At 53.3% G+C, this 115,343-nt stretch carries 100 protein-coding genes and 1 riboswitch (2 of these 101 cut by a window edge); of the genes, 21 read left to right on the plus strand and 79 right to left on the minus strand.

Annotation, left to right across the window (positions count from 1 at the left end; genetic code table 11):
• Window positions 1-1,011, plus strand: the 3' portion of a protein-coding gene (asnB, locus tag NYE26_RS24175; RefSeq protein WP_339250693.1) for an asparagine synthase (glutamine-hydrolyzing). It extends 834 nt beyond the left edge of the window; the window shows 1,011 of its 1,845 coding nt (coding positions 835-1,845); its start codon lies beyond the left edge, outside the window; the stop codon is at window positions 1,009-1,011.
• 80 nt (window positions 1,012-1,091) lie between these two features.
• Here the strand turns inward: asnB and NYE26_RS24180 are convergent, their stop codons facing one another.
• The 14 genes from NYE26_RS24180 to NYE26_RS24245 all read right to left on the minus strand — a co-directional run bounded on the left by NYE26_RS24180 (window position 1,092) and on the right by NYE26_RS24245 (window position 16,061).
• Complete coding sequence (locus NYE26_RS24180) at window positions 1,092-1,841, minus strand: class I SAM-dependent methyltransferase (RefSeq protein WP_339250695.1); 750 nt, start codon at window positions 1,839-1,841, stop codon at window positions 1,092-1,094.
• Window positions 1,842-1,878: 37 nt separating this feature from the next.
• Window positions 1,879-3,441 (minus strand): nickel ABC transporter substrate-binding protein, encoded by a 1,563-nt coding sequence (locus tag NYE26_RS24185; RefSeq protein ID WP_339250697.1) that lies wholly within the window; start codon window positions 3,439-3,441, stop codon window positions 1,879-1,881.
• Window positions 3,442-3,506: 65 nt separating this feature from the next.
• Window positions 3,507-4,334 carry an ATP-binding cassette domain-containing protein gene (locus NYE26_RS24190; RefSeq protein ID WP_339250699.1) on the minus strand — a complete coding sequence of 276 codons (828 nt, stop codon included), beginning with the start codon at window positions 4,332-4,334 and terminating at the stop codon, window positions 3,507-3,509.
• Window positions 4,335-4,375: 41 nt separating this feature from the next.
• Complete coding sequence (locus NYE26_RS24195; RefSeq protein ID WP_339250700.1) at window positions 4,376-5,161, minus strand: ABC transporter ATP-binding protein; 786 nt, start codon at window positions 5,159-5,161, stop codon at window positions 4,376-4,378.
• Window positions 5,162-6,001: a nickel transporter permease gene (nikC, locus tag NYE26_RS24200; RefSeq protein ID WP_339250702.1), complete on the minus strand. Its 840-nt coding sequence runs from the start codon at window positions 5,999-6,001 to the stop codon at window positions 5,162-5,164.
• Between the two features lie 23 nt (window positions 6,002-6,024).
• A complete protein-coding gene (nikB, locus tag NYE26_RS24205; protein WP_339250704.1) occupies window positions 6,025-6,942 on the minus strand; it encodes a nickel ABC transporter permease in 918 nt (305 codons plus the stop codon).
• A 177-nt stretch (window positions 6,943-7,119) separates the two neighbouring features.
• Window positions 7,120-7,956 carry an aldo/keto reductase gene (locus tag NYE26_RS24210; RefSeq protein ID WP_209876846.1) on the minus strand — a complete coding sequence of 279 codons (837 nt, stop codon included), beginning with the start codon at window positions 7,954-7,956 and terminating at the stop codon, window positions 7,120-7,122.
• A gap of 190 nt (window positions 7,957-8,146) precedes the next feature.
• A complete protein-coding gene (locus tag NYE26_RS24215) occupies window positions 8,147-8,605 on the minus strand; it encodes a cupin domain-containing protein (protein WP_076083140.1) in 459 nt (152 codons plus the stop codon).
• A gap of 145 nt (window positions 8,606-8,750) precedes the next feature.
• Window positions 8,751-9,686, minus strand: a complete 936-nt coding sequence (locus NYE26_RS24220; RefSeq protein WP_081751185.1) for an SPFH domain-containing protein — start codon at window positions 9,684-9,686, stop codon at window positions 8,751-8,753.
• Window positions 9,686-10,120, minus strand: a complete 435-nt coding sequence (locus tag NYE26_RS24225; protein WP_209876844.1) for an NfeD family protein — start codon at window positions 10,118-10,120, stop codon at window positions 9,686-9,688. Before NYE26_RS24225 ends, NYE26_RS24220 begins: the two co-directional genes overlap by 1 nt.
• Before the next feature lie 758 nt (window positions 10,121-10,878).
• The gene (locus NYE26_RS24230; protein ID WP_339250714.1) at window positions 10,879-12,861 is read right to left on the minus strand and encodes a glycosyl hydrolase family 18 protein; all 1,983 of its coding nucleotides are present in this window, start codon (window positions 12,859-12,861) and stop codon (window positions 10,879-10,881) included.
• Window positions 12,862-13,346: 485 nt separating this feature from the next.
• Window positions 13,347-13,988, minus strand: a complete 642-nt coding sequence (locus tag NYE26_RS24235) for an XTP/dITP diphosphatase (RefSeq protein ID WP_036726063.1) — start codon at window positions 13,986-13,988, stop codon at window positions 13,347-13,349.
• A 1-nt stretch (window position 13,989) separates the two neighbouring features.
• Window positions 13,990-14,748 carry a ribonuclease PH gene (rph, locus tag NYE26_RS24240; protein ID WP_076083128.1) on the minus strand — a complete coding sequence of 253 codons (759 nt, stop codon included), beginning with the start codon at window positions 14,746-14,748 and terminating at the stop codon, window positions 13,990-13,992.
• 191 nt (window positions 14,749-14,939) lie between these two features.
• A complete protein-coding gene (locus NYE26_RS24245; RefSeq protein WP_339250717.1) occupies window positions 14,940-16,061 on the minus strand; it encodes a GerMN domain-containing protein in 1,122 nt (373 codons plus the stop codon).
• A gap of 264 nt (window positions 16,062-16,325) precedes the next feature.
• Here NYE26_RS24245 and NYE26_RS24250 point away from each other — a divergent pair, with 264 nt between their 5' ends.
• Both NYE26_RS24250 and NYE26_RS24255 read left to right on the plus strand, forming a co-directional pair.
• Complete coding sequence (locus NYE26_RS24250) at window positions 16,326-16,925, plus strand: phosphatidylglycerophosphatase A (protein ID WP_339250719.1); 600 nt, start codon at window positions 16,326-16,328, stop codon at window positions 16,923-16,925.
• A 42-nt stretch (window positions 16,926-16,967) separates the two neighbouring features.
• Window positions 16,968-17,801, plus strand: a complete 834-nt coding sequence (locus NYE26_RS24255) for a hypothetical protein (protein WP_339250721.1) — start codon at window positions 16,968-16,970, stop codon at window positions 17,799-17,801.
• 47 nt (window positions 17,802-17,848) lie between these two features.
• Here NYE26_RS24255 and NYE26_RS24260 read toward each other — a convergent pair whose 3' ends face one another.
• From NYE26_RS24260 to nifB, 17 genes are all read right to left on the minus strand, one after another.
• Window positions 17,849-18,283 carry a TetR-like C-terminal domain-containing protein gene (locus tag NYE26_RS24260; RefSeq protein ID WP_339250723.1) on the minus strand — a complete coding sequence of 145 codons (435 nt, stop codon included), beginning with the start codon at window positions 18,281-18,283 and terminating at the stop codon, window positions 17,849-17,851.
• Window positions 18,284-18,687: 404 nt separating this feature from the next.
• Window positions 18,688-20,010 (minus strand): IS4 family transposase, encoded by a 1,323-nt coding sequence (locus NYE26_RS24265; protein WP_339249709.1) that lies wholly within the window; start codon window positions 20,008-20,010, stop codon window positions 18,688-18,690.
• A 924-nt stretch (window positions 20,011-20,934) separates the two neighbouring features.
• Window positions 20,935-21,930 carry an MBL fold metallo-hydrolase gene (locus NYE26_RS24270; protein WP_339250725.1) on the minus strand — a complete coding sequence of 332 codons (996 nt, stop codon included), beginning with the start codon at window positions 21,928-21,930 and terminating at the stop codon, window positions 20,935-20,937.
• 41 nt (window positions 21,931-21,971) lie between these two features.
• Window positions 21,972-22,709, minus strand: coding sequence for a class I SAM-dependent methyltransferase (locus tag NYE26_RS24275; protein ID WP_339250727.1), 738 nt, complete (start codon window positions 22,707-22,709; stop codon window positions 21,972-21,974).
• A 642-nt stretch (window positions 22,710-23,351) separates the two neighbouring features.
• Window positions 23,352-25,058 (minus strand): alpha-glucosidase, encoded by a 1,707-nt coding sequence (locus NYE26_RS24280; protein WP_339250729.1) that lies wholly within the window; start codon window positions 25,056-25,058, stop codon window positions 23,352-23,354.
• A gap of 253 nt (window positions 25,059-25,311) precedes the next feature.
• Window positions 25,312-26,613, minus strand: coding sequence for a collagen-like protein (locus NYE26_RS24285; protein ID WP_339250731.1), 1,302 nt, complete (start codon window positions 26,611-26,613; stop codon window positions 25,312-25,314).
• Between the two features lie 377 nt (window positions 26,614-26,990).
• Window positions 26,991-27,761, minus strand: a complete 771-nt coding sequence (locus tag NYE26_RS24290) for a Cof-type HAD-IIB family hydrolase (protein ID WP_339250733.1) — start codon at window positions 27,759-27,761, stop codon at window positions 26,991-26,993.
• Between the two features lie 398 nt (window positions 27,762-28,159).
• The gene (locus tag NYE26_RS24295; protein WP_339250735.1) at window positions 28,160-29,302 is read right to left on the minus strand and encodes a homocysteine methyltransferase; all 1,143 of its coding nucleotides are present in this window, start codon (window positions 29,300-29,302) and stop codon (window positions 28,160-28,162) included.
• Complete coding sequence (locus NYE26_RS24300) at window positions 29,299-30,051, minus strand: HesA/MoeB/ThiF family protein (RefSeq protein WP_339250737.1); 753 nt, start codon at window positions 30,049-30,051, stop codon at window positions 29,299-29,301. Before NYE26_RS24300 ends, NYE26_RS24295 begins: the two co-directional genes overlap by 4 nt.
• 47 nt (window positions 30,052-30,098) lie before the next feature.
• A complete protein-coding gene (locus tag NYE26_RS24305) occupies window positions 30,099-30,665 on the minus strand; it encodes a DUF269 domain-containing protein (protein WP_036723476.1) in 567 nt (188 codons plus the stop codon).
• Window positions 30,649-31,059: a nitrogen fixation protein NifX gene (gene nifX, locus NYE26_RS24310; protein WP_036723478.1), complete on the minus strand. Its 411-nt coding sequence runs from the start codon at window positions 31,057-31,059 to the stop codon at window positions 30,649-30,651. Before nifX ends, NYE26_RS24305 begins: the two co-directional genes overlap by 17 nt.
• Window positions 31,034-32,362 (minus strand): nitrogenase iron-molybdenum cofactor biosynthesis protein NifN, encoded by a 1,329-nt coding sequence (gene nifN, locus NYE26_RS24315; RefSeq protein ID WP_339250740.1) that lies wholly within the window; start codon window positions 32,360-32,362, stop codon window positions 31,034-31,036. Before nifN ends, nifX begins: the two co-directional genes overlap by 26 nt.
• Window positions 32,352-33,716: a nitrogenase iron-molybdenum cofactor biosynthesis protein NifE gene (nifE, locus tag NYE26_RS24320; RefSeq protein ID WP_339250742.1), complete on the minus strand. Its 1,365-nt coding sequence runs from the start codon at window positions 33,714-33,716 to the stop codon at window positions 32,352-32,354. Before nifE ends, nifN begins: the two co-directional genes overlap by 11 nt.
• 88 nt (window positions 33,717-33,804) lie before the next feature.
• A complete protein-coding gene (gene nifK, locus NYE26_RS24325; protein ID WP_339250744.1) occupies window positions 33,805-35,364 on the minus strand; it encodes a nitrogenase molybdenum-iron protein subunit beta in 1,560 nt (519 codons plus the stop codon).
• Window positions 35,361-36,818, minus strand: a complete 1,458-nt coding sequence (gene nifD / locus NYE26_RS24330) for a nitrogenase molybdenum-iron protein alpha chain (RefSeq protein WP_339250746.1) — start codon at window positions 36,816-36,818, stop codon at window positions 35,361-35,363. The genes nifK and nifD overlap by 4 nt, the downstream gene beginning before the upstream one ends.
• A 261-nt stretch (window positions 36,819-37,079) precedes the next feature.
• Window positions 37,080-37,946 (minus strand): nitrogenase iron protein, encoded by an 867-nt coding sequence (gene nifH, locus NYE26_RS24335; RefSeq protein WP_339250748.1) that lies wholly within the window; start codon window positions 37,944-37,946, stop codon window positions 37,080-37,082.
• A 6-nt stretch (window positions 37,947-37,952) separates the two neighbouring features.
• The gene (nifB, locus tag NYE26_RS24340) at window positions 37,953-39,320 is read right to left on the minus strand and encodes a nitrogenase cofactor biosynthesis protein NifB (protein WP_339250750.1); all 1,368 of its coding nucleotides are present in this window, start codon (window positions 39,318-39,320) and stop codon (window positions 37,953-37,955) included.
• Window positions 39,321-40,021: 701 nt separating this feature from the next.
• On the opposite strand from nifB, the gene NYE26_RS24345 reads away from it, so the two are divergent.
• Window positions 40,022-40,849: a TerC family protein gene (locus tag NYE26_RS24345; protein WP_076083072.1), complete on the plus strand. Its 828-nt coding sequence runs from the start codon at window positions 40,022-40,024 to the stop codon at window positions 40,847-40,849.
• 549 nt (window positions 40,850-41,398) lie between these two features.
• Here the strand turns inward: NYE26_RS24345 and NYE26_RS24350 are convergent.
• The 3 genes from NYE26_RS24350 to NYE26_RS24360 are packed head-to-tail and all read right to left on the minus strand — an operon-like array spanning window position 41,399 to window position 43,906.
• Entirely contained in the window at window positions 41,399-42,151 is a 753-nt protein-coding gene (locus NYE26_RS24350; RefSeq protein WP_339250752.1) for an ABC transporter permease, read from the minus strand.
• Window positions 42,145-42,927, minus strand: coding sequence for an ABC transporter ATP-binding protein (locus NYE26_RS24355; protein WP_339250754.1), 783 nt, complete (start codon window positions 42,925-42,927; stop codon window positions 42,145-42,147). Before NYE26_RS24355 ends, NYE26_RS24350 begins: the two co-directional genes overlap by 7 nt.
• Window positions 42,908-43,906: an ABC transporter substrate-binding protein gene (locus tag NYE26_RS24360; RefSeq protein ID WP_036723493.1), complete on the minus strand. Its 999-nt coding sequence runs from the start codon at window positions 43,904-43,906 to the stop codon at window positions 42,908-42,910. The genes NYE26_RS24355 and NYE26_RS24360 overlap by 20 nt, the downstream gene beginning before the upstream one ends.
• 254 nt (window positions 43,907-44,160) lie before the next feature.
• On the opposite strand from NYE26_RS24360, the gene NYE26_RS24365 reads away from it, so the two are divergent.
• Both NYE26_RS24365 and NYE26_RS24370 read left to right on the plus strand, forming a co-directional pair.
• A complete protein-coding gene (locus NYE26_RS24365) occupies window positions 44,161-44,643 on the plus strand; it encodes a hypothetical protein (protein WP_339250755.1) in 483 nt (160 codons plus the stop codon).
• Window positions 44,644-44,894: 251 nt separating this feature from the next.
• Entirely contained in the window at window positions 44,895-45,080 is a 186-nt protein-coding gene (locus NYE26_RS24370; protein ID WP_036723496.1) for a hypothetical protein, read from the plus strand.
• Window positions 45,081-45,401: 321 nt separating this feature from the next.
• On the opposite strand, the gene NYE26_RS24375 is transcribed toward NYE26_RS24370, so the two are convergent.
• The 3 genes from NYE26_RS24375 to NYE26_RS24385 are packed head-to-tail and all read right to left on the minus strand — an operon-like array spanning window position 45,402 to window position 47,128.
• Complete coding sequence (locus tag NYE26_RS24375; RefSeq protein ID WP_339250757.1) at window positions 45,402-46,238, minus strand: alpha/beta hydrolase family protein; 837 nt, start codon at window positions 46,236-46,238, stop codon at window positions 45,402-45,404.
• Window positions 46,239-46,289: 51 nt separating this feature from the next.
• On the minus strand, window positions 46,290-46,712 hold the full coding sequence (locus NYE26_RS24380; protein ID WP_339250759.1) for a MarR family transcriptional regulator: 423 nt from the start codon (window positions 46,710-46,712) through the stop codon (window positions 46,290-46,292).
• A 59-nt stretch (window positions 46,713-46,771) separates the two neighbouring features.
• Window positions 46,772-47,128, minus strand: a complete 357-nt coding sequence (locus tag NYE26_RS24385) for a helix-turn-helix domain-containing protein (RefSeq protein WP_209876059.1) — start codon at window positions 47,126-47,128, stop codon at window positions 46,772-46,774.
• A gap of 186 nt (window positions 47,129-47,314) precedes the next feature.
• Here NYE26_RS24385 and NYE26_RS24390 point away from each other — a divergent pair, with 186 nt between their 5' ends.
• Window positions 47,315-47,845 carry an NAD(P)H-dependent oxidoreductase gene (locus NYE26_RS24390; RefSeq protein ID WP_339250765.1) on the plus strand — a complete coding sequence of 177 codons (531 nt, stop codon included), beginning with the start codon at window positions 47,315-47,317 and terminating at the stop codon, window positions 47,843-47,845.
• Between the two features lie 227 nt (window positions 47,846-48,072).
• Here the strand turns inward: NYE26_RS24390 and NYE26_RS24395 are convergent, their stop codons facing one another.
• The 10 genes from NYE26_RS24395 to NYE26_RS24440 form a co-directional block, all read right to left on the minus strand.
• The gene (locus tag NYE26_RS24395; RefSeq protein ID WP_339250767.1) at window positions 48,073-48,480 is read right to left on the minus strand and encodes a hypothetical protein; all 408 of its coding nucleotides are present in this window, start codon (window positions 48,478-48,480) and stop codon (window positions 48,073-48,075) included.
• Between the two features lie 58 nt (window positions 48,481-48,538).
• Window positions 48,539-49,300 carry a SagB/ThcOx family dehydrogenase gene (locus tag NYE26_RS24400; protein WP_339250769.1) on the minus strand — a complete coding sequence of 254 codons (762 nt, stop codon included), beginning with the start codon at window positions 49,298-49,300 and terminating at the stop codon, window positions 48,539-48,541.
• A gap of 226 nt (window positions 49,301-49,526) precedes the next feature.
• A complete protein-coding gene (locus tag NYE26_RS24405; protein ID WP_339250771.1) occupies window positions 49,527-51,242 on the minus strand; it encodes a beta-N-acetylglucosaminidase domain-containing protein in 1,716 nt (571 codons plus the stop codon).
• Window positions 51,243-51,254: 12 nt separating this feature from the next.
• On the minus strand, window positions 51,255-52,994 hold the full coding sequence (locus tag NYE26_RS24410; protein WP_339250773.1) for a family 10 glycosylhydrolase: 1,740 nt from the start codon (window positions 52,992-52,994) through the stop codon (window positions 51,255-51,257).
• A 50-nt stretch (window positions 52,995-53,044) separates the two neighbouring features.
• The gene (locus tag NYE26_RS24415) at window positions 53,045-54,691 is read right to left on the minus strand and encodes an extracellular solute-binding protein (RefSeq protein ID WP_339250775.1); all 1,647 of its coding nucleotides are present in this window, start codon (window positions 54,689-54,691) and stop codon (window positions 53,045-53,047) included.
• 34 nt (window positions 54,692-54,725) lie between these two features.
• On the minus strand, window positions 54,726-55,616 hold the full coding sequence (locus NYE26_RS24420; RefSeq protein ID WP_339250777.1) for a carbohydrate ABC transporter permease: 891 nt from the start codon (window positions 55,614-55,616) through the stop codon (window positions 54,726-54,728).
• Between the two features lie 43 nt (window positions 55,617-55,659).
• A complete protein-coding gene (locus NYE26_RS24425) occupies window positions 55,660-56,586 on the minus strand; it encodes an ABC transporter permease subunit (RefSeq protein WP_209876049.1) in 927 nt (308 codons plus the stop codon).
• 24 nt (window positions 56,587-56,610) lie between these two features.
• Complete coding sequence (locus NYE26_RS24430) at window positions 56,611-57,909, minus strand: 6-phospho-beta-glucosidase (protein ID WP_339250780.1); 1,299 nt, start codon at window positions 57,907-57,909, stop codon at window positions 56,611-56,613.
• A complete protein-coding gene (locus NYE26_RS24435; protein WP_339250782.1) occupies window positions 57,894-58,883 on the minus strand; it encodes a BadF/BadG/BcrA/BcrD ATPase family protein in 990 nt (329 codons plus the stop codon). Before NYE26_RS24435 ends, NYE26_RS24430 begins: the two co-directional genes overlap by 16 nt.
• Before the next feature lie 20 nt (window positions 58,884-58,903).
• A complete protein-coding gene (locus NYE26_RS24440; protein WP_339250784.1) occupies window positions 58,904-59,893 on the minus strand; it encodes a LacI family DNA-binding transcriptional regulator in 990 nt (329 codons plus the stop codon).
• A 385-nt stretch (window positions 59,894-60,278) separates the two neighbouring features.
• Between NYE26_RS24440 and NYE26_RS24445 the strand changes: the two genes are divergently transcribed.
• Window positions 60,279-60,539: a hypothetical protein gene (locus tag NYE26_RS24445; RefSeq protein WP_339250786.1), complete on the plus strand. Its 261-nt coding sequence runs from the start codon at window positions 60,279-60,281 to the stop codon at window positions 60,537-60,539.
• Entirely contained in the window at window positions 60,536-60,925 is a 390-nt protein-coding gene (locus tag NYE26_RS24450) for a hypothetical protein (RefSeq protein ID WP_339250788.1), read from the plus strand. Before NYE26_RS24445 ends, NYE26_RS24450 begins: the two co-directional genes overlap by 4 nt.
• Before the next feature lie 122 nt (window positions 60,926-61,047).
• Here NYE26_RS24450 and NYE26_RS24455 read toward each other — a convergent pair whose 3' ends face one another.
• On the minus strand, window positions 61,048-61,272 hold the full coding sequence (locus NYE26_RS24455) for a LuxR C-terminal-related transcriptional regulator (RefSeq protein ID WP_019908812.1): 225 nt from the start codon (window positions 61,270-61,272) through the stop codon (window positions 61,048-61,050).
• A gap of 476 nt (window positions 61,273-61,748) precedes the next feature.
• Between NYE26_RS24455 and NYE26_RS24460 the strand changes: the two genes are divergently transcribed.
• The 7 genes from NYE26_RS24460 (at window position 61,749) to nagA (ending at window position 70,913) form a co-directional block, all read left to right on the plus strand.
• Window positions 61,749-62,726, plus strand: a complete 978-nt coding sequence (locus tag NYE26_RS24460) for a LacI family DNA-binding transcriptional regulator (protein ID WP_339250790.1) — start codon at window positions 61,749-61,751, stop codon at window positions 62,724-62,726.
• Between the two features lie 201 nt (window positions 62,727-62,927).
• Window positions 62,928-63,842 carry an iron uptake system protein EfeO gene (efeO, locus tag NYE26_RS24465; protein WP_339250792.1) on the plus strand — a complete coding sequence of 305 codons (915 nt, stop codon included), beginning with the start codon at window positions 62,928-62,930 and terminating at the stop codon, window positions 63,840-63,842.
• Window positions 63,843-63,846: 4 nt separating this feature from the next.
• Window positions 63,847-65,196 carry an iron uptake transporter deferrochelatase/peroxidase subunit gene (gene efeB, locus NYE26_RS24470; protein WP_339250794.1) on the plus strand — a complete coding sequence of 450 codons (1,350 nt, stop codon included), beginning with the start codon at window positions 63,847-63,849 and terminating at the stop codon, window positions 65,194-65,196.
• Window positions 65,197-65,523: 327 nt separating this feature from the next.
• On the plus strand, window positions 65,524-67,350 hold the full coding sequence (locus tag NYE26_RS24475) for an FTR1 family protein (protein ID WP_339257607.1): 1,827 nt from the start codon (window positions 65,524-65,526) through the stop codon (window positions 67,348-67,350).
• Window positions 67,351-68,125: 775 nt separating this feature from the next.
• Entirely contained in the window at window positions 68,126-69,004 is an 879-nt protein-coding gene (locus NYE26_RS24480; RefSeq protein ID WP_036727152.1) for a MurR/RpiR family transcriptional regulator, read from the plus strand.
• Complete coding sequence (nagB, locus tag NYE26_RS24485; protein WP_036727151.1) at window positions 69,004-69,732, plus strand: glucosamine-6-phosphate deaminase; 729 nt, start codon at window positions 69,004-69,006, stop codon at window positions 69,730-69,732. The genes NYE26_RS24480 and nagB overlap by 1 nt, the downstream gene beginning before the upstream one ends.
• Window positions 69,720-70,913 carry an N-acetylglucosamine-6-phosphate deacetylase gene (nagA, locus tag NYE26_RS24490; protein WP_339250796.1) on the plus strand — a complete coding sequence of 398 codons (1,194 nt, stop codon included), beginning with the start codon at window positions 69,720-69,722 and terminating at the stop codon, window positions 70,911-70,913. Before nagB ends, nagA begins: the two co-directional genes overlap by 13 nt.
• 210 nt (window positions 70,914-71,123) lie before the next feature.
• Here the strand turns inward: nagA and NYE26_RS24495 are convergent, their stop codons facing one another.
• Window positions 71,124-71,840, minus strand: coding sequence for a YhcN/YlaJ family sporulation lipoprotein (locus tag NYE26_RS24495; RefSeq protein WP_339250798.1), 717 nt, complete (start codon window positions 71,838-71,840; stop codon window positions 71,124-71,126).
• A 216-nt stretch (window positions 71,841-72,056) separates the two neighbouring features.
• Between NYE26_RS24495 and NYE26_RS24500 the strand changes: the two genes are divergently transcribed.
• A complete protein-coding gene (locus NYE26_RS24500; protein WP_209876019.1) occupies window positions 72,057-73,127 on the plus strand; it encodes a glycosyltransferase family 4 protein in 1,071 nt (356 codons plus the stop codon).
• 112 nt (window positions 73,128-73,239) lie between these two features.
• Here NYE26_RS24500 and NYE26_RS24505 read toward each other — a convergent pair whose 3' ends face one another.
• From NYE26_RS24505 to NYE26_RS24555, 11 genes are all read right to left on the minus strand, one after another.
• On the minus strand, window positions 73,240-74,283 hold the full coding sequence (locus tag NYE26_RS24505) for a glycosyltransferase family 4 protein (RefSeq protein ID WP_339250799.1): 1,044 nt from the start codon (window positions 74,281-74,283) through the stop codon (window positions 73,240-73,242).
• Window positions 74,280-75,002 carry a glycosyltransferase gene (locus NYE26_RS24510; RefSeq protein ID WP_339250800.1) on the minus strand — a complete coding sequence of 241 codons (723 nt, stop codon included), beginning with the start codon at window positions 75,000-75,002 and terminating at the stop codon, window positions 74,280-74,282. Before NYE26_RS24510 ends, NYE26_RS24505 begins: the two co-directional genes overlap by 4 nt.
• 25 nt (window positions 75,003-75,027) lie before the next feature.
• Complete coding sequence (locus NYE26_RS24515; RefSeq protein ID WP_076082334.1) at window positions 75,028-75,603, minus strand: class I SAM-dependent methyltransferase; 576 nt, start codon at window positions 75,601-75,603, stop codon at window positions 75,028-75,030.
• 73 nt (window positions 75,604-75,676) lie between these two features.
• The gene (locus NYE26_RS24520) at window positions 75,677-76,393 is read right to left on the minus strand and encodes a glycosyltransferase (protein ID WP_036727141.1); all 717 of its coding nucleotides are present in this window, start codon (window positions 76,391-76,393) and stop codon (window positions 75,677-75,679) included.
• Window positions 76,390-77,385, minus strand: a complete 996-nt coding sequence (locus NYE26_RS24525; protein WP_209876014.1) for an NAD-dependent epimerase/dehydratase family protein — start codon at window positions 77,383-77,385, stop codon at window positions 76,390-76,392. The genes NYE26_RS24520 and NYE26_RS24525 overlap by 4 nt, the downstream gene beginning before the upstream one ends.
• On the minus strand, window positions 77,382-78,221 hold the full coding sequence (locus tag NYE26_RS24530) for an SDR family oxidoreductase (protein WP_036727137.1): 840 nt from the start codon (window positions 78,219-78,221) through the stop codon (window positions 77,382-77,384). Before NYE26_RS24530 ends, NYE26_RS24525 begins: the two co-directional genes overlap by 4 nt.
• A complete protein-coding gene (locus tag NYE26_RS24535) occupies window positions 78,218-79,204 on the minus strand; it encodes a polysaccharide biosynthesis protein (RefSeq protein ID WP_036727136.1) in 987 nt (328 codons plus the stop codon). The genes NYE26_RS24530 and NYE26_RS24535 overlap by 4 nt, the downstream gene beginning before the upstream one ends.
• Complete coding sequence (gene wecB / locus NYE26_RS24540; protein WP_036727134.1) at window positions 79,194-80,288, minus strand: UDP-N-acetylglucosamine 2-epimerase (non-hydrolyzing); 1,095 nt, start codon at window positions 80,286-80,288, stop codon at window positions 79,194-79,196. Before wecB ends, NYE26_RS24535 begins: the two co-directional genes overlap by 11 nt.
• A 51-nt stretch (window positions 80,289-80,339) precedes the next feature.
• A complete protein-coding gene (locus NYE26_RS24545; RefSeq protein ID WP_339250804.1) occupies window positions 80,340-81,875 on the minus strand; it encodes a glycosyltransferase family 4 protein in 1,536 nt (511 codons plus the stop codon).
• A gap of 197 nt (window positions 81,876-82,072) precedes the next feature.
• The gene (locus NYE26_RS24550) at window positions 82,073-83,206 is read right to left on the minus strand and encodes a glycosyltransferase (protein WP_209876010.1); all 1,134 of its coding nucleotides are present in this window, start codon (window positions 83,204-83,206) and stop codon (window positions 82,073-82,075) included.
• Between the two features lie 32 nt (window positions 83,207-83,238).
• Window positions 83,239-84,327, minus strand: coding sequence for a DUF3880 domain-containing protein (locus tag NYE26_RS24555; RefSeq protein WP_339250807.1), 1,089 nt, complete (start codon window positions 84,325-84,327; stop codon window positions 83,239-83,241).
• 281 nt (window positions 84,328-84,608) lie between these two features.
• Here NYE26_RS24555 and NYE26_RS24560 point away from each other — a divergent pair, with 281 nt between their 5' ends.
• On the plus strand, window positions 84,609-85,385 hold the full coding sequence (locus NYE26_RS24560; protein WP_339250809.1) for an AAA family ATPase: 777 nt from the start codon (window positions 84,609-84,611) through the stop codon (window positions 85,383-85,385).
• A 154-nt stretch (window positions 85,386-85,539) separates the two neighbouring features.
• Here the strand turns inward: NYE26_RS24560 and NYE26_RS24565 are convergent, their stop codons facing one another.
• The 9 genes from NYE26_RS24565 to NYE26_RS24605 all read right to left on the minus strand — a co-directional run bounded on the left by NYE26_RS24565 (window position 85,540) and on the right by NYE26_RS24605 (window position 93,273).
• Window positions 85,540-85,713 carry an aspartyl-phosphate phosphatase Spo0E family protein gene (locus NYE26_RS24565; protein ID WP_076082320.1) on the minus strand — a complete coding sequence of 58 codons (174 nt, stop codon included), beginning with the start codon at window positions 85,711-85,713 and terminating at the stop codon, window positions 85,540-85,542.
• A 116-nt stretch (window positions 85,714-85,829) separates the two neighbouring features.
• Entirely contained in the window at window positions 85,830-87,242 is a 1,413-nt protein-coding gene (locus tag NYE26_RS24570) for a hypothetical protein (RefSeq protein WP_339250811.1), read from the minus strand.
• 9 nt (window positions 87,243-87,251) lie between these two features.
• On the minus strand, window positions 87,252-89,150 hold the full coding sequence (locus NYE26_RS24575; RefSeq protein WP_339250813.1) for an LTA synthase family protein: 1,899 nt from the start codon (window positions 89,148-89,150) through the stop codon (window positions 87,252-87,254).
• 309 nt (window positions 89,151-89,459) lie between these two features.
• The gene (locus NYE26_RS24580; RefSeq protein WP_209876000.1) at window positions 89,460-90,797 is read right to left on the minus strand and encodes a 5'-deoxyadenosine deaminase; all 1,338 of its coding nucleotides are present in this window, start codon (window positions 90,795-90,797) and stop codon (window positions 89,460-89,462) included.
• Window positions 90,798-90,858: 61 nt separating this feature from the next.
• Window positions 90,859-90,957, minus strand: a riboswitch (purine riboswitch).
• A gap of 156 nt (window positions 90,958-91,113) precedes the next feature.
• The gene (locus NYE26_RS24585; protein WP_339250816.1) at window positions 91,114-91,641 is read right to left on the minus strand and encodes a GNAT family N-acetyltransferase; all 528 of its coding nucleotides are present in this window, start codon (window positions 91,639-91,641) and stop codon (window positions 91,114-91,116) included.
• Between the two features lie 189 nt (window positions 91,642-91,830).
• Window positions 91,831-92,223 (minus strand): hypothetical protein, encoded by a 393-nt coding sequence (locus NYE26_RS24590; RefSeq protein WP_155991539.1) that lies wholly within the window; start codon window positions 92,221-92,223, stop codon window positions 91,831-91,833.
• Between the two features lie 16 nt (window positions 92,224-92,239).
• Window positions 92,240-92,527, minus strand: coding sequence for a hypothetical protein (locus NYE26_RS24595; RefSeq protein WP_036701531.1), 288 nt, complete (start codon window positions 92,525-92,527; stop codon window positions 92,240-92,242).
• Complete coding sequence (locus NYE26_RS24600) at window positions 92,524-92,859, minus strand: hypothetical protein (RefSeq protein ID WP_036727122.1); 336 nt, start codon at window positions 92,857-92,859, stop codon at window positions 92,524-92,526. The genes NYE26_RS24595 and NYE26_RS24600 overlap by 4 nt, the downstream gene beginning before the upstream one ends.
• Window positions 92,860-92,892: 33 nt before the next feature.
• On the minus strand, window positions 92,893-93,273 hold the full coding sequence (locus NYE26_RS24605) for a nucleoside-diphosphate sugar epimerase (RefSeq protein ID WP_327196465.1): 381 nt from the start codon (window positions 93,271-93,273) through the stop codon (window positions 92,893-92,895).
• Between the two features lie 185 nt (window positions 93,274-93,458).
• Here NYE26_RS24605 and NYE26_RS24610 point away from each other — a divergent pair, with 185 nt between their 5' ends.
• On the plus strand, window positions 93,459-93,983 hold the full coding sequence (locus NYE26_RS24610) for a GNAT family N-acetyltransferase (RefSeq protein WP_339250822.1): 525 nt from the start codon (window positions 93,459-93,461) through the stop codon (window positions 93,981-93,983).
• An 827-nt stretch (window positions 93,984-94,810) separates the two neighbouring features.
• Here NYE26_RS24610 and NYE26_RS24615 read toward each other — a convergent pair.
• From NYE26_RS24615 to NYE26_RS24635, 5 genes are all read right to left on the minus strand, one after another.
• Window positions 94,811-95,542 (minus strand): sugar phosphate nucleotidyltransferase, encoded by a 732-nt coding sequence (locus tag NYE26_RS24615; protein WP_339250824.1) that lies wholly within the window; start codon window positions 95,540-95,542, stop codon window positions 94,811-94,813.
• Window positions 95,543-95,589: 47 nt separating this feature from the next.
• The gene (locus NYE26_RS24620; protein WP_339250826.1) at window positions 95,590-96,327 is read right to left on the minus strand and encodes a glycosyltransferase family 2 protein; all 738 of its coding nucleotides are present in this window, start codon (window positions 96,325-96,327) and stop codon (window positions 95,590-95,592) included.
• Window positions 96,324-97,316, minus strand: a complete 993-nt coding sequence (locus NYE26_RS24625; RefSeq protein WP_245368361.1) for a glycosyltransferase family A protein — start codon at window positions 97,314-97,316, stop codon at window positions 96,324-96,326. Before NYE26_RS24625 ends, NYE26_RS24620 begins: the two co-directional genes overlap by 4 nt.
• Entirely contained in the window at window positions 97,313-98,158 is an 846-nt protein-coding gene (locus tag NYE26_RS24630) for a glycosyltransferase (protein WP_339250831.1), read from the minus strand. The genes NYE26_RS24625 and NYE26_RS24630 overlap by 4 nt, the downstream gene beginning before the upstream one ends.
• Before the next feature lie 353 nt (window positions 98,159-98,511).
• Entirely contained in the window at window positions 98,512-103,626 is a 5,115-nt protein-coding gene (locus tag NYE26_RS24635) for a WIAG-tail domain (RefSeq protein WP_339250833.1), read from the minus strand.
• A gap of 220 nt (window positions 103,627-103,846) precedes the next feature.
• Here NYE26_RS24635 and NYE26_RS24640 point away from each other — a divergent pair, with 220 nt between their 5' ends.
• A complete protein-coding gene (locus NYE26_RS24640; protein ID WP_209875988.1) occupies window positions 103,847-104,944 on the plus strand; it encodes a YheC/YheD family protein in 1,098 nt (365 codons plus the stop codon).
• Between the two features lie 90 nt (window positions 104,945-105,034).
• Window positions 105,035-105,826, plus strand: coding sequence for an archaetidylserine decarboxylase (gene asd / locus NYE26_RS24645; RefSeq protein ID WP_339250837.1), 792 nt, complete (start codon window positions 105,035-105,037; stop codon window positions 105,824-105,826).
• Window positions 105,827-105,999: 173 nt separating this feature from the next.
• Here the strand turns inward: asd and NYE26_RS24650 are convergent, their stop codons facing one another.
• The 5 genes in view from NYE26_RS24650 to NYE26_RS24670 are tightly spaced (at most 58 nt apart) and all read right to left on the minus strand, a layout consistent with a single transcriptional unit that may run on beyond the window.
• Window positions 106,000-106,506: a DUF2569 domain-containing protein gene (locus NYE26_RS24650; protein ID WP_339250839.1), complete on the minus strand. Its 507-nt coding sequence runs from the start codon at window positions 106,504-106,506 to the stop codon at window positions 106,000-106,002.
• Window positions 106,507-106,508: 2 nt separating this feature from the next.
• A complete protein-coding gene (locus tag NYE26_RS24655) occupies window positions 106,509-107,252 on the minus strand; it encodes a DsbA family protein (RefSeq protein ID WP_339250841.1) in 744 nt (247 codons plus the stop codon).
• Between the two features lie 58 nt (window positions 107,253-107,310).
• Complete coding sequence (locus tag NYE26_RS24660; protein ID WP_339250843.1) at window positions 107,311-111,519, minus strand: fibronectin type III domain-containing protein; 4,209 nt, start codon at window positions 111,517-111,519, stop codon at window positions 107,311-107,313.
• Between the two features lie 19 nt (window positions 111,520-111,538).
• Window positions 111,539-112,360 (minus strand): DUF1629 domain-containing protein, encoded by an 822-nt coding sequence (locus tag NYE26_RS24665; protein ID WP_339250845.1) that lies wholly within the window; start codon window positions 112,358-112,360, stop codon window positions 111,539-111,541.
• Window positions 112,361-112,369: 9 nt separating this feature from the next.
• A protein-coding gene (locus NYE26_RS24670; protein ID WP_339250847.1) for a S8 family serine peptidase crosses the window boundary here: on the minus strand, window positions 112,370-115,343 show its 3' portion. 2,555 nt of this gene lie beyond the right edge of the window; only the last 2,974 of its 5,529 coding nucleotides appear in the window; its start codon lies beyond the right edge, outside the window; the stop codon is at window positions 112,370-112,372.

Below are 115,343 nucleotides of genomic sequence, written 5' to 3' on the forward strand. Positions count from 1 at the left end.
GATTATTATAAGCGGACCGGCCAGGGCCGGGTCGATACCTTCTCCGTCGATTATGTAGACAACGATAAGCATTTCAAAAGCCATAGCTTCCAGCCTGGAGCCGACGGTCCCTGGATTCAGCGGATGGTCGACAAGCTGGACACGAATCATCACTTTATCGCTTTTGACACACCGGAGCTGGTAGCCGCTCTCGATAATGCCCTGTACTCCCGCGATTTGCCAGGGATGACCGACGTGGATTCCTCACTCTATTTGTTCTGCCAGGAGATCAAAAAGAAGGCCACCGTAGCCATCTCAGGCGAAGCAGCAGACGAAATCTTCGGCGGCTATCCCTGGTTCCACCGCGAGGAGATGTTATCTTCCGGTACCTTCCCCTGGTCAGTGGCCCCCAATATGCGTGCCGGATTATTATCGCCGGAAATCCGGGAGTGGATACGTCCGCTGGAATATTTAGGAGACCGGTACAGCGATGCGGTGGCTGAGGTACCGAAGCTTGACGGCGAGACCAGCAAAGAGGCACAGATGCGCGTGATGTCCTATCTCAACATAACCCGCTTCATGCCGACCCTGCTGGACCGTAAGGACCGGATGAGCATGGGCGTGGGACTGGAGGTACGCGTTCCGTATTGTGACCACCGGCTGGTGCAATATGTTTTTAACATTCCATGGGAGATTAAGATGGTAGGCAACCGGGAAAAAGGCATCCTGCGCAAGGCACTGGAGGGCGTACTGCCGGACGATGTGCTCTACCGCAAAAAAAGCCCGTACCCCAAAACGCATAACCCTGCCTATCTGAACAAGGTGCGCTCACAGGTACTAAGCATTCTGGACGATCCTTCCTCCCCCATTCTCCCGCTCATTGATCCAGCCAAAATCAGAGAAATCGCCGCCTCGCCAGAGTCCTCCACCAATCTGCCGTGGTTCGGCCAGCTGATGTCCGGCCCGCAATTATTCGCTTATCTGGCCCAGGTCAACCTGTGGCTGAAGACATACAATGTGTCGATCGGCTGATGCCGCTTCAAACCAAAAACAGCGGCTCTCATCAAAGAGAGTCGCTATTTTTATTTTACATTTTAGCAAGCCGGTCCGCCTTATTTTTCAGCGCAAATCATGAACACCGGCGTTGACCGGTACAAGACCTGCTGTTGCTCATCCAACACCTGGCCGTTCAGATTCTCTTCCGTATAGACAGCGGAGAAGCCCGCCTCTGTGAGTGCCCGCACATCCCACTCCGGCCGCCACTCTCTGGTCAGCGGCAAGGCCAGGCTCAGACGGTCAGTCTCTTCAATGTCCTTGTGATGCGGAAGCTCACCATAGCCTCTATCGATATAGGCCTGCTGATCCTCTGCGTGCTTCCGCGCCATCTCTTCATCCCATAGATGACGGTTCCAGTTGGCATCGAAGACCAGCAGCCGTCCCCCGGGCTTGAGTACTCTTGCCCACTCCTTGTAGGCTGACTGCGGATCGGCAAGACTCCAAGTGACATTGCGGCACACGATGAGATCAAAGCTCTCCGCAGCAAAATCCAGCTTATGCGAGTCCATCTTACGGAACGTTACATCAACTCCTTCCCGGCTGGAGTGCAGACGCGCCTCTTCCAGCATATTGTCTGTACAATCTATGGCCGTAACCAAATGTCCGGCGCTTGAGAGAATGACCGAGAAGAAGCCGGGACCACAGCCAATATCCAGAACATGCAGGCTGTCCTTCTGTGGAGCATGATCAAGGATAAGCTTCAGCCAGGCCTCCCGCTGGAAACCGTTCAGCTCCTTCTGGATTCCTTCACTATACAGCTCTGCTTCGCCTTCCCAATACTGTTCTACCTCTTGTTGTATACTCATTATCATTCACTCCTTCTTGGCAAGTACTGTATCTTGATCATTTACTGTCCACATCCAGCTGGTTCCAAAAGACAGGGGTGAACGTGGTGTACCCCGGCTTGAATCCGGTCACTCTGTGATTAACGGCCAATATGTCATCAGGGAAATAAATCGCTGCAAACATCGCCTCCTGATACATTCTGAGGAATATGGAATCATAAGCACTCTGACGTTCCTGAAGATCCATGGCTCCGACTGCGTTATCAATCTGTGCTTCCAGCTCCGCATCAGACCATACCACAGCAGGTGCTTCAGTGGTCCGGTGGAACAGGGACAACAGGAACGAATGCGGATTATAAGCATCATCATAGGTCCGGTACAGGATGAGATCGTAAGCTTTGCTTGTCCATAAGGCATCATAATAAGCATTCGGCTCAAGCACCTGAAGCTTGACGTCAATGCCAATCTCCTTGAGTTCGGATTGAATCAGCTCACTAATGGTCTTCCATTCCGGATATTCCGCCTGCTGCAGCACGAAATTGAACTCAAGCGGGTTTCCGTCCTTCTCGGCAATTCCATCTCCATCCGAATCCTTATAGCCGGCAGTGGCCAGCAGTTGCTTCGCTTCTTCAGGATCGAAGCCGTACCATGTGTTATTGGACTCTGTGACATAGGGAACGGTCAGCGGGAACAAGCCCTTGGCCTCCTGTCCAATACCATTCATAAGATCGTTCACAATGCTTTTTTTGTTCATCGCCAAATTAATCGCTTTGCGGACATTCAGGTCTTGCAGAGCAGATGTATTATAGTTAAAAATCATGAAATGCGAGCTTGTTCCTGGTGATTTTTGCAGAGTTAGTGAGGAATCCGCTTCGATCACGGGTACACTTTCGACTGGAAGCTTCCCCATTTGTCCCCCGGCAATATCCACATCCCCGCTTTGCAGCGCCAGTACTCTGGACTGTGGATCAGGAATGACCTTCATAATAATTTTGGACAGCTTCGGCAGGTCTCCCCAATAATTAGGATTGCTGACCAGTACGGCTTCCTGATCCGTCTTATAGCTCTCTGCCATCCAAGGACCGGTTCCAATCGCCCGGACGAATGTACCGTTAATATCACCTGCTGGCTCCACTGCGGTAGGGCTGATAATCCGTACCGGTCTTGCAAAGGATAGCTCGGTCAGGAAAGGATAATAGGCTTTGTTGAATGTCATAGTAATCGTATGCTTGTCTGCGACCTCAAGAGATTCCATGGCGGTAGCTACATTCAGCGAATTGGCCGGATCTTTAACCCACCGTTCGAAGGAGAACTTGACTGCATCCGCATTAAATTCCGTACCGTCCGAGAATTTGACACCCTGACGAAGATGGAAGGTATAGACCTTCCCATCCTCAGAGATGTCCCATGACTCCGCAAGCGAAGGCAGGATTTCGCCCTTCTCGCCGTACTCAACTAATCCGTCGTATATCATCGCATGTACATTCATCGAACCCTCATAGGCCCCGGCATCCAGCCGGTCAAGACCGGCATCAGCCGCTATGGCAACAGTGATTGCCTTGTCCGGGGAGTCAGAGGTTTGGGCTGCTCTATCAGAATGACTACAACCTGATATCCCCATTATTATTACAAGAAGCAGGATGAATAGTGATGTTGTTAATACAGTTTTTGACTTTGAGCTGGCTCTCATTCTCTGTACTCCTTTTCTCTATCTTTTCTCCTTAAGCGGGGGTCTTGCACAGGTATCGAGGAGAGCAATTTTCTGGTATACGGATGGTCTGCCTGCTGCATGAGCCCCTCACCTGATTGCTTCTCCACAATTTCCCCTTGAACCATCACAGCCACACTGTCGCAAAAACGGTTCACGACCGACAAGTCATGTGTAATGAACACGTAGGATAATTCCAGCTCACGCTTCAATGCCTGCAACAGATCCATCATCTGCTTACGCAAGGTGACATCGAGACTGGAGAACGGTTCATCACAGATGATCAGCTCCGGACGCAGTGCAATGGCTCTGGCAATTCCGACCCTTTGCTGCTGGCCGCCGCTGAGTTCATGCGGATAGCTATGAATGTGCTTCTGCTCAAGTCCAACAAGCTCAAGCGTGTCAGCTACCAGAATTCTCCGCGCGCCGACTTTCCTCTCCCCGTAGTTCCGCAGAGGCTCTCCGATAATTTGCTCTACTGTGAACAGTGGATTAAAGGAAGCCAGACTGTTCTGGAACACCATCTGCATCCTGCTGCGGATCTGACGCATCTCGCTGAAGCTCCAGTCTGTATAATCCATACTCCGGTACAGCATTCTTCCAGAGGACGGTTTCTCCAGTCCCAGCAAGAGTCTGGCTAAGGTACTCTTCCCGCAGCCGCTTTCACCCACCAGTCCCAGGGTTTCTCCGCTCTCCAGACTGAAGGACACATCGTTCACAGCTTGTACACTCCTGGCTTCAGATGTGAACCACCCCCTTTTCATTCCATACTTCTTATTCAGGCTTACCGCCTCCAGCAGCTTCATGGATCACCACCTCCCCAGTAGAACATGTAATTCCATAGTTGTTATCTGCAATCAATTAAGTATTTAGTGTAGGGATGCACTGGACGTGAAAAGATGTCAAAGACATTTCCTGATTCCACAATCCTTCCGGATTTCATTACATATACATAATCTGCAAGCTCGGCGACAACACCGAGATCATGCGTAATGAGCAGGATGCCCATATGATTCGCCCGTCTAATCCGGTCCAGCTCCGTAAGTATCTGTGCCTGGATGGTTACATCCAGCGCCGTTGTAGGTTCATCTGCAATAAGTAAGCTTGCCCCGGAAGCCAGCGCGATAGCGATCATCACCCGTTGGCACATCCCGCCGCTAATTTGAAAAGGATATTTATTAAATAGCTGCGCCGGATCGTTAAGGCCCGCTTGCTGCATCTGCTTCATAGCCAGTTGCTTTGCTTCTTGCCCAGTGACTTGCCGGTGCAGGGCGATCGTCTCCATGATCTGCCTTCCAACCGGAAGCACCGGATTCAGCGCGTTCATGGGATCTTGAAAAATAACCGCCATTTCTGTTCCCCGGAGCTTCCTTAGCTGGCGGGCAGAGCACTCCCTGAGGTTGTGGCCGCGAAGCCATATCTCTCCGCTATCAATGACGCCTGGAGGATCTAGCAGTCCCAGAATAGACATCGCCGTAACACTTTTCCCGCTGCCGCTCTCGCCGACCAAAGCAACAATCTGCCCGGACCTCACTTCGAGACTGACATCCTCTACAGCCCTGACTTGCTGACTTCCGGTATGGAAGCTGGTCGATAAGTGACTAACCTTCAGCAGGGTGGATTCATTGTTCATTTACCGGACACTCACCTCCCGGGTATCGTAATCACGCGCTGAGCGGCGCAAGCCTTCCCCCACCAGATTGAAGCCCAGAACTGCCAGCAGGATGGCCATTCCTGGGAAGAGCATGAGCCGCGGCTCAGTCTGAATGTAGGCACGGCTGTCGTTCAGCATCATCCCCCATTCCGGTGTAGGCGGCTGGGCTCCCAGACCAAGGAAGGACAAGCCCGCAATCGAGAGCATAATTGTACCCGTCTCCATAGAAGCCAGAACCAGAATGGGCCGCGCCGCAACCGGCAGGATATGCCTGAGCACAATTTGCAAATGGGAAGTGCCCGACGCTGCTGCGGCTGCGATATATCCGCCTTCCTTGATCTGAAGCACCAGGCTGCGGATCACTCTGGCATAGCCTGTCCACCAGACGGCTGCAAAAGCGATTAACAGATTCTTCATACTGGGGCCTAACATGGCTGTAATTGCGAGCGATAGAATTAAGCTGGGAAAAGCAAGTAAGATGTCGATGATCCGCATAATCAATTGATCAATTTTGCCGCCAGCGTAACCAGCCAGTAAACCAACGGGGATGCTAATAGCAAAAACTACAGTCAAAACGGCAAATGAATAGTAAAGCGTAGTTCTTGTCCCATAGATTAAACGGGATAGCACACAGCGCCCCAGATGATCCGTACCCAGCGGATAATCCCAGGAAGGCATACTCAGCTTATGCTCCATGTGAATCTGCAGCGGGTCAGAAGGGGAGAGCCAGGGGGCAAAGAGTCCGGCGCCAATGAACAAAATGATAATTCCTGTCCCCAGCTTCGCTCCATTATTCTTAAATAAGCTACTTCGAAACATAATACCGTACTCCTTTTACAGCGTCACCGCAGCCTGATTCGCGGGTCCAGCATCAGATGCAGTGAATCTACTGCCAGGTTAATCAGAACAACGACGACAGCCATCCATAATACATAACCCTGAATGACAATATAGTCTTTTGCAAAAATCGCCTCAATCACATACTTTCCAATCCCCGGCCAGGAAAATATAGTCTCTACAACAACAGAACCGCCGAGAAGCCCTGCTATGTTAACCCCAAGTAAGGTAAGACTCGGAAGCAGTGCATTACGAAGCGCATGTCTGGTGATGACTCTCCATTCCTGCAGCCCCTTGGCCCTAGCCGCCTTGATGTAGAGCGTAGCCAGAACGTCCAGCAGACTGGAACGAATCAAACGGATATACACTCCTGCCATGCCAAACCCAAGTGTAAAAGCGGGCAGAATGACACTGGAGCCCTCATCCATCCCTGTTACAGGTAATAGCTTCAGCTTCACTGAACCATAATAAATCAGGAGCAGACCCAGCCAGTAGCCTGGCATTGATACGCTAAACAGAGCACATACTCTTCCCAGCCGGTCAAACCATTTTCCCGGATACAGTGCAGAGCCTACCCCCATAGGCAGAGCTATAAGAATAGCTGCCAATAAGGAACAGCCGCTCAACAGCGCAGTAGCCGGGAAACGGTTCATCAGCTCTGTGAATACCGGACGATTGCTGCTGTAGGATATGCCCAGATCGAGGTGGAGCACACGGTACAACCAATGAACATATTGCATATATACAGGTCCATCCAGACCCAGTGCAATTCTTGCCGCCTCAATGGCTTCATATGTAGGCTTAATACCATCAGCACGCAGCATAATCTCTGCAGGATCACCTGAGGTTAGGTGCATCAGCGCAAAGGTTATGACTGAGATGCCTAGCAGCACAGGAATGAGCTGCAATAAGCGTTGCAACAAAGTTCGTATAATGGCATTCAACTCCATGTATTTAATCGTAATAATTACGATTATAACATAAAAATTTTAAATGAATAGTCCTAAAAAAAATGCTACACTGCCGCCAAATACAAAAAGCAGCCCCCCTTGAGGAGGCCGCTCTGTGCATCTACAGCTTATAATGCTCTATCTGTCAGCTTAGAAATTGAAATTATCCGGGTCCGGGCCGAAGCGGTGGTTCTGATTCAGCTCCTCGATGGCTTTAACATCCTCATCGCTGAGTGTGAAGTCGAAGAATCCGGCGTTCTCGATGATCCGCTCCTGATGGACCGACTTAGGAATGGTGATGACACCCTGCTGCAGATCCCAGCGCAGAACAATCTGTGCTACCGTCTTGCCGTAACGCTCTGCCAATTCCTTCAGCAGCGGCAGGTCCAGATTCCCCTGCATGAGCGGACTCCAGGCTTCCAGCTGGATATCATGCTCCCGTGCATACTTCAGCAATTCACGCTGGGTCAGCAGCGGATGGAATTCCACCTGGTCCACCACCGGCACCACGCCGCTGTCCTCGATGATATCCTCCAGATGATGCGGCTGGAAGTTGCTCACCCCGATGGATTTGACCAGTCCTTCCTTTTGCAGATGGATCAGCGCTTTCCAGGTTTCTTTATATTTACCGGCCACCGGCCAATGGATCAGATACAAATCTACCTGCTCCAGGCCCAGCTTCTTGCGGCTGACTTCAAAGGCCTTCAGTGTCGATTCATACCCCTGATCCGGGTTGCGGACCTTGGTGGTAATAAAGAGCTCTTCCCGGGGGACTCCGCATTCACGGATTGCCTGCCCTACACCCTCTTCATTGTTATAGCCGGCAGCCGTATCAATACTGCGGTACCCCGTCTCCACCGCAGACTTCACCGCACGGATAACCTCCTCACCATCCTTGGTCTGCCATACGCCAAGACCCAGCCACGGCATAGTTACTCCATCGTTCAAGGTAGGCCCGCCTGTAAATGGTGCGTTCTTCTCACTCATATCGATACCCTCCAAGCCTAATTTGAATTCAACAAGCTTCCTTAACCGTATTACCGCTCTCATAATCATCCAATTGCGAAATCTGTTCCCGTTATAGCGAATAGGTTGCCAAATCGTGAAGATTGTATGCCTCTTATGTACAAAAATGGAGCACAGCCCCTTCCCGGCCGTACTCCATTACATAACCCGCTTATTTCTTGTCGATCAGCTTGAAATCATCAAAATGGAACTCCGGCGATACGATGCAGGAGACGAGCGCCGGCTCTTCGCCGAGCGGGCGGGCGGCCTGCCATACGCCTGGAGGAATCACTACCTGCGGCTGCTGGCCTGCAGCGATATCCAGACCCAGGATAACCTCCGTTACGTTCTCCGGCTCTGCGCCATTGCCTCCCAGACTAAGCACGATCGGGCTGCCGGAATGATACAGCCAGATTTCGGAGGACAATACAGTATGCCAATCCGAACTCTCGTCAGCATGAAGCAGGAAATAGATCGATGAAGCTGAAGCGCGCGGGCCCGAGTATGCCTCGCCCAGCGTGTCCTGAGGAATCTCAAACGGAGAATTCCACAGTCTCTTGTACCATCCGCCTTCCACGTGGGGCTGTAGCCCCAAGGTTTCTACGAGCGGGGAAATTTCTTTTTGCGTCATGGGTTCTTCTCCTTCAAGTTTTGCACAGCGGCAAAACAGTCTTCATAAGCAAAGGCTTAAGAGGTACAAGCGTACCTGCTAAGCCTCGGCCTGATTGTGCTATTAACTGTAACGGATCCTGCAGCAATTGTAAATTATCTTCCGCTTATTTGCCTTCTTTGCTAGCCTTAAATACTTCGGCAATCGCTCCCAGGCTGCCCAGCGTCTCCACCGCACTGGTCGGCAGGAATATTTTGTTCGCTGGTCCCTTAGACATGTCAGTCAGAGCTTCAAAGGACTGATAGGCCAGTACTTTTTCATCCAGTCCTGCGCTGGCAATCATGGCAATCCGGGCCTTCTCGGCCATCGCCACTGCTTCGATCGCCTTGGCCTGACCGAGAGCTTCCAGCTCCTGCGCCTGGCCGAGACCTTCCGCCTGACGGATGCGGGCTTCCTTATCCCCTTCGGCCTTTAGGATCTTACTCTGCTTATCCCCTTCAGCACGAAGGATCATATCCTGCTTGGCGGCTTCCGCCTCCAGGACAATCGCACGCTTGCTGCGTTCTGCCTTCATCTGTTTGTCCATGGCTTCCTGGATATCGAGCGGCGGCTTGATGTCGATAACTTCGACACGCTCAATGCGCACGCCCCACTTCTCTGTCGCTTCATCCAGCGCGAGACGGATGTCGGAGGAGATTTTTTCACGGCCGGACAAGGTTTCATCCAGCTCCAGCTTACCGATAATCTGACGCATGGTGGCTGTGGAGATATTCCGTACCCCATACACATAATCGGAGATTCCGTACGTTGCTTCTTCCGGACCCACTACCTGATAGAAGATAATCGTATCGATCTGCACCTGTACGTTATCCTTCGTGATTACCGTCTGCGGCGGTACATTCGCCTGTTGAATCCGCAAGTCATGATAGACCCGCACCTGATCAATAACCGGAATCAGAATGTTCAGACCTGGTGTGAGCAGGCGATGGAATTTACCCAGACGCTCTACAACTCCAACTCTTTGCTGCGGGACAATCTTGATCGTCATTGCGATAAATACTACGACGACAACAATAATAATTCCGATAATCACCAATTCCATTAGTACATATCCCCCCATCGTTCTACTTCAATAATGGTAGTGCTTCTTCTTACTACAATTACTTGCTGACCCTTGCCCAGTGCTACTGTAGAGGTCGCACTCCATGTATCGCCGCCAATCTTGACCTGCCCGTAACGGCCAGGCTCAATCGGTTCGGTCACCAGACCCTGTCTGCCGATAATCTCGGTCCCGGTATCCTTGAAGCCCCGCGCATTGCGCAGCCGCTCAGACAATGGCTTGGTGAAGAACGTCAGGGCCAGGGCTACCAGCGAACCCACTACAACCTGCAGCAGCCATGCATCCGGCAGCACAAGCGCAACCAGTCCGGCAGCCAAGGCTCCCAGGCTAAGCCATAACAAATAGAATGTAAACGTAAACATCTCTACAACAAACAAGACGCCAGCGGCAATCAACCATAATACCCACATACTCATTGGTGAACCCACCACCTTCCGCTATATACTACTATAACGAAATAATCGGCATCACGTTTCACAAAATTTTTGGAGGCCGGGACAGCCGCCTGTCTGTTCATTATATTTCAGCCTGTGGAAGCTTATGAACCTTAAGCGGGATACAGGTCGGCTAAATTGTATTTAAACATAAATATATCCCATCGAAGCGCAAAAAACTCATTACCCAAATTTCCGTACCCCGGAATCCTGCTTCCAAAACCTCCAAGGAACGGAATTAGTTATAAATACGGTGCAAACCACCATGCTGGGACGGGAATCTGAGATTCTGCGGGGAGTGGAGCGCGGCGGATGAAGCAAGTGGATATTGTACATCTAATTCGGGGTCATTGTGGCGCATAGAGAAATTAGTTGGAAAAACAACACTTAATCGATCCGTTTTTTCATGAATCGAGAGAGTTCGGCGGATTAACTGTACTTTTTCCAACTGCTTCCTTCAAGGACAGCGTTTCAGCGAAATTAAATGCCTTTTTTCCAACTGTGTCCGCTCACTATTCATAATAGCAAGCAGACTAAACAAACAGGTTCGCTTGTAGCAACGTATCATTCTAAAAAGCACTAAAAAACGGTGCCAGACTAAAGTCGGCACCGTTCCTTCTTCTATACTAAGGCATACTCATGCCCTATCGCTGGATTCCTACGGATGAACGTTATCGCTGTATCACCCTATAGTCAGCTTCTTCCTATTCTCCTCCTGAAGGGCGCTGTCCGCTCCGCCTTTAGTTCAGCTTCCAGAGCGCAGGAGTGACATTCGGCTCCCAGCCGGCCAGAGAGGTATGCGCCTGCAGGCAGGTGTAGGATTGCCCGCTGTAAGTTACGATATTGCCGACACTATAAGCGGTGCCCGCTTTCCAGGCAGCAGCGCCTGGGGTAGCCGAAGGGACTGGCGTCACTACAGGAGTAGAGGTTGGCGCTACTGTCGGCGTAGCCGAAGGGCTTACTGTCGGGAGTGGCGTAGCTGTCGGCTGCGGAGTAGCGTTACCGCAAGTTCCGGTCACCCGCCACACCCCGAAAGCTCCGCTAAGATCCGGCCGGTCCCCTTGCGTCCACCACTGGGCCTGATAGATCAGCCCTCCATAGGAGACCTGCTGCCCCTGTGTGTAAACAGCGGTGGAACTCCACGCAGCGGCCGTGCATTGACCTGGTGTCGCAGTCGGCGTAGCTGTTGCGGTCGGCGTGGCTGATGGCTTCACTGTTGCCGTTGGTGCCACTGTCGCGGTCGGCGTGGCCGATGGCTTCACCGTTGCGGTTGGTGTCACTGTTGCCGTAGGTGTTGCTGACGGCTTCACTGTCGCGGTCGGCGTGGCCGATGGCTTCACCGTTGCGGTCGGCACCGGCGTAGCCGTTGGTGTGACCACTCCGCCGCCCAGCTCTGCGCTGAGCTTGGTCTGCAGCGTCTTATTGCGGTCCCCGCTGGTCTCCCAGAACATGGCTCCGGCCAGACCCTTGGTTTTCAGGTAGCTGGCTTTGAAGCCGATGGATTCAGCATCATCATAGCTGATGAAGGTCTGGTTGGACGGGTTGTAGAGATAGGGAACCTTGGAGGTGTTGTTCCAGTAACGGGTGTAGCCGTTCTTATTGATATAATTGGCTTCCAGATCACTGAAATCGTAGTTTCCCTTCTCCCAGGTTCCGGTCTGGGAGATCCCGGCAGATACCTGATATTGCCCGTTGCCCGCAGCAGGGGCCCCGCCCCAGCCCCGGCCGTAGAACGGCATGCCGAGCACCAGCTTATTAGCCGGTACGCCTGCACTCAGATAGCTGGTCACCGCCTTGTCGATATTATAGTTCGCCGGCTCGGTCAGCCCTGACGATGCGGCTGCCGGGTCATAATACAGTGGCGCATTGTGGCCGGTAGTAGGGTTCCAGCTGCCGTTGAAGTCGTAGGTCATGATGTTGATCCAGTCCACCACAGAGGCGATTCCGCTAAGATTGTTATTCTGGATGTAGGTCGGTCCGGCACCGGAAGCGATGGTCAGCAGATACGTTTTGCCGTCGGCAGCTCCTGCGGCATTCAGCTTCTCCCGAATCTTCTGGAGCAGCAGGATGTAGTTCTGCTTATCCTCGGGGCGGTAGCTGTTGCCCGCAAGTCCCCCGCTGACCGGGTATTCCCAGTCCAGATCGACACCGTCCATCTTGTATTTGCGGATGAAATCGACGGAAGAATTGGCGAACACCTCACGGGTTGCCGCCGTGGCAGCCACATCCGAGAAGCGGTTGGACCAGGTCCAGCCCCCGACGGAGATCATCGTCTTCAGATTCGGATTCTTCTCCTTCAGCTTCCAGAGCTGCTTCAGATTCCCCTTGATCGGGTCATCCCATTTATCATCGCCGAAGCTTTTCTGGGCATCGATCCAGGGATCGCCCAGCACTACGGTGCCATTGGGAACGCTGATCGCCTGTCCCTGCTCGTTCTGGCAGGACCAGGTGACCGGATTCGGCCCGGTCGGGTCGGGATTGCCGTGTATTCCGTTCCAGCAGATGTCGGCAAAGGCATAGTTGATGACATTCATTTTGCCAGGATCGATATCCGTTACATTATAAGCCCGCCCGTAGGCGGCCCATGAAGCATAGTAGCCGACAATCTTGTAGTCTCCGGCTGCCTGAACAGTTCTGCTGTTTGCACCAAAAGCCGAAAAAAGAGTAAGGAAAAGGACTGCCGCCAAGCCAAGCACAAAGGATTTGCTTTTGATAAAGGCCATTTCGTGATTACCTCCCCGGTTCAATGCGTAACCTGTAAGCCTGCTTCATGGACATCCATGCGTCTTTGCCATCAAGGATATTAAGTGACCGTTCTTCCCTTGCCGCGAATGAGAAAGCTCAGCGTTCACCTCCCGGACCCGATTGGCCTTGACCTTCACCCTGTGAAACTATTAAACTCCTGGCAATCTGACTGGTAGAATAGTGAAATACAGCTCAAAAAAAGCGCAGTTCAGCAGCATACGGATCACTCGCTCCGCTACGGCCTACGTTGTTGTTTGGTAGAGGGCAGGGTGGGTGGATTGCGGCGATTTGCGGAAGGATGCAGGACCTGCGAAGGGGTGAAGTCAACTCTTATTCTCATACAAAGCCGGAGGATATGCTAGGGATAAATTTCCATAATCAGGGGGGATTATTATCTAAAAAAAAAACAGAAGCAGCCCCGAGCATATTCTGCTTACGGGCTGCTTCCAAGATTCCAACTCTTCTATTTACCGCCGCTCTGCGCAGCAGCAAGCTTCTCGGTCAGACGCCGCAGCGCCGTCCCGCGGTGGCTGATCGACTGCTTCTCCTCAAGCGTCAGCTCAGCCATCGTCTTCTCGTATTCCGGGAGATAGAACAGCGGGTCATAACCGAAACCGCCGGCACCCGCAGGCTCCGAGGTAATCCAGCCTTCGACCGTACCCTCAGCCGTCCATTCCCGGCCGTCCGCCGGATCATAGAGCGACAGGGCACAGACGAACCGGGCAGGACTCAGCAGCGGCTGTCCGGTATCCTCACCCTGCTTCAGCCGCTCCAGCTCGCTCATCAGCTTCAGGTTATTCGCCTCATCATCCGCCGCCTCGCCGGCATAACGGGCCGAGTATACGCCGGGGCTTCCGTCCAGCGCCTCTACACAGAGACCGGAATCGTCTGCCAGCACCGGCAGTCCAAGAGCGTCCCCTACAGCGCGGGATTTCTTGAAGGCATTCTCGGCAAAAGTGGCCCCGTCCTCGACCACATCCGGCAGATCCGGGTAGTCATACATGCTTTTGACCGTAAGTCCCAAGGGAGCAAAGGCATGCTGGAACTCCCGCACCTTGCCTTTGTTCTTCGTCGCGACAATCAGAATTCCGCTGCCGGACTTCATCCTACACCTCTTGACCGGGCTGGCCGGCAGGGATTTTGAGCGCGATGGCGCCGAGGACTTCTTTTTGCACAGCGATCAGCTCGTAGATCCCCTTCTCTCCGAGACCCAGCAGCTGGTCCAGCTCCTGGCGGGTGAACGGGCGCTCTTCGCCCGTGCCCTGAACCTCAACGAAAGCGCCGCTGCCCGTCATGACCACGTTCATATCCACCTTCGCCTTGGAATCCTCTTCATAATTCAGATCGAGCAGCGTCTTGTCGCCAACGACACCCACACTGATGGCTGCCAGGTAGTCTGTAATCGGGAAGACCGTCAGCTTATTCTGGAGGGCAAGCTTGTTCATGGCGAAGGCCATCGCTACAAAAGCACCCGTGATCGAAGCCGTCCGCGTTCCCCCGTCTGCCTGAATTACATCGCAGTCCAGCGTAATACTGCGTTCGCCGAGCGCCTGCAAATTCACCACCGAACGCAGGGCCCGTCCGATCAGGCGCTGGATTTCCATGGTCCGCCCGGTCAGCTTGCCGCGTGCGGCTTCACGCTGGTTGCGGGTCTGGGTTGCGCGGGGAAGCATCGAATATTCGGCGGTTACCCAGCCCTTGCCTTGTCCCTTCAGAAACGGCGGGACCTTCTCATCCACGGTTGCCGTACAGATGACCTTGGTATCTCCCATCTCAATGATGACGGAGCCTTCTGCATATTTGTTGGTCTGGGTCGTTATCGTCAGTGGCCGGAGCTGGTCTTCGTTGCGTCCGTTTGATCTCATCTTTTCTGCCTCCTACATCGTATAGCGCAAAGTTTGTGTATACATTCATCCGTATCTTATACGCAGAAACGGGTGCCGCCCCCTATGGAAGAGAACGGCACCGCTGCTCCTGACCCGTTATTCGGATGAACAATACTTTATTCTATCAAAGAGTAGGCACAAAAGCATCTTTTTAGGCCGGTGGATTCGCTCTAAAGCGGCAGCTCGTTCACATATTCCGGCGCGGAGACCGGCTGGCCGTAATCGACGTTGTTGGTACCCGTAACCGTATCCTTGCCATTCAGACGGATCTGTACCAGCGAATCATCTGTATTCTGGGCCACCGTCAGCACGACCGATTCCAGCATCTCCTCGGGAATGCTTGTGCTGCCTTCGAACATATCATCGGTCAGCGATACGGTGACTACCCCGTTCTGCCCTGCTTTTACAGAATCAACTACCGTTCCCTGCGTCATGACCATCTCCAGGCCGTTCTCGGACTGCGGTCCGGCAATCAGCTCGCTCAGAGCTGCCTTCACCGTATCCCCGCCAGCGGGTACAAAACGGGTAACCGGAACATAATACTGGTGGCCGCCATCCGGTGAAGCAGCTGCGAAATAGACCGTGACTGCGCTGGAGTTCATCATCAGTGCGTTATGCTTCGGCAGATTAATGCCCATGGTACGGGACAGCGGGCGATCCAGCGGTGTGCCTTGCAGCGGCATTTCAGTCAGCTTTTTGCCATCGACCCAGAGCTGTACTCCCTTAATGTCGTCCTGCCCGGTCAATGTCCAGGTCAGCGCTTCAAGGATTTTGCGTTCATCCGCAGGATCGTAGTCGTTAAACGCCGAGTTGAATTCAACAATTGCGACATGGTCCTGGCCGACAGATACATTGTTCACTTTCGTCCCTGCGGGTAGTACGCCCTGGAAGCCCTTAGGCAGTGCAGACGCGTAATCCCCCTTGCTGACGAGTGCCATGAGGGAATTTTTCAGCATGACCGTGTCCTCGCTTTTTGGAAAAGACAGAGCCACCGGAGCCAGCAGACCGTTCTGATCCTCCAGATACACAGTAGTCCGCTCCCCGGCTACAGCAGGCGCACCGGTATCCTTCACCCCGGCAGACAGATCAGTCTCATCCATGGAGGCCGGTCCGAATACACCGGTATCCAGCGTATCTTCCCCGCTCACTTGCAGCATTTGCGCTTCTACGGCGGCGGGAGGCGGGTCCACAGCGGCGGATTCTGAACCGAACAGACTGCAGCCGGAGAGCACAAGAGGAACGGCCAGCAGGCAAGCCGCAGACGCCCCGCGGAGGTGTTTCACTGGTTTCATCAATCTTCATTACCCCTTTCTAGCGCTAAGATCAGTTTGTACTGCTATGTATACGAGCCCTGTGTCCAAAAAATAACAACAGCTTATCCTAAATTACAGAAGTTCTGCCGGAACCCCTGCTTGGCTGCGGACACTGCTGTGTTCATCCAAGTTCAGCCTGCTTGCGGGATACAATTCCGGAGGTTTCTGGACATCGGTCTGCCGCTTGCGTACAATTTAGTACATACCTGCTAATTCAACCTACTCACGAATGGAGGACTTTTCATGACTGATGCCAAAATTCCTTACAGCCTCAACAGCAAAGCCGTTGCCGAAGCGACCCGGTACTGGCTGCACAAGCGCGGGGTCACTCTGGAGGAGATTGCCGAGCTTGTCATGATGCTGCAAAAGAAATACTATCCGGGCCTGACCATGGAAGAATGTATTCATAACGTTGAGATGGTCCTCAGCAAGCGTGAGGTGCAGAATGCAGTCTTGACCGGCATCCAGCTGGATGTGCTGGCGGAGGAGGGCAAGCTGTTCTCGCCGCTGCAGGATATGATTGAGAACGATGAAGGATTGTACGGGGTAGACGAGATTCTCGCCTTCTCGATTGTTAATGTATATGGCAGTATCGGGTTCACCAACTATGGTTACGTGGACAAGCTCAAGCCCGGCGTACTGGAGAGGCTGAATGACAAAACCACCGGCCAGATCCATACCTATCTGGATGATATCGTCGGTGCTGTAGCCGCAGCGGCCAGCAGCCGGATCGCCCACCGCAAGCAGGCGGAACGCGAGGAGGAGCTGGGCCTGCCCCATGCCCCGGAGGACGCGGAAGAGGCTGCACGGCGCAGCCGGCTGGAGGAGACGTTGCCGGAATAAGAGGAGAGCTACTATTCATAAAAGGAAAGGTGCGAAGTGTGCATGACCTATTCGTTCGTAGTGAAGCCGCTGGCTGTCCAGGATTTCGAGAGTGAGGATGAGCGGATTGAGCGGTGTAAGGAATGGAATCTTCTGCCCGGTTCAGCCACCCGGGTCAAGACTTATCTGTACAAGCGGCAGGGCCTGACCCTGCCTTGTGAAATTATAGGGTTTGTGGATAATCAGACGGTGGTGGTCCAGTTCGAGAATAAGCAGCAGCATTGTATCCACCCGGCCTACCTCAAAGAAATGCAGACCGCCAGCTTCGGCCAGCGTGCGCAAGCAGCGGCGGATGCACGGTACGAGGACCCGGCTGAAGCTGCCGGAGAAGCCGAGTTGCTGGAGAACCAGCCGGTTGAGGAGGTTCGCGGTGAGGATGATGCGGAGGGTGCGGGAAGTGCTGGTGCTGCGGTGGGCGATACTGCGGAGCGTTCAGAGAGTGGGATTGCTGCGGAAGGCGTGAGTGCTACGGAGACAGCGGCTCCGGCAGAGAAGCCGCGTAAGCCAGCGGCCTCCAAAAAGAAGCCCGCCCTGCAGCTGCCCGAAGACAAGCTCAAGGTTACAGCGGTTGTCAAAGAATTCACGACCGTTCCCAACCACTTTTCGGATAACGATGATGAAGTGATTATCTATGAAAATGTAGCGATAGAAGGGCATGAGCTGGCCATTGACGAAGTCTGGTCAAGCCACAGTGCAACGCTCAAGAAGCTGGAGCTGAAGGAGGGCGATCCTGTTTCTTTTGAAGCGAAAATTGTGGCCAAGAAGCTCTCCCAGCACCCGGTCAAATACAAAATCAACAACCCGTCCAAGATGAAGGTGATCCAGCCGGATTCTTAAGAATGGGGATAATTGCAGACCGCAGGCCGCTGGACGGCACCGTCAGATTATTGTCTAGACAGAGCGTCCAGCGGCTGCGGTCCCATTTGGTTGCGTTCGAGGAGGATACTGATATCCTCCATCAGCTTTTTGGCCGGAATAGGCAGTGAGTGTGTAATCCACCATTCCATGACTCCCACGGCAGCCGAAGCCATAAAATGCAGCAGCATCTCCTTGTTCATCCCCCGGTTCACACCCTCCATATCGATCTGCTCCGCCAGTCCCTCCATCAGCATGGCATGCAGACGGCTTCTGAAGGCAGGAATGCCGCTGTTATTAATGAGTGTAATGAAGACGGTAGCATGCTGCTCCACATATTCAGCCGTACGCAGCAGGGGACCGGAGGAGGTGAAATGCAGATTCTCCTGGACGCCCATACAGCGGTCACGCAGCTCCGTCATTTCCTGCTCAACACACTGATCCAGCAGATCATATTTGTCCACAAAATGCAGATAGATAGTCCCTCTGCTGACATTAGCCCGCTCCGCAATCTCATGTACCGTAATCTTCTTCCATCAGACTAAGAAACGCCTTAAAAATAGCATCCCGCGTCTTCCCGATCCGCCTATCCACAGCCATCCCTCTTACCTCTCCTTCCTCAGAGCCCTTAGTTGGGTTCATCATATTTATCAGTTGTCAAAAAATCAACAGGTGTGCAGAATTCAGGGGCATTTGTGCCAATGTCATTAAGATAAGTTCAAAGATAAGTTTGGAATTAATAAAGAGAATCCAAAACGGTATGGGGAAACGTCCTATGCCGTTTGTTTTTGGTGTAAGGAAGGAAAAAAGCGCATAGCAAACAAAGCGGATGGAAGATCCACTTAAAAAAATGTTCATGCGAACCGAATTATGCTACTCTGTAGACGAAGCTAATGGCGGATTTGCTACGTATTCTGCGTGTATTCCTTTGCCCAGGACGGGTGAGACGAATCGGCAAAATATTTTTGCGAATCAAAGCTTCCACATCAGGCGGGGGTCCATCGCCCTTGGAGCGCAGGAAATGTCTACAGACGTGAACGGCTACCGTGAAGTTGACTTGGTAGAGGTGCCGTTTATCCTTTTGGGAAATGACTACGTGCGAGGTAATCATTTCAGCGAAGTTGTAGAGGATCATTCTTGCGAATATCTCTTGGGTAATGGACTCTTGCTTTTTTGCGTGAAAATGGGTCAAACCAATGGTGTATTTCAAAGCCCGGAAAGAGGTCTCAATGCCCCATCGCAGATGATACAGATCCCGGAGTTCATCCGGTGAGAATTCAGCAGTAGACAGATTGGTAATGACGGTTTCATAATCGCCACTGGGCAGGAGGAAACGAACCACCCGAAAGGAAATGGGGTAAAACAAGTTCTCTTGCATGTCCAGAAAATCAAAGCTAGAGGTAGCCGGAAGAACTTTATAGATTTCGGGGCGATTCCTGAACTCTTTTGTTTGTTTTTTAGTCAGCGTCAGGTGAATCTCCTGATCAAACGCTCCGTCCAAGGTCAAGTGCAAACCCGAAAGAATACCATTCGAATGCAAATCCTTGACGCGTATGACGTAATTCCATCCTTTCCGTTCCAGATGTGCGAACGTATTATAGCTTTCAAATCCTCGATCCCCCGTCACAAGGACGTTACCCTGAATGGGGGAGCGATCCACCATTGTGGCCAGTGCCCTTCCTTCGTTGCGGAACTTTCGAGGTTGAACAATGGCATCCACATAAAGCCGGTTACAGAGGTCATAAGCAGCGTTCAAGTGCAGAAGGTTAAAGCCTTTCGAGTGGGGCTGACTTTGAGAATAGGTCAACGGGTCCGCAGGATCTGTTGCAATATGCAGATCGGAACCGTCAATGGCCAATAATCGATAGCCTCGATAATCCTTGAATTCCGTATGGGACGCGGTAAAGGTGTGAAACAAAGATTCGACCGCAGACGGCAAAATTTTATTTCTTTGCTGAACAAAAGCAGAAGAAGTTGCGGTGTTAACGTCATAGCCCTGCGATTCCAACAGTTCCTTATAGAGGCTATTGCCGCCCATAAAGATCAGGGTTTGCATAACCGTTTCAAAGGGTAGTTTTTTCGTTCGGGTAAAATCCTTTCCCGGGTTTCTGACGTAAGGCGCGGGGGCAGCCGCCATCTCTCGGATAAGAGAAGTCAGTCTGTCTTTCAGCGAATTTGCATAAGCATTCATTGGCGTAACCTCCTCGTTTTTTCAAGGGGCTTCGCCACACGTTTTCTACGGATTGTCAAGATTTTTTTTGTGCAAAAAAAGAGCAGGCTATCTTTTCGATAACCTGCCTTTTTCTTGTTTTGGCTCTATATCTTAACTTAATGACATTGGCATTTGTGCTCTTCATTTACGCTCCCCGCCCACTTTCGCCGAATTCAGGGGCATTTGTGCTCCTCAGTTACGCTCCCCCGCCCACTTCCGCCGAATTCAAGGGCATTTGTGCCCTTCATTTACGCTCCCCACCCGCTTTCGGCGAATTCAGGGGCATTTGTGCTCTTCATTCAGACTGCTCAAAGGGATTTATCCCTTTCATTTCTACACATCTGCCATTTCCAGCTGAATCAATGGGATTTATCCCTTTCATTTCTGCTCATCCGCCATTTTCAGCTGAAACAATGGGATTTATCCCTTTCATTTCTACACATCCGCCATTTTCAGCTGAAACAATGGGATTTATCCCTTTGAATCTCATACCTCACCGCTTACAGCCAACTTTGGAGGAGGGATGAGATGAGTAGTGTTGTTTTCAGGCTACAAGTTTTCACCAACGAATTAGTCATTTCTTCCAGGCATTCCAGTTCTCTAGGTTCTCAGAATAATGTGAGGGTAACATCAGGCGAATAAGCGTGTTAGGGTCAACGGGTTGTATGCAGCGGGGTATCAGCAGCGGGTTGTACCATTGAGTTACGGGTTGTGAGTTACGGGTTGTGAGCTTAAGAGTTATGAATTGTGAGTTACGTGTTATGAGCTACTTGTAATTGGCTGAGTGTGATGAGCTACGTGTATGTGTTATGAACTACATGTCATGAGCAGAGGGCTATCGGCAGCAGATTACAGTATGTTGTAATCTGCTGCCAGGAGCCTGCACCGCTTCCTCGCGCCAGTCTACTCCACAGCCGTGAAAACCAGGCCGCCGCCTGGCCCGGCCTCCGTCTCGGCCGCCCGCCCCCGGCGCACCAGCTCGGCCAGATGGGCCAGCGCCTCGCTCATGGCGAACCGCATCTGGTGCGCTGTCGCGACCCGGCTGCGGAACAGCCCCTCGCAGACCGCGAACCCGCTCTGCGGTCCGCCTGCGAGCAGCGCGGCTGTAGCATCCAGCCGCTCCTCATGGTGCCGGAGCAGGCTGTCCGCCCGCGCCGTGAACCCCGGGAACGGTTCCCGGTGGCCCGGGAACGCCAGCGTAACCCGCAGGCTGCGCAGCTCCCGCAGCCCCTCCAGGAACGTCAGCAGCGGCTGCGGATCGCTGCCCGGCTGCAGGCCGACATTGGGCGAGATCTGCGGCAGCACAGCATCGCCGCAGAGGATCTGCCCGCTGCCGCCGTGGTAGAACGACACATGCCCCGGCGCATGCCCGCCTGTGATAATGGGCTGCCATTTCCGGCTGCCCATCACAAACGGCTCCGCGGCATTGATATAGGTGACCTCCGGCTGCGGGGTCACCTCGGGCAGGAAGCTATCCAGATGCTCCCGGATACCCAGAAGCCACTCCTCCGGCATGCCATGCCGCCGGAAAAAGAGCGGTAGCGCCTCATTCAGAATCGCCTCGTCCCCCCAGGCCAGGGCAGCCTCGGCATGCGCCCGCTCGCTCATCCACACCCGCGCTCCGCTGCGGGACTGCATCCAGCCTGCCAGCCCGTAATGGTCGGGATGATGATGGGTCACCACGATATCCCGCACCTGCGTCCAGGTAAGGCTCAGCGCCTCGAGTACCCCCTGCCAGGCAAGCTCGGCAGCCGGTGTATGCGGGCCTGGATCAATGACCGTAACCCTGCCGTCCTTGTCCGGCAGAAGATAGCTGTTAACCTGGCGCAGCGGCAGCCCCATTGGTACAGATACCTGAAGAACTCCTTCGTCCCAAGCTTGAATGATCTCCTTGTTCAACCTTCCTTCGCCTCCTCTAAGCCCTCTCCCTGATGCCATCTCTAAGGTCTGCCTCCCATGAAGATCATGCGGGCTGAGGCTTCAGTGTCATATTCCTCTTCATCGTAGCCGCCGTGAACGGTATCCAGCCGCAGCCCGGCAGCGTCAAGCATTCTGCGGAAATTCTCCAGCGTGTAGAGCTTCACCCGTTCCTGGCACCTGCGGGCCGGAGCGCTCCCGGTCTTCGAGGTCAGCAGGATCTCCTTTTTCACATACCCCTCCTCGATCCGGCGGGTCTCGTCAATCGTGATATCTCCATCCTCGCGGACCGAATGGGGCACCAGATGGCGGATGACGTAAGCCGGGTTCAGGAAATCAATGAGGAACCGGCCGCCCGGCTTCAGCATCCGGCAGATCTCCTTAAGCACCTTAATCTGCTCCTCATCCTCTTCAAAATACCCAAAAGAAGTGAACAAATTGACCACAGCATCGAAGCCGCCCGTAAGCGGAAGCTCACGCATATCCGAGCGCAGCCAGGTTACCTGCTCCGCACCCGCCTGCGCACGCGCCTCACGCAGCAGCACCTCCGACAGATCCACGCCCGTTACTTCATAGCCAGCCTGCGACAGAGCCAGCGAATGGCGGCCCATGCCGCAGCAGAGGTCCAGCACCTTCGCGCCCCGGGGCAGGCCAAGCCACTGGATCAGGCTCTCCACCTCATGACGCGCACCGCTGAAATCCCTGTGTCTGTATACAATCAGATAGTCCTCGCCAAAACATTGCTCATACCACTCACTCATCTGTCTCCTAACTCCCTCCATACCCCGCTTCACCGCACGGGCTTATCCCTGTCTCTAATAACGCCTATTGTACCGCCTTTTAGTGTAGAAGCCCAGCGAAGTCACAGACCTGCAACACATAATCATTTATTTATAATTAAAGGAATAGGATCACATTGCGGGTTAAAAACATATTACCTCGCGGCGTATATGTATTCGGTTTTCCGCATACATTCGGCCCACTCGCCCTCCACGTGCCCGTTGTATTCGGTTTTCCGCATACATTCGGCCTACTCGCCCTCCATGTGCCCATTGTATTCGGTTTTCCGCATACATTCGGCCCACTCGCCCTCCACGTGCCCGTTGTATTCGGTTTTCCGCATACATTTTACCTCCTCAACTAGTCCGTCCTGCATACGCTGAAAATTAGTTGCACTACTGCTCCTGCTGCCCCTCCCCCTGCTCTTCTTCCTGCTCTTCCTCCTGCTCTTTCTCCCGCTCCTTCCTCAGCCCCACCATCCCCACAGAGCAGAAACGATTCACGGAATCGTAATTTCCTGAACAAACACAAACAGCAGCCCCGGTACCGCCGGGGCTGCTGCACATCTATAGGTTCGGTTGTTGATTCGTTCGGTTCTATGCTCAATTATCGCTTGGGTTCGCTTAAGCAGAACCCTTATCTATCCGCTGGAGATACACGCGCGCTTCATAAGGGCGGAGCTTCAACTGCTGGAGATCCTCCTCCTGAGCAGGCTGATAATTGGAGATCAGCAGCTCCAGCTTCGCGGCCGGCTGGAATTCCTCCGGCAGCTCGAATACCGGCTCATGCCCGAAGAAATTCAGGATCACCAGCAGGCGCTCGTCCTCCAGCGTCCGGGTATAGGCATAGATTTCGGGATGCTCCTTCAGCAGCAGTCCATATTCGCCGTAGACGATGACCTGATGTTTTTTACGCAGCTGGATCAGCTTCTTATAATAGTTATAAATAGAGTCGGGGTCCTTGACGCTGCTGGCTGCGTTGATCTCCCGGGAGTTCGAGTTGACCCTGATCCACGGGACACCTGTGGTGAACCCGCCATCCTCGCCATCATCCCATTGCATCGGAGTCCGGGCATTGTCGCGGCTTTTGGTATGAATAGCAGCCATGATGTCGGCTTCGGGAACACCGGCGTTGCGCTTTTCCTCATAATAGTTCAAGGTCTCCACATCCCGGTAGTCATCGATCGACTCGAAGGCCACATTGGTCATGCCGATCTCCTCACCCTGATAAATATACGGCGTGCCTTCAAGCATATGAATGAAGGTGGCGAGCATCTTGGCCGACGGAACCCGGTAGTACAGGTCATCGCCGAACCGCGAGACCGAGCGCGGCTGGTCGTGATTACACAGATAGTTGGCGTTCCAGCCCCGGTTATGCAGGACGGTCTGCCAATCGCTGATGATGGTCTTAAGCTCCGTCAGCTTCCAGGGCACCACATCCCATTTCCCGCTGCCCGGCGAGGCGGCATCCAGATTCATATGCTCGAACTGAAAGGTCATATTCAGCTCGCGGCGTCCGTCTCCAACATAATCCAGCGCCTGCTCCGGCCCGAGGCCGGAGGTCTCCCCTACCGTCATGATGTCGTAATAATAGAGCACCTGATCGTGCAGATTCTGCAGCAGGGTATGCACATGATTCAGGTTCGAGAACATGTCATAGGCGCGGACAGTGGGGGTGCCGCCGGGATTCAGGGCATCCGGGTAGCCTTCCGCCTTCACGATATGGGCAATTGCATCGAAGCGGAAGCCATCCACACCCTTCTTCAGCCACCATTGCACCATCTCGTGCAGCTTGTCGATGACGGCCGGATTCTCCCAGTTGAGATCGGGCTGGAACCTGGAGTACAAGTGCAGATAATATTCATCCGTCCGGGGGTCAAGCTCCCAGACCGAGCCGCTGAAGTAGGATTCCCAGTTGTTCGGGGGGCCGCCGTTTTTGCCTTTGCGCCAGATATAATAGTCCCGTTTGGGATTATCCTTCGAGCTTCTCGATTCAACGAACCACGGGTGCTCATGCGAGGTATGGTTCAGCACCAGATCCATCATCAGCTTCATGCCGCGGGAATGCATCTCGCGCAGCAGCAGGTCGAAGTCATCCATCGTGCCGAATTCCTTCATAATGTCGCAGTAGTCGCTGATATCATAGCCATTGTCATGGTTCGGGGATTTATAAATCGGGCAGACCCAGATCACATCCACCCCGAGGTCCTGCAAGTAATCAAGCTTCGATAAGATCCCGCGCAGATCTCCAATGCCGTCACCATTACTGTCCATGAAGCTAATCGGATAGATCTGGTAGACAACACTCTCTTTCCACCATTTAGGGTTCACTTCAGATACCTCCGCTTCTCTCGATTCCTATGGTGCTAGACATAATAATATATCTTAACCATACTGGCTGAAGTGAATAACAATTTATCTAAAAAGCGTATAACTGCTCCTTAGTGTCAACCCCAGAACAGCAACTTCAACAACTGCGTATCTACAAGCCTTATAGACCCTTGCCGAAAAAAGAAAGGGCGGAAACCCGATCAGGTCCCCCGCCCTCTTTACAACCCTGCTCTTTATCCTTGCAGTTGATCTGCTAGGCCAGCTGCTTAATCACAATCGAAGCATTGACATTGGCTTGTGTGCCCCCAGCCAGCGTCTGCAGTGTGACGGCGGCAGACGAGCTGTGATTCCGGAGCGTCAGCACATCACCTGAGGATAAAGCGATGATCGCCTGCCCGGTATTCTGCTGAGTGCCTGCGCCCGATCCATAGACCGTTCCCGGAACCTGTGCCCCATTCACGAATAGGGCGAACTGGCTGGGCTCCACACCGGATACCGAGAAATTAACCTCATAGATTCCGGCATTGGCAACCGAAATTGTAGTTGTCCCAGGGGCATGTGTAATTCCCGGGGTAAACAGCCCATTTGTATCAAAAGACACATCTGCCTCAATCGGCACTACCTGTGCTCCGAGGTTATATACATAAGCGAACTGGGCGATTCCTCCAGCCGCTCCTGTGGCCCCGGTTGCACCCGCTGGACCGGCAACTCCTGTTGCCCCTGTGGCTCCAGCTGGCCCTGCTATACCTGTAGCGCCTGTGGCCCCGGCGGGCCCTGCTGCACCTGTAGCGCCTGTGACCCCGGCGGGCCCTGCTGCTCCATCTGCTCCGGCAGGACCTGCCGGGCCTACAGGGCCTGCCGCTCCGCCCGCTCCTGCGGGTCCTGCCGGGCCTACTGCTCCCGCAGGTCCTGCGGGTCCTACAGGGCCTGCGGGTCCTGGTGCGCCCGCTGATCCTGCCGGGCCAATCCCTCCCAGCGCTCCGGCTATCCCAGCTGCTCCCGCTGCACCTAACGCACCGGCTGCTCCGGCTGCTCCGAGTGCACCCTGAGCTCCGGCTGCACCCAATGCTCCGGCGGCTCCCGCTGCACCCAGAAGCCCGGCAGCCCCGGCTGCTCCACGGACACCAGCTGCCCCGCCTGCTCCTGCGGCTCCGCCTACGCCTGCGGCTCCGAGCGCACCAGCCGCTCCCGCGGCTCCAAGTGCACCCGCTGCTCCCGCTGCTCCAACCGCCCCAAGCGCACCGGCCGCTCCTGCGGCTCCGAGCGCACCTGCGGCTCCGGCCGCTCCCAGCGCTCCTGCGGCTCCGGCGGCTCCAGCTGTTCCCAGTGCTTCTACAGCTCCAGCCGCATTCAAGGCTCCTGCGGCTCCGGCTGCACCCAAAGCACCTAATGGAATATTAACGCGGACAATTTGCTTTTTGACGATAATATTTTTCTTGCAGCTACAATTGTTGTCCTTCCGTTTTCTCACGGGACGTTTCGCTCTCGGCAAAGGGCATCCGGTAAGCTCCTCTGTGCAGCTCCGCTTTTTCTTCTTATATTCCGTACGACCCATATTTGACACCTCCTATAGACTCTATGTATCCTACTCCGTTCACCCAGAAAGGGCATGGACATTCATCCTGTAGGCAAATAATTATTTTATGGAAAAGTGGTTAATTGTACAGGATGGACAAGCTCAATTCACCCCGTCAGGCCGGAATTTGTTCTCATACCCGCTCACCACCCGTCCACCAAAAACATATACTATTGCCGGACAAAAAGCTTTCATTGCCCCGTTGATCATATTTGATTGCAATGCAAAAAAGAGTATTCCATTGCATAAACTGCAATCGAATACTCTTCCAGTAAAGCACCATGCTAAATCCGGGAGTAAGAATATCCCCCTCAAGAGTTCAATGAAGTGAGACCATAGCAACTGAGTGCTCCTATTTACAGCAGCCCGACCATCTTCAAGCCTTCATAGATCCCGTCCTCGCGGACAGATTTCGTAATGAAGGAGGCGGCCGCCTTCGCTGCCTTCTCGCCGTTGCCCATGGCAATGCCATACCCGACATACCCCAGCATCTCCACATCATTCAGGCCATCGCCAAAAGCATAGACCTCTTCCTTCTCCACCCCGATCACCTTCAACATCTCCGCGATCCCGTTCGCTTTGGAGCCGTTGCCGGGCAGCACATCCATACACAGCGGGTGCCAGCGGATGAAATTCAACTCCGGGTACCGCTCGGCATAGATCTGCTGACTCTCCTGCGGACAGAAGATCATCGCCTGGTAAATGTCATTTTTCAGAAAATATCCCGCATCATGCGTCGGAAATACCAGCTTCAGCGAACCAACGCTCGTATTGATGTACTCATGATCGGCCACATTCACTCTCATGCCCGCCGTATCCGTATACGCAACAGGGTGATCCAGCTTCTCCGCGAACAAGGTCAGCTCCTCCAGCACGCTGGTCGCAATCGGGTTCTTGTACACCGGCTTCCCTTCATAGACTACATACTGTCCGTTCAGCGAGACATATGAGTCAATTCCCAGCTCCTCGCGCAGCCCCTCGAACATATAATCCGCTCTTCCGGTAGCAATTGCTACATGGTGCCCGCGTCTCTTCAGCTCCGCTATCGCTTCTCTGGTGGAAGCCGGAATATTCTTGTCTTCATCATAGATCGTACCGTCAATATCGAAAAAAATCGTTTTCTTCAAAGTGATGCCTTCCCTTCTCCATACGCTCTGCCTATTTACAGCCTGCTCAAATTGTAACAAAATCCTCCGTCAAAGTGGAGTCTATCCTCCCCGCCGCCCTGCCAGACCCGGATATCATCAGCCGTTGTATTCCAAAAAAAAGCTGCGCCGCACTCCACATGGAGGACAGCCCAGCTCAAGCATCTGCATATTTAAAACTCACTTAGATTAGAACTCAAAGCTTGATCGTCACTGCGGTGAACATTTGGACTTCCGGCCGCTGTTGTATTTTGGATTTCCTAATTGCAACCACTCCTCGTGGTAGAAATCCAAACACAAAGGCGGTCGCTATCGCTCCTCCAGTTCCAAATTTCCCCTCCGCTTCTTTTTGCTTTTTGTTAAATTCTTTAGTGCGTTGCCTACACCGCATTCTGCGCGCGCTGCTGCTCTTCCATCAGCCACTGCAGCAGCATGACTTCCGGCACAGTGCCCTTGCGGGCCTCCGCGTAGGCCCGGACCTTCTCCAGCAGACGGCCGGCTGTCTCAGCGCTGACCGCAAGTCCCTGCTGCTCCAGCACATGGGCCACGCCGCCGCTGCCGGAATGCTTGCCCAGCACATAGCGGTGCGCGCGGCCGACCACCGCCGGATCGAAGAACTGATACGTCTCCTGCTCCTTCATCAGCCCGTCCACATGAATCCCGGATTCATGGGTGAAGGCGAGCTGTCCCACGACCGGCTTCGCATCGCCGACACTGCGGCCGGACGCGGCGATTACCTTGTCGGCGAGGCCCTGGAGCCCCTCCAGCCGGACCGCGCATTCCCCGCCGTACAAATAGCGCCAGGCCATGGCTACTTCCTCCATGGCCGCATTGCCGGTCCTCTCGCCGATCCCGGCCACCGTCGTACTGGCCCACACCGCTCCGGCGGCTATGCCGCTGAGCGTGTTCGCGCAGGCCAGCCCGAAGTCATTGTGGCAGTGTACCTCCAGCTCCACATCCCCAGGCACTGCGCCCAGCAGCTGGCTTACTCGCTCTGCCATCTGGCCCGGATGATGGGCTGAGACGGTATCTGCATACCGGAACCTGCGAATGCCTTCCTTGTATAAGGTATTCACCACTTCGATCAGGAAGCCTATATCCGCCCTGGAGGAGTCCTCCATGCCTGCCGATACAGTCATACCCTGCCGCAGCCCGTACTCCACGGTACGCAGCAGCTTGTTCAGACCTTCCCGGGGTGTCAGCCCCAGCTTGCCCTGCAGCTGAATCTCCGACACCGGAATGGAGATATGGCTCCATTTCACGCCGGTAGCCTTGGCCTTGTCAATATCCCCTGGCACCGAGCGGTTCCATGTCATTAGCTTCATGGGTAATCCCAGCTCAGCAACAGCGGCAATATCCTCCTGCTCCCGCTTGCCCATGGCAGGAATGCCTACCTCTGCCTGCTCTACTCCGCTCTCCGACAGCAACTTTGCGATTTCCAGCTTTTCCGCCCTCGTGAATGATACTCCAGCCGCCTGTTCACCATCCCTGAGTGTCGTGTCACATAGCTTGAGACGTTTCACGGTTTACCTCCCTCTCCGCAGCAAGCGCAATTCGGATTACGGGCAATACGGACGCTATAACAGGCGAAGTCGAGTGAGCTGAAGCGATGCATTACGCCCGCGTAAGTTGTCCCTACCCCTGTAATCCATTTTACGGCCTCCAGCGCTGCCAGACAACCGGCAATCCCGGAGGTGGCGCCCAGAACCGGGAACCCGAGCGGCTCCCACTGCGGCGGCACCACCGGATACAGGCACTCGAGGCAAGGCGTAAGTCCGGGAATCACCGTAGTAAGCGATATTTCAAAGCCATACATGGCCGCTTCCACCATAGGTGTATTCGTATCGACACATAGCCGGTTCAGCGCATAACGCTCCGGGAAGTCGTAGCGGGCATCGATGACAAGATCGGCTGCTTCCACCCAAGGCCATGCCGCAGGATATTCAATTCTGGAATTATAGCCTTCAATCTCTACATGCGGATTCAGCTGCTTCAGCCGGGCAATCGCCGTACTCATCCGCTCCTGACCCAGATGCCCGCTGTCCATCAGAATCTGCCGGTTCAGGTCAGGGGCTACAATGACCCCCTCATGGGCCAAAATAAGCCGGCCTACTCCAGCCGCCGCCAAATAGAGGGCAGCCGTTCCGCCAAGCCCGCCGATTCCGGCCACCATAACCGTCGCTTCCTTCAGCGTCTTCTGCCCGTCTTCCCCGACCAGCTTCAGCTGCCGGGTGTACCGTTCCAGCTCCAAACCTCCGGCAAGCTGCTCCATCCCTGACTCCCCCTGTGACCACTTATATTAGATATTCCTTTCTTACTCTAGCCCTCCAGGCTAAGCAGGCCGTGCGCTGAAGTCAGCTCCTTATATTTCTCCAGAAAGGCCATTCCTTCTTCAATGCACTCCACCCCGTACGAAATCGTCTTCTCAGCCGAAGTGAACGGGAAGGGGAAGCCTGCCCGCAGGCTTTTAAGCACCACAATGACTCTGCCGCTGTAGAGCAACCCCCGTCCGAAGCCCTCGCCGTTAATCTCCGCTGTACTCTGGATCATAAGGCCGGTTCTCTCCTCCATGACACCTGCCATGGCCTGGAACAGCAGCGGCACCTGCTGGCGGACCTTGGGCGACACCGCGCAATTGAATTCCGATTGATCCTTATCCCCGGCAGACGCCAGGAACAGCTTCGCGATCTTCTCCAGCGGAGGAAGGCTGCTGTTACGTCCAAAGAAATCTCCGGCATCCAGAAGATGACACAGACGCCGGATCAGGGCATCTGCGGTCTCCGGATTCAGCTCCTTGCGCGCTCTGGGGCTGCGCAGTCTCGCCGCCGCAGCTCCTGGAATCACTGTACCCTGCAGCGCCGCACTCTCATTAGCCATGGGTTCCATCCGCTTCTCCTCCTTCATTCTCTTCCGCTTCCTCCGCCCGCAGCACCTTGGCCAGCCACATCGGCGGCTTGCCCTGAAGCATCTCGACCAGCCGCTTCAGCTGCTCCTCGATAGGGCTGCCGAACGCCACCTTCACCGGCATGATTTTCCGGCGGGTTACCCGTGCAGCGGCCGATGCGCCGATCTGCATGATGAAGATCAAGGTGCAGTCGCCTACGGAATCCAGGCGGCTTTCGATTTTTCCTGCTTCATCCTGGTGCTGTACGGCAGACAATCTGCGCAGCTCCACCAGTTCGGCTCCGGCTTTCGTTACATTATATACAGCGAACATCGGACTCTGTCCGAAATGCGCATTCACACGGCTTCCATCATCTGTGGCGAATGCTACTTTCACGGTGTTCTGCCTCCCTTTGCATTAACAGATTACCTGCCTTATTGCTCCATTCCATCGCTCCCCGGTACCCGGCCGAGACGGACATGTAAGCGCCAAGCTCATTCCAGACCGGGAACCCGGCCGGCATGAACGCGGCACCGATCCGCTGTGCCCCGGCGATCCCGTGGGAATTGCTGATCCAGAGATCCGCCCCCTTGCCCAGCACCTCGGCATCATCCAGATCGCCCACCCACACCTCGCGCTCCATTCCGGCAATAAGCGGGGTCTCGAACGAAGTGATCAGCGCCTTCTGCTCAACGCCCAGCTCCTCCAGCCAACCCGAGACCGAATGCAGATGATCCGGTTCCAATGCGGCAACAACCGACATTCCGGCAAATTGAAAATGGGCGTCCAGCATGCTGTCGAGCAGATTCTCCCGCTGCCAGCAATACCGCAGCGGCACCGGTTCTCCGCTGATCTGATGCAGGAAATGGAGCAGTTCATCGGTCGCTTTAAGCCCCATTGACCCTTCGAATACCTTATACGGGGTCCCTATCGCATTATGCAGCCGTCTGGCCGGACGTTCCATGCTGCCGCCCACGGCAATCGTCAGCCCGGACTGCAGGCTCTGGAGCATAGAATCCAGCGGAACCCCGCCGCGCGTCAGCGGCGAGAACCCGGTCAGCAGATGGCCAGACAAGGAGGTCGAGATATCCGGCAGCGCAATCACCTCGAAGCCGAAGGAGGAGATGATCTCCTTCAGTTCCATCACATCGGCCGGGGTTAAGAACGAGCCCGGCAGCAGGGTAATCTGCCGGGTATTTACGCTTCTTTGCCCCCGGTGTCCTGCCTGCTGGATCATCTCGTCAATCATAGACTCCACCGTAGAGCTGAAGCCCGATTCCAGCGATCCGCGAAAATCAGGCAGCACCACGGAGAAGGCGAGACCACCGCGCATATTTCGCTCTCTTTTATACGTCTTAAGCATGTTCTGATAATCCACACCGGCTACATCGGTCAATTCCGTCCCAATGATGCCGATGATATCCGGGCGGTGCTTGCTCAGCACCAGATTCAGCGCCTCCTCCAGATTGCGGTTGGCATCGAAGATAACATCCATCTCCTGCAGCGCCGAGGTCTGCACGGCTATCGGTTCCCGGAAATGCCGGGTCAGGAGCGCCTTCGGAAAAGCGGAGCAGCCCTGGGAGCCGTGAATCAGCGGCATGGCCCGGTAGCAGCCCTGCAAAGCCAGTACGGCACCCAGCGACTGCCCGATCTTCATCGGGTTAACCGATGCGGGCTTTTTTCTCCGGTTAACGGTCATAGGGCGGTGCCTCCTTATCCCAGGGAGCGGGGCTTGCCGCCAGCTTCCAGATCGGGTTCGCAAGTGAATAGGTCAGCTCTTTGGCCAGCCGCAGCAGCCCTTCATATCCGGCATACGCTTTGTGGCGCTCCTGATTAATATCAATGAAGGGAATCTGTTCTTTCATCGCCACATACATATTGCGGCCGCCGGCAATCATAATATCCGCCTTGCGCTCTCTTACCGTCTTAATAATCCGGCTGGCCCCGCCCTCGGGAATGTATTCTGTATCATCACCCACACGGTCGGCAATCCGCCGCACATCATCCTCCGTGCTTTTGTTCGTCCCTACCCCGACGACCTGAACGCCCAGCTCCTTCAGGGCCGAGATGACAGACCAGCTTTTGACGCCGCCCGTATAGAGTACAGCCCGCTTCCCCCTCAGCAGCTTGCGGTAAGGCCGCAGCTCCTGGCTTAAGCGAGCTTCCTCCCGCTCGGTGAGCCGGTCCACCCGCCGCTCCATCTCCCGGTCATTCATCAGATAGGCCATCTGGCGCAGCGAATAGGTCGTCTCCTTCGCACCATAGAACGAGCCTTCGAAATACGGGATACCGTATCTCGCCTCCATCTCCTTGGCAAGGCCCAGCAGCGCCCGGCTGCAGACCACCATATTCACTCTCGCCCGGTGTGCCCACGTAATCTCCTTATAGCGTGCATCCCCCGTAATCCGCGAGGTTACAGCGATCCCGGCGCTGTTCATCAGCTTCTCAATATCCCACATCTCACCGGCGATATTGTACTCCCCGATCAGATTCACCCCTAGATCCGTCTCCGGCTCCGGTTCTCCCGTCCCGATGACATACTGGAGCAGCGCATCCCCCGCCAGCCGGTTCCCGAGATTCTTGCTGCCGACAAAGCCAGGGCTGTTCACCGGGATAACAGGAATCCCGATCCGGTCCGCCGCCTCCTTGCAGACCGCATCCATATCTTCGCCGATCAGCGCGGTCACGCAGGTTGAATATACAAATATTGCCGGAGGCGCAAAGCGCCCGGCAATATAATCAATGCTGTCCTTCAATTTCTTCTCGCCGCCAAAAATAATATCAGAATCCGTAAGATCCGTAGCGAAGCCGTATTGGGACAGGGAGGGGCCGCTGGATAACGCGCCTCTGCTCTCCCAGCTGTTTCCGGCGCAGGCAATCGGTCCGTGAACCAGATGCGCCGCATCCATAATCGGCAGCAGCGTAATCTGGGCTCCGTCGAAGGAGCAGCCTCCAGCAGCTTCGCCCGGCTTGGGCCTTGGACAGGGCTTCGCCTTAGGCGCTATACTCCCGCAAGCCTGGGAATCAAAATCATCTTGCCGTAAAGGGTCCATTGGCTCTTCATCTCCTTCGCTTAAGAGGCTTATGTTCCACACGAATCTTGCGCACTTCTATCTTATTAATGGCTAAAGACAACCGGCTCTAGCGCACCAGCTCAAAATTAAAGCCGGAGTTATGATCATCAAGCTGCTGCAGAATCGTGTTCACGATCAGGCTGAGCAGGTTGAGTGTTCCCTGATACCCGATAATCGGATAACGGTGCATATGATGGCGGTCGAAGATCGGGAAGCCGACCCGCACCAGCGGCACCTCCGCATCCTTGGCGGCAAATTTCAGATGGGAGCTGCCAATCGCCAGATCCACCTTGTCATTCAGCAGCAGCGAGCGCATATGCCACAGGTCTTTGCCGACATGCACAGTAGCTTCGGTGCCATACGGACTTGCTGCCAGCAGCGCTTCGGCTTCGTCCTTGAACTTCACTTCATTGAAATCCACATCACCGTTCGAGCAGATAATGTGCACCGGCTCCATCCCGGTCTCCAGGCAGAACCCGATCAGGCCGATGAGCAGGTCCGGGTCGCCTACCAGCGCTACCCGCTTGCCATGCAGGTAAGGGTGACTGTCCATCAGCGCATCCACGACACGGCCGCGTTCTTCCGTGAGTATTGCTGGAATCGGGAGACCGGTCAGTTCGCTGATCGTATCCAGCAGCGTATCTGTGCCCTTAATGCCCAGCGGCGTGGATAACGCTGCCAGCTGCTGGTGCCAGGTACCGCTGATATATTCCTGGGTCTTCTTCAGCGTATACTTTTGCAGGGACAGGGTGGCAAGCGCATTGGCAGCCTGCGGAACATCCGCCAGCTTCGTGCCTCCGTAGTAATATTCATACTCTCCGGTTGCCGGTGAATCGTAGTTCCCGCTGTGGTCTCCAAGTATGGTGTACTTGGTATCGAAGGCTCCCAGAATCTTGCGCAGCTCCGCGAAGTTCCCGGTGTACGGCTCAAAGCCCAGCATCACATTCAGCTTCTCTCCGCTCTCCGCGCCGCTTCCCGGCTTGCTCTCGATACCCGAACGGGTGTAGAGGTAGCTCAGGATACCCTTGATCATGGCATCGTAGCCAGTGATATGTGAGCCGACGAAGCTCGGCGTGTTGCAGTAAGCTACCGGATATTCCTCACTGATCACCCCTTTAATGCGGGCATTGCCGATAAAAGAGTTCAGGTCATCCCCGATGACCTCAGCCATACAGGTAGTACAGATCGCAACCATCTCCGGTTTGTACAAGGCGACACTGTTCTCCAGACCGTCAATCAGGTTATTCATCCCGCCAAATACGGCTGCATCCTCTGTCATAGATGTGGACACGGACGGCGTAGGCTCCTTGAAGTGGCGGCTGAGATGGCTGCGGAAGTAGGCGTTGCAGCCCTGCGAACCGTGTACGAACGGCAGCGTCTTCTCGAATCCGAGTGCAGCCATGACCGAACCCAGCGGCTGACACGCTTTATGCGGATTAATCACCACATTCTGGCGGCTGAAATTCTTCTCCATATATTCGGCAGACTTGGAGTAAGCGAGTGCTTCGGCGGTCTCCTGCTCGCTGCAGGGCGCTTCGAACTGCTTCTTGTTCTCCCGCTGCTGCACATAACGTTCTTCTTTGAACAAGCTGGTATTATCTTTAATGTTCAGTTCATCCCTGCTCATACGCCCGCCTCCTTCAGCTCCATTGTTCCTTGTCTGCTCACCAGATTCCATACCGGGCTGTTCACGGTCATATCCATATCCTTCGCGAACACCTTAAAGCCGTCGAAGCCGTGATACGGGCCGCTATAATCCCAGGAATGCATCTGACGGAACGGCACGCCCATCTTGTGATAGACATATTTCTCCTTCACGCCTGAGCCCACCAGATCAATGTTCATCTTCTTCGTGAGCTCTTCCAGCTCGTAAGCCGTAGGATCATCCATGACAATGGTTCCCTCGGCAAGCATCGGGAGCATCTTCTCATAGTCATCCTTGTGGGCGAATTCATAACCGGAAGCTACGATATCCATCCCCAGATCTTCATAAGCACCGATGGTGTGGCGGGAGCGCAGGCCCCCGATCATCAGCATGACGGTCTTATTTTCCAGGCGAGGTCTGTATTTGCGGATCACTGCATCCATGACCGGCTTGTATCTGGCGATCATCTGCTCGCAGTTCTCCTGAATCGTGTCATCGAAAAGCGCTGCAATCGCCCGCAGGCTCTCATACGTCTTCGTAGGCCCGAAGAAATTGTATTCCAGCCAAGGGATGCCGTAGGCTTTCTCCATATGGTCTACCATATAGTTCATAGAGCGGTGGCAGTGGATCAGGTTCAGCTTCGCTTTGTGGGCTACCTCCAGCTCGTTCAGAGAGCCGTCACCGGACCACTGGGCAATAACGCGCAGGCCCATCTCTTCCAGGAGGATACGGGAGGCCCAGGCGTCGCCGCCAATGTTATAGTCCCCGATAATATTGACATCGTAAGGCCCGGTCTCCGCCAGCTCGGCACGGCCCATCACGAAGTCACGGATCGCATCGTTCGCAATATGATGGCCCAGCGACTGGCTGACCCCGCGAAAGCCTTCGCAGCGTACCGGAACAATCGGCATCGCCAGCTCCTTGGACATCTTCTTCGACACCGCTTCGATATCATCGCCGATCAGGCCGACCGGACATTCCGACTGGACAGAGATCCCTTTGGCCAGCGGGAACATCTCAGTAATCTCACGCATAATGACGGCCAGCTTCTTATCCCCGCCGAACACGATATCCGTCTCCTGAAAATCACTGGTAATCTGCATCGCCGTAAAGTTATCGATGCCAAGCGTCCCATTCGCAAAGTTACGGCGTGAGCCCCAGCTATACTGTCCGCAGCCCACCGGCCCGTGACTGATATGGACCATATCCTTGATCGGACCCCAGACCACCCCTTTGGAGCCGGCATAGGCGCAGCCGCGCGGGGTCATGACACCCGGACGAGATTTGATATTGGACTTCACCGCACAGGTGCTGCAATCAATGGCCTTTTCATCCGCCACCTGAAAATGCTTCTCGCGGTCCTTCCGCGCCTTTTTGGGATAGGCTTCCAGAATCTCTTCAACCAGCTTCTGATTCTCTTCAATATTCAGTCCCATCGTTTGACCCTCCTTTTCTTAATGGCTTACCTATGAGTTGAACTTAAAGCGTGGTCGTCACTGCGGTGAACATTTGGACTTCCAGCCGCTGTTGTCTCCAGATGTTTTTTATTATTCCGCTTAGCGGATAACATCCGGAGACTGCATATGCTTCCGAAGCGAGCTTTCCTGCGGAAAGCTTTCAGGCGGACGCTACCGCTCCTACAGTTCCAAATTTCCCCTCCGCTTCTTTACGCTTTTTGTTAAGTTCTTCAGTAAGCCTTATTGCCCGGAAGCCGCCAGCTTCTTGATCGCAGCTTCTTCATCTTCAATGATGCCGAATTCCATCAGCAGCTCTTCCAGCTCTTCCATCGAGATCGGGGTAGGGATCGTCAGCATTTTGTTATTGAGGATTTTCTCGGCCAATATTTCATATTCTTTCGCCTGCTGGTGCTCAGGATTATATTGGGCTACGGTCATTCTGCGCAGCTCGGCATGCTGAACGATGTTGTCGCGGGGAACAAAGTGAATCATCTGTGTGTTCAGGCGGCGGGCCAGCTCCATGATCAGCTCATCCTCACGGTCTGTATTCCGGCTGTTGCAGATCAGGCCGCCGAGTCTTACGCCGCCACTAGTGGCATATTTCAGGATACCTCGGGCGATATTGTTCGCTGCGTACATCGCCATCATCTCGCCGGAGCAGACGATATAGATCTCCTGGGCCTTGCCCTCACGGATCGGCATGGCGAATCCGCCGCATACCACGTCACCCAGTACGTCATAGGAGACGAAATCCAGATCCTGATAGGCGCCCTCCTGCTCCAGAAAGTTGATCGCAGTGATAATCCCGCGTCCTGCGCAGCCTACCCCCGGCTCCGGCCCGCCGCACTCTACGTTGATAATGTCGCCGAAGCCTGTCTGCAGCACATCCTCAAGCTCCAGGTCCTCTACGGAGCCAAGCTCAGCCGCCAGCTCCAGCACGGAGTTCTGGGCTTTGGTATTCAGGATCAGACGGGTGGAATCCGCCTTTGGGTCGCAGCCTACGATCATGACTCTTTGTTGGAATTTGGTTGCCAGCTGAGCCAGGGTGTTTTGTGAAGTTGTCGATTTACCGATACCGCCTTTACCGTAGAACGCGATTTGTCTCATTGTTCATCATCCCTTCGAAATGTTTAGTTTTTCAAAATAAGAGCTGTACTTCACGCTTTCGAGAATGGCTTCCTGAATGCCGCCTTTGCGGACAAGAGGCAGGACACCGATTGCGTTCAGGCTGGCCCTTGGGGCCTCGCCGATGCCGGAGCAAAGAAGAATACGGCAGTCACTTAGAATTGATATAATTTCTTGCAGCGTAGCTGCTTTGTCACCGTTACAATCGGCCTTGCCATGGCAATAGGCTTGGATCTTGCGGACACCCAGGAGCTGTACATCCGTTCCGTCGGTGTCGTAGACCAGGAACTCAGTGGCATGACCGAAATGCTGATTCACTTTGTCGCCGCCTCTGGTGGCAACCGCGACCCGTGTCTTCGGCCCGCGGGCCTGAATGCGTCTGGCCTGTCTGGCCAAGACGCGCTCGCGGATCTTGGTGTCCAGCTCACGCTGGAACATCGCCCGGGCGGCTTCATTAATGACCGGCTCGGCTTCCATCGCTTCCAGCGGAAAATCGGGATTGCGGTCCTGGCCCAGCAGCCCGATCGCATCGGCCCGGCATTGCCGGCAATGGCGCATAACCTTCATTCCCCCGCGGCCCAGCTGCTCCTGCAAATTAAGCAATTCCTTCGGACGGGGTGCCTTACGGCCATCCGCTTCATACTGGCTGCCCGGTGCGATAATGAGCGGTGTTACATTGTGCAGCGTGGCCCCGAGCTCTTTTACCCGCGCTGACACTGCAGTCAGATGATGATCGTTAACCCCCGGAATCATAATGGAATTCACTTTGACCAGAATCCCCAGCTTCGCCAGCATCTCAAGTCCCAGTAATTGACGGCGGATCAGCAGCTCGGCTGCCTCTCTGCCTTCGTACCGTACGCCTTCATCGAACACCCAGGGATAAATCGCCTGGCCGACCTCAGGGTCAATGGCGTTGATGGTGATCGTGACATGGCGGATGCCCAGCTCCATAATCTCATCCACATGCCGGTACAGCGTGAGTCCGTTAGTGCTGAGACAGAGAGAGACATCAGGCACATGCTTCCTGACCCGGGCGAAGGTATCGAAGGTCTGCTCCGGGTTCGCCAGCGGATCTCCGGGGCCGGCTACACCCACGACCGAGAGCTGCATCAGCCCAGCGGCAACTCCCCGCACCTTGCGTTCCGCCTGCTCCGGAGTAAGCACCTCACTGACCACGCCCGGCCTGCTCTCATTCACACAGTCGAACTTGCGGTTACAGTAATTGCACTGGATGTTACAGGCGGGAGCAACCGGGATGTGCATCCGGGCATAGAACCGGTGGGCCTCCTCGCTGTAGCAAGGGTGGCGGCTAATCTCCTCTTCCGCTTCACTTGATAGACATGACGGCTGCATCATTTCCCACCTCCTAAAAGTTTTACGGAGCATTTACTCCTTGAAACCACTTCGCAGTAAAACTCGCTTCGAAAGCATACGCTAAGTTTTGTAAGCTAGGCTTCTCTGCGCATTCTGCGTACAAAACTCGCTTCGGAAGCACTAACTTAAGTTTATGGTTCAAATAGCCTTTGTTTTGGTTAATGTTATTTTATCTAACATTAAATTCACTTGGCCGCTTTAATTAGTTTCATCATATTTTCATTACCGGGGATCGTCAATTAGTCCAACGTTCGTTTTGCCCTTTATTTCCTTTTGTTTGCAGTTTCGCCATATAACATGTCAACTTACATGACCCATACTTATCATGTTTCCGTTTTCAGGCCTGTCATTTCTATTGATAGTTGTTCTCACAAAAACATTGACAACACCTCTTAACTCGGATATGATACTTTTAGCCAGAAACGAATCACCTAAAATTTCATATAATCCCGTAAAGGGGAGTAGCTGTTAGATAAAATCGTCAATACGAGAATATGAGGATATTCTCCGGTTTTATCGGCAATAGATTATTGTTAGCGAGACCTTTACCAACCAGGTTACCTTTATTCCAAAGGCTAATCTGTTTGGTAAAGGTCTTTTTTATATATATTTTTGGTTAAACTAATGGTATCACCGTTAGTTTCTCAAAAAAGCAGCTAAACCCACTTGAGGAGGAAACAGCAATGGATTGGGGATTATTATTAGAGTACGGATGGGTATTGCTCGTTCTCGTAGCACTGGAAGGGCTGCTTGCCGCAGACAACGCACTTGTACTCGCAATTATGGTTAAGCATCTTCCTGATGAGGAACGTAAGAAGGCATTGTTCTACGGATTGGCTGGAGCGTTTGTGTTCCGGTTCGGATCGCTGTTCGTCATCTCCTATCTGGTAGACATCTGGCAGGTACAAGCCATCGGTGCGCTATATCTGTTATTTATCGCGGGGAATCACATCTTCCGAAAAGTGTTATTCGCTAAGCCGGTCACGGAAGACGCCGCTGAAAGCGGAAGCCCTGGAGCTGTAAATAAGAAGAAAGCCAGCTTCTGGTTCACCGTACTTAAGGTCGAGGTAGCAGATATTGCCTTTGCCGTAGACTCCATCCTCGCAGCCGTAGCCCTGGCCGTTGCTCTTCCGGCAAGTGGTATCCGCAACATCGGCGGCCTCGACGGCGGACAGTTCCTTGTAATCTTCGCGGGCGGGTTCATTGGTCTCGTTATTATGCGGTTCGCAGCTTCCTTCTTCGTTAAGCTGCTTCACACCCGTCCGGGTCTTGAGGTTGCTGCCTTCTTCATCGTCGGCTGGGTAGGGGTTAAGCTCGCAGTCATCACGCTGGCCCATCCTGCTCTGGGTGTATTGTCCGAAGACTTCGCACACAGCACCTGGTGGAAACTGACCTTCTATGTAGTTCTGATCATCATTGCAGCTACAGGCTGGTTCATGAGCAGTGTCAAGACCGAAGAGAATGTCGGCGAGAATCCTGTCAAGGAAGTCGATAAGCAGCTCGGTAAATAATCTATATTAGAAAGAAAAGCTCTATAAGATGCCCTTAAGATTAGAACTCAAAGCTTGGTCGTCGCTGCGGTGAACATTTGGACTTCCGGCCGCTATTGTATTTGAATTTCCTGATTGAAACCGCTGCTCGCGGTAGATATCCAAATACAGCTTTTGCTTACGATGCGAGCTTTCCTTCGGAAAGCTTTCAGGCGGTCGCTTCCGCTCCTACAGTTCCAAATTTCCCCTCCGTTTCTTTTTGCTTTTTGTTAATTCTTTAGTGCGTCTTATATAGTCCATAAAAAAGAAATCGCCCCTTTGGGATGGATGGTCGATCTTCCATCTTACCAAAAGGGCGATTTCTTTTTGAGTTTTTGAAACTTAGATGTATTGTATACCGCTTAAACAGCGGAGAGGACGGAACGATTGTGTAGAAGCGGCAGCGGTCGCCTTGGTCTCCGGATTTTCACCACATAGGGGAATAAAAAAAATCTGGAGACCACAGCGACCCAAACAACGGTCCGTTCGCGCAGCGTCCACCCAAGTGCTCACGTTGCTCCCACTCAAGCACTATCTCCGCCACTTCATGAATCTGTAATCCAGCACATCCACCAGCAGGAACAGCACGAATCCCACCAGACTGAACAGCATAATTCCGGCATACATCTCAGGGTAGTCCAGCCGCAGCCAGGCATCCATGATAAAGAAGCCCATGCCATGCTCCGTGCCGTAGATTTCGGTGAAAAAGAGTACGGAAATCGCTGTACCCAGCGAAATGCGAATCGTACTGAGGATCACCGATAAAGCGCCGGGAAGCGTCACATTCCAGAATTTCTGCATCGTGCTGGCACCAATACTCGTCAGCACATCATAAGTACTCTCGGGGATGGCCTTCACACCATCACGTACCGAGATAATGACCTGGAACAGCAGGATCAGCATAATCATCAGCACCTTGGAGGTTTCTCCGAGTCCGAAGAAGAGCATGACCACCGGCAACAGCGCAATTTTGGGAATCGGATAGGTCAGATAGACGACCGGGTCCAGTACCCGGTTCCAGAAGGGAGAGCGGCCCATCAGCAGACCGGCCAGCAGACCGAGCAGCAGAGCCAGCAGCACACCTTCAGTGATGCGCATCAGACTGTAGCCGACATTCAGCGCCACATCATGGGCCCCAAGCTGAAACATTGCCTTATAGACCGCGCCGGGGCTGGGCAGAATCGCGTGATTCATGAGCAGATAAGCGACATACCAGAGCGCATTCATTCCGGCAAAAACAAGCAGCAGGCGCAGCAGGTGAATAAAATGCCGTCGTTTTACCATTTTTCCATCATTACCTTTCGGATTCTCTTCGTCTGCTCGAAGTATTCATCGCTCTCCCGCTTCTGGGAATGTTTCATGGCAAATACAGCAGCGTTATCGAGAATCTCTGGCGGCTCCTGCTGGCCCGGCAGCATGATGATAATCTTCTGTCCCAAGAGAATCGCCTCCTCCACATCGTGGGTCACGAATAGCGTGGTCGCCGGATGCGCCTGCCAGTTGTCGATAAAAATCTGCTGCAGCCCTTCCCGCGTAATGGCATCCAGCGCCGAGAACGGCTCATCCAGCAACAGAAGCGTTGGCAGTATGGCAAAGGCGCGGGCAATGGCCACCCGCTGCTGCTGACCGCCGCTCAGCGAGAGCGGAAACCGGCCGGCGAGCTGGGCGATTCCCATGGATTCAAGCCAGTGCATAATTTGCCGGTCCTGCTGCCGCCTACCCCGGCCTGCCCCGCCCGGACGGGCGATCCGCATCGCAATCCGAATGTTGTCACGGACCGTCTTCCAGGGCAGCAGACCATAATTCTGCGGCACCAGCCCGATCAGCGTCTCCTTCTCATGGACAGATCTGTCATTGAAAAGCAGTTCCCCCTCGTAACCAGGCAGCAGTCCGGCAATCGCCCGCAGCAGCGTGGATTTGCCGCTGCCCGAGGGACCGATCACCGTATAAATCCCGTGCTCCGGCAGGGTCAGGTTCATTTCCCCCAGGGCCAGCTGCCCGTTCTGATAAGCTACATGGAGCTGATTAATGCGGAGACCGCTATTTTTTAAACTGGACATCGGAGATCACATCTTCAGCCGATAGTGTTTTGGTCAACAGTCCTTTTTCACGGGCCCAGGCAAAAGCAGCCTCCACTTCCTTCACATCCACCTGGTTCGCAGGCAGATACTCCGGCACCTTAATCTCATTCTTCAGCGTATCGGGATAGCCCACTTCCTTAATAATCAGGTCGATATATTCCGATTGGTCATGCGTCTTCATATAATCGACAGCCTCATCATAAGCGGCGTACATATCGCGGATTCCTTGACCCTTGGCATCAATGGCACTCTGTGGAAAAGCCAGCACAAACGGATTGATCCCCGCACTATGGGTGGAGCTGAGAACGCGCAGACCGGCAGTACGGCCCATGGTGACAAAAGGCTCCGGCAAAACAGCCGCATCCGCCTTATGATTCTTAAGCAGCTCCAGACGCGTTGGAATCTGCGGCACTTCCGTTACAGTAATATCGGCTTCCGTCAGGCCTGCCTGCTTCAGCATCATGGCAACGGTATACTGGGTTGAGGTATTCTTGGACAGGATGACGGTCTTCCCCTTCAGATCCTTTACCTCTTTCACTTCATCATTTCCGGTCAGCAGGTCGAATTCACCTGTGGTCGTGCTGGTGATTTTGACATCGAGTCCTGCTTCATTATAGATCGAGATCGCCACCAGATCCGCACTGAGGCCATCTACCTTACCCGCCTGAAAAGCCACATCACGATCCTTCGCGCTCTTGAAGGTCTGGATATCCAGGTTCACATGATGCTTCTGATCAAATCCCTGCTCATGGGCAATAATAAAAGGAATTGCATCGATGGATGGCAGCAGTCCCAGCGATATCGTAACGGCCTCAGCAGGTACAGCTGTAGCAGCTCCTGTATTAGTATCTTTGGCATTTCCTGCCTGATTTGCGCTACCGCATCCGGCAGCTACTACACTGACAGCAGCAGTCAGCACGACTAGCTTCATAAGGTGTTTCCAGTTTCTTGTCTTCATGAATCTTGATTCCCCCATCTCTTATCGGTTACGCTTCATGCGAATTTATTCACATACATAGTACACCCATTGTCCTATTTTGTATATTTATAAATTTAAGTATCAGTTTTCTAATGTCCAATATGTTCATGGAATTCTTTTTACAGCAGCACCCAATAATGACGCAAATATGCTATAATGACCTGTACCTATTCCGCAGGTATCCCCCTTCAAGCAGCAGTCCTATTCCAACCCTATCTAAGGAGCTGTGCCCTATGAGCGATGTAATTCTCCAGCAGATTCTTGCCGAGCTGCAAGGAGTAAAGTCCGAAATTAACGGAATGAAATCTGAAATTGCAGGAGTTAAGACCGAAATCTCAGGAATCAAGACCGAAATTGCAGGCATCAAGTCCGATGTTAAAAATCTTCAGTCAGAATTCACTGCATTTAAGTCTGAAATTACGGCCGAGCTGGTGATCATCAAAGATGAAATTGAAAACATCAAGGATGAAATTGAAAACATCAAGACCGACATCGTTACCATCAAGGATGATATCGAAAGCATCAAGGAAGATACAAAGCTAATCCCTCTTATTCAACAGGCGGTGTCCGAAGTGAATACTGAAGTCGTTGCTGGCCGGGATTCTCTGGAGCGGATTGACCGGAGCCTAAGAGGACATGACGCAACGCTGGATATCCTGGCCCGGCGTTCTATAGATCAGGAAGCTGAAATGAAACGTTTAGCTGCTTCTGCATAACATCCTGCCACTAAGCGACCGCCCTCCCGGCTGCCGCTTTTTTGTTGCCCGCACGCAGTCCATATCACAAGGACATTGTTCTCTTATACAAATACAAAACCAGTTATGACAACATTATTCCTTATTTATTTGTCTTTATCAGGCGGACATTCCATTGCTTTATGGATTATGTATGGTATAATGAAAGCGTAACCAAAAGAGATGTCCCAGAGGTTCATTACCGTATTTCATCGCCAAGGAGGATGAATGCAATGCTGGCAGGAATTAAGGAACTGAAGAATTGGGTAACCGGGATGTGGCAGCCGGGGATGGCTTCCGGAGAAGAGGATTACCGGAGAATGGAATACAGCGCACACCGCCATCTGCACACACCGCCAACGCCAAGCCCGCTAACTTACGAGCAGGAATCGCGCATCAAGACCGTCAAATTTCACTAATTTCCAGTTAGATGTATATATAGAATACCCTTCACCTACCAGGTTAAGGCCGCTAAGGAACGGGAGCATCCCGGCTCAGGCGGCCTTTTATTTGTTGCAGTAGTAAATTGAACTAATGATCTTTAGGTTTTAGGATTAAACGTGACTCCAGAGAAGTTTTGGACTTCCGGCCGCTGTTGTCTGCAGATTTCTCGATGTATCCCGTTTTTAACGGTTGAAATCCGCATACAAAGGCGGACGCTACCGCTCCTCCAGTTCCAAAATTCCCCTCCGCCACTTTTCCTTTAACTATAATTTTTTAGTTCAATCTATATAGATTCATTATCTTGCTAACCACCGCAGGATCGTCTGTACCGCTTCCATATAGCGCTGCCCTACAAGCAGGCCGGTATGCGTAGTGTTCCACAAGCCTAAATATTCTGCGCGGAAATACGCTGCATTGGCTCTGCCCCTGCGCTCATCCTCATCACTGTTAATGGCATGGATCACTAGACAAGAGCATGTAATGGAACGGCTGTCTACGGATACCCCTGTTGCCCCAAACTCAAAAGAAAATGTGCTAAAGGCCTTGGCAGATTCCATCGTCAGGTATTTTCGCTGAAACGCTATATCTTCTGCCGTCTCATCCAGGCTGATCTCCTCTTCGCGGACCGGTGCGGGTACTACGTTACCCGGTACTGTCTTAACGATATCCGTATAAGGGACCTCCTCATGTACCTCTCTGCATATACTTGAATCCATCAGCACAAGCCCGGCCAGCCTGGCTGTCTCCGCCACCTTCTGGCTTAGGATCCCGCCCATACTGAACCCGATCAGGACAGGAGCAGCTCCGCATTCAGCCTGAATTAACTGCACTATCTCATGGATATCCTCCAGATAATCTTCAAAGGTAATCTGTGTCATATCCAGCACCCGGCTCCGGTAATGACTTCTCAGATTCATCACATAACAGGTCCAGCCTTCACGGATGAAATGGGGAAGGTACTTGCTCCACATCCAGCTTCCGGTATACGCACCATGCACAAACAGCAGGGGTACCCTATCTTCCTGTTTTTGGCCTTCGCGCGCCTCCTCTCCCTTATAAATCTCCAGGTAGAGATCATGCTTACCGACATATTTCTCTGTATGCGGCGGTAATTCAGCAGTGTAGTCTCTCATTATAATGTCCTCTCTATAATTAGTTTGATATCAAACTATCACACCAAATTTTTAGAAATTATGATTGATTTTTATTAAAATCGCCAGCAAAATTGTCTGCTCCTCTTCCGTGATATCGCGGTAGAACTGCTTCAGCACGGCAGAAGAGACCGATTCAAATACCGGCTCCAGCTCCTCGCCCTTCCCGGTTAGAGTAACATATACGTACCGGGTGTCCTCCTGATCCCTCTCCTTCTTAACCAGTCCCAACCGGACCAGCTTATCCACAAGTGCTGTAACCGTAGATTTGTCCTTATGAATATGTGCCGAGATCTCAGCCATGGTGAGTCTGTGCTTAGACAGCAGCGCATAAAGAATATCTCCGTGTGAGGTGGCAATGCCGTCTACTCCCTGCTTCGCCATCTCTTGAACGATGAAGCGGTTAACCTTCTCGCGGATCTTGGATATAAGTGAAATAGCATCTCTGGTTTCCATAAACGAATTATAGTTTGATATCAAATCATTGTCAATAGAGTAGTACATCAGTTGTGCTACTATTCCGCGTCCTTATCAAGCAGCATGACTTCCTCACCCCGTTGCTGCCGGATCGCAATATTGGTTCTGCCCCAGGAGCACATCAGGTCAATGATTTCATTGGCTGTGACTCCATACTCGGTGATGTAATATTCCACTTTGGGCGGCATTTGGCTATAGACCACTCTGCCGATGATCCCGTCCCGTTCCAGCTCGCGGAGCTGCTGAATCAGAACCTTTTGCGAGATGCCCGGAATACTGCGCTGCAGTTCACTCGTCCGCTTCGTTCCCGACATCAGTATACATATAATCAGCGACTTCCATTTCCCGCCGATAATCTCAAGTGTTGCCTCGATCCCTAAATGATATTGCTTCATCCCCGGTACCTCCCCAATCTTAATTCGAACACTGCTTCTCTTAGCATGCCACAATATCCGGCAAAGTCTAGTGCACACCTTGAGGTAACCTTGTTACTTTATTGTGTGTATTTACATTTTCAGGAACTTACAAAATAATAGAAACAGCTGCACAACCCAAATTATACACCGGAAAGGTGATCCCTAATGACAACCCTGATCATCCTGGCACACCCCGATATAGAGGCTTCAAGAGTGAACCGGAGATGGAGACAAGAGCTGCTGCTGCATCCGGAGGACGTTACGGTCCACGAGCTCTACAAGGAGTACCCGGACTGGAGCATCGATGTTCCGCGGGAGCAGCGTTTATTGGAGGCGCATGACCTGATTATTTTCCAATTCCCCTTATACTGGTATAGCTACCCCCCGCTGCTGAAAAAATGGCTGGACGATGTGTTCACTCACGGCTGGGCTTACGGCTCGAACGGGAACAAGCTGCACGGGAAAAAGCTGGGACTCGCCATGTCCATCGGAGATAAGCAGGAAAATTACCTACCAACCGGTTCCGTTTCTTTTACCATAGATGAAGTGATCGCGCCTTTCAAAGCCAGTGCAGTGCATGTAGGCGCAACCGCATTACCCTATTTCGCCGTCTTCGGCGCCTCCTTCCAGGCGAGTGACGATGAAATTAATCAGAGTGCGTTGGATTATTGGGAGTATACTATTGGGCATAGCTAGGGCTGGGGAGAAACCTCCCCCCTTATAATACTTTTTCTGAAAATCATGCTCCAAATGCAACATTCCCCTGCTCATCTCGGCCATAATCCCAAAGTGTTGTATAAAAAGCAGGATTTCTCTTCCTCCAAGCGGCTTAGCGGGGCCATTCTTGCATTTTATACAACAACTCTAGCAAATTGCTAGAGTTCCAGGTCATAGAGTTGCAATAAGTACACCATTCATTGCTGTTAGCCAATAATCCAATCGACTTCCTCGATAGCAACCACTTCAATGTCATTACAGTAGAACTTAAACCGTTCCTCATTCTCAATATCCCTGACAAGATATTTAACGGAATCCCAGCCCCTGTCCGAAATATTCAAAATCTCAAAGCTGGATAATTGGATTACCATTCCTCCGGCAGATATCTGAAATTTCCCCACCTTTTGAAATTGAATGCTGACCTTATATATCGGTTTACCGCCTTTAGGTATTAAAACAAAGTTGATTAGCAGCATGGGCGTATTGTATTCATCGAACAGTTGTACCGTATCCAGCTCAACCCAGTATCTGTAATCTGTAATGAACTTCAGATCATTCACTGTAAAGTCAGTTACTTTGGCGGTGACCAGATCTATTTTTTTGATATTTGGCATAGTACCTCCCAGCAAGTTACTTTCTTACGTTCACTCTATATAGACTCTATATAGTATGCTATTCCCGCTTCTTCCCCACTGCGCCAAGATAGATCACAAACTCTTCATCTCCGTCCAGCGCCAAAATCTCGTCAATCAGCTTCTGGTCATAGATTCCGATAGCGCAGGCGCCTGCTCCGATCGATTCACTGGCTAGGTACAGATTCTGGCAGACATGTCCAACATCGATGAGGATTTTTTTGTGGGCTGAAATATCATACTTCCATTCAGAACGGTACGGTGTGGTACTCCAGGCGAACAGCACAGAAGCCTTGCGTGCAAAGTTAGGGACGAACGGCTGATCCAGCGTAATGGCATCAATCTTCTGCTCCAGCTCATCCAATTCAAACATAAACAAGAGCTGATGCTCCACAGGAAGATATCTGTAAATCCCCTGCCGGATGCCTTCTACCCGCATAATCATCAAGTAGGTCTCAAAGGTGTGTGTCGCGCCACTGCAGGGTACATTCCGCAGCGTAAGCCCGTTCTTGTTCATTCCAGTAATCCCCTGGGTGGCCCACAATAAATAGGACAGCTCCTCTAGACTTAGCGTGTCGGCCGAATAGAAGCGTGTACTTCTTCTCTGCTCTATACAGTCAAATATACTCTCTTTACTCACTACGTCTCTACTAACCTTTGGCAGATCAATAATTTGTGATTCCGCATGAAATGACTTCACAATCGGCGGTTGTGCAATGCCCTTAATCTTGTCTGTTTTGATCTGCTTGAATTCATGAAAATTGGATTTCAGAAAATTTCGTTGTTGTTCATATCTGGTCATAACAGTTCCTCCCGGATTACCTTAATAGCTATAATTTATCATTTGATAAAATTCAGATGGTGATCTAACTCACTCTTCTGTTGTTTTCGCACTTCAACAAAAAACTCCCCCACCCCGAAGGGTAAGGGAAGTCTTCATCGCGTCATCTCTTAAGCGCGGCAGCTATATTATCAGCTCCCAGCGTAATCTGGCTCGGGAAGCGTATGCGGACGGCTTTTAACCTACTCTACTCATCCTCCAAAATCAGCCGGTATCCCTTCTTGCCTTCCCTGGCAGCAAGTCCCCAGGCCTCGGCTGCCATCCAGGCGGGATCACTCCCCAGCCGGACCTCAAAGGCCCGGCTGGCTTCGGCCCGCTTACGCAGTTCTTCATCGGCTCCGGGTTCAGTTCCCCCGGTTATTACCTTCCGCCGCAAGGCTCTCCACAGCTCTACATCCGCCAGGGCTCTTTGCAGCCAGGGTTCTGCTTCTGTCTGGAACTTGGAATTGTTTATTTCAATTAACCGGTAGGACATGCTCTCCAGACGGTCGAAATACGCATCAAGCCAGCGTATATCTCTGCTCTGCACAGCCTCTTTCAATTCCTCATATCCACCGCTATAGAGCTGGCTATTGAGATTCTGGCGGCAGAAGAACATCATATCGTCTGCCAGCTCTCCGGCAAATTCGCGGACCGATAGCTCCCAGGACAGCTCAGGCATATAACGCTCACTGTTCCACATATAGTGGGCCATGGTGTTCAGTGTAATCTTGGAGCATTCCCACTGCACCATCGGATTCGCTACCACGGCCTGATGTCCGGTCTGGCCAAGCCGGGAATAATGCCCGCGGACCGGGTCCAGAAACAACCGGTCATAGTCGGCATCATTGACAGGTATGTTGTCCCACAGCCACAGCTCATGCCCGTAATGGCTGTAATTCTCCTGTGCCGGTCTGCTCCCGACCTGCCGGGCAAAGACGGCAGAGCCAGTCCAGAATACCTTGATCTCCGAATGCAGCTTCTCGCGGATATCCCGCTTATATTCGGTATCCCAGGAGGACCAGTACTCAGAGGGGCACATCACCAGCATAACCTTCTGCAATTGGCGGCTTAAATAGTCGTAGACACGGTTGGCCACATAAGCGTGTGCCAGTCCGGAGCGCTCAAGGTAATGAAGGTTCTCCCCTGACAAGGCGTAGTCGATGTCGTCCATCAGCAGAGCGAAATGCCGGACCCCGATGGCGATCATCGCTGCCAGCTTCGCTTCCAGACTGGCAAAATCCTCTTCACTGCGAAACTGCAGATCATTCCCCGGACTAATGCAATAATAGAAGTCCACCAGCTGCGTATCACATTCCTGCTTCAGCTCACGAATCTGCTCGAACAGATTCTCAGGATAAGGCTCACGCCATAGCTCGCGGTGATAGGGATCATCCTTGGGAGCATGCATGAAGGTATTCATCCGGTGAGCCGCCAGATAACGTACAGCATCCATCCGGTCCTCGAAGCTCCACGGCGTGCCGTAGAAGCCTTCAATAATGCCGCGGACCGGAAAAGAGGGCTCATCGTGAATGGTCGCCACAGGCAACCGGCACTTGCCTTCACCTACGCTCAGCAGCCGGTGCAGAGCATCCATTCCATACCGTAGTCCCCTCTTATTGGAGGCCACTATGGTAACGGTGCCGTCCTTACGGATATCCAGCAGATAGCCATCCGCTTTAAGCGATCTCTCATATTTAAGTTCCAGCTTGATATTGCCAGGTTCAGGTGTTTCCTCATTTTCTCCAGACGGCTCAAGGATCACAATCGGGCCTTCGGCGGCAAGCGGCCACTCCCACTTCTGGATCATGGAGAACTTTGAAGTCAGCTCGATTCTTAACTGCTGCCCTTCCACCACCAACTCTTCACCCTGATCGTAATAGTCCCGAAAGTAATACTGCCGTTCCCTTAACGGCATCGTCATATGCATATCTCCTTAATCCGTAACCTTTACATTTCCAAACACGGCCTTGTTCCGCGAGTCATTCCCGGGGTTGCTGAGGGCAATCCCGATATACACCTTGCTTTTCATCGGGATCTGAATGGTTCCGACCGTCTGCCAGCTGCTCCCATTTGCCGAAATCGACCCTTTGAACGTATTGCCGGTTCTCGTCAGCTTCAGCCATTTCGGAGCTGAGGCAGTTGCCGTATGATCGGCCATAGTTCCCGCAGTTTCTGAACGATACTGGAAGGTAGCCCCATTCGATGGGGTAAGCATCATATCTGCGTGCTTGGAATTATGGCTCAGGGACTCCCGGATCATAATGCCGGCCTTGGCCCAGCCGTCCAGCCAGCTGGTGGACTGCACCTTAACCACAATCTCCGCATTGCCGCTCACGGGCTGATAGATATAATTCAGCTGATCTCCATTGCCCCAAATATCCGTAGAGCTGCTACTGAGTGTAAATTGCTTATTGGAAGAATTGTAGGTGGCGTTCCCCGGCATGGAACCGATATTCCGCGCCTTCCATACTGCAGGCAGCTGGGCCGGATAATCTTGCTCTACCGGAGCCGTCCAGCCCGGCGTCGGCCAGGTCTCACGTTCATGGATGTTCGCCAGTTCGTCTTCCGGCCAGGCCCCATAGGCAAAGAACGACAGGCGCTTCACATCCGGATAATTCTCGCGGATGCCCTTGTAGACCTCCTGATATTGATCATCGGTCCAGTCATTATCCAGGGTAGCTACGATGTCAACATCACTGCCGCTGATCGCGTCACTGGTATCCTTCAGGATACCGTAGGAGGTGCTGTATACCCAATCACTGTTGAATTCCCAGTCATCGAAGTACGCCATCGGTGCGACAAAGTCGATCTCATCCTTGAACTTGGCTACATTCTGTCCAACCTCGGTAAATTCCGGCGGCAGAATATATACACCGAGCTGTACATCCGGATTCGCGGATTCGGAAATATCCTCACGGATATCGCCTACATACTGTCCGATTTGTTCGGTTCTCCATTCATTCCACTGCTGACGCTGCGGCGAATCCGTATTGAAGTCAATGCTGAGCGGCGAATACCCGAACTGCGCCTGATACTTGGCAACCGTATAATCACTGACATCCATGTTGTAATTGTCGAAGCGGATCCAGTCCAGTACAACACCGTCCACATCATAATTCTCGATCACTTCCTGAATGATGGAGCGTTCATACTGCTGCACTTCATGGTGAATCGGATTGACGAAATATTCGTTACCGTTAGAGCCCGTAAACGGAGTCTGAACCCCGTTCACCAGCGACTGCATCTGCCATTCATCATGAGCCAGGAAGGCCTGCTGGTCATGGAACTGGGGAATCCAGGCATGAACCTTGATGCCTGCGGCATGAGCTGCCGTAATGACAGCCTGCAAAGCATCGAAATTCTGATAGCCCTGGGCAATAGGAGCGATATCACTCTGATAAAATACACTGCCGGACGGAACCTCATCATCTTCATCCTGCTTCACATTCATGCTGATGACATCGACCCCGTAGCTGGTGGACAGCGCGATGAAATTCTGCACATCCGCCAAGTTCTTGAACTGGTTAACAGTCCGTACAATCACTTCCGTCTCAAATGGGGGATTGCTCTGCTCCTCGGCCTGTGCCGGAAGGGGAAGGGAGCCCCCCGCTACCGAAGAAACCAACACAATGCCTAACACTGCCATGAACCTCGATCTCAATGCAAATGTCATAATCTCGCCTCCACATCATAGTTTTATTTGGCCAGTTGCCCGTACGGCAGTTATTTCGTCAGGTTCATTTTCTTCACATTTTCCTGCCATTTTTCGGTTCTGAACTCAAGCAGCTTATCCAGTCCCGCTTTTGCGGTGTTCTTTCTGGCGGTATCCAGCGCCGACAGCACCTCTTCATCCGACTTCGCCTGAACCATCTGGGCGTAAGCAAGAGTATAAATGTCTGCGATATTCTGTGCGATAATGCCGGTCTCTGTATCGGGAAGCGGGTCGGTATTTACGAATTGTGTAATATCCAGCGCGGTTTTCCAGGTCACGGTGGACTGGGCCACGGTCTCCCAGGATTTCTGGTTCGCGGAGAGCAGCGCCTCGAGGCTCATTTTGGCCGTATCAATGAAGGTCGTATTCCCGGCCCAGTTGAAGTCCTCGAATTTCCGCATCGTATCCGTACGCTCGTTAGCAGGCGTTGTCTTGTATTTCTCGTTCGGAATCGGCGCTCCATCCGCATCCTCCTCATCCCAGTACAAGCCCTTGGGGCCGAAGAACAGCACCTTCTGTCCCTCCGGACCCGTAATCCAGTCAAAGTAAGCGAAGATAGCCTCCGGGTCCTTGGCTTGTTTGGTAATGACATTGACGTTCCAGCCCAGCGTCTCAAAGCCGCTCACAAATACTTTAGTCTTGTCAATTCCGGCTTTGTGGACCGGCCAGATAATTTCATAGCCGCTGTCCGGATTGGCCGCTGTCAGTGCCCGGTGTCCCTCGGCTCCATACGTAGTGATATTGGATTCGACCATGACTGCTACCCGGCCGGTATTGACCTTTTCCTTGACCGCATCCTGGGTTTGCTGCAGCGCATCCTGTGTAATCAGCCGTTCACGGTACAGCTTATTGATGTACAGCACCATCTCCTCGTAAGCGGGATCATCCAGGATCGATGACAGCTTGTCGCCATCCGGATATCCCATGAGTGTAACGAACTTGCTGGTGGAGTTCTCCTTGAAGCCGCCATACATGATCTCCAGACCTGCCCCCTTCTCCCCAACCTCCAGAGGGACTACATCCGGATACTTGTCTTGCACCAGGACCAAATATTGATACAAGTCATCAAAGGTCTCCAGCGCCGGCCTGCCGAGTGCGTTATAGATATCCTTATTCACCATCCATCCGCCGTTGCCGAATTGCCCGGAGGTATACCAGTTCGGGATTTGATAGATTTTCCCGTCGTCGGAACGGAGCAGATTCAGGGTCGATTCCTTCACATATTTCTTGAAGTTCGGATATTTCTCATAGTAATCATCCAGTGCAACGAGCTGCCCCGCCTGCACCAGCCTCTCCACTGAGGACCCCCGGTCCGTAAAAATGACATCCGGCAAATCGCCGCCGACGATCATCGTGTTCAGCTTTTCTCCGGCCGCTCCTCCGGATTGGATCGGTTCAACCGTAACCTTGCGGTTCTCCTGAATCCACTTCGTCGCCTCATTCTCCCCCCATGGTGATGTCGTGAGCCAGTCGTAGTTGCCATAGAAGCTGAAGGTCACAGGCTTGATCCCGCTGCCGTCATCTGTAGCGGCCCCGGTATTCAGATTGTTCCCGCTTGTGTTCTCTGAAGTGTCAGAATTCCCCCCTCCGCTACAGGCAGCGAGCAGCAGCACCAGCGAAGTCAGCAACAGAGCTACCCATGTCAGGCGTTTGCGCATTCTTTTTCCTTCTTTCTACGTAAGATGGGGACTGCTATTCTTTCAATGAACCGACCATCACGCCCTTCACAAAGTACTTCTGGAGAAAAGGGTAGGTCAGGATAATCGGAATAGTAGCGATCATCATCGTAGCCATAGTCAGTGACTTCGTGGTAATCGTCCGATTCCGGTTCATATGATCCAGCGCGATCGCATTCGAGGAGCCAATCTGGGTCATGATGTTGGAGTTCATTACCTGCCGCAGCAGCGTCTGTATAGGCAGCAGGTGATCCTCGGTAATGTAGATCGCTCCCGTAAACCAGTCATTCCAGTAACCGACTGCGGTGAATAAGGCTATCGTGGCCAGCACCGGGCCGGAGACGGGAATCACAATCCGGAAGAAAATGCCGTAGTTGCTGCTGCCGTCGATTTTGGCGGATTCCTCCAGTCCCTCCGGCAAAGCGCTGAAGAAGGTGCGAATGACAATCATGTTCCAGACGCTGATGATGCCGGGGATAATCAGCACCCAAAAGGTATCCAGCATCCCCAAAGAACGGATGAGTAAATAACTGGGGATAAGCCCTCCGCTGAAGAACATCGTAATCATGAAGAACACCATGTATTGCTTGCGGAAAAGTAAGGTCTTCTTGGACATGCCGTAAGCTAGTAAGGCCGTAAAGAAGACGGATAATGCTGTGCCGCAGAGCGTTCTGAGAATGGTGATCAGAAACGAATTCAGCAGGCGGTCATCCTGAAACACAATATAATAATTTTCCAGGGTAAAGGCTCTCGGCCACAGGGTTACACCGCCGAGCGCCGTATCGCTCCCCAGATTAAAGGAAATGACGAGCGCGTTCCAAAACGGGTACAGCATGAGTAGCGCCAGCAATGCCAAAAGGATATAAATACTCCGCTGCATCATTTTGTCGCCCAGGCTTAGTCTCATTGTTCGGCCCTCCTAAAAGGTTTATGGAGCATTGTTGTGGTATCTACCAGAGACTTACATCTGCCCGGCGGGCGATTTTGTTGGCTGTCACCAGCAGAAGGACACTGATTACCGCTTTGAACAGCCCTACCGCTGTCGCATAAGAGAATCTGGCATTTAATATCCCGACGCGGTACACATAGGTGTCGATCACATCGGAGTAGGGCCTGAGGATTGGATTGGTTGCAAGCAGCAGAATATCCTCGAAGCCCGCACTGAGCAGACCGCCGATGGCAAGAATCATAAAGATGACGATAATGGGGGTAATGCTGGGGAGTGTAATCAGGTGAATTTGCTTAAAGCGGCTTGCTCCGTCTATAGATGCAGCCTCATACAGGGTCGGATCAATGCCGGCAATCGCCGCCAGATAGACAATACTTCCGAATCCGACCTCCTTCCAGACATTCACACTTACCAGAATAGACCAGAAGTATTTCGGTACTGCAAGGAAGTTAACCGGCTCCTGGACCAGATTGAACCGTTCCAGCAGATAGTTCACCGTTCCGTTATCAACGGACAACAGCGAAAATACGAAACCGGATACAATAACCCAGGACAGGAAATAAGGTAGGTAGCTGACGGTCTGGATCACACGTTTGAAGCCCATATGCCCGACTTCATTCAGCATCAGGGCAAGCAGTATCGGGGCAGGAAAAGAGATAATCAATTTTAACAGGCTAATCACAAGGGTGTTGCGCATCACATTCCAGAACTCCGGCGCCTCGAAGAACATTCTGAATTGCATCCATCCCACCCAGGGGCTATTCATCATACCGCCGAAAATATCGTATTGCTGGAACGCCATAACCACGCCATACATCGGAATGTAACTGAAAATGAATACAAAGATAATTCCCGGCCAAACCATAGACTGCAAATCCAATTGACTGTTAAACTTCTTCCACCTGCTCGGTTTCCCGGCCGTATTCATCCGCTTGACCTCCTCTGGACGATTCTATTGAAATAACGGCAAAAACGGTTTGTTCTTCTCCAGCATTTCATCCAGCAGCTGTTCCGCTACGGTAACCGAAGGCATGAGCGGATGATGAACCATCGCCTGCAGGGCCACATCCCGGTCTCCGTGTACAGCCGCCTCAATGGTAAGGCTCTCGTATTGCTTGACGGCAGCCAGCAGACCTCTGACGGATTGGGGAACCCTGCGCAGCGGAATCGGCAGCGGACCCTGCTTGGTGACTATACAATTCACCTCAATCGAGGCATAGTCCGGCAGGAAATCAATGATTCCGTTATTCCTTACATTCAGCGTCTGGATATCGCGCGAATCATTATGAATGGAACGCATCAGTAGCACTGCCGCCTCCGAGTAATAGGCTCCGCCGCGCTGTTCCAGCTGCCCCGGCTTCTCCTTCAGCTCAACGTTCCGGTACAGCTCAAACAACTCCTCCTCCACCTTCTTCACGACTTCAGCGCGTGATCCGGCCGTTGCTGCGGCTTCCTTCTGTTCCGCCAGCATCGCATCCGTCATATAGTAATAGCTCAAGTAATAGGAAGGGATAGCTTTCAGACTGTTCAGAAACCGATGGTCCCAGGAATCAAACGGCACATTGCTTGCCTTATAGCTCTCGGGGTAATCAATAAGCTCCTGCAGCTTGCTCTTCCCGTCAATCATGACATCGGATACCCAGTGCAGATGGTTGATGCCGACAAACTCCGCATAGATCTTCTCTATGGGAAGTCCGAAGAACCCGGAGAGCCACTTTTGAAACCCGATTGGCGAGTTGCATAGGCCTACGCTTCTAACCGATGAATATTTGTGAACTGCTTCAGTCACCATCCCGGCCGGATTCGTAAAATTCAGCAGCCAGGCATCCGGAGCCAGCTCCTCGATATCCCTGCAAATATCCAGAATGACCGGGATAGTCCGCAGGCCCTTCATCATTCCTCCGGGACCCGTCGTCTCCTGACCGATGACACCGTATCGAAGCGGAATCAATTCGTCCCACTTGCGTGCTTCCAGCATCCCTACCCGGATCTGCGTGCAGACGAAGTCCGCTCCGGCAATAGCCTCCCGGCGATCAAGCGTCTCTGCAACGGTAATCGGCAGTCCGGATTCAGCAATCATGCGCTTGCTCAGTTCCGTAATCGTATGTAACTTCTCTCTTCCTTCTTCAATATCCACCAGCCATATTTCGCGGACAGGAAGCTCCTGGTGGTGCAGGATGATCCCTTCAATTAATTCAGGCGTATACGACGACCCCGCTCCGATAACAACCAGCTTCAAGGTTTCCCCCATGATAATTGCTCCTCCTTACCCTGTGATAGATGATCAAGAACCTCCTGATTCACATGCAACCCGCTGCTTTCCATTGCCAGAACGACCGAACCTACAACCGGCTCCCGGGTTAAAATCCTTAATGTGCCGTTCGGCGCCGCCTGCTTCACTCTTCGTTCAATGGCCCGGCGGATGATACCCGGGCGGTCTCCCTTGGTCAGCAGGCTACCTGCAAGCACGATGTCGAAGGATTCCTCCTCCATGGCCAACCGGCGGACAGCCGAGGCAGCCGCCAGACCCAGCTCATCCCCTTGCTTGACCAGCAGCCCGGTAGCCACCGGGTCCCCTTCCTCTGCCGCCTGAAACAGCAGCTCCGCAATTTGGGGAGGCAGGTCTCTGAAATGATCGAGGTAATCCTCTCTTAGCTGCGGGACATTGGAATAGCCCAGCAACTCCGTTAAGCGTTCGCTTAGGACCGTCTTCTGCTCTCTTCCGTCATCCGCCCTGAGGACGCTGCGGAAGACTTCCATACTTAAGTCATAGCCGCCTCCGAAATCCCCGAACCGGTAGCCGAATCCGCCGCATTGATAGGTGACACCCGCCGGATTCTTGCCGCTGCAGTTCACGCCCGATCCGCAAATCAGCACGATCCCGTAATTCTTCTCTGTACCTGAACGCAACGCATTCCAGGTATCACAGGAAATCTCCGTCCGGGGAAGGCCGAGACGGCCGATGATCGGCCGTAAAATTCTAAAATCAGCCTCTCTGTCCGCTCCCGCCAATCCGAACCAGGAATAATCCAGTTGCTCCCTGGTCAGCCCGGATGCTGTAATGGCTTCCGCTACAGCCTGCTGCAAGCTGTTCTCCGCCTGCTCACGGTTCAGCTGATGATTCCCGTTCCCGCCCTTGCCTGCACCGAGAAGCTTCCCCTGCTCATCTGCAATCATTGCGTAGGTCTTACTGCCCCCTGCATCCACTCCCAAAAAATACTTCACAGATCATTCACTCCTAAATTTCAAGTTAATCGAACAGAAGCGGTAGATTCACGGATGAGAAGCTGAGGAGCAAGCTTCGTTACCGCAGGCGGCATCACCTCCCCATTGATCAGTTTCAGCAGTAAGTCAACGCCGATATTGCCCATCTGCGCCTCTGGCTGTCTGACCGTTGTGAGCCGCGGGTAGAATTCACCGACGAACTGCTGATCATCAAAGCCGACCACTGAGATATCCTGAGGCACCAGAATCCCCTCCTCACGCAGGGCTTGAACAACTCCGAGGGCAATAAAGTCGTCTCCCGAAAAAATGGCTGTCGGCAGCTTATCCTCACGGACCCATCTCTTCGCCACCTCATAACCGCTGCTTACCGTAAAGCCGCAATATTCCGTGCCAAAGGGCGTTAGTCCCGCTTCATCCAGCGCCTGGACATAACCCCGTTTGCGCTCCGTTACACTCAGGAACTCCGAAGGGCCGCCGATATAGGCGATCTGGGTGTGTCCAAGACTAATCAGGTGTCTTGTCGCTTCATACCCGCCCTGATAGTTATCGACGACGACACTCGGAACATCCTCATGCTCGAACTGGTTATCCAGCAGGACAACCGGGATGTTCTTTCGCTTCAGCTCCTCCACATATTCCTTCTCCTCCAGCGGAGACAGCAGGATAATCCCGTCCACGCGGTCCTTCTGGAACAGGAAGTTCACCCCATCATCATCGTTCTCGGTGATGGACAGGGCCAGAAAGTACCCCTGCTCTGCCAGCTTCCGGTTCACCACGCGGATCACACGGTCATAGAAAGAGTCGTTAAAGTTGGTAATCGACATCCCGATGACTCCGGTCTTGCCGCGCACAAGGCTCCGTGCTGCTGAATTGGGCTGATAATTCAATTCCTCTATCGCTCTCAGCACTTTCTGGCGGTTGCCTTCACGTACAGAGGGGGAATTGTTAAGTACTCTGGATACGGTCACTACAGAGAGCCCCGACTTCTTGGCTACATCATGAATATTCATCTAAGTATCTATGCCTCCACACTCAAAAGTTTAAACGATTTAACTTTAAAAGAAATAAAAAAGATTTACTCAGCACGCCATAACTTGCAGCCTGACTGAAAAATCAAACATTGGACGTCAGCTTTGCATTTTACTAAAAGTATTAAAATCACCTCAAAAGTTTAAAGGTTTATACTTTACACTGATTTTACAACCAATTCCCCCGGCCGTCAATCCATAAAATGCAGCCGGACTTGACTTAATATTTCGGGAGGTTGGATCGCCGGGACTAGTAAGAGTAAAAAAAATCCATCCCGAAGGATAAGAGAAAGCTTAATGATGCGCAAGCTGAAGCAGAGCCGCTATGATATACTAAACATATGATAAGCCAAGTGAGGTGAAGCCAATGAAATGGGGAGAGATTACAGAATTGCACCCAAGCCGCTTTGTACTGGTGGAAGCAATTAAAGCAAGCTCAAGTAACCGCATGCGTCATTTAGAAGATATGGCAGTCATACAAGATTACGATAACCCGCAAGAAGCGTGGAGCGGCTATAAAAAGCTGCATAAACTTCATCCAAACCGTGAACTGTATGTATTCCATACAAGCAGAAATGATGTTGAGGTTGTGGAAGAGTTTTTCTCAGGAGTAAGGCAACCGATATGAAGTTACACCTCCTCCATGGCCTGACTATTATTTCTTTGACACTAACTCACCAAGGTAAATCCATTTCTCTTAGGAATCTTTTATTTGATACTGGCTGTGCTGCAACCGTCTTTGATTCCGATATACTAGCTGTAATAGGTATCGATATTGATTTTATTAACGGAAGAGCCAAGCGAATGTATGGAGTAGGAGGAACGAGCGAAATTTGTTATGAGCAGCAGATTCCCGACTTTTGCATTGAAGGTATCGATTTGAGTGATTTTCCCATACAGCTTGGTTCGATTCAAGAGCCTTACGGCTTTGATGGAATTATTGGCATTGATTTTATGATGAGCGCCAAATGCAAGGTGAATTTTGAAACCATGACCATCGAACTTGATAAATAAACCAAGCGATGCCCCATCAGAGGTCAGCAAGCGCTTGGTTTATTTTTGCCCGCAACAAAAAACCTCCCCTCATCCCGAAGGATAAGAGAAGGCTTAAACGCATCACCTCTGAAGCATGGCAGCTATATTTTCAGCTCCCCAAGCTTGATCAGCTCGACAACCGCTTGCGAACGGCCTTTTACGTTTAATTTTTGCATTACGTTTGAGATGTGGTTGCGGACGGTTTTTTCGCTGATGAATAACAGTCCGGCAATATCCCGTGTAGTTTTGTCCTGCACAAGAAGCTCGAATACTTCGCGTTCACGATGCGTCAGCAAAAATTTGCTATGATGTTCGTTGCCCTTCAATGGTGTCACCCCTCCTTGCCCTGGGTTTGTTTGGTATAACAAGGTAAAGGGATACAGTCAAAACATACTATGTGGAGGGGCAGTTAATGGTGCTGTCGCAGCATTAAATTGGGCGGGGGCAGGCGCGGAGTCTGGACAATCCCGGTACTTCTGACCGGAATGCACACAAAAAACGGCTGCTGCTCCTTAGTCATTAAGGCGGCATCCGTCGGGCAATGTCTATAGAAACCACGCTGCTAAAGGGTTGCTCAGGAAAAAATATTGCTGAACATCCTTCCTGCCCGCAGCGTGAAATGGCTAACGTTACCGGTCCGTCACGCCCTTGCGGTCACGCCGGTTTCTCCGGTAAGGCTTGTTGCACCCCCAGTGTAAAGTATGAAATGGATTCCATAGCAAGCTTTTTATCGGCCGAAAAGCTGTTCATTTCTATGTTAGAATAATGAAATAACAGTCTCACACAGGAGGCGCAGAGAAGCGTGGCTAATATTAAAGAAATCGCCCGGATGGCCGGAGTGTCTGTAACGACCGTCTCGCGGGTGCTCAATAATCATCCGTATGTCAGCAAGGACAAAAGAGCCGCTGTACTCCGTACGATTGAGCAGCTCGACTACACCCGCAATATGAACGCCGTTCATTTGATTACCGGACGTACCGGTGCGGTGGCGGTGATTCTGCCGTATATTAATGCTTTTTATTTCTCGATTATTATGAATGGCATTGCCCACGAGGCGCTGCTCTCGCAATACCGGCTGATTCTGTGCCAGAGCAATTATCTGGAGGAAGAAGAAGTCAAAGTGCTGGAGATGCTGCGCCATAAAGAGATTGACGGTGTTGTTATTGTATCTACTGCGCTGAAGCCGGACATCATCGAGGAGTACACGGCCTACGGTCCGGTCGTCACCTGCCAGGATAATGGAGAGCGGAGCTTCTCTTCTGTCTATATTGAGCATTATGCGGCTTTCAAGGAAGGGCTGGAGTACTTAACCGGCAAAGGTTACCGCTCCATCGGGTATTGCGAAGGACGGAGTAACGGCAGCAGCGCCGTGATCCGGCAGTCTGCTTACCGCGAATTCATTGCTGAGCATAAGCTGGCTTTTGAAGAGGAATGGATGATCTATGACTGTACAACGGAGGAAGACGGCGCAGCCGCTGCACAGTCCCTGCTGAAGATGCCACAGCGGCCGGAAGCCATGATTATTACGGGAGACCATGTCGCCGCCGGGCTGATTATTGAAGCGCGCAGAGCCGGCCTCAGCATCCCTGGGGACCTCGCAGTTATGGGCTTCGATAACCAGCCGATCGGACGGCTGCTTCAGATTACCACCATGGACAACCACCTGTATGAGATGGGGGCCGCCGCCTTCCGCATTATCCATGAGCAGATTCACTCGGAGCGCCCCGAGCCGGTCTACCGCAAGCTGGACTACCGGATTATTGAGCGGGCCACGGTGTAGAATCCGATCAGCCGGAAATTTATATATACGAACTGCGTCTTCCGCCTGCCGGGAGGCGTATTTTTGCATTTTATTTGTGCGGATCAGTATGAATATGATAATTATCACATTTTTATTGACAGCCAATAGGGGGAGATTTATGATAAGTCCATCATTGATAACGATTATCATTTTCATAAATGAAAAGGGGTATCCATACAGATGAAAATAGGCTATGCAGTACCCGCAGGTTTGCTTGCGGCTTCCCTCCTGTTTGCCGGCTGTGCGGGCAAGGACAACAGTAATAACGATGGCAACAACGGCAACAGTGGTAACAACTCAGGGAATAATGCTGCAGCCCAGGCAGACAGCGGGGCAGAAAGTGTAGCGAAGGCCGGAGGTGAGACGAATGCAGATTTCACCACTGCCATCGACGAATACCGCAAATACGTCATCGAACAATGCGATGCGTTCGTTAAGCAGACCGAGGGCTTCACGGATGCTGTCAAGGCGGGCAAGCTGGATGAAGCCAAGGTGCTGTATGCTCCGGCACGCATGCATTATGAGCGGATCGAGCCGATCGCTGAAGCGCTTGGGGATCTGGACCCGAACATTGATGCCCGTGAGAATGATGTAGATGCTGCGGACTGGCGCGGCTTCCATAAGATTGAACAGGCTCTCTGGCAGAACAATACAACGGAGGGCATGACGGATGTCGCGGACCGCCTGCTGAAGGATGCGCAGCTGCTGCGAGCCAAGGTGGAGACGGCCGGAATCGATGCCAATCTGCTCGTTACCGGGGCTGTTGAGCTGCTGAATGAGGTCTCCTCCTCCAAAGTAACGGGGGAAGAGGAGCGTTATTCTCATACGGATTTGTATGATTTTGTGGCGAATGTGGAGGGGGCCCAGAAGATCTATGAGCTGCTGAAGCCGGAGCTGGCCAAAAAAGACCCGGCCCTTGAGAAAACCATCGGCGAGCGGTTCACCGCCTTAACGAATGAGCTGGCGCCGTTCAAATCGGGGGAGGGTTACGTCTCTTACGAAACGCTCAAACCGGAGGAGGTCCGCAGGTTGAGCCAGAATCTCGACGCCTTGGCTGAGCCGCTATCCAACATGGGAACGATTCTGGGAGTGTGACGATATGAACAAGAAAGACAAGAATTCCCGGAATAAGGCTGACGCGGATCACGGGATTCCTGCGCCGGAGACCAAACTGTTCAACACCAAATTCAGCCGCCGCGATATGCTGCGACTGACCGGTGCCTCGGGTCTCGGGCTGCTGCTCGGCGGAGGCGGGGTGGGCGGCATTATGGCGGCACGCCAGGCAGCAGGACGGGCGGTCCCCGCCGCCGCAGCCTCCGGGCAGAATGAAGAACAGGCGGATACGATCCCCTTCTACGGCAAGCACCAGGCGGGGATTCTTACCCCTGCGCAGAATTTTCTGTGCTTCGCTTCATTTGATGTGACGACTACCAAGGTCAGTGATCTGAAAAAACTGCTGGAGGACTGGACTGCCGCCGCCGCTGCCCTGACCTCGGGTACGATGATCGGCACGGCGAACGACAAGCCCAATCTCCCGCCTACTGACACCGGCGAGGCGGACGGCCTCACCCCTTCGGGGTGCACGCTTACCTTCGGGGCAGGTCCGGCCCTTTTCGACAGCCGCTTCGGCCTCTCCGGCAAACGGCCCGCCTCCTTCACCGAGCTCCCGGCATTCACAGGGGACAGCCTGGAGCCGCAGTGGTGCGGCGGCGATCTCTGTGTGCAGGCCTGCGCGGACGATATGCAGGTGGCGTTCCATGCCATCCGCAATCTCGCCCGTATCGCCAGGGGTACGGCGGTGCTGCGCTGGACCCAGGAAGGCTTCCAGCGCAGCGGCAGCGCCGATCCGTCAGGCGGCACCCCGCGTAATCTGCTTGGCTTCAAGGACGGCACGGGGAATCCGGACGTCACCAATGAGACGCAGATGCGAAATATCGTCTGGAGCGGCAGCGCCGATGGCCCGGCCTGGATGAACGGGGGCACGTATCTTGCGGTGCGGCGCGTACGGTTCCGTATTGAGGTCTGGGACCGCTCCTCGCTGAGCGATCAGGAAGCCACCTTCGGGCGGCACCGGCAGAGCGGTGCACCGATTGGAGCCGGAGATGAATTCGCCGAGCTGAATCTGGCAGCAGCCGATGCCAGCGGCAAGCCCGTCATTCCGCCGGATTCCCATTCCGCCCTCGCTCATGGGGACGGCTCGGTCAAGATTCTGCGCCGCTCCTACTCCTATTCCAGCGGCATGGATCTCAAGACCGGACAGCTTGATGCCGGTCTGGTGTTCATCAGCTTCCAAAAGGATCTGATGAAGCAGTTTGTCAGCATCCAGCAGCGCCTTGCGAAGAATGACCGGCTGAATGAATACATGGTTCACACCGGCAGCGCCGTCTTCGCCTGCTTCCCGGGTGTACGCGAAGGCGGATATATCGGGGAGCTGCTGCTCGAGGGATGAAATGCCTAGGCTGTGACCGGTGACGCTGAGGAAGCAGGAGCTATGGGGATTGCGAGGCCGAAAGCGCAACGGCGATTCGGGGACCGGAGAGGACGGAAAGGTAGCTGATCGTTACGGACTGAGAGGCCTTTATTTTCTCTTTTCGAGCATATTCAGCTACTCCAACGGACTGCACGGCGCTTATTTCCGCTACAGCGGGCGTTTTCCTCCCAATTATTTGTACATAAGCTCCACTGAGTCCGTTTAACTTGCAGAAACGTTAATATTACTAAAATAAGCGCAGCTGAGTCCGTTGCAAGTGACCCCTCCTCGCTAAACTTGAAGGGAATGATCCCGATGATGATCACGGTTACACAGAGTCCATGGCGGCCGATCAGGGCAGCGCTGCTGCTCCTCTGCCTGCTTGTGCTGCTACCCGGCGCGCCGGCTTCTGCGTCAGGCGCGCCGCTGGATGAGCTGCTGCCGCCTGTAGGCAGCGCGCTGGTCGAGGCCGGCCAGAGCCGCTGGGAGGCGGCGGCGGCCGATGTTGAATCGTTCGCGGCGCTGTGGCGCAGCGCTAACGAGAGCAAGCCGGACCCGGCACTCGCCGGTCCGGCTGCTGAGGTGGACGCCGCGCTGGCCGCCGCGGCGGAAGCCTTGGCGGGCGGCGGCGGAGCGCCCGCCAAGGCGGCCCTGTCCACGCTCGCCCGCAGCGTGGACGCGTTCGTCACCGCCGCCGCAGGCGAAGGCGGCGGTGACACGGGCGCCGCCGGACGCGCAGCGGCGGCGAAGCTGCTGCCCGCGGCGGAGCGCACGCGGGATGCGGCGCGCAGCGCCGACTGGGCCGCGGCGGCGGAAGCCTACCGCGCCGTGGTGAACGGCTGGACGCCAGTGGAACGAGGCATCCGGGCGGACAATCCCGCCGTCTACGGCTTGCTGGAGACGAAGATGAGCCTGCTGCGCATTGCGCTGCAGGCAGAGCCGGTCCGCGGAGAGGCCGCGCAGGCGGAGTCGGAAGCGCTGGTGACGCTGCTGTCCGGCTACAGCGAAGGCAAAGCCGTCGATACCGGTGACGCGCCAGCGGAGCCGGCTTCCATTGAAGGGCTGATCAGCTATCTGAAGCAAGCTTCCGCTTCTGCCCAGGCCGGCGACAGCGCAGCAGCCGCTGATATAATGGAACAGTTCATCGCTGCCTGGCCTTCGGCCGAAGGCCAGGTCCAGCTGGCCTCACCCAAGGTCTATGCCAGCATCGAGAACAAGAGCACCGCCGTCACCGGTTATCTGCTCTCCAGCCCTCCGAAGCTGGACCAAGCGCTATCGCTTATGGACACAATGCTCTCTGAGTTGACGCCGCTGGCCGGGGAACAGACTTATACCGCATGGGATGCGGCACTCATTCTGCTGCGCGAGGGGCTGGAGGCGATTCTTGTACTCGCCGCCCTGCTTGCCTATCTGCGCCGTGAAGCAGTACCGGCGGCCCGCCGCTGGGTCTGGTCCGGCGCAGCGGCAGGTCTGGCTGCAAGCATCGGCCTCGCCGTATTGCTGACCTATTCCCTCTCCCAAGCCGCCTCCGGCGGCGCACGCGAGCTGATCGAAGGCATCACCGGCCTCGTCGCTGTGGTCATGATGCTCACCGTCGGCCGCTGGCTGCATGGGAAATCCAGCACGGTAGCCTGGAATAAATATGTGGACCGCCAGATGCAGGGCGCTCTGGCCAAAGGCAATCTGTGGTACCTGTTCTTCATCGCTGCGCTGGCCATTTTGCGCGAAGGGGCCGAGACTACGATTTTCTACGCAGGAATGGCACCGGCCATTGATACCTCTCAACTGCTGCTCGGGATTGGCAGTGCCCTTGTGGTCCTGATTATCCTCGGCTATGCCATGATTGCACTGAGCGCCAGATTGCCGGTTGCCGCCTTCTTCCGCGCTGCTACAGTGCTGATCTACTATCTGGTGTTCCGCTTCCTCGGGGAGAGCCTTCACGCCTTGCAGATCGCCGGCAAGCTGCCCGCCCATAACGGCCACAGTCTGCCTTCCATCGGCTGGCTGGGCATATATCCGACTTGGGAGACCACCATCCCGCAGCTGCTTGTCCTCGTCTTCATCCTCTGGGAGCTGCTGCGCAGCAGACGTAGAGTCAACAAGACAAAGGCTGCCAACGGGATCACTAAATAAACATACTAATAATATAAAAGCTGCAATCTGTGCGTGTGCCTTCAAACACGCAGATTGCAGCTTTTTGTATCTCTGCCCTAATCCGAACTTGTAAGGAATATTTACAAGTTCAGATTAAAGAATCAACAGAAGTTGAATGCCGTGTCAAACACTAATTGCTGAGCGTGCAAGTGCAGAAAAGGACCATATAGGATTACCTGCGCGTCAGCACAATGTATGTTGTTTTCCACATACATTTGGCCCATGTGCCTGCGCGTCAGCACAATGCATGTTGTTTTCCACATACATTTGGCCCATGTGTCTACGCGTCAGCACAATGTATGTTGTTTTCGACATACATTTGGCCTATGTGCCTACGCGTCAGCACAATGTATGTTGTTTTCGACATACATTTGGCCTATGTGCCTACGCGTCAGCACAATGTATGCTGTTTTCCACATACATTCGCATTTGGCCCATGTGCTTACGCGTCAGCACAATGAACGTTGTTTTCCACATACACTTGGGCCGCAATTATATACATACTTTATCCAAAATCCACCTCCCTCCCCCTTCATTCAGCCCCAAATCAGCCTTAAACCAAACTGCCTATTGCAACCTTCCGCAATTTGTTTTATCCTGAGTATGAAAATAATTTTCTTAATAAACATAAGCATTGTGTAAAATAATTTCAGAAAGCGGTGCATTCGGCCAGATTAAGTATTCATTCTACATGTACATCTTATAAGTAGAGAAAGCTACATGAATCTGAATCTATAGAAAAGAAGGTGAACGCTTGTCTCCCATTCTGCATGCTCTGGAGCATGACAAGCCCAAGCTGTCGCAAATGGAACGCAAGCTGGCTGAGCGTATTCTGGCCTCGCCCGGGGAGATTGTCCATATGGGCATCACCGAGCTGGCGGAGGAATGCGGCATCAGCACAGCGACGATTACGCGGTTCTGCAAAGCGCTGCACTTCAAGGGGTATCCCGATTTCAAGCTCAAGCTGGCGGCTGAGCTGGCGCATAGCGATGGCTCGCCGGAGACCGGCAGCTCCTCTTATCAGGACATCGTGGCCGGCAATCCGCTGCAATTCATTGTAGAGGCCATGCAGGCCAACCACCTGGCCTCGATCCGGGATACCACCTCGCTGCTGGATCTGAGCCGGCTGCAGCAGGTCATTGATCTGCTGTGCCGGGCGCGGCGGGTTGATCTGTACGGGATGGCAACCTCATCCATCGTAGCCCAGGATTTCTATCAGAAGCTGATCCGCATCGGTGTGAACTGTACCGCTTTTGCCGATTCCCATATGCAGATTACTTCCGCTTCCTCACTCTCTTCCGGCGATGTAGCCTTTGCAGTCTCTTATTCAGGAGAGACCCCGGAGACGGTGGATGCCTTAACCTGTGCGGCCGCAAGCGGCGCAGCCACGGTGTCGTTAACCTCATACGGAAGCAGTACTCTCGCTACACTCGCTGATATTCCGCTGTTCTCCTCGTCTCTTGAGCAGGGCATGCGGCGCGGTGATATGGCCTCACGGATCGCACAGCTGCACATTATCGATATTCTGTTCACCGGCATGGTCAGTACCCGGTTTGGAGATTTCATCCCCAAGCTGGAGCAATCTTATCTGAACGTCCAACATTACCGTCATAAACGGGGAGGTCAAATCTAATGAACATTTTGAAATTTCAGCATGAAGAAGATTTCGCAGCCACAGGAGCTAACCTGATCGCCAGTCTGCTGCAGAGCAATCCCAGAGCCGTTCTCGGACTGGCTACCGGAAGCTCCCCTGTCGGGGTATACGAGAAGCTGGTGGAGATGCACCGCAAGGGCAATGTCAGCTTCGCCAAGGCATCATCCTACAATCTGGACGAATATGTCGGACTGCCTGTGGATCATCCACAGAGCTACCGGAGCTTCATGAATGAGCATCTGTTCAATCACATTGATATCGACCTGGCACGCACCCATGTGCCTAACGGAAATGCTCCGGACCTTGCGGCCGAATGCCGTGCGTATGACAAGCTGCTGGAGGATAACGGTCCGGTGGATCTGCAGATCCTCGGCATCGGCAGCAATGGCCATATCGGCTTCAACGAGCCGGATGCCAGCCTGAGCAGCGGAACACATGTGGTCGATCTGCTGGAAGAGACCCTGGAAGCCAATGCACGCTTCTTCGAGCGTGTAGAGGATGTGCCGCGTCAGGCGGTAACAATGGGCATCGGCGGAATTCTTAAGGCGAAGCAGATTGTACTGCTTGTCCGCGGGGAAGAGAAGGCGGAAGCAGTTAAAAATGCGCTGGAGGGCCCAATCACTACCCAGTGTCCCGCCTCGCTGCTGCAGAGCCATCCAAATGTGGTCGTCCTGCTGGATGAAGGAGCTGCGAAATGGCTGAAATAAACGGTGCGCACGGAGAATTGTTGTACGGCAAGGTGCTGACTCCTGACGGAATCACCGAGCAGGGTGTAATTGCCGTAGCGGATGGCTTGATTCAATATGCCGGAGAAGCCTCCTGGCTGCCCGCAGCCTATGAGAGCTGGCAGACAGTCACCCGGGAGCCGCAAGGTCTGCTGATCCCCGGATTCGTCGATGTGCATGTGCACGGCGGAGCCGGACATGACTTCATGTACAGCGATGCAGATGCGCTTGACGATATCACACGGTTCCATGCCTCACACGGGACGACCTCTATGCTTGCTACAACCATGACGGCTGCCAAGGCAGACATCGATCAGGTGTTAGCTGAGGTAGATGCTTATCGTTCCCGTGAGGGCGGCATGCCTTATGCAAGGCTGGCAGGTGTACATCTGGAGGGGCCGTTCATCAGCGTGAGATGGCCAGGAGCGCAGAATCCTGAGCACATTGTTCCGGCTAATATAGAATGGCTGGAGGAATGGGAGGAAAAGTATCCGGGAATGATCCGTCAGGTCACCCTGGCTCCTGAGCGTGAAGCTGCCCTGGAAGCTATCCAGTGGCTGCGCAAGCATGGCATTACGGCTGCGCTCGGCCACACAGATGCCACATTCGAGCAGGTGATTACCGCTGCAGATGCCGGGCTGAACCATGCGGTGCACATGTTCAATGCCATGACACCGCTGCATCACCGCAAGCCGGGAACAGCCGGTGCCGTCCTGTTTGATACCCGGATCAGAGCTGAGGTGATTGCCGACGGCATCCATGTTCATCCGGCAGCCATCAGCCTCATTACCCGGCTCAAAAACAATCATAATCTGCTGCTGATCACAGATGCCATGTCAGCAACCGGACTCAGCGACGGAGAATATGCCATCGGTGATCTGCCTGTGATCGTCAAGGACGGCATAGCCACGCTGAAGGAGCACCCCGAAGCGCTGGCCGGCAGCACACTGACGATGATTAGCGGGTTCCGTTATCTGGTTCAGGAGGTTGGTCTCAGTCTGCTGGAAGCCTCACAGGCTGCCAGCCTTAATCCGGCGCTGTCGCTCGGCATGCAGCGGTCTATCGGAACGCTTGAGGCAGGGAAGCGCGGCGATATTCTGCAGCTGGATCAAGACCTGAACCTGCGGGGCGTATGGATCGGCGGACGTAAGCTGGAGGCCTGATCCGGATAAGACACAGCTTCGTATTCGTATTCGTATTCGTATTCGTATAAACACAACAATGCAGCCCTCTCACCCGGCTTTCCGGGTGAGAGGGCTGCATTGTTTGTGTCTGTCGTCATTCACTTTTGCCCTGCTGTGCCGTCATTTGAATAAGCCTCATATCCCTCTGGAATACTATCTTCATTCAAGGCACTATGCTGTAGCGCCTGCTCACTGTCCGCTGCGCGCAGGGAAAATCCGTTCCGCCATGATGCGGAATTCATTCGCGAAGCCTCTGAGCGGATGTCCGGCACGGAATTCCCGGGCATAATAATCGGCCCGTTCCACGAAATCCGGGTTCGCCGAGACATAGACATTGCCGACGTATGTGTTGCCTTTTTTAACCTCTGCGGCGATTTTGTTCTTGATCTCCCCAGGAAGCGTGTCTTTATCCTCCCCTATACTGCTTCTGGACATCAGCCCGTTATTGCCGTTCCCCGGATAATCTTCGGGAGCTGCCATACCTGTACCGCCAATGGTTCCAGTGCCTGTCAGACTTCCCGGAATGCCGGCCATGGAGCCGCCTGTTCCCGTCATTCCCGGCACCCCCGCAGCAGTTCCTCTTCCCGTAGCTTTCTCGCGGGTGGTACTCCGGGTGTGAACCTTGCCCGAAGCATCCTCCAGCATTACAGCGACATAAGCGCTTCTGCCAACCATAATAACGTTAGCTGAACGGACTTCCCGCATCGCCGCAACACGGTCAGCCAATTCTTTGCTCATCTCCATGCTGCCGAAGTCATCGTCACGGTTCATGTCCCGTGCGGAGTTCACGTGGATGCGCCCGTCTGTCCCCCGTACACTTTTCGTCTGCATATTGCCGCTATCTGCCGAATGGCCGGCACCGCAGCCGGTCATACTTATGGTGCCGAGCAGCAAGGCTGCAGACACGGACAAGCCTAATTTCGATCGCAACATTCCTTCATCCCCCATCACAGAATAATATAGTGTAGTGTGACAACCCTTAGCATGGCTCCTCCTCTGCCCGGTTATCCAGAAAGGATTTGGCAGAGCTGCCTCCACAGTCACATGTAAGAGAACTCCGGCGTATCTTATATAACAGCAGACTGTGTTTCTCCGCGAGAGTCCAGATCAGGAGGGGTAAGCTTGAGAATTCTATTTACGTTTTATGTACCGAGCGGCGGGGTTGAGACCCTGAACAGACTGCGGTGTGAGAGCCTTCAGAAGAACGGCATCGAATGCCATGTGCTCTATCTCATGCCGGGGTCCGGCACCCACAATAGTGTAAGCTTCCCGGTATTTGTCACGAACCAGGATGAAGAGATCAGAACGGTACTGAATACCCATCATTATGACGCCATTATCGTAACCTCCGATTATCTGCTGCTTGAACGCCTGCGCCGGCTGGGGTATGGCGGCATCCTGATCTACGAGTCCCAGGGTCTGGGAACACGAAGCGAAGCACGTAACGTGATTATAGAGTCCGTGCCTTATCTCCAAGCCTTCTGCAATGCCGTGCTGATTCCCCCCACCGATCATTTACTGGAGCTGTTTATCGAGATCTGCCCCTGGCTACAGCGCTATGTTATTCCGAACCTCGTGGATGTACAAGGATTCCGCTATATCCCAGCCGAAGCGCCCGTTGATCCTGTTATCGCCTGGGTAGGGCGGCTGGAGCCCAACAAGAACTGGAGCGAGTATCTGAAGATTGCCTATCATATCCGCAAACAGAGGCCTAACCTTCATCTCTGGATGTTCCATGATCCGAGCTTGGCCTCAGATGACCAGAAGGCGGCATTCAATGAAGAGCTGCATGCCCTTGGCCTGAATGACCGGCTGAATGTGTTCACAAACATGCCTAACCAGATGATGCCTGTCTATTATTCATCGATTGCCGCTTCAGGAGGCTTCCTGCTGTCCAGCTCAGTCACAGAAGGCTTCGGATATGCTGTAGCTGAGGCTGTCTGCTGCTCCTGTCCGGTACTCAGCACGGATTCCGACGGAGTCAGATCCTTCATCACCCATAATATTACCGGCAAATTCTATCCGCTTGGCAATGTGGAGGCTGCCGTGAACGAAGGACTTGAGCTGATGAATAACACTGCGCTGCGTGAAGCCATCTGCTATCAGGGCCGTCAGCATATGGTTACGCATTTCGGATTCGATCAATACGCACATTCCTTCCGCGAGATGATGAACTCCTTCTCTATCTTCTAACTATTGCAAGCAAGCTTCATATATCCTATCTGCAGGCCAAAAAAAACCTTCAATCCCCAGCGCCAGCCGGGGGTTGAAGGTTTCTCTGTGTTTGGCGTTCTGCCTGGAGGCATCACACGCCTTGTCTGGACACCATCTCGAACAACTCGGCCTGGAAAATCTGCACGCTTCTCTCCCAGGTAAACTGCAGTGAATCCTGCTCTCCCCTGGCGGCCAGACGCTGTCGAAGCTCTCGGTCCTCTATCAGCGTCACTATATCCGCAGCAAGACGGTTCTCATGACGGTATGACATCAGACAGTTCTGCCCGTGTGCGCAGTATTCAAGATTCCCCCCCGAATATACGGTAACCAGTGCAGCACCGCAGCGCATCGCCTCCAGCCCCGGCAACGAACCGGCATCATTAGTACTTGCGCTGACAAAAATATCTGTCTCATTGTAATGAAAAGCCAGCTCGTTGTCATTGCCGGGTGTCCGAAGCTGATAACGCCCGGTGTTAAGCAAGGCCTGCAGACTATCAGATGCGGCATATTCAGCAGGGGGAGTCATGATATAGATCTCCACCTCTGGATGAAGCCGCTTGACCATATCGAGCTGCTGAATCAGGTATTCCTGTTCCCGGTGGCCGGAGAATCCGCCCTCCGGACGCCGCATGATGGCCGAGACGATCAGCGGCCAGTCTGCGTTGTCGCGTAAATGCGTATTCTTGAAATCCGGAGCAACGCCGACCGGAACAATTCTGCCCTTAATGCCGTGATTGATCCGTATGACCTCCTGCTGCCAGCGGGACAGCAGAAGCAGGTTGCGGGTAATGCTGTAGGAAGCGAACGACTGGTTATTATCCGGCAAGAAATTCGGCTCATAGCATAAGGCCAGCCGGATATGCAGCCCTTTGCCCTGCCGGCTGGCCCGCTCGGCAACCGGAACGGTTGTATAATAATTGGAGATAATTACATCCCCATAGGGAAAATCATCTTCGGTAAGCACCGGAGCGGGCGCAGTGATAATCGGACATTTCATCTCATATTCAACAAAGCCATGGCTGGGTAAAAGAACAACGACCTCATGGCCAATTTCAGCCAGACGGTTAGCCAGCTCAGTTATCATCCGCTGCGCGCCGCCTCTGGATAAGGTCAGAACCGGGAAGGTCAGTCTCAATTCCTTGTCTCCTTTCTCAGCAGCTGCGTCAAATTGCCCCTGTGCATGAACTGCACCCTTGCAATCTCCCGGTTCTGCGCCTCGCTGTGCAGGACCGAGCCCATCTCATTATGCACACGGTAATCCAGCAGCGGCTCTTCTATATAAGACCACTCATAATGCGGAAGAATCCGCAGCCACATATCATAATCCTGTGTATACAGGAGGCTTTCATTAAATGCTCCCACCCTGGAGAGGATCTCCATATCAAACAGCACCGTGCTGCCGTTAACCGGACAGCTGGACATCATGGTCTGAATGAGGGCCGGCCTGCTGCAGGCCGGCATTCGGACGATGTCCTGAAACCGTTGCCCGTGCTCATTAATATAGTAGTAAGCCGTATGATTGAAGGAGGTTCCCGAGCTGCGGATGACTTCTATTTGCCGTCTGATTTTATCGGGATGGAACAGATCGTCCGCGCTTAACCAGGCAAAATAAGCTCCGTTTGCCACCTCAATTCCCCTATTGAGCGCCGAGCCGGTTCCTCCGTTGGTCTTGCGGACATACACGATCCGGCTCTTATAGGCTTCAAGCTTCTCCGTATGGAGTGTGGAACCGTCATCCACCACGATCAGCTCGATATCCGCGTAGCTCTGGGCCAGCACGCTCTCAACCGCCAGATGCACGTAGGGACAATTATAGAACGGAATCACCACCGAGACCTTGGTCTTCTGATTCATGGCCCGGCCTCCTCCCTGAGTTCATTTATACTGTTTTGCAGGCGAGCAGGGCGTCCAGCGGCGCGTGATTCTCACCGAAGGCTTCCCGGAATGAAGGATTCTCCGCATGGTGAAATCCCTTCAGTACGGTTACAGCGTAGCCCAGCTTCAGGAAGTCCTCAGGCTCCCAGCCGCTCCAGTGCTTCTGGTAATACTCCCCATGCAGATTGAAATGGTCCTTCCCCTCCTGCGGGAAGAAGCCCCGTGGTGTAAATACGATGACACGGTTCGCAGCGATAAGCTCCGCCTTACGTAGCAGCTCTATGCCTTCACTCATCGAAAAATGCTCCAGAGAATCGATCAGAGTGACCGCAGAGAAGGTTCCCGGCAGGAACAGCTTATCGATATGGCCGGCATCGGCATGAACCGGAATGATATGAGGGGACTTGTATTTGCGGTGCAGCAGATAAGGCCTGTGGATATCCAGCCCCAGCACTACAGCGGCCTCATACCGCTCCAGCAGCGTACCGGTACCGCTGCCGATATCCAGAATACTCTCGGAGAATTTCAGCTGCTCCAGCAGGACCGGCAGGAAGTCTTTCACTTCAATTTCCCGGTACATATGCTCTCCCTCCTAAGCGTTAGTTGCTTGGTCTTGGGCTGTGCTGCAGTGCCGGCTATGCGCGCTCCGGCAGCTAGCCGCCCATGGAAGCAATCAGGGCGCTTAAGGGAGCGTGATAACGGGCACTGGTTGCTGCAGCCTCGGCCATAATGACATCGTAGTGTCTGAGCGTGCCCATTCCCTCATGCCGGCGGTAAGCCGTCAAGGACTGGTTCAGCATCACCGGTGCATAACCGTTCAGAATCGCCCGGTACCACAGATCATAATCATGGGTATACGGCAGTGCTTCATCGAACATTCCGATGGCTCCGAAGATCTCCCGCTTGAACATCACCGTACAGCCGTTGATAGGATTGCCGTACAGGAAGCAGCGCAGATATTCAAGCTGATTCGGGAATACGGCCGCAGCATTCAGCTCCATAGCCTGCGAGTTTCCATTAATGTAATTGAAGTTGGTGTACGAGATCAGCAAACGGTTCTGTTCCATGAACAGAACCTGATTATTGATCTTGTCACGATAGAACATATCATCCGAGCTGAGCCAGACTACATAATCTCCCGTGGCATGCGCAATACCGTGGTTAAGTGCCGAAGCGGTGCCGCCGTTGGCCTTGCCCAGATAGTGAATGTAGGGCAGGTAAGGGGTAATCCGCTCTGCATGCAGAGTTGAACCGTCATCCACTACGATAATCTCATAAGGCTGCCAGGATTGGCTTATGGCGCTCTGCAGCGCCTGCTCAATATAAGGGCAATTGTAAAAAGGAATAACTACGGATACTCTGGGCTTCATAACAACCTTCCTTCCTTACCGGCCCTTGTATAGCCGATAATATCCGCCAGCGAACGGTCCAGCGCAATCTCCGGCATCCAGCCGGAAATAACAGCATAGTCCCCCGATTCTTCAGGCGGTACCTTACTATCAGCAGATTCAATTGGAGGCTTCGCCGGAACGGCAGGTGTCGGGGAAGGATTGCCCCGACTGTGCTCCTCCTGCGGGCCCCAGTCCATCGCAACCGGAGCTGCCGCATGGGCCAGCAGCTTCGCCGCAACCTCCCCCAGCTCCCGCTCTGTCCCGGAATCAATGCGGTAGATCCTTCCTGTCTCGCCCGAATCCAGAATGAAGCCATAGGCCCTGACCGCATCACGCACATCCAGAAAGTCACGCAGCGCATGGCGCGAGGAGAGCCGAAACGCAGCAGGTGCAGCCGATCCGGTTACAGCGGCTGCTTCACTGCGCACAATATGCTGTGCCAGCAGGGAACAGAAGCCGGTGGACGGACCCGGACCAATCAGGTTCGAGGGCTCCGCCATCAGCACCGGCTGTGCAAACAGCGTTGCCCAGGCCAGCGATACCAGCTCCTCCAGCGTCTTGCTAAGGCTATAGGGATGGGGCGGGTCTGCCGCACCCGGTCTATACTTAAGCCGGGAGCCGGCCACCAGAATACGGCTGGCCGGCTGGACACGCAGCGCCTCAAGCAAATAAAGAGTAGCCATTACATTGGTCTCCATGTAGAGCAGCGGGTCCCTCCAGGACTCCGGGACCGAATTCTTGCCTGCCAGGTGCAGCACCTGATCCGGCTTCACCGCTCCAATCATTGCCGCCACAGCCCTGCGGTCCCCCAGGTCACAGACATACTGCTGAACGCCGTCCGGGAACAACTCCGCAGCTGGCTTGCGGCGGACTACAGCAGTCACCTCCGCTCCTCCGGCGGCAAAGTAGGCCACGGCATGCCTGCCGGTAAAGCCGGAAGCTCCGGTAATAAGGAGACGCCGCCCGCTCATGTCAGCAGCTCTGAGCTGCGCATAAAGTCGGCAAGCTCGCTAAGCATCCGGGGATAGGAAGGCAGCTCAATCGTGACATCGCTTCTCGTGCTGATCAGCGTCCGGTCCTGAACCGGCGTCTGCTGCGGGATGATCTCAACATCCTCTTTATGAAATGCGGTCTGCATCATCTGCAGCAGCTGATATTTGCTTACGGGCTGCGGGTGGGCCAGATGAATCAGCCCGGAGAGATCCGAGTCCAGCAGGGAATCGATGGCTTTGGCCAGCTCCAGGGTGGTGACTCCATTCCACATCACGCATTCATATCCGGTTACCCGGCCTTTCTGGGCCAGAAACCATTCCATGAGGCCGATTCCGCCGGAGCGGATCTCGGGCCCGATAATGGAGGTACGGATCGTGAGATGTCCGGGATCCCGCACTTCTCCAAGACTCTTGGTGAGGGCGTAGACCGAGGTTCCATCCGCGGCATCCTCCTCCGTATAACCGCCGCGTGTTCCTTCGAACACGCAGTCGGAGCTGATATGGATGAGCCGGGCATGAATCTGGTCCGCTGCCCGCCGCAGGCGGTGGGGCAGAAATCCGTTGACATGATACGCGCCGATCCGGTCCCGTTCGGCGAATTGATTGAGTACCCCCATCGCATTAATAATGCAATGGGGGGAGACGATTTCAACCAGCTTCTCTACACCGGCGATGTCGTCGGCGTCTACATACAACCCTCCAAGATCCTTCTTATCCCGGGTTGTATGGAAGATGTGGTGCTTGCCCTGGCGGCGAAAATACTCCGCCAGCATATGACCTGCCATACCATTTCCGCCGAGAATCAGGAGCTTCACTGGAGGAACCCTCCCCGGATCAGGATATCTTTGATTTCAGCCTGCTCCATCAAATGATTCTCCGAGCTGAAGCTGCTGAAGGACACATGAGGGAAATGACGGTAATGCTCCTTCAGCTCCGGCATATCGAGTGTGGGCAGAATAACCAGGTACTGCTCATCGTAGACCACCGTAGTCAGGCTCTCGAAATCGCTCATCAGGATCTCATGGATTTTCTCACCCGGGCGGATGCCGGTCTCGATCATACTGACATCCGTCCGGCCGGAAGCTTCAATCAGCACATCGGCCAAATCCACGATCCGGCAGGTCGGCATGGTCATGACAAAGATCTCTCCGCCGATACTGACATCGGAAGCCTTGAACAGCAGGGTAATGGCATCGCGCAGGGTGAAAAAAAACCGGGTCATGTTCATATCCGTAATCTTTACCTGTCCCTTGTCCTTGATCTGCTTCATGAACAGATGGACCACGCTGCCGTTCGTACCCAGCACATTGCCTCCGCGCACCGTAACAAACTTGGTGCCTGAGCCGATCAGATTGGCATAGACGAACAGCTTCTCACCGATGGCCTTGGTCATACCGTAGAAGTTCGACGGATTGGCCGCCTTGTCGGTAGAAATGTAAATCGCCTTCTCCACATTGTTGGCAATCGCGGCTTCGATGACATTTTGTGTGCCGACCACATTCGTCTTGAGCGCCTCGTACGGCTGGTCCTCGCAGACGGGTACATGCTTGAGCGCGGCCAGATGGAAGACATAATCCACACCGCGGCAGGCAGCCACCAGCGCATCCTTGTCACGGATATCGCCGATGATGAAGCTGAGATGCTTATCTTCAAATTCACGGCTCATGGCTACCTGTGCAGACTCACTGCGGGAGAATACGATGATTTCTTTGGGATGCTGCGGCAGCAGCTGCCGGATCAGCTCATGCCCCCAGGAACCGGTACCGCCTGTAACCAGAATCCGTTTATTATTGAACATGCAGGTTCCCTCCAAGCAGAAATTTAACTACCTTTACCGAGACACCTTGGGCAAGATACCCTTCCGGCGCCTCCCAATCGGGCTTAAGCGACGTCATCAGCACGGTGCAGCGCAGAATGCTGTTCTGTTCTACCCCGGACACTACATTACTTCCGCAATCGATAGTTTCCGGGCGTTCTGTCGTCCGGCGTATGGTCACCGTAGGCACTCCCATCAGGCAACATTCTTCTTGAACGGTGCCGCTGTCGGTAATGGCGCACAGGGCATAACGTTCCAGATGAACAAAGTCAAAAAATCCGAAAGGTTCGTGAAACTCCACCAGCGGGTTCATACTCAGCGGGAACTGCTCCGTAAGCTTGGAGCGTGTACGGGGATGGATGCTGCAGATCAGGCGGAGTCCCAAATGCTCAGCCACCAGGTTCAGCCCGGACATAATCTGGAGCAGCGACTCCGGATCATCGACATTCTCGGCCCGGTGGGCTGTTACCAGCAGATACCGGCCGGCTTCAAGCTTCAGCCGGGACAGGATGTCACTGGCCGCGATCTGCTCTTCGTAATGCGTAATCACCTCATGGATGGGGTTGCCGGTTAACACGATACGCTGGCTGGGGAACCCTTCGCTGAGCAGATGTCTCTTACTCTGCTGGGTATACGGCATATTTATGGTGGAGACGGCATCTATGACACGGCGGTTTTTCTCCTCCGGCACTTTCAGATCGTAACAGCGGTTGCCTGCTTCCATATGCACCACAGGGATGCCCATCCGCTCGGCCAGAATGGCACATAGCGCACTGTTGGTATCCCCCAGCAGCAGCACGCGGTCCGGCTGCTCTTGAAGCAGAATGCTCTCCAGACTGCCGAACATGGCGGCCAGCTGACCCCCGAGTCCTGCCTGCTTATCCTGCAGCACGTAGTCCGGTGCGCGGAGTCCCAGCTCAGCGAAGAATACCCCGCTGAGGCTGGCCGTGAAATTCTGTCCCGTATGCACCAGCACATGCCGCTCCGCATACCGGTCCAGCAGCGGAATGATAACGCTAAGGCGGATGATCTCGGGCCGCGTGCCCAAAATCGTCATGATCTTCATGGGTTCACTCCCCTTTGATTATGGCCTGCCCTTAGGAACCGGGCAGGCTGCTCAGGATGCCTTACGCCGCCGCTTGCTCCGGCGGCTTCCGGCCTGGCCCGCGCGGCGCTTCTTGCCGCCGCTGGCCCGACGGCGCGCGGAGCCTGCCGCGCGCTTCTTGCGGCGCGGGCGCGTTCCCGCCGCGCCGCTCCGGGACTTGGCGCGGCGCAGCCTGCCGCGCCGCAGCTTCGCGGCCCGCAGCCGTGCGGCGCGGCGCCCGGTCTTGCCCCGCGTCGGCTGTGCCGCGGGGGCGCTCTTCCCGCCCGCCGGCGCAGCAGCGGGCGGGGCTTCCAGGCCGCCGATGAGCTGCGGCGGCTGGAGGCAGTAGCGGAGATGCCACCTCTCCGCTAAGCCTTGCAGCCGGACGCGGTAAGCCGCCGGGCCGTAGACGGCCTCGATGCGCTCCCGCGCCTGCCGGCCAATGCCGGCCGCCATCGCCTGGTCGGCCAGCAGCGCGTTCACCCGCCCGGCCAGCGCATCCATGTCTCCCGCAGGCACTAGCAGCTCGCCGCAGCCTGCGGCGTCCAGAATCTCCCGCAGGCCGCCGGAATCATAAGCGACAACCGGCTTGCTGAAGGCATAGCCCTCCAGGGCCGTCATGCCGAAGCCTTCCCGGATCAGGCTGGGGACAACAAGCAGATCCATCGCGCAGTAAGCGGCCGGCAGACATTCTTCGTACCCGACAAACCGGAAGCGTGAGGTCAGACCCTCCAGCTTCACCTTGCGGACACAGCGCTCATAGTAGCTTTTATCCCCGGGAGTCCCCACTACGAGGTAGCGGGCAGCCGGATGCTGCTCATGCACCAGAACCGCCATCTTGACGAAATGCTCCAGTCCCTTCTCCTTATTAATGAAGGAAGAGACATAGCCGATCAGCGGGTCCCCCGGGGCGATCTTCAGCTCACTCCGCCGTTCCCCGCGCAGCTTGCTCCAGGCCTCGAACATCAAATCCGCGTCACTCCATGACGGAGGAAGCTGGGTCACCTTACTATCGCGGATCTCCTCGGGGAAGCACGCTGCCGCTGTCTGTGAAATCGCCAGAATCTCATCGCTGTTGTTGTGGATCAGCTCTACGCTGATCGGGGTGAACTCGTTGTCTGTAATGGTCTCCGAGATCTTCCAGATCACCGGTATGCCCAGTGACTTCGCCGCGATGGGCGGCAGGGCATGCACACAGGTGCTGGTGATCACGAAGGACGGACGGAGCTCCGCAAGCCAGTGAGTCAGCTCATGATATTCCCGGCCCTCCTGCAGCTTGCGGATATCTGCCGGAAGACCGGCATAGGGAGTGTATACTCCATAGACCAGCGGAATAGACATCAGCCGGACTTGAAGGCCGTAGCTCCGGGCCAGCTGTGTCAGCTTCCCGTCCTGCGGGGCTACGAGGATACAATTGAAGTAAGGAGACAGCTCCCGGCTGAAGAATAACAGCAGCTTCTCCGCACCCGTAATACTGCGCGTGTTGGAGACATGGGAAAAGAGGACGATCGTCGCTTTGTCGGCCATGGTGTCTCGGCGCTCCCCTGCGAAGGGCTGTGGAGCAGCCATTCACCTCCTAAATTTTGAATGCACACAATCTGTTATCACTCAGCAGTGCTCCTGCTTGGGACGGGTATATTAGCTGACAGGCTAACATCTCTGCCCGGTACTCCAGTATATTGAGGAGGCACAGATGCCGGCACGACACCTGTCCCCTGTGATACGCACATTTTGCTGACAGCCTGTTCTACGATTGCCCTGCTGGCTTACCCGTAAATAACCCTAAGCAGCTGGCTCAGACGTCTGGTATACGTATGATCCCTCAGTGTCCGTTCGAAGGCGCGGAGGGACATCTCCCGGCGCTCTTCCTCGTGCGTCAGATAGTACTGGATTTTGTCCATCAGCTCGCGGGGGCCGGAGAAGGTGTCGATCTCTTCGCCCACCTTGTAGAAGGAGCCGAGATCATCACGGGCATCGCAGAGCTGCAGCGTGCCGCTGGCAGCAATCTCGAACGTGCGCGGATTCGGCGATACAGCCGGAATATACAGCGTGTTATTGTTGACGGCATCGTCGATATGCGAGCGGTGAAGGTTGATCACAATCTTCGAGCCGCTGTAAGCTACAGCCGTCTCCTGGGGGGACATCCATTTGCCGATCTCAATCCGGTCGCCATAGAGCGGTGCTTCCGGCAACCGGTCCCACCAGATTCCGTTAATGACCGTGTTATAGCTCATCAGCTCCGGCATAATATCGCGGAAGAAATTAATCCGGTTCCAGTAGGCAGACCCGATGAAGCTGACATCCCGGCTGACCGGCGAGCGTCCGGTAGTCGGACGGTAATGCTCACGGTGTGCGGCAAAGGGCAGATAGTGGACCTCCGTGCAGCCAAGGCCGCGGTAGATCTCTACGCAATTACGCTCCAGTGTGAATACATAGTCATAGTGAGGCACAATCTTCATTGTGAAATCGGTGTAATACGGATCATCGGTCAGCCAGATCGCGGTCTTGATGCCCTGACCGCGCAGAATAGCCACCTGCTCCAGGGGCAAATCCAGGCCATCCAGCACAAGCACGAGGTCGGGACGCTGGGCAGAAGCCAGCTCTACCAGATTCTGGCGCACATCGGTAATCGTCACGTGAGTGGTCAGTCTTTGCAGCGCGAAGAGCACAGCATCATCAATCGGAGAGTACGGATACCCTTTGCCTGAAGCCACGTACATCACATGGATATTCCTTACCGGCTGCGGCTCCTCCGGGCGTCCGTCCAGAACAGCCAGACGTCCCCGCAGATATCCTTCGTCATAGCCTCCCTTGAAGCCGGTCAGACGTCCCCGCAGCTTCTCTTCCTCCGCAGGGGTTCTCGGCAACGGCGGGGCAGGCATAATAAATTCGTTGTTCATGAGTATTCGCTCCTTTTGATCCATAATGAAATTCACCCTCTTGAAGTAAGAACACCCAGTAAATGAGGCAGACGCGAAGTAAAGGTATGCCGGCGCAGCGTGGTCTGCAGTCCCCGCAGCGCATACTGCCGGCGCTCCTTGTCGTGCTTCAGGTAATAATCAATTTTGCGCTTCAGCTCATCGGCAGAAGCGAAGGTCTCCAGATCCCGGCCCGGCTTGTAGTGGATATCCAGATCCTGCCGGATATCGGTCAGCTGCATCGTCCCGCAGGCGCTGATCTCATAGGTCCGGGGATTAATGGAGAGGGACGGAAGCTGGAACGTATTCCGGTTGTCCATCCCTCCCTCCCAGGGCCGGTGGATATTAATGACCAGCTTCGCGCCGCTGTAATAATTGGCGGTCTCCTCCGGCGGGATGAAGCCCTCTCGGATGTACGGAGACAGCTCCTCGAAGTGGGCCAGCCGCTCCCAGAATCCGCCGGCGATGAGCACCTTCTTTCCCCGCAGGAAGGGGACCAGTTCATCGAACAGCTCCGTACGGTTGCGGAAGGCGTTGCCGATGAACACGACATCATAGTGATATTGCGGTCCGGTGTGGCGCGGGTAGAACATCTGGGGGTTGACGCACAGCGGAAGGTAATGCACAGACGCCGTCCCCAGCGAACGGTAGAATTCCACACAGCCCAGCTCATGCGTGAACACATAATCGTAATGCCGGCAGATGACGGATGTGTCCTCGGTGAAATAAGGATCATCCACAAACCAGATCGCCGCCGGGATACCCAGCTGTCTTATTGCCGTAATTTGTTCCAGATGATTCTCCGGAAAAACATGCAGCCCGTTCATCACCAGCACCGCCTCAGGCAATTCGCGCGATGCCACCTCCAGCATAGTTTCCGGAGGACAGATAATCAGCTCGCTTACCAGCAGCCGCAGCGCTTCTGCGACTCCCGCATCGATGGCCTGAAACCCCTGGGGAACATACATCAGTTTTAACGGCTGACATTCCCCCACTTCAAGGGTATTCAGGCGCTTCACGGCTTCGCACAGGCCGAGATGGTACCCTTGCAGATAGCCATCCCGGTAATCCTGTGGAAGCCCGCCTCTCTTTTTTGTTTTCACGGCCTTCACCCTGCCCCGTTATATTCTCAAGACAGTAGTACTATATGCGGAGTCAGCATCCACCTCATGGACATCTGTCTGTATCACACCGAAATTGGCATATGCCCCCGGTCTTTCGCCCGCTTGGCCCGAACATCTACAGAATCCGTCCACTCTTGTCCATGCAGAGGCAGGGTCTGCACTTCGAAGCCTACTCAAGTCCTTTGCGGGTAAGACGGGAATCATCTACAATTAGAGGCATCACCTTTCACAAGAAAAACTTACTGAGGAGGCACTAAGATATGAGTTCCATCTATGGCCCTATGCTGTATCTGCGCCATGTCGAGCTGCTGCGCGATGCAGTCCCTTCCTTTGGAAGCTATCCTTTTAATCTGCCGGTGGTACGCACCCTGGACCGGCTTGCTTTTCAGAAGCAGGTCACTTTTCTGGTAGGAGAGAACGGTAGCGGGAAGTCTACCTTGTTAGAGGGCATTGCTGCTGCCTGGGGGTTCAATCCGGAAGGGGGGACGCTGAATTTCTCGTTTAATACCCGCGCCTCGCATTCCAGTCTCTACGAATATTTGCGGATTGCCAAAGGGGTGAAGCGGCCGAAGGACGGCTTTTTCCTGCGTGCGGAGAGCTACTACAATGTGGCTACTTACATCGATGAGCTGGATGAGGACCCCGAGGCGGGAAGACCCATTAAATCCTCCTATGGAGGAAGCTCGCTGCATGAGCAGTCGCATGGAGAATCCTTCTTCTCCACATTCGTTCACCGCTTTGGCGGACAGGGCATCTATATTCTGGACGAGCCCGAAGCCGCTTTGTCTCCCCTGCGGCAGATGTCACTGCTGGCGCGGATGCATGAGCTGGCTGCGCAGAATTCCCAGTTCATCATCGCCACCCACTCCCCGATTCTGATGTCCTATCCGGGTGCGGAGATTCTCCTGCTGGAGGGAGAGAGCATTACGCCTGTTGCGCTGGAAGACACGGATCATTACACAGTCACCCGCGCCTTCATGACCAACCGGGAGAAGATGCTCCGCGAGCTGCTGGGCGATGAGCCTGATCCCTTATAAGCAGAAACGGCTCGGCCGTCCTGTTAAGAACGGCATTCGTTTCAGCGAGAACGTTAGGATTGAAACATATAAACGCTTAAATTTTAAAAAAAGACACTCCGCGGCGTTAACCGTCAAAGTGTCTCTTGTATTTGCATAGCTGCTCTGTATTTCTCTAATAAAGCTGATCATCCTTCTCCGTATTACAATCACTGTATTCATTCAGGAGCGCATCCAGCTTCACCGATTGGCGGAGTACCCGGACATCCTGCATCCCGTACTCCAAGGCCAGTTTGTTCAGTTCCTGTCTTGCCTGTTCAATCTTGTCCTTGTATTCGTCATTCCCCATAGCGGCCCCCTTGTAGGATGAGGCTGTATCAAGCCATTTCCACTCTTTTACTAAAGTTCCAAACACATTGTATTCTATAATCCGCTAGGGGTCAATTAAGGGTTTGACATGACAGGTTATTTCAGCAGCCTCGTCAGCTTATGCAGCGTCCAGCCCAGCATCGCTACCGCCATCATATCGAAGCAGACATTGAACAGGAACAGATGCTTGCCGATATCCGCGCGCCCGTCACCGAGGATCGGAACCAGGAACGAGAACAGCCCGATCAGTCCCAGCAGCATCATCAATTCTCCGGCAATCCGCCCTGCCGCCTCCCGCGTACGGAAGTATTGATAGAACACTCCGGCGTAATACACTAGATAGAAAATAACCAGGAACCCGAGGGAATGGGGCAGATGCTTGTTCTTGAGCTCGCTCCACCCGCTGTACATTCCTGCTACCGCGCCCGCAGGCTTGCCTTCGCTTTTCTCATAGCTTCCGAGATAGTAGGGACGGATGGACATGCTGTTAGCAGCCGCATACTTCATATTCTCTATTAACCGGCTGGGATGCTTCATATAAAAGAAAAGCACATCCTTATGCGATACACGGTCATAGAAATCCGGCCCCAGCGATGGATCATCCTGCTTGATCGCCGTATCCCCCTGGAAATAATTCGTCCCCGCCAGTACCTCGAGGCGCTCCGGCAGCCCCAGGTCGCGCAGATCGCCGCGCACATCCGGAGATTCGTTCAGTATGCCGAAGAACACCGTCTGATACAAGTTGATATGCTTAAGTTCCTTCGGCGCTGTCACGTACATAATCACTGATACCAGCGCTGTAGCCACCCCAAGCCCAAGTGCCAGCTTGCGCCAGCTGCCTGTTCCATGCAGCGTCCGCAGGCGCAGGAAGATCAGCGCGAAGGCGAGGCCGACCGGGGCATTCTGGATTTTGGAGCAGATCAGGAACAGCACGGCCACGAAGAACAGCGTAAGGCCTTTGGAGGACGGCTGCTCCTGCCCGGTAAGCCTCAGACCCAGCGCGAACGTAAGCAGCATGAAGACCATCGACACGGGTTCGCCGAACAGAGAGTTGAAATAAGCCAGATAGCCGATATCGTAGAACACAAACAGCATTCCCGCACCCAGCAGCAGGCCCGTGGCATAGGAGCTCTTCGCACCCAGCTTGACGATCATCCACGTGGCAGCCAGCAGCAGCACTGCATATACCACTGCCAGAAGACGGATATCGAAGTAGCTGCCGTGAAATATGCCCGCAAGCAGCCTTGGCACCAGCACCAGCAAAATTTGCGAGGACGGATAGAAGCCCTTGAACAGATCATCATAAGCAAACTTAGAATGACTATAGCTGAAGAAGCGGTCGGCATAGTCCTCCCCGGCATCAAAATAATTCAGTCCGACCGTATTCATCATCCGCAAAAAATCGCCGTTATCGGCAACGCCCGTGAAGGGCCGCACGAACAACAGATAGAGGATCAGCACAGCGCCGGCCAGCGAGATGAGGTATTCGGGTTTCCATAGTCTTTTCATAACATTCTCCTAACGCTGCGGAAGCAGCTTCACATATTCATCAGATAAGCCCATCAGCTTCAGGATGTAGTCGTAATCACTCTGATAAGCACTGAAGTCCTTGACCGGCTCATGCGTATCCAGCGAGACCGCCACACCGTCCGCGAAGCCCTTACCCGGCACGAACAACACTTTATCATTGAAAAAAGAGCCTGTCGGCAAATAATAGCGCATGCCCACCACGTTGCGGTCCACATTCAGCAAATCATGCCCGAACGCCGTGAACCCTTCGTCCTTCAGCGATACCCCGAGCAGATTGGCTACCGTCGGCAGCACATCCAGCTGTCCGCCGGTCCGCTCAACAACCTGTCCCTGCTTCATACCGGGCACGTGGATCACGAGCGGAATGTTGAACCGGCTGATCCGGTCATCATACTTGATGCCCAGCGCGTCCTCCACCTGCTCCGCCGGGACGTCCTTCGGCTGCAGGCCGAAATGGTCACCGTACAGCACCAGCACGGTATCCTCCCACATGCCCTGCTGCTTCAATCCGTCAATCAGTGTGCCTATCGCATAATCCGTATAGTTCACCGCGCTCAGATAATCGCCAAGCATCGTGCCCTGGAGCTTGTCCGGCACCTGAATGCGGCGGAAGCTGTCCGGCACCTTGAACGGATGATGGCTGGAGGCCGTCACCAGCTGGGCGTAGAAAGGCGTGCCCTTCTGATGCAGCACCGCCAGCTTCTCCACGGCAGTAGCATAGAGCTGCTCATCGGAAGCCCCGAACGAATTGAAATGGTCATTTTTGAAGGAGCCCTTGTCATAGTAGCCGTTGAAGCCAAGCGCCGGATAGAGCTCATTCCGGTTCCAGAAGCCCACCTTGTTCACATGGAACGTGTACGCCTCATACCCCTTATCCCGCAAAAGCCGCGGCAGTCCCGGCAGCTCCCGGTCCCCGAAGCCTGTGGACATGGCCAGCGAAGCGATCGGATAGATCGAGGTGTTGCTCATGAATTCCGCATCCGAGGTATTGCCCGGACCTACCTGCTGATACACATGCGGGAAATAGAAGCCCTCTCCGGCCAGACCATTCAGCACCGGGGTCAGCTCCTGACCCTCCAGTGACTGATGCAGCGGGAAATTCTGGAACGCCTCCAGTTGGATGATGATGACGTTTTTCCCTTTTTGCGATCCGAAATGCTCCGGCAGACCGCCTGTCACAGCCTTGTATGGATAGGTAGCCTCCAGTGACTTCACCTTGGCTATCGTCTCCTGAAGATCACCGGTCCCGATGAGGCCGTTATCCTCCCGGGCCTTGATCGCTGCCACCACCTCATAATTCAGGAATCCGGCCGTCTCCGCCTGAACCAGCTCATTGGTAATTCCCCGGGCCGAATGAATCGAATACGCCGACAGCGAGCCGCCCCCTATGATTGCCACCAGCAGCAGCACCAGATAGATGCTCCGGGATCTGCGTGCAGGCTGGCTGCCCCGCTGCCAGCGCATAGGGCCTCTTTTCCATCTGCGGAAGAGCGAATAAATTATCACTATCAGCAGATCGGCAAAAAACAGATAATCGACCCACTCAATCGTAGATTCCACACTCTCTTTGACCTGAAAGACCTGGTTCAGCTCATAGAGCGCCAGATAGGTAGGCACCGAGCCGAAGTGATTGAAGTACACACTGGCCGCGAAGAGCAGCAGCGACAATAGGCCATTGAAGGTCCAGAAGACCCCTTTTCTCATCCGCCGAGGCGTAATTACAGCCAGCACACCCAGCAGCAGGAGCACCGGCGCCAGATCGGCAGCGATCCACTCCCAGGCAATCCGGTCAAAGAACAGCCCTCTCAACAGCAGCAGCTTCAGCCACAGCAGTCCCGCCACGATATAGAAATGCGCCTGCGCAGACGCAGGTTTGCCCTCTCTCATTGCCATCCCCTCTTACTCTCTTCATTAATAGTGGTTTAAAATTAATTCCTTATTTCTGTAAAAAGCTCACGTTGCTCTAGTATAGCAATACTTGTAAAGGGAATCAAAAGAGGGCCACCCTATTAAACAACTGAGCGGGAGAAAAGGTTCATTAAGGTCATTATCATTATCCGGACAAAAAAAGCAGAGGCGCGAAGTCCCCTGCAAGGATACAAATTGAATCTGAGATGCTTCTGGTCCAGGCTGCAATCATGCCTCCGGTCACTATAGTCAGTTTGTCTGGAACAACTGGCATGGAGCCCCTACCGCTCAGGATAGCCGCGCGCTGCCCAGTAATCTTTTAATCGAAAGGTTCGCTTCATGGAGCACGACTTCCTTGTCGATGGTCTTCAGCAGCCCTGTGTGCATAAGAATCTCACCGTCAACCATCGTTGTCTCCACATCGGCACGGGTGGCCGAGTAGACAATCCGCGAGATCGGGTCCACATCATAGGAGGGGAAGGTATGGAAATTATAGAGGTTAAGGATAGCCAGATCTGCCTTCTTGCCGACCTCGATGCTGCCGATCTGATCCTCCATCCCGACCGCCTTCGCCCCCCCGATGGTCGCCATCCGAAAGACGCTCCGGGCATCCATCGTAGTCGGGCCATGCGCGGGCTTTTGGATGACTGCTGCCAGACGCATCTCGTTGAACATATCCAGGTTATTGTTGCAGGGCGCGCCGTCTGCACCCAGGCTGAGGTGAATATGGTCATGTAACATACCAGGCGTATCAGCAATGCCGGAGGCCAGCTTGAGGTTCGAGCCCGGACAGTGGCTGACATGAACACCGCGGTCCCGCAGAATCCGCTTTTCCTGCTCATCCAGCCAGACACAGTGAGCTAGAATCAGACGTTCGTTAGCCAGCCCCAGGTGATCCAGATAGACGACATTGCGCATACCGGTCATCGCCTGCACAAGCTCGATCTCGCCCAGATTCTCGGAAGCATGGGTATGCACCTTCACCCCGTAACGGGCCGAGAGGCTCTGTACCTCCCGCAGCAGCGGCTCCGTACAAGAAATGACAAACCGCGGGGAAAAAGCATACTGAATCCGGCCATTCGCATATCCGTTCCATTTCTCCAGCAGATCCACACTCTCCTGCAGCGAAGCCGCCGTCTCCTCCTGCAGGGCCGCCGGTGCATCGGGGTTCTTCCGGTCCATCATGACCTTCCCTGACAACGCGCGGATACCGCTCTTCGCAATCGCCTGGAAGGCATAATCCGTATGATGTACCGTCTCCATATCCACGATGGTCGTTGTGCCGCTGGTGATTAATTCCCCAATGCCGAGCATGGCAGAATAGTACAGGGACTCCTCGTCATGCGCCGCCTCCAGCGGCCAGATCCGCTTGCGCAGCCAGTCCATCAGCTCCAGATCATCCCCTTTGCCGCGGAACAGCGTCTGGCACAGATGAATATGCGTCTGGATAAAGCCGGGGATAACCGTCCGGTTCTTAGCGTCTATGACAAGTTCATCCCCATTCCCTTCAAGGCCGGTGCCAATCTCCACAATCAGATCGCCCTTGATACGGATATCGCCATATATAATGTCCTCCTGCTTGTTCATCGTAATAATCTCCGCATGCTTGATCAGGATATTCGCCATTGTCTTCTCCCCCTAGTCTTGTTGATATCCGGCTGCCTGTAACACAAAAAGGCCACAAAAATATGCCTCAGCATATTTTCGTAGCCAGAAATTTACGGTTCCCGGTAGAGACCCTTAAACCAATTATTAAGGATATACGAAAAGGACTATTCCAATGCTTATGAATAATCCCATCATAATTGAAAGACAACTTTCCTGTCAATAAGAGTTATTAAAGTTAACACAAATATTCGATAAAGTGAGTTTAGGGCATGAATCAACATTTTAACAATAGAAAATCAGACTTCAATGTAATGTTAACTCACTTGATCGGAAGTTATCTCTCCATATTCTCTGGCAGCACCTTCTCAAACACCGGAAAAGCAGCGGTACGGCCGGGAAAACAAATCTCGCCTCTCTGCGAATACCCGAGCGAAGGATACAGCTTAAGCACCCTGTCATTCTTCGCATATGTATCAAGCCGGATGCTTCTATGCCCGCTGCTGCGGGCGAATTCCTCGGCAAAGGCGATCAGCCGCCGGGCAATCCCTCTGCCCTGAATCTCGGGATGTACCGCGAGCCGGTGCATGATCAGATGCGGCCCCTGCTGCTGTTCCCATTCAATGCCTGCATATTGCTCCGCCTGGTTCTCATCCAGCACAAGAATCCCGGCAATCGCCTCATGCTCCAGGCAGACAAATAAGGTGCCCTTACCGATATCTTCACTAATGACTTCCCGGTTAGGGTACCCTTCATCCCATTGATCGCTTCCGCCTGCCTGCATAACTTGTACACATTCGGCAATCAGATTCATAATCTCCTGGATTTCCTCACTCCGCGCTCTTCGTATCTCATTACCCATCATGTGTGTTCCCCGCTTTCCTGCCTGAATAGTGACCCCGGTAAAGATTCTGTTAAGAAGTCTACCATATCCGGCCGGAAATTCCGAGAGCCCGCCTTATCCCAAAGTTCCCCATGTGCTATAGGGGCGGCGCAATATGCGCCAGCCCCTATATAACCGCAGCCCTGGTCCGCTGCTGTTCCTGCGGCTCTGTCAGCCAAGCTCCAGCTTATGCCCGTCCTCGAAGCCCTTGGCGAAACCGGCGTCGAACCCCACGTTGTATGCTTCGGTGTAGCCCTGCTGATAGGCGTCTCCCGGCGGCAGTTCCGGCGGGACGCCCAGCTCCGGGGGGAGCGGAATCACCTGCGGCACCAATGGTGTTTCGATTGCCGGTATGACCTGCACAGCGCGCACCCTGCGTAACCGGCGGCGTAGCCTTCTTTTTTTGCGCAGCTGCAGGGATTTCTTCCCCGGCTTACCGGGCAGACCCTTGCGCGATTTGCGTCCGGGACCTTTGCGTATCCGTGTCTTCCGCGACAGCAGCGGTCTGCGTCTCTTGCCCTTGCCCGTGGAACCAAGCTTGCCCAGTCTCTTTCTCTTCATCATCTACGCCTCCTGTACTTCATCTACTTCTGGCGGTCCCCTCTGAGCAGACCTTGCTCAGCCAGGGGGCTGCAGGCACTCCTTCTTTGGGCTCATGCAGCGAAATACCGGATATCATCCGGCACATCGAACTCTGGTACCCGCTAAGAATCCTGATATTGTCGCTCAGCTTGCGGGCTGTCAGCTCCGATTGCCCCGTCACTTCAGCAATACTCTCGAGGATGGCTGCAAGCGCTGCCTGGCTGCGGGCGATCGAGCGGATCATCTCCAGCTTGACGGCGTGTTCGGAGAGCAGCCCGCCGCTCATTTGCTGTCGTCCCCGAAGCTGAAGCCCTCGCCATCCCCGCCGAAATCGCCGCCCTCGTCTTCCCCGCTGCCCAGCACCGCCTTCAGATTGCTGTACAGCCCGTTCTCCAGCTTCGTCAGCCCCTCTACCATTTCCACGATTACCTCGTGAATAGAGATGGATTCCTTCAACTGGTCTTCGTGGGAGTCGAACGCTCTAGCGTGGATATGATGATGGGTCCACTGCTTCACTTTTTCCGCTTCCACCGCTTTGGCCTCGAGAATCATCGCGATGTTCCACTGGATGGCAGCGGTCGACTCCAGCATTTGCAGATATGCCTTTTCTCTGCTCATCCTCCGCCTCCTTGCTCAGATTACACGTTACCCTTACTCTTCTTCCTGACCGTTTAATTCCTTGATGACCCTGCCTACTCCCTCAGCCATCGCCTCTTCGAGATCAGCAAGTGCATTGAGATAAGCAATGATATTTTTGTTGACTTGGCCTGAGCTTTCCACCAGCCCACTGAATCCGCCGAAATCAGGGTCCGCATCCGGCAGATCGTGAACTATTTGCGACATACGGACGGCTACGTGGCGTTCGGCGTCGAGAATCCGTGCCATTTGTTCGTGCGTATGGGCCATGTGCTGCAGGACTTTTGTAATTTTACTCTGCACCTTCATGTCTCCTTTGCTCAAACGCCCTGCTACAGCATATGCGGCATCCGCCTTGACGGTGCCGGAGAAGCGCCGCAAGTTGGGCTGGGACATGTCGCAAGATGACCATTAATTTCAATGTTTGAATCCCCGTGTCCGCTTCCGCTTCAAGGTACGGAGAAGGCTGCATGCTGGAGCATATTGACAAGGGACAGGACGGCAGACTATGCTTGGCTGAAAACACATCCTAATGGTGTATGTCCGCATCTATGTACCCGGATTAGAACTGGAGGCAATCTATGAAACTTACAGGTGAACACCTGGACCTATCTCCTCTGAGCGCACCCGAGCTGGCGTTAGCCTTAGAGAATTACGCCGGGCTGGAGCAGGCGCTGGGCCTGAACGTGACGGCAACCGCAACCCTGATGGACGATGAAGAGATGCGCTATGCGATGCGGGTCAGGCATGCGAAGGTACTACAGGATGAAGAGAATTACTGCTGGCTGACCATGTGGGCCATCATCCACCGGGAGCAGCGGCAGCTCATCGGCTTCCTGATTCTCAAAGGCCGCCCGAACGAGCAAGGAGAGGTCATCGTTGGTTATGTCCTGGACGAGAGATACTGGGGCCAGGGCTATGCCACAGAAGCGCTGCGGCAGATCACCGCCTGGATCTTCAGCCATCCCGGCGCACGCTGGGTCATTGCAGATACCGAGAAGGACAACCTAGCCTCCCACCGTGTCCTGCAGCACCTGGGTGCAGAGCTGTACCGCGAGACCGAGGATTTGTTCTGGTGGAGAATCGCCCGGTCAGCAAGCAGCTGATCGTGATGAGTTGGGTGGCTGCCAAGCTGGGGGCTGCATGCTAAGGGCGATAAGCTGGGGCTCATGCTGAGGCGATAAGCTGCGGACTACGGGCGATAAGTTGAAGGCTGCAAGCTGGAGACTATAAACCCAGGGCTGTATGCTACGGGGGTTAAGTAAAAGGCTGCAAGCTGAAACGGCTGCACTGCCCGCCGGGGGAGTTAGAACCGACTTTCGACCCCTGCGCCCGCTTTCGGCGGATTCAGGGGCATTTGTGCTCTTCATTTCTGCCGAACGCTGACTTTCACCGGATTCAGGGGCATTTGTGCTCTTCATTTCCGCCGAACGCCAACTTTCGCCGGATTCAGGGGCATTTGTGCTCTTCATTTCTGTCGAACGCCAACTTTTGCCCGATTCAGGGGCATTTGTGCTCTTCATTTTAGCCCAGCGCCGACTTTTGCCCGATTCAGGGGCATTTGTGCTCTTCATTTCAGCCGAACGCCAACTTTTGCCCGATTCAGGGGCATTTGTGCTCTTCATTTTAGCCCAGCGCCGACTTTTGGTGAATTCAGAGGGATTTATCCCTCTCCTTCCAGCCGCCAGCCCACTTCCGGCGAATTCTATGGGATTTATCCCTTTAGTTACCTTTTACCACTCAAGTTTCCTTCAATCCTCTTCCTCTTCCTCTTCCTCTTCCTCTTCCTCTTCCTCTTCCTCTTCCTCTTCCTCTTCCTCTTCCTCTTCCTATGTAGACCAACTAATTACTCTTCCCTCTCCCTCTCACCCGCTCTCCCCCCCTTCCACCCCGTTCAATAATCGCCCTCACCTACCAAAAAAAACGCCGCCCCTCAGGGCAGCGTATCTCTCAGCTTATCTCCGGCTTCGCGCAGAGACTGGAAGGTTCCCGCGTCGCTCCACCAGCCTTGCAGCACATCATAGCTTAGCTTGCGCTCGGCAGCATACAGGTTGTTCACATCAGTAATCTCCAGCTCGCCCCTTCTGGAAGGCGAAATCCGGCGGATGATATCGAATACAGCTTCATCGTACATATATATGCCTGTAACACAGAATTTCGTCTTCGGCTGCTCCGGCTTCTCTTCAATGTAAGCAATCAGGGAGGCATCGGCGCTGTCAAACACCGGAACTCCGTATCTGCGCGCATCCTCGACAGGCTTCAGGAGCACCTTCGCGGTACCCGCCGGCTGTTGCAGATAACTCTTCACGTAAGGCTCCAGACTATCCTTGAACAGATTATCCCCCAGCAGCACGACAAACCGTTCCCCCGGCAGGATGAATCCTTCCGCCAGCTCCAGCGCTTCCGCGATGCCGCCTGCCGCCTCCTGGATTTTGTAAGTCAGGGATACGCCAAATTCAGCGCCGCTGCCCAAAAAGTCAGTGTACTGTCCTGCGGACTGTTTGCTGATGACCAGGAGAATATCGGTGATCCCCCCCTGGCGCAGCCGCTCGATCCCGTAGCACACCATAGGGTACTTGCCGACCGGAAGCAAATGTTTGTTCATCAGCCGGGTGAGCGGGTATAGCCTTGTTCCTGTTCCGCCTGCCAGTATGACTCCTTTCACTTACGTTCCTCCTCTTTCTCTACGTCTTTTGCCTTCGGCCAGCGGCCTCAGATGAACTGCGCCGGGTCCACTTGCCATTTCTCTATAAAAAACCTGCGGTTGCGCTCCACCAGCTCCTGCAATGAGGCGGAATAGACCTCCTTGAAGCTGGCGCTGCCTTCATGATGAACCAGGCAATCTCCGGCAATCAGCAGCCGGTATCCCTGCAGCCGGGCACGGTAGCAGTAATCGTCATCCTCATAATGGCCCGGCGAGAATCGTTCATCGAGCAGGCCGATCGCGTCCATAAGCTGTCTTTTGAATAAAAAGCACAGACCTACAAGCCTTCGGGTCTCCACCCACTTCGCTGCATCAGGAATATTGGCCCGGAGTGCCTCGGCATGGAACCCTGCAATATCGGTATAGCCGGTCTGTACCTGCTGCTGTCCGCTGGCATAATTCGTCACCGGTCCGACAATCCCTATATCGGAGGCACTGTACAAAGCGCTCTTCAGATTATCCAGCCAGCCTTGCGACACAATGACGTCATTGTTCAGCAGCAGCAGCTCCTCCCCCGCAGCCAGCTGAAGCCCAATATTGCAGGCCAGCGGAAAACCGCGGTTCTCCGGGAGGGAAATGAACTTCAGCTTGCTGGCACGGCAATAGGCTTCGGTACCATCATCCGAGGCATTGTCCACTACAATAATCTCATAGGCTGACCGGGTATGCGCTCTGATCGATTCGACGCAGGAACGCAGCAGCCCAAGCCTGTTATACGTAGGAATAATAATGCTCGTCATTGTCATAACGCGTTCCTCCAGGCGGCAATCTGCCGGCGGTGCTCCAGCAAATTATCGGCCGACAGCTGCCCGCTGCTCTGCTGGTGGGCAATCACACAGACCAGGGCTTCCGCGTGATCACCGGCAATCAGCTGCTCCATAGCATTCCCGGCACCCGTGTTGCCCTGGCGCAGCCGGTTCTGCTTGATCACATTCACCCCTCCGGCCTTCTCCACCCGCAGGCGGCCCAGAATGGAGAGCGCCAGCGCCCGAGGCGGCACCATCAGCTCGCGGTAGCCGATTCTCTCCAGCGCCCGGCGGGATAAGGCATGCGGAACCGCCGTCATGGAGCTTGCTCCAAGATCAGGGCGGCCCAGAACCTGATTCAGGTAGAGCTTGCAGCGGGTAACCGCATCACTTAGCCCGAAGGGCGGCAGCAGCGGATCAAGGTCATTGAGCGCCACATCCACCCCCCGGTCCACCGCAGCCACAAAAGAGGACAGCTGCCCGGCGGAGATCACCATATCGCCGTCCAGAAACAACAGGATATCTCCCCGGCTAAGCTTGGCGCCAAGAGAACGTCCCACATCATGTCCGGCAGATTCCGGAATGTACACTATACTTGCCTGAGCGCATAGCCGGGTCCGCTGAAAGCTGCGGTCATTACATCCATTGAGCACAACAATAATTTCTTGCGGCTTCAGGCGTTCCACCTGCTCCAACAGCTTCGGCAACGTCTGCTCCTCATTCCTGGCCGAGATAATGACCGACAGCGAACCCTGAGATGCCGGCAGGGACAGGCCCCTACGCCCGGAAGCGGGCTTCCGCTTGGACCGGGAGAGGCCAGGGCCCGCCGCCGCAGGCTTGTTGCGGCGCTTCGCGGACCGCCGCTTAGCTGCGCCTCCACGCACTACTGCGCTGCGTCTGGCGGAGCGGCCTGTAGAGCCGCTGCTTCCAGGAGCAGTACGCCCCGCTGAAGACCGGCCGCTGACGGATACTTCCCGCGCTCCCATCATCTCACCATCTCCCTTCGCCGGATGCCGTCCCCGAAGCCAGCCCGGCCGCCCTTGCGTTCCAGCACCATTGCTACAGCATCCAGGTGGTCTCTGAGGATAGCCTCCTGCAGAAGATCACTGCCGCTGTGCTTCCGGCGGACCGCATTCATCCTGCCCACAGGCACGTTATACACCGCCGTCACAACCAGACCCTCCAGTACTGCCTGCGCATGTGCGAGCGGCGGCCTCGACAGCAGACCGCTGCCCAGAACATCTAGCGCCCTGCGGCTAATCGCATGAGGAACGGCGGTCAAGGAGCAGCCCTTCAGCTCAGACCTTCCGAGCAGAAGATTCAGCACATGCTTGGATAACACCACCGGATGCGGAAATCTGCTGCGGACCGGGCCGGAATAATCATTCAAGGCCAGATCCGCTCCGCCGCTGACCGCGTTCACGAAGGGACGCAGACGCGAGGCGGGGATCACCAGATCCCCATCAGTGAACAGCAGAACCGCTCCCTTCGCCGCCTCCGCGCCTACGCTTCGCCCGACATCGTGTCCGAGCGGCTGTTCATACACAATTACGTTAGCTCCGCAGGAGCGCGCAATATCTGCGGTCTGATCCGCAGAACCGTTAACAATCACAATAACCTCACAGCGGGGATGAACGCCTCTGGCTCCGGCAATCACTGCGGCAATCGTCGCCGCCTCATTCATGGCCGGAATAATAACCGACACCTCAGGCTGCGGATGATTCACCGCAGGCGGCAGTACAGCAGGCCGTACCGGCCTTGCCACCGGCCGCCGTGTTGTCCGGGTTGCCCGCCGCCCCGTGCGGCGGGCAGATGCTCCTTTTCTTTTCATGCTCATCCACCTTCCTTCACAGGGCTGCTCCCGGGCTGAGGGTTACACCATAGTCTATGTATCCCGCCACCCCCGGTAACGGCAAGTGTCTCCCTGAGCGCAGATAATTGGACAAATGCCGCTATGCGCCTCCACCCGGCAATAGGCCACCACAGGAGAGCGCTTACAGGAGGAGGAACACTTCCGATCATCAGCAACAGGAGTATATTAAAGCAGCTACGACACTTCTCCCGGCCTCCCTGCTTGTACAATTAGCAGAAATGAATAGCGTGAAGCCTATAAATGCTGGCGTAATCATGCACAAAAGGCGCAACCCACGGCTGCGCCTCATGTACAATCTATTCTGCCCTCAATCAATCAAAAGCACGATGCTCCACAGCAGGTTTGACCAGCGGAGTACCGAGCGCAATCCACGACAGCACGCCATAGAAATGCTGGGTCTCGCGCAGCCGTACCACCTCAATCGTCGCTCCTCCGCCCGTTCTGTTCTTAAGCGAGGCATGGAAGTACGGCTGGTTAGCCATGGCAACCAGCACATAGCCGGTATGGCCGAAGCTCTCGTCAAAAGAAACCGTCACCTCCACACTCTCCGCCTCACCATTGAACATGAACGCCGTCATCCCGAACTGCTGCAAAACCTCGCGGTTCCCGACACTCTGCACCGGATGGAAGGACAGATGCTCCGCATTGACTGATCCGGGCGCCAGATGATCCCCGTTCACTGCACCCTGAGCAATATGATGGCTCTGGATACTGTCTTCTTCCAGATGCCGGGACTGGACGGCAAAGGGAGCGATTTTGGCAGCCTTCACCGCCTCATCCTGCAGTTCAGTGCTTCCTACCGCACCTTCAGCCAGATGGCCGGTGCCGACGCTGTGAATCGCAAGCTTCGCTCCGTTCACACTATGGTCCGGGAGCAGCTCGGAGGTCAGCGCATCCCCGGCCAGATGCTCGAGGCCTATACTACCAGGACGGATATGGCGTCCGTCAACGATTCCGGGAGCCAGATGGCCTCCGTAAATGCTGCCCGGAGCCAGATGATTAGGCCCCACCGCTCCTGGCGCCAGCTTGCTGCTGTCTATACTGCCCTCACCCAGCAGCTCGGAGGTCAGCGTGTTCTCGGCCAGATGCTCACGCCGGATGCTGCCCGTGCGGAGATGGCTGCTATCCACTGAATCAGGCGCCAGATGATCTCCGTTCACTACACCCTGAGCAATATGATGACTCTGGATGCTGTCTTCTTCCAGATGCCGGGACTGGACGGCAAAGGAAGCGATTTTGGAAGCCTTCACCGCCTCGTCCTGCAGCTCAGTGCTGCCTACCGCACCTTCAGCCAGATGCCCGGTGCCGACGCTGTGAATCGCAAGCTTCGCTCCGGTAACACTATGGTCCGGGAGCAGCTCGGAGGTCAGCGCATCCCCGGCCAGATGCTCGAGGCCTATACTACCAGAACGGATATGACGTCCGTCAACGATTCCGGGAGCCAGATGGCCTCCGTAGATACTGCCCGGAGCCAGATGATTAGAGCCCACCGCTCCTGGTGCCAGCTTACTGCCGTCTATGCTGCCCTCACCCAGCAGCTCGGAGGTCAGCGTATTCTCGGCCAGATGCTCACGCTGGATGCTGCCCGCGCGGAGATGGCTGCTATCCACTGAATCAGGCGCCAGATGATCCCCGCTCACCGCATTCTGAACAATGTGGTAGCTCTGCACGCTGTCTTCTTCCAGATGCCGGGACTGAATGGCAAAGGAAGAGATTTTAGAACCATCCACCGCCTCATCCTGAAGCTCTGAGCTTCCCACTGCCCCTTCCGCCAGATGCCTGGTTCCAATGCTGTGAGGAGCAACCTTCCCCCCTGTAATACTGTCATCCTGCAAAAGCTCAGAGGTCCGGGCATCCTGGGCCAGATGCTCCAGGCCGATGCTGCCGGGACGGATATGACAGCTATCCACGGCTTCAGGCGCCAGGTGACCTCCGTAGATGCTGCCGGAAGCCAAATGGATAGAGCCCACAGAACCTGCGGCCAGCTTGCTTCCACTAATACTGCCATCCGGCAGCAGCTCCGCACTTCTAGTTTCCTCCGCGAGATGCGCCAGCCGGATAATTCCCGGCCCCAAATGGCGATCCCGGATTACTCCGCCTGCAAGATGTTCTGCGTTCACGCTCTGCGGCTGGAGATGCTGCGAACCCACTGCGCCTTCAACCAGCTTGCTTCCACCTATACTGCCATCCGGCAGCAGCTCTGCACTTCTGGTTTCCTCCGCGAGATGCGCCAGCCGGATAATTCCTGAGCCCAAGTGATGCTCCTGGATAGCTCTACCGGCAAGATGCTCTGCGTCCACGCTCTGCGGCTGAAGATGCTGCGAATCCACTGCGCCTTCGGCCAGCTTGCTTCCACCTATACTGCCATCCGGCAGCAGGTCCGCACTCTTCGTCTCCTCAGCCAGATGCGCCAGCCGGATAATCCCTGAGCCCAAATGACGCTCCTGAATTACTCTGTCTGCAAGATGCTCTGCGTCCACGCTCTGCGGCTGGAGATGCTGCGAATCCACTGCGCCTTCAGCCAGCTTGCTTCCACCTATACTGCCATCCGGCAGCAGCTCCGCACTCCTCGTTTCCTCAGCCAAATGCGTCAGCCGGATAATCCCCGCCCCGAGATGACGCTCCTGAATTACTCCGCCAGCAAGATGCTCTGCGTCCACACTCTGCGGCTGGAGATGCTGCGAATCCACTGCGCCTTCAGCCAGCTTGCTTCCGCCTATGCAGCCATCCGGCAGCAGGTCCGCGCCCCGCGTATCGGAAGCCAGATGACTGAGCTGAATGCTGCCGGCGCGGATATGCCGGCTGCTTACTGCATCCGCAGCCAGGTGGCCGCCATACACACTGCCTGCAGCCAAATGGAAGGCCCCTACCACACCTGCCCCCAGCTTGCTGCCTGCGATGCTGCCATCCGGCAGAAGATCCGCGCTGCGCGTCTCTTTGGCCAGATGGGCCAGCGTAATCTCTCCGGCACCGATATGCCGGGCTTCCACCGCTGCCTGCGCCAAATGAACGGCCTGAACACTCGCTCCAGCCAAGTGAACCGACTCTACAGCACCCGCTGCCAGCTTCTCTGCGCCAATGCTTCCGTCGGGCAGCAGGTCCGCACTGCGGACCTCATCTGCCAGATGCGCCAGGCTAATGCCACCATCCGCGAGATGCCGCCCTTCCACTGAAGCCTCAGCCAGCTCGCTTCCGCCTACACTGCCAGGAGTGAGATGACGGGAAGCTATCGCCCCCTCGGCCAGCTTAGTGCCGCTGATGCTGCCATCCTGAATCTGGATCGATGAGACAGAGCTTGGAATAAGATGTCCGTTGCCGATCGACATCGGCCGGATATGTGCTCCGCCCACGCTGCCAGCCGCCAAATGTCTGCCTTGCACAGACGTATCCTTAAGCGAATCCGGGCCGACCGCGCCTGCCGACAGATGCTCAGTCTGCACTGCTGAGGCTGCCAGCTTCTCCGCGCTTACACTGCCGTCCGCCAGCTTAATTGAAGTGACGGCCAGATCACCGAGTTTATCCGTTGAGACACTCTCCGGCGATAGCTTCAGCGAAGTGACGGCATAGTCGGCCAAATGATGCGGCTGTACAATCGCAGCAGTGAGATGGGCCTCCTTGACGGCACCGGAGGACAGCTTATCTGCCGTTACCGAACCGGATTGCAGCGCGGATGAAGTCACACTGCTGTCTCCCAAATGCCGGCGTTCGATGGCGCCGGATGCCAGATGACTGGCGTCTACAGCCTCCTCCTGCAGCACCCGCCCGCTGATGCTGCCATCCGCCAGGTGCTTCTCCTCCACGGCGCAGACCGCAATATGCTCACCGCTGACCGCTTCTTTTGCCAGAATCGTACTCCCGACCGCGCCCATGGCCAGCTTGGCGGTAATGATGCTGCCGTCCGCCAGCTTGGCTGCGGTAATACTCTGGGGGCTAATATGCTCTCCTGTAACGGATTCATACCCCAGTTGTTCTTCCGTAACTGCCCCTTTGGCCAGATGGCCGGTCAGGACGGATTGCTCCTGCAGCTGGGCAGAGCCTACAGATTCTGCAGCCAGATGAGAATTATCCACAGCTTCGCGCTGCAGATGAGCCGAAGTGACAGCCTGCGCGGCAATCTGCGCACTGCGCACGGCAGATTTCGCAATATGGCGCGTCATCACGGCTTCGTCAGCCAGCTTATGAGCGAGAATGCTCTGATCCGCAATTTTGGAAGAGGTGACCGCCTGCTCTATCAGCTGTGCAGTTCCTACCGCGCCGTCCGCCAGCTTCACAAAAGAAATGCTGCGGTCCGCCAGATGACGGCTGCCAACTTCACCTTCGGCAATATGGTCGGCATGGATGCTCTCCGGGTTAATGTGCTGGCTGCGGATAGCTTTCGCCGCGATCTGCCGGGACCCGGTTGCCCCATCTGCGAGATGCCCGCTCTCAATAATACCGGGCTGAAGCTGCTCCTTGCCGATCAGGCGCGCCGCCAGCTGTTCCCGTCCAATGGCACCCGGGGCCAGATGCCTCGCGGTAATGACGCCTTCCCCCACATGACGGCTCTCGATCACTGCATCACCCAGCTTGACACCGCTGATCTCGCCATCGGCGATTTTGTCGGCGGACACCGCTTCGTCAGCAAGCTTAGAGCGGTCAATACTGCCGTTACTGAGATGGCGGCTGTCAATACTGCTGCTGAGAATCTTCTCACCAGTCACTGCCCCATCATCCAGCAGCTCCGCTGTGATAATGAACTCACTGAGATGCCGGCTGCTGATGGCACCATCGGCAATATGTCCTCCGCTGATCATCCGGTCTGCCAGCTTCTCCGGACCGACGCTGCCATCCTTCAGCTTCTCGCCGCCGATGGAGTGATCCAGCAGCTTGCCCCCGCTGACACTGCTCTCCGCCAGATGCTCACCGGTAACGGACTCCGGCGCTATCTTCGAGGAGGTAACCGCCCGGTCCGCAAGGTTGATGCTCTGCACTGCATAGTCCTGCAGCCAGGGTGTGCCGATGATGCCATGCTTTAGCCTGGACCCGTCAATGGTCCGTGGAGCAATCTTGGCACCGGTGACGGCGCCATCGGACAGATCATCGGTGTATACGGGCTGCAGGCGTTCTTTTTCCGGCGGAGCTGTTACCTCCGCTTCTAGCAGGGCAGCAGGGCCTTCCTGCTGGCGCCCCTCTTCCGTCACCGTTCCCTGATTCCCCTCCGGTGCAGGCACAGTCTGCTGGAGCGGTGCGGTCACTTCCAGCATCTCCACCCCGCTCACCTGCAGGGCAAGGTCTTCCCCCTCTGCCACTTCCACCCATTCCAATTCCTGGTTCTGTTGTGTTTTGGGACTGCTGTCCAACATGCTAAGTTCAGTCGTATCGGGATTATCCACGTAATAGAGCGGTCTTTTGGAACTTCGCTGCTGTTTTCGTTTGGGACTCTTCACAAGCAGTCTCCTCCTTCCATCTATTGTATCTTCTAGGCATCATATGCAGCAGCATGGGCGGATGACACCCTTCCCCTAGCCGGTAATCCAATCTTCTCCTTTCAAAAAAGGGCATCTGCCGCCGCGCATCCGTCCAACCCTTACGGGCACGTACATACATACAATGACAGGAGACATAAAAACAGCCGGGAAGTACTTCAAGATAACAGGAGGAACGAACATGGGGCAAAAGCTCGTTGGGATACTGCTAAATGCCGCTATGCACGGGGGCGTTCCCCGGTTAAAAACCGGACAGGAATCTCTGGCCAACTATGAAGAGGCCGCTGCTGCATACGGATTAACCCCTTGCTTTGTGAAGCTGTCCGACATCGACGTAGCGTCCGGCTTCAGCAGTGTCTATATGAAGAAAGGTCTGCAAGGCTACCGCAGACAAATCGTCCCTACGCCGGAGGTCATCCACAACCGGGCAATCTATGATCCCCGCAGCACTGGAGTCGAGCGCCTGCTCCGGCAGGGAATTCAGGTCTATAACAGCTGCAACCGCTACGGCAAGGATCAGATTCACGGCCTGCTGGAGCGCAGCCGCGAACTGCAAGCTTATCTGCCGGTCACTGCAAGCGGACTCTCCGGCCTGAGGGAGATGATGAACCGCTACCCGGATCTGATCCTCAAGCCTTGCCGGGGCAGCGTGGGTAACGGCGTGATGCGGCTCACCCGCAGCGGCGAAGGGCGCTGGCTCTGGAGCTACTCTCTCTCTGGCTCAAGACGCAAGGTTAGCAGATCCGTTAACCCGGACGCCCTTCCCCGCGTCCTCCGCGCCCGGCTCTCTTCTGTGCCCTATCTGGTCCAGGAACGGATTCCGCTGGCCGAGATTAACGGACGCCCCTTTGACCTGCGTGTTACGGTACAGCGGGGCTGGGGCGGAGCGTGGCAGGTCACCGGCCTGTTCGCCAAGCTCGCCGCTCCAGGTGGCTTTGTATCGAACATTGCCAGAGGAGGCGAAGCCCTGAAATCCTCTTTTGCCCTGGAGCAGGCATTCCCTGGAGAAGAGGCGGCCAGAATCCGTATGTCCGTCCTCTCACTCAGTCTCGCCCTCGCCCGTGAGCTGGAGAAGAGTCTGCCGGGGCTGGCCGATATCGGTCTGGACATCGGTGTCACGAAGCACGGACAGCTGTATTTCATTGAATGCAACGGGCGCGACCAGCGTTACGGCTTCCAGAAGGCCGGACTGCGCGGGGTATGGAAAGACAGCTACCGCCAGCCTATGGGCTATGCCAGATATCTGTACGAAGAAGCATTAAGAATGAACTCTTATTGATTTGTCTCCTATTCTATGTCAATATAATGCAGAGCGGGTGGAGTCCCTTGGCACAGGATAACACTGCTGCATGATGGAAGGGAGATGGGCATGGTTAAACAATTGCTGCGGCTGATGACCGAGCTATCCTCGCACAGATGGCTTTCCAGGTTGATGGGGGCTTTATCCCACAGCAGACTCAGCCGCCTTATGATTCCGGTATTTATTCGTTCCTATCAGATTCCTGCCGCCGAGGCGGAGAAGGCTGCCGGAGAATACCGTACACTGAATGAATTCTTCAGCCGCCGCCTGAAGCCGGGGATGCGCCCGGTGGCCAGCGGTGAGCATGCCGTAGCCAGTCCTGTAGACGCGATGATTACGGCAATGGGCGAAATCAACTGCGGCACGATAATGAATGTGAAGGGGCAGGATTATACGCTGGAGGATTTGCTTAATCACTCGCCACACCTCGAACTGTACAAGAAAGGCTATTATTTCGTCCTCTACTTAAGCCCTACCGATTATCACCGGATTCACTCCCCGTTAACCGGACAGCTGAGGGAGAGCGATTATATCCGCGGACGGGCTTACCCCGTGAATGATTTCGGCATGCGCCATATGAAGAGTGTCCTGAGCCGTAACGAACGGCTGATTACTTATATAGCCGGCAGCTATGGCGAGACCGCCGTGGTCAAGGTAGGCGCAATGAATGTGAGCAGTATCCGCTATACTGATGAGACGGCCAAAGAATGGCAGCGCGGCGACGACCTGGCATATTTCGAATTCGGTTCCACGGTAGTCCTGCTGATGGAGAGCGGCACCTTCACCCCGCGCCCCGGGCTGGCCCCGGATACGAAGGTGAAGATGGGCGAGCTGCTGGGAGAGATGCGGCGGCCGGTCTAGTTCTGCCGGACCTGATCCTGCACGAACGTCACAACTGATAATAGGACAGGATTACACTTTCCGCACAGCACAAAACCCGACTAAGGACACGAATTCGTGTACCTTGGACGGGTTTTTTTGAACTCTAAATGAAGCTTCCGGGTTAGCGCATAGGTTGCGTTCGTCAGGCTTTTTTACCGGATAAAGGTGTATCTTACGCGCTCCGATTTCCGGAAGTAGGCTGTCCATATCACACAGGTGAATAACGCTCTAATCAGATCACGCATACTGCTTCCATCCTCCAGCTCACTGGCAACAGGAATATTCATCACGAGCACATAATCAACGATCCCGATCAGCAGGTTGACGGAATAGAGGATAATCATCATACGCGGCAGGAGTGCCTTTTTTTGATAAAACAAAATCAAAGTAAAAACAGTAAGCAACAGCAGCACTCCGTTCGCAGCCGCTTCAAATATAATCACCGGCGCCCAGAGCGGATGGTACATTTCCCCTTGCGGGGATGCCAGAATCCCCCAATACTCCTGGCTAAAGCTGGGAATATTGTAGTTCAACAGCTGATACGATACTTGAATTAATGTTGCGATTAATCCGATCTGCACCAGCACCAGCCAGCCTCCGAGACCTGATGGCCGTAGCGGTGGATATACATGTGGTTCTTTTTCAACCTCTGTTTCCAACTTTATTCCCCCGATATGACTTTCAATTGTTTATTAATGGCATTAGCCAAACCTTCATAAGATGAATCAGGCAATAATTCTCCGTTTACCATAAATTGCGGTGTACCATTAACTCCATAGTGACCTGCGGTTTTGTAATCCTCCTTTACATCAAGCATATAGGTATGGCTCTTTAAGTCTTTTTCAAACAAATCATAATCAATATCCTTCATATTTTCCTTCACTAAATCAAGCAAAAAAGACTCTGTCGCCCATATCTTGCTTTCATCCCCTTGGTGTTTGTACAGAATGTCATAAAACTCCCAGAACTTATTGTTATCCTGCTTAGCAATCGCTTCCCCCGCACTCGCGGCTAGAATAGAGTCACGGTCTATGAAAGCGTAGTTGATGAAAAAAAACTCAGCTTTTGCTGTGTCTATGAACTCACTTATGAATCGTTGCATATTCTTATCTTTCCATTTTTTGCAGGCCGGGCATTTAAAATCAGCAAATTCAACAACCTTTACTTTTGCCTTGGAGTCACCGAGATGAGGCTGTTTTTCATACTTCAGCCCTTCCGTCTGATATTCACCTTTAATTTGAGTATAGTTAGGCATTTCTTCCACTGAATAGGACTGGCCTGATGTATGATCTATGGCTACAATCGATATTAATCCAATCAAAATGACTGCAAAAATAGCAGAAGCCATGAGTATTGATCTGTTTATCTTTGAACCTTTTCTTTGTTTCTTCACATTATTTGACAAACTGATTTTGCTCCTTTTGAAGGACCTTCATAATCTGAAGGTCCTTCTCATGTAGTTGTTAAGGAGATACAGGCATACTTGGGTTCGAGACATTTCCCGCCTCATCTACAGCAATAACCGTAATTGAGATAACCTCATTTTCAGGAAGCTGTAATTCAATTCCTTCATGTGCAGTAGTTTTTAGCACAAGTTTTTCGTTAATGAATACCCAGTATTCTTTGACACCCTTGTTATCTTTCGATTCTTCCCATTGCAAAGTAGCTGCACTTGAATTCTTCGTAATCCCCACATGTGTAGGAGCAGTAGGTGCAATGAGGTCTGGCATTACAAACCCTTCAGGGAATTTTATGTTCTTATAAAGACTCTGTCCGGCCTCTCCGCTTACAATTAAATCTTTTGTCACAAGCGTACTGCTGCTTATAGTCTTGAGAGAAGTAGTTTGACTTGGTGTTAACCCCAAAACAGTTACCGGAACTCTGGAATTGCTGGAGCTTCCATTCCCAAGCTCTCCGCTACTGTTGCCCCCCCAAGTCTTCACTACATTTCCATCAATCGCTGCATTATGACTAACACCCGCGTCTATGTCTTTAATATTAGTTAAAGCGGAAACAGTAATAGGAGAAGATGTAGGACTAGTGCTGTTATTGCCTAACTGTCCAGAAGCATTATAGCCCCAACTGTAGAGAGCCGAATCCTTCTTTGCAATGCTATGGTACATACCCGCAGAAATTTGCGTAATTCCGCTAATAGAAGTTACATTTACAGGGTTGGAACGGTCCGTATAAGTCCTATCCCCAAGTTGCCCATACGAATTACTTCCCCAGGCCCAGACGGTTCCATCTGTCTTTAGAGCAAGCGCATGGTAGAACCCTGCTGAAAGACTGCTCACATTGACCAATGAATTCACTTTTACTGGAATCATTGAATCTGTTGTAGAACCGTTTCCTAATTGTCCGTTCATATTCATTCCCCATGCCCAGACACTGCCGTCATTCTTAAGAGCCAAACTGTAGAACATACCTGCACTTATAGCTTTCACTCCGCTTAGTGAAGGGATCTTTGTTGGAGCATATTTATTCCCTGTAGTTCCAAGTCCTAATTCACCATAATAATTCGATCCCCATGCCCACACCGTTCCGTCACTCTTCAGCGCCAGAGAGTGGGTTTGACCTGCCGAAATGCCTGTAACAGAGTTGAAGTTTTCAATTTTAGTAGGCTTATACTGCTGATAGGCAACAGGCTGGTATCCAAGTTGCCCCAAAGAGTTATCCCCCCAGCCCCATACGGAACCATCACTTTTAAGGGCTAATCCGTAAGACCCGCCGGCAGAGACTGCAGTTATTGAGGTAAGGTTCACAGTCTGGATCGCCTTATTAGACGAAGTTGCTGTCCCATTCCCTAATTGCCCTTGGTAGTTATTCCCCCATGCCCAGACAGAACCGTCACTCTTCAAGGCATAGGTTTGATCGGATCCTGCCGAGACCGCCATTGGTGCGGAAGCCTCCATCGTTACCGAAACCTCATTGCTTGCAGCCGAAATATTGTTAGCATAGTCCCTTGCCTTAACCGAAAAGGTATATGTTGTTCCAGGTGCAAGACCTGTAGCCGTGTACCCGGTTACCGAATCAATGGAGTTCCCGTCAACAGGGAGTGCCTGAATCAGATTTGTTCCGCGATAAACCAGATACTCTTTAATGCCATGGTTATCGGAAGCCTCATTCCAGGAAAGTACAGCTGTTGTTGCTGTTTTACCAGTTGTCGTCAAATGGAGCGCAGCGGGAACCACAGTGTCCACCGGATAATCTATCCCGCTTACCAAGGTACGAGTACGCTGCAAAATCATATTTCCTGTTCCCAATTGGCTATCACCATTAACTCCCCATGCCCACAGTGAGCCGTCCATTTTAACAGCAAAGCTGTAAAACTCAGCAGCCTCAATATCGGCAATTCCATCCAAGTGCGCAGCTCGAACAGGTACTAGTCTATTTTGTACAACTGTACCATCTCCCAATTCACCATGAGCATTGTCACCCCAGCTCCAGACCTTACCTTCACCCGTTAACGCGAGATTATGGGCATAAGAGGAAGATATTTTGATAATATTGCTCAGATTCTGAACCTTGGCCGGGACCGGGGCATCATAAGTTGATCCGTTGCCTAGCTGTCCATATGCGTTGAAGCCCCAGGTCCATACGGTTCCATCCTTCTTTAGAGCCGCCCCATGCATATAAGAGAAATCAATTTGAATAATATTTTCCAGCCCCTGAACCTGCAAAGGAGTAAGCTGCTTATATTCAGCAGTTGGGAGATATCCAAGAATCCCCCTGGAGCCATCCCCCCAGATCCACACTGTGCCATCTTCTTTCAATGCCATAGTGTTGTAATATCCGCCAGCAATTGAGACAACCGAGTACAACCCGCTGACTTGCACAGGAGTAGCTGAACTATTGATCGTTCCAATGCCCAGTTGTCCAAAACCGTTATTCCCCCAGGTCCAGACCGTTCCATCCTCTTTCAGGGCCACGAAGTGTCCGAGGCCAGAGGAGATAGATACGATATGATCAAGTCCGGTTACAGGCTGCAAGGATAAATTATTACCGTAACTACTTTGTCCCCAGGTCCACACACTCCCATCGGCACGTAGCCCAATATTTTGTGTCAATCCGGAGGAGATCATAGAGAAACTATCGAGTGCCGAGATTCTTGTCGCAATATTGCGGGTTGTGAGGGTTCCATCTCCCAATTGTCCCTTATTGTTAAGCCCCCAGCCCCAGACCTGTCCCTTATTATTCAGGGCAAAGTTATGATCACGGTATCCCGATACCGCAATACTGCTGGTGAAGAAAACCAGTGGAATAGTTTCTTCGGAAACGTTTCCGGCATTGTCTATAGTTACTACAGTAATTGAATATTTCTCATTCGGACGAAGATTTTCCAGCTTAATCTGCTGATTCTTGGTGATTCCAAGCAATTCTTCTCCATTTAAAATTTCATATTCGTTCACTCCTGATAGGCTATCCGAACCTGCTGACCAGCGAATCAGGGCTGAAGTTCCAAACTGATTAATTTTAAAAATATTCGCAGGTGCAACCGGCGGAGTTAAATCGATCTTAACAGTGCCTTCTGCAATTGCACTTAGATTTCCCGCCATGTCAATCGTCCGGGCATACACCTTGGTAAGTCCCTCGCTACGGACAGGAAATGAATTAACATATTCAATCCACTCCGTAGCCGTACCTACTTTATAATCGTAGCCTCGAACTTGACTTTCAGCATCTGTACCACCATCCAGATTGATATAGACTGGTTCATTAGTCCAATCGGAAGTACTAAGACCAATTAATGGCACAGTAGGAGCTGTTTCATCAAACTGCAATGTATGTTCGGCTATCACACTGCTGTTTCCGGCATAGTCCAGTGTCCGGGCATATATATTCATCAGTCCATTCCCGCTTACTTCTACAGGTTGGGAATAATCAAGCCACTGACCAGAATTTCCTACACGATACTGTGATTTTAAAGTACCGCTCTGACTGTCAACACCATCCGTTATAGTAACGGTGAACGAAGAGTTACTCCACACATCCGGACTAATATTGAAGTCAGGAGAAGACGGTGGCTCCTTATCCACACTGATCTTCGTTTTTTTTGCTTTTTCCACGTTCCCGTCAACATCCGTTGAACGGTAGTAGATGATTGTACTAGGCCCTTCCACAGTAAAAGGAGTGGTGTACTTATTCCATGTCTGTCCCGCATTGAAACTATACTCAGAATATTGTATTCCTGAATGCGCATCGGTTGCATTAAGAGAAACTGTAACATTGCTGTTGTAATAAGAATTTTGTCCTAACGTTCCATTCACTGAAACAGATGTCTCTGGAGGGAAATTATCTTTTTTTATGGTGAAGGAAACTTCTTTAGGTGCTTCATTATTGTTATTTAGTCCAATGGACTGATAAAGAATATGGTATACTTTTTTATCTGAGAAAGATATCGGTTGACTGTAGGTTAGCCAAGATCCTCCATCATCCAAACTATAGCGGGTTGAAGAAACGCCAGAGCCCGGATTCTGAATGGTGAGCCCAAGTTCTACTGTCCCGTAATAAATGCCATTAACATTTAGACTGCCTTTGAGTTGATGTACGGTTACAGGAACACCCTCAGCGGCTGCCGCCGAAAGTGTTCCTGTTCCAATACCGGGGATAAGAAGTGTAAAAACAAGAATTAAACTTATGATAAATGTAAAAGGCCGCTTTAATGAGTACATTTCATTCCTCCGAACTCTATTATTTAATATCGTACTTTTCTACTTCGTGCCATTGTAACAGCATCAACACTGGAGGAATATAAATCGGCTGTCCCCAGTCATACACCAAAGCTGGAGTCAGATCTGCTATCCACAATTCCCCATTCTCATCTAGTTGCATTCTCCATTTTCCGCTGGCAACCGCTTTTCCCTGCTCCATAAGAATACGAGCCTCATCATAAGAAAACTCAGTCCCTTTGCTGTGCTCAATAGAATCAAGAGCTGCTTGATAATTCTGTTTCTGTTCTTCTTCTTTTTCTGCAGTAAAAGCTGAATCGTAAACCTCCGAGAAATCCAAGCCCTTAAGGCCGTGGAGTTCTACAAGGTCTTTAAATGCTTCAGTTACGAAAACTTGGACGACAGCTGTTTCCTTGATTTTAAACATATAGGTTTTTTCAGGTATTTTTGAAAAGTCAAAAACAAATTTAATAAATCGTGCAAAGTTTCCTTTCCCAGTAAGCTTAATTTCTGAGCGGTTATAGTCAACACAATCGATGACATTGGTGATGTTAAGCATAAACAAGTTTAATTCAGGATGAGCTAAAGGAAGAATTTCAACTTCTTCCGCAAGAATTGGAAATAAAATATCCTTTACCTTCTCTGATACAATTGGTTGTCCAGATAAGTATCTTGGAAAATCATTGTATTTCCTTTTATTATTAGTGTACAAGAGCGGTGGCGTCCACATCGGCATTTTAGATTGCCCTTTAAATTTCAACTCTATAGGATGCTCTGCACTCACAGACTTGTCCAGCATTAAATCACTGGAATCTTCAATGGATCTTAAACTATATACTCTCATTTTCTCCTCCTAATTCTTTGCTCTGTATAGTTTATACTCACCAGTAAGCAACTTTTCTCTCATCACATTGATTGTATCTAGTACTGCATCAACACCATCATCTTCAACAACGCTTAGCATTTTGTATAAATCCTCATAATAGCTTATTCCATGTGAACCTGTGTGAGTGGAAATTGTAAATTCGTCAATAACTAATACATCTGCTTTATTACCAGCTGGGGGCAAAAACACTCCGTTTGCTGATGAATTAAGATCAATATTATATTTTTTCATAATAGCATGCAATTTAACAGCCCAAACATTTGAAGGCTTATACGGAATAATGTGATGTGCCGCCCAATTGAAAGGCTTGGCTAATCCTGTTGCCTTTGTAATTTCTCCAGCCAGAATAGTAGATTGTGCACCCGTGGTTCTGGCTGTTAACCTTTTAGGTACAATTTTACTATAATTAGAAAGTTGACAAGCTTCCGCTGAATTATGAGTCAATAAAGCAAACTCTGAGAGATAATAGGTGTGGAACTCTTCTACCTCAAAATTATATACCTTGGATAAAGTATCACTTAATGCAACAGACTCCAAAACAACTGTATCGCCTATTTGCGTCTCTAATAAATCCCCTGGAGCTAACTCATCAGCGGTTACCCAGCCTTTTCCTATCACCCAGAATGGATGGTTACCTGTGCTTTGAATTGTTTTACCTTGAACTCCAAGATTATAAATCTCAGTATTTTCTCTGCTAAATAAATTGACGACAGGTTTATACGCTTGCTTGCCGGTATCTGTATCCTTCGCTAATACAAGATCTCCAATCTGAATCTGTTCTATCGGCTTTGGCCCATCTTTGGTAATGATCTCAGTTCCTTCAGGAACGCACCCGCAAGGGTTCAATTTAAAGACTAATTCAACACGTTTAGTCGCGGTATATGATATTTTCTTTCCTGCTGTTACAAAGTTCCCTATGAATGGAACAACCGCTCCGGCTGATAATAAAGCATCAAGGTAATCACCATTTACAAAGTAAATCACGCCATTAATGGCATCAGCACCTTCACCCAATATCGGTATCATCCCGATATTACTTAAGGTACACTGTAATCGCTCTTTTGCATTACCTTCACTACAAGTAGCTAAAGCTAATGCGCCAGCAGAAAATTGCTGGATACCTGTCATCCCGTAAACCTCAGCAAACCATGTTCCATATGTCAATTCATAGGCATGATCATTTGGATGCAAAATATAACGCTCAAAATAGTTTTTACACGACTTACAATTACTGGTTTTCGAAGTGATCTTTTTCCCTTTTTCAATAGTTGGAGGCAGCGGAATAATATTTAATCCATTTAATGGATCGTTGATTACCTGTACTAGGAATTCCTGAGTTTGTTTCTTTTTACTCCCTTCCAAACGTGATACAAATATTTTATATAAACCATCCTTTGCCCAGTATTGAGGCGGTCCTGAGATTGAGTCTGTATAATTTGCATACCAATATTTATCAGGTGATTTAGAATCAACCGATCCATTCCAGATAATATCGGTCAGTGTATCCTTGTTGAAGCTTCCTCCCGTGGTATATTCATAAACACTTAACCCATTTGCTAGATTGGCTGTTTTAATCTCTACTTTAAGGCTAGTATTATTCACCTTGTTTTTATACTGAACTTTGACAGAACCTTTACTGCCAGGCGTAGCATCGAAGCTTTTCACTGCGCTTGCTTTCAGAGCACGCAAGGTAGACAAGAACTCACTTTCGCCCTTTGTGTACTCAATAATATTAATATCTGCTGACAGTTCATATTCAAACTTGGAGAAGCTCCAAGCCGGGCCTTCCCAACCACTTTGAATCTTCAGATAATATGTCCCTGCATCCAGGTCAAATGACATCTGCCCCTCGGCACTGAAGTATCCCCTGATATTTCCGTAGGAATCCTCAATGGTGCCGTCACCCTGAGACAGATATAAGCTGACCTGATCTGGGGCAGTCAAATCTATTTTGTAGTAATCCATATCATATAAAGATGAAATTGCGAGCGGAGCACCATCTGAATCTGTAGTCACAATTTCCCCAAATGGAAGACTTGCTGCAGTACCTGGGCTGCTATGCTCCATATTCTCGACTGTAAACCTTGTCTGCAATCCATTTACCGAACCAAAGCTGCTTATAGCAACGTAGTAGGTGACGCCGGCAGTTAGATTCATTTCTAGCTTAGAGAAATGCTCTCCGTAGGGCCTGTAATCTGTAGCATCGTCATTAGCATCCAGCAATGTCGTTAAATCAGAATCCGAATACAGAGCTATTTCGGTATCATTTAACTGTGAAGTCGCCTGATAATTGGAAGTAAAGAAACGATATTTGCCTGTTGATGCAGGTGTAAACTGCAGATAGGCTTCTTCCCCGCTTGCCTTGGATAAATCAATGGGTGTCCTGCTTTTCAGTACTGTAAACGCGGTTTGTCCAGCTGACGTTACCAGCAACCGTGCATAAGTTTTACCGCCATTTGCTTCATTTACACGAATATAGTATGGAACACCAGCACTGAGATTCACAGTCACCTCCGAGAACACGGAGTCTGCTTTATCATCGTTATGACCACCGGTGATAGGTTCTTCCATATCTACACTCGCATATACAGAGAGATCCGTATCGTTAGCCTTTGAACTAGCGCTTCCTCCGTAACGGTTAGTGTTTATTCGGAATCTACCAGTATTTCCAGGAACGAAGACATATACATTACTGTTCCCGGCCTGTTCGTTAATATCAACAGGATGATCTTGCTGAATGTAAGGAATGCTTGAGCTGATGACATCTGCAGTAACTCTAGTACGCAAAGCAGTTGTATCAAAACCATTTACTTTGACATAGTAGGTCTGTCCGCCAATGAGGCTGATTCGGATCTCTGAGAAGACCGTATCATTCGTATCATCATTCACTGCAAGCTGCTTATTGAGTTGTAAATTGTTATATATTGAGAGTTCAGTATCC

Source organism: Paenibacillus sp. FSL P2-0136 (genome assembly GCF_037975325.1).
Classification (GTDB): domain Bacteria; phylum Bacillota; class Bacilli; order Paenibacillales; family Paenibacillaceae; genus Paenibacillus_AQ; species Paenibacillus_AQ silagei.

What these genes read in the sequence shown, in the direction of transcription:
- NYE26_RS24180 (WP_339250695.1), bottom strand. Translation starts at nt 1,841, where the DNA reads ATGAGTATACAACAAGAGGTAGAACAGTATTGGGAAGGCGAAGCAGAG.
- NYE26_RS24185 (WP_339250697.1), bottom strand. Translation starts at nt 3,441, where the DNA reads ATGGGGATATCAGGTTGTAGTCATTCTGATAGAGCAGCCCAAACCTCT.
- NYE26_RS24190 (WP_339250699.1), bottom strand. Translation starts at nt 4,334, where the DNA reads ATGAAGCTGCTGGAGGCGGTAAGCCTGAATAAGAAGTATGGAATGAAA.
- NYE26_RS24195 (WP_339250700.1), bottom strand. Translation starts at nt 5,161, where the DNA reads ATGAACAATGAATCCACCCTGCTGAAGGTTAGTCACTTATCGACCAGC.
- nikC (WP_339250702.1), bottom strand. Translation starts at nt 6,001, where the DNA reads ATGTTTCGAAGTAGCTTATTTAAGAATAATGGAGCGAAGCTGGGGACA.
- NYE26_RS24210 (WP_209876846.1), bottom strand. Translation starts at nt 7,956, where the DNA reads ATGAGTGAGAAGAACGCACCATTTACAGGCGGGCCTACCTTGAACGAT.
- NYE26_RS24215 (WP_076083140.1), bottom strand. Translation starts at nt 8,605, where the DNA reads ATGACGCAAAAAGAAATTTCCCCGCTCGTAGAAACCTTGGGGCTACAG.
- NYE26_RS24220 (WP_081751185.1), bottom strand. Translation starts at nt 9,686, where the DNA reads ATGGAATTGGTGATTATCGGAATTATTATTGTTGTCGTCGTAGTATTT.
- NYE26_RS24225 (WP_209876844.1), bottom strand. Translation starts at nt 10,120, where the DNA reads ATGAGTATGTGGGTATTATGGTTGATTGCCGCTGGCGTCTTGTTTGTT.
- NYE26_RS24230 (WP_339250714.1), bottom strand. Translation starts at nt 12,861, where the DNA reads ATGGCCTTTATCAAAAGCAAATCCTTTGTGCTTGGCTTGGCGGCAGTC.
- NYE26_RS24235 (WP_036726063.1), bottom strand. Translation starts at nt 13,988, where the DNA reads ATGAAGTCCGGCAGCGGAATTCTGATTGTCGCGACGAAGAACAAAGGC.
- rph (WP_076083128.1), bottom strand. Translation starts at nt 14,748, where the DNA reads ATGAGATCAAACGGACGCAACGAAGACCAGCTCCGGCCACTGACGATA.
- NYE26_RS24245 (WP_339250717.1), bottom strand. Translation starts at nt 16,061, where the DNA reads ATGAAACCAGTGAAACACCTCCGCGGGGCGTCTGCGGCTTGCCTGCTG.
- NYE26_RS24250 (WP_339250719.1), top strand. Translation starts at nt 16,326, where the DNA reads ATGACTGATGCCAAAATTCCTTACAGCCTCAACAGCAAAGCCGTTGCC.
- NYE26_RS24255 (WP_339250721.1), top strand. Translation starts at nt 16,968, where the DNA reads ATGACCTATTCGTTCGTAGTGAAGCCGCTGGCTGTCCAGGATTTCGAG.
- NYE26_RS24265 (WP_339249709.1), bottom strand. Translation starts at nt 20,010, where the DNA reads ATGAATGCTTATGCAAATTCGCTGAAAGACAGACTGACTTCTCTTATC.
- NYE26_RS24275 (WP_339250727.1), bottom strand. Translation starts at nt 22,709, where the DNA reads ATGAGTGAGTGGTATGAGCAATGTTTTGGCGAGGACTATCTGATTGTA.
- NYE26_RS24285 (WP_339250731.1), bottom strand. Translation starts at nt 26,613, where the DNA reads ATGGGTCGTACGGAATATAAGAAGAAAAAGCGGAGCTGCACAGAGGAG.
- NYE26_RS24300 (WP_339250737.1), bottom strand. Translation starts at nt 30,051, where the DNA reads ATGGAGCAGCTTGCCGGAGGTTTGGAGCTGGAACGGTACACCCGGCAG.
- NYE26_RS24305 (WP_036723476.1), bottom strand. Translation starts at nt 30,665, where the DNA reads ATGGAACCCATGGCTAATGAGAGTGCGGCGCTGCAGGGTACAGTGATT.
- nifN (WP_339250740.1), bottom strand. Translation starts at nt 32,362, where the DNA reads ATGACCGTTAACCGGAGAAAAAAGCCCGCATCGGTTAACCCGATGAAG.
- nifE (WP_339250742.1), bottom strand. Translation starts at nt 33,716, where the DNA reads ATGGACCCTTTACGGCAAGATGATTTTGATTCCCAGGCTTGCGGGAGT.
- nifK (WP_339250744.1), bottom strand. Translation starts at nt 35,364, where the DNA reads ATGAGCAGGGATGAACTGAACATTAAAGATAATACCAGCTTGTTCAAA.
- nifD (WP_339250746.1), bottom strand. Translation starts at nt 36,818, where the DNA reads ATGGGACTGAATATTGAAGAGAATCAGAAGCTGGTTGAAGAGATTCTG.
- nifH (WP_339250748.1), bottom strand. Translation starts at nt 37,946, where the DNA reads ATGAGACAAATCGCGTTCTACGGTAAAGGCGGTATCGGTAAATCGACA.
- nifB (WP_339250750.1), bottom strand. Translation starts at nt 39,320, where the DNA reads ATGATGCAGCCGTCATGTCTATCAAGTGAAGCGGAAGAGGAGATTAGC.
- NYE26_RS24345 (WP_076083072.1), top strand. Translation starts at nt 40,022, where the DNA reads ATGGATTGGGGATTATTATTAGAGTACGGATGGGTATTGCTCGTTCTC.
- NYE26_RS24350 (WP_339250752.1), bottom strand. Translation starts at nt 42,151, where the DNA reads ATGGTAAAACGACGGCATTTTATTCACCTGCTGCGCCTGCTGCTTGTT.
- NYE26_RS24355 (WP_339250754.1), bottom strand. Translation starts at nt 42,927, where the DNA reads ATGTCCAGTTTAAAAAATAGCGGTCTCCGCATTAATCAGCTCCATGTA.
- NYE26_RS24360 (WP_036723493.1), bottom strand. Translation starts at nt 43,906, where the DNA reads ATGAAGACAAGAAACTGGAAACACCTTATGAAGCTAGTCGTGCTGACT.
- NYE26_RS24365 (WP_339250755.1), top strand. Translation starts at nt 44,161, where the DNA reads ATGAGCGATGTAATTCTCCAGCAGATTCTTGCCGAGCTGCAAGGAGTA.
- NYE26_RS24370 (WP_036723496.1), top strand. Translation starts at nt 44,895, where the DNA reads ATGCTGGCAGGAATTAAGGAACTGAAGAATTGGGTAACCGGGATGTGG.
- NYE26_RS24375 (WP_339250757.1), bottom strand. Translation starts at nt 46,238, where the DNA reads ATGAGAGACTACACTGCTGAATTACCGCCGCATACAGAGAAATATGTC.
- NYE26_RS24380 (WP_339250759.1), bottom strand. Translation starts at nt 46,712, where the DNA reads ATGGAAACCAGAGATGCTATTTCACTTATATCCAAGATCCGCGAGAAG.
- NYE26_RS24385 (WP_209876059.1), bottom strand. Translation starts at nt 47,128, where the DNA reads ATGAAGCAATATCATTTAGGGATCGAGGCAACACTTGAGATTATCGGC.
- NYE26_RS24390 (WP_339250765.1), top strand. Translation starts at nt 47,315, where the DNA reads ATGACAACCCTGATCATCCTGGCACACCCCGATATAGAGGCTTCAAGA.
- NYE26_RS24395 (WP_339250767.1), bottom strand. Translation starts at nt 48,480, where the DNA reads ATGCCAAATATCAAAAAAATAGATCTGGTCACCGCCAAAGTAACTGAC.
- NYE26_RS24400 (WP_339250769.1), bottom strand. Translation starts at nt 49,300, where the DNA reads ATGACCAGATATGAACAACAACGAAATTTTCTGAAATCCAATTTTCAT.
- NYE26_RS24405 (WP_339250771.1), bottom strand. Translation starts at nt 51,242, where the DNA reads ATGACGATGCCGTTAAGGGAACGGCAGTATTACTTTCGGGACTATTAC.
- NYE26_RS24410 (WP_339250773.1), bottom strand. Translation starts at nt 52,994, where the DNA reads ATGACATTTGCATTGAGATCGAGGTTCATGGCAGTGTTAGGCATTGTG.
- NYE26_RS24415 (WP_339250775.1), bottom strand. Translation starts at nt 54,691, where the DNA reads ATGCGCAAACGCCTGACATGGGTAGCTCTGTTGCTGACTTCGCTGGTG.
- NYE26_RS24420 (WP_339250777.1), bottom strand. Translation starts at nt 55,616, where the DNA reads ATGAGACTAAGCCTGGGCGACAAAATGATGCAGCGGAGTATTTATATC.
- NYE26_RS24425 (WP_209876049.1), bottom strand. Translation starts at nt 56,586, where the DNA reads ATGAATACGGCCGGGAAACCGAGCAGGTGGAAGAAGTTTAACAGTCAA.
- NYE26_RS24430 (WP_339250780.1), bottom strand. Translation starts at nt 57,909, where the DNA reads ATGGGGGAAACCTTGAAGCTGGTTGTTATCGGAGCGGGGTCGTCGTAT.
- NYE26_RS24440 (WP_339250784.1), bottom strand. Translation starts at nt 59,893, where the DNA reads ATGAATATTCATGATGTAGCCAAGAAGTCGGGGCTCTCTGTAGTGACC.
- NYE26_RS24445 (WP_339250786.1), top strand. Translation starts at nt 60,279, where the DNA reads ATGAAATGGGGAGAGATTACAGAATTGCACCCAAGCCGCTTTGTACTG.
- NYE26_RS24450 (WP_339250788.1), top strand. Translation starts at nt 60,536, where the DNA reads ATGAAGTTACACCTCCTCCATGGCCTGACTATTATTTCTTTGACACTA.
- efeO (WP_339250792.1), top strand. Translation starts at nt 62,928, where the DNA reads ATGAAAATAGGCTATGCAGTACCCGCAGGTTTGCTTGCGGCTTCCCTC.
- efeB (WP_339250794.1), top strand. Translation starts at nt 63,847, where the DNA reads ATGAACAAGAAAGACAAGAATTCCCGGAATAAGGCTGACGCGGATCAC.
- NYE26_RS24475 (WP_339257607.1), top strand. Translation starts at nt 65,524, where the DNA reads ATGATCCCGATGATGATCACGGTTACACAGAGTCCATGGCGGCCGATC.
- nagB (WP_036727151.1), top strand. Translation starts at nt 69,004, where the DNA reads ATGAACATTTTGAAATTTCAGCATGAAGAAGATTTCGCAGCCACAGGA.
- nagA (WP_339250796.1), top strand. Translation starts at nt 69,720, where the DNA reads ATGGCTGAAATAAACGGTGCGCACGGAGAATTGTTGTACGGCAAGGTG.
- NYE26_RS24510 (WP_339250800.1), bottom strand. Translation starts at nt 75,002, where the DNA reads ATGAATCAGAAGACCAAGGTCTCGGTGGTGATTCCGTTCTATAATTGT.
- NYE26_RS24515 (WP_076082334.1), bottom strand. Translation starts at nt 75,603, where the DNA reads ATGTACCGGGAAATTGAAGTGAAAGACTTCCTGCCGGTCCTGCTGGAG.
- NYE26_RS24520 (WP_036727141.1), bottom strand. Translation starts at nt 76,393, where the DNA reads ATGAAGCCCAGAGTATCCGTAGTTATTCCTTTTTACAATTGCCCTTAT.
- NYE26_RS24525 (WP_209876014.1), bottom strand. Translation starts at nt 77,385, where the DNA reads ATGAGCGGGCGGCGTCTCCTTATTACCGGAGCTTCCGGCTTTACCGGC.
- NYE26_RS24535 (WP_036727136.1), bottom strand. Translation starts at nt 79,204, where the DNA reads ATGTTCAATAATAAACGGATTCTGGTTACAGGCGGTACCGGTTCCTGG.
- wecB (WP_036727134.1), bottom strand. Translation starts at nt 80,288, where the DNA reads ATGAAGATCATGACGATTTTGGGCACGCGGCCCGAGATCATCCGCCTT.
- NYE26_RS24545 (WP_339250804.1), bottom strand. Translation starts at nt 81,875, where the DNA reads ATGGCTGCTCCACAGCCCTTCGCAGGGGAGCGCCGAGACACCATGGCC.
- NYE26_RS24550 (WP_209876010.1), bottom strand. Translation starts at nt 83,206, where the DNA reads ATGAACAACGAATTTATTATGCCTGCCCCGCCGTTGCCGAGAACCCCT.
- NYE26_RS24560 (WP_339250809.1), top strand. Translation starts at nt 84,609, where the DNA reads ATGAGTTCCATCTATGGCCCTATGCTGTATCTGCGCCATGTCGAGCTG.
- NYE26_RS24565 (WP_076082320.1), bottom strand. Translation starts at nt 85,713, where the DNA reads ATGGGGAATGACGAATACAAGGACAAGATTGAACAGGCAAGACAGGAA.
- NYE26_RS24570 (WP_339250811.1), bottom strand. Translation starts at nt 87,242, where the DNA reads ATGAAAAGACTATGGAAACCCGAATACCTCATCTCGCTGGCCGGCGCT.
- NYE26_RS24575 (WP_339250813.1), bottom strand. Translation starts at nt 89,150, where the DNA reads ATGAGAGAGGGCAAACCTGCGTCTGCGCAGGCGCATTTCTATATCGTG.
- NYE26_RS24580 (WP_209876000.1), bottom strand. Translation starts at nt 90,797, where the DNA reads ATGGCGAATATCCTGATCAAGCATGCGGAGATTATTACGATGAACAAG.
- NYE26_RS24585 (WP_339250816.1), bottom strand. Translation starts at nt 91,641, where the DNA reads ATGATGGGTAATGAGATACGAAGAGCGCGGAGTGAGGAAATCCAGGAG.
- NYE26_RS24590 (WP_155991539.1), bottom strand. Translation starts at nt 92,223, where the DNA reads ATGATGAAGAGAAAGAGACTGGGCAAGCTTGGTTCCACGGGCAAGGGC.
- NYE26_RS24595 (WP_036701531.1), bottom strand. Translation starts at nt 92,527, where the DNA reads ATGAGCGGCGGGCTGCTCTCCGAACACGCCGTCAAGCTGGAGATGATC.
- NYE26_RS24600 (WP_036727122.1), bottom strand. Translation starts at nt 92,859, where the DNA reads ATGAGCAGAGAAAAGGCATATCTGCAAATGCTGGAGTCGACCGCTGCC.
- NYE26_RS24605 (WP_327196465.1), bottom strand. Translation starts at nt 93,273, where the DNA reads ATGTCCCAGCCCAACTTGCGGCGCTTCTCCGGCACCGTCAAGGCGGAT.
- NYE26_RS24610 (WP_339250822.1), top strand. Translation starts at nt 93,459, where the DNA reads ATGAAACTTACAGGTGAACACCTGGACCTATCTCCTCTGAGCGCACCC.
- NYE26_RS24620 (WP_339250826.1), bottom strand. Translation starts at nt 96,327, where the DNA reads ATGACAATGACGAGCATTATTATTCCTACGTATAACAGGCTTGGGCTG.
- NYE26_RS24625 (WP_245368361.1), bottom strand. Translation starts at nt 97,316, where the DNA reads ATGATGGGAGCGCGGGAAGTATCCGTCAGCGGCCGGTCTTCAGCGGGG.
- NYE26_RS24630 (WP_339250831.1), bottom strand. Translation starts at nt 98,158, where the DNA reads ATGAAAAGAAAAGGAGCATCTGCCCGCCGCACGGGGCGGCGGGCAACC.
- NYE26_RS24640 (WP_209875988.1), top strand. Translation starts at nt 103,847, where the DNA reads ATGGGGCAAAAGCTCGTTGGGATACTGCTAAATGCCGCTATGCACGGG.
- asd (WP_339250837.1), top strand. Translation starts at nt 105,035, where the DNA reads ATGGTTAAACAATTGCTGCGGCTGATGACCGAGCTATCCTCGCACAGA.
- NYE26_RS24660 (WP_339250843.1), bottom strand. Translation starts at nt 111,519, where the DNA reads ATGTACTCATTAAAGCGGCCTTTTACATTTATCATAAGTTTAATTCTT.
- NYE26_RS24665 (WP_339250845.1), bottom strand. Translation starts at nt 112,360, where the DNA reads ATGAGAGTATATAGTTTAAGATCCATTGAAGATTCCAGTGATTTAATG.